Source organism: Chryseobacterium culicis (genome assembly GCF_002979755.1).
Classification (GTDB): Bacteria; Bacteroidota; Bacteroidia; order Flavobacteriales; family Weeksellaceae; genus Chryseobacterium; species Chryseobacterium culicis_A.
Genome location: NZ_PCPP01000007.1, coordinates 1 through 115,343, shown reverse-complemented (window position 1 = coordinate 115,343; position 115,343 = coordinate 1). Strand labels below are relative to the sequence as shown.

Sequence of the window (115,343 nt, the reverse complement as noted above, 5' to 3'; positions counted from 1 at the left end):
AAGTAGGATTTTGGTTGATGGAGGTATCTGCGAAGAAAATAGGTTTCTTTTCAGACAGGATCATCATCATGGCCGCTACTTTGTCTACTCCTTTATCTTTTTCAATAACTTCTAAAACAGGACGTAAAACTGATGTATAGTTCTTTGAGAATCCTACGATAAGGCCGTCAGTATCTCCATGTTTAAGCATCAAAGGTCCGAAATAATCTCTCTGACGTACATATCTCTTTGCTTTGTACTCGTTCATTCCTTTTCTCTGACGAAGTTTCCAAAGGGTTTCTCTGTATTTTTTTCTGTTTTCTTTCTGATCGTCATCACTTGGATCAATGATCGGAACATCCAGGGTAATTCCGTAACGCTCCATTTGCTCCTTGATGTATTTTTTATCTCCTAAAAGACTTGGATAAGCAATTCCTTCTTCATAAAGAATCTGGGCAGCTTTCAATACATTGTATTCTTCAGCATTTCCAAGGGTGATTCTTTTCGGATTGGATTTTGCACGGCTCTGCATCATTCTTACCAGTCTTTCATCCCTTCCCATTCTGTCTAAAAGCTGGTGCTCGTATTCTTCAAAATCCGTAATGGTTTTTCTGGCAACACCACTTTCAATAGCCGCTTTTGCTACAGCACTTGATACTTTTGTGATCAATCTGTTATCAAACGGTTTTGGAATGAAATATTCTCTTCCGAACTGTAAGTTCTGAACGTTGTATGCTAAAATTACAGCTTCCGGCACCGGTTCTTTTGCAAGATCGGCAATGGCATGTACAGCAGCCAGTTTCATGTCTTCATTAATTCCTGTAGCCTGTACATCTAATGCTCCACGGAAAATATAAGGGAATCCTAGTACATTGTTTACCTGGTTAGGATAATCACTTCTTCCTGTTGCCATGATTACATCTTTACGAGTGTCAAGGGCAAGGTCATAAGCAATTTCCGGATCAGGGTTAGCTAAAGCGAATACAATAGGATTTTCACCCATGCTCAACAACATTTCAGGAGTCATTACGTTTCCTTTAGACAATCCCACAAAAACATCAGATCCTTTTACAGCATCTTCTAATGTTTCGATATCCGTCTGAGCAATGAAATCTAATTTTTCCGGAGTAAGGTTCTCTCTCTTATGATTGATTACCCCTTTACTGTCACACATCAGGACGTTTTCTTTTTTCAGTCCTAATGAAATATAAAGTTTGGTACATGCAATAGCTGCAGCTCCTGCACCATTCACCACCATTTTCACTTTATCAATATCTTTATTCGCAATCTGCAAAGAGTTGATCAATGCAGCTGCAGAGATAATTGCAGTTCCGTGCTGGTCATCGTGCATCAAAGGAATATTTAATTCCTCTTTCAGTCTTTGTTCTATATAAAAAGCTTCTGGAGCTTTAATATCTTCCAGGTTAATCCCTCCGAAAGTAGGAGCAATACCTTTTACGATTTCAATAAATTTATCCGGATCTTTTTCATCAATCTCAATATCAAAAACGTTGATATCTGCAAAGATCTTGAATAAAAGTCCTTTCCCCTCCATTACCGGCTTTGAAGCTTCAGCACCGATATCTCCCAGTCCAAGTACGGCAGTACCGTTAGAAATTACTGCTACCAGGTTACCTTTTCCCGTATAATCATATACAGTTTCCGGCTTATCATGAATTTCCATACAAGGAACTGCTACTCCCGGAGAGTAAGCCAATGATAAATCTCTTTGAGAAGAGTGGGGCTTTGATGGGATTACTTCAATTTTTCCTTTGGGTTCTGCTTTATGATAATCTAGCGCTGCCTGGCTAAAGTTCTTTTCGTCACGATTGTTGTTACTTGACATAAAATTTGGTTTTTTGTTAAAGTATATATTTAATGTGGTAATCTACTAAGCTTTCTATTGGTTTCTGCACAACATGTCCCACATTTAAATTAAGTTCTGTAGCTACAGAACGTAGTATATTTTCATAATAATAAGCAATTGAACCGATGAAATTAATCTCGGCATCATGCGCTTCCTCATAAGGGAGAACCTGATATTCGAAGAAGCTTTTCATTTCTTCAAAAACCATTTCTTTAAAATAAGGATGATCTTTTCTTTCGATTACAAATTTGGTAAAATTCGCAAGATAGGCGTTCGGTCTTGGAGTATGATACATATTTTTCAATGCATCTTCTACAGTAAGCTGATAGTCTGCTTCAAATTCTTCATGAAGATCTGCAGGCAGTTTTTTCATGAAATATCTGCGCACAAGCTGCTTTCCGATAGCACTACCACTTCCTTCATCCCCAATCAGGAATCCCAGCGAAGGCAATTCTATCTTTACCTCTTTACCGTCAAAAAAACAGGAATTTGATCCTGTGCCAAGAATGCACACGATAGCAGGTTTTCCACTGTATGCCGCATAGGCTGCAGCCATCAGATCTTCCTTCACAATAATCTCTGCTTTTCCAAAAACTTTCTTAAGTTCTTCCTCTATGGTTTCGCAGTTTTTTTTCACACCACATCCGGAACCATAAAAAAATACTTTGGTAATTGAATTTTTAACCGATATCAGATTGCTATTTTTCTGTATCTCAGGAGCGATAAGTTCTCTGTTGATAAAATTCGGATTGAAACCGATTGTTTCTGTTTTCAGAAAAACCTTCTTAAAGTCATCAAGTATTACCCAATCCGATTTAGTAGAACCACTATCTACAATAGCAACCATATTTTAGATTTTAATTTAAGGGTGCTAAATTAGGAATTTATCTTCAATTAGCGTTTAAAAACAACCTGGAAGCTGTCTAAAATCATTAATGTTTAATCTGTGTTTTTTTTTCGTTGAATTGTAAGAGCCAGTCTTCTATTTCATCTTCCAGATAGGAAGTCTGTAATACCATTGCATTGATAAAATCATCAGGCACTGGTTCTCCATTGGAGTTTTCAAGATTCCACAATTCATTTGACATATTTTCATATTCAGAATACACTCTTTTGAAGCGGGAATTTTCTTTCTCAAGAGCCTCAATATTTTTCTGTTGAAGCTGGAATTTTCTGTATTTGTTTTGACTTTTCATACAAATATTATTAATAATTGGGTCATAAAATGTTGGAGTATATGCGCTTAATCGTGCACTACAAGATAGAAAAAACCATCAACACAAGGAGTTGAAAATGAATTTATTATCAGGTCTTAATTACATCATTCTGAATATTAAAATTAGAAATAATTTTTATTAAAAAAAATATTTTAACAACTTTTTTCAGTGTTTAACATATAGTTATAAATTTGCATATCCATATTGTGAAGCTATGTAATTATTGGTATTTTAAAACCATTATTATGAAGAGGAATTCACTAAGGTGTTTATCTGCTGAGATATAGATCACTTCAGCACGCTATCCGGTATGGACAAAGATTTTTAGTTTTATACTCATTAAATGAAAGAAATACTCTTACGCCAGAAACAGGTTTTGTTCTTCATCATTGCAGGAGGACTGAGTGCCATTATAGAAATAGGCAGCTTTAAGATTTTCAGCACCTATCTTCCGCACTTCTTTGTAAAGGAAACCAACTTCTATGGGATACATTATCCTTTAAGTAATATTTTTTCTACCAGCTGCGGGATTATTACCAACTACTTTCTGAGTATCTGGTTTGTATTTGAAAGGGGAAAGCATTCGAAGAGAAAAGAGTTTGCTTATTTTATGGTGGTTTCTTTCTTTTCAACATTACTCAGCTTAGGTTTTTTCCAAATATTCTACAGTTTCATTTTTAAGGATAATATCAATTTATTTTTTTATACCTTGAGCCCGGAAATGATCAGCAAAATTGCAGCAATATTGCTGGTTTCCATTCTGAATTATTCGATAAAGAAGAAAGTAATTTTTAACGGTTAAGCTGTGACAAAAATTTTAAATTATCTCTGGAGATTCTGGCTGCTGCTGTTGGCATTTTTCCTGACAGTGGGTATTGGAATCCCGGTTTATATTTTATCCTTTAATAAAAAGCATTATAAATACGGCTATAAACTTGTCAGACTCTGGTGTTTCGGCATGTTTTACGGGATGGGCTTCAGATATGATCTGACGAACCTTTCGGAACAGAAAAAAGATAGGAACATCCCTTATGTCTTTATCTCCAACCATACGTCCATTATGGATATTATGCTTGTCTGCATCCTGTTTCCCGATCATCCGATTTGTTTTGTAGGAAAAAAAGAACTGGTAAAGATTCCTATTTTTGGAACCATATATAAAAGGATTTGTGTCATGGTAGACCGAGCCAGTGCAAAAAGCCGTGCCGATGTATACCGCAGATGCGCAGAGAAGATGGAGGAAGGCAACAGTATTGCTATTTTTCCTGAAGGCGGTGTACCTGACGACACTTCTGTTATCCTCGATGATTTTAAGGACGGTGCCTTCATGCTGTCTTCAAAACATCAATCTCCTATAGCTGTTTATACCTTTGTGGGACTCAAGGAAATGTTCCCGTTTGAAAACTCAAAAGGCTATCCTGGAAGAGTAAAGGTGTATTTCAATGGAATCATTGAGCCCACAGATTCGCCAAAAGACTTAAAGGCAGAGGCTTATGAGACAATAAAAAAAACCTTAATCAGGTATTCCGTTGAAAGGAAATAGTTATATTTGTTTGTGAAATCTATAATAAATATGTCAAATTATTCTAAACAAACCAATTGGGCACAATTCATTCCGTTGGTTACTGTATTCTTCTTTTGGGGATTTGTAGCAGCCAGTAATGATATTCTGATCCCCGTTTTTCAAAAAGCCTTCAATCTATCTCAAACTGAAAGTATGCTGGTGCAGATATGCTTTTATGTAGCGTATACTGTAGGTTCTTTAATTTATATGATTGTATCAAAGAGTCTGAAACAGGATTTGATCAACAAAATCGGGTATAAAAACGGCCTTATTGTAGGACTTTTGATTTCCGCATTGGGAACCTTACTGTTCTACCCTGCCGCCAATATGCATTCTTTCCCTTTAATGATCTCCGGATTATTTATTGTAGGTTTAGGATTCTCTCTTCAACAGATTGTTGCCAATCCGCTTGCGATTGAGGTAGGTCCTACAGAAACAGGATCTCAGAGGTTAACGATGGCCGGGGGAATCAACAACCTAGGAACAACCATCGGGCCGCTTATCGTGGCATTTGCCATTTTTGGTTCTGCAAGTGCTGCCAATACAGAAGCAAGTATAGAAAGTGTAAAAATACCTTACTTGATATTGGGAGCAGCCTTTGCGCTTGTAGCTTTAATGCTTAAATTTTCTTCTCTTCCTGCTGTAACTCCTACTAACACTGAGGATACAGATGACACAACTCCGGGAGAGCACAGAAAATCAGCATTCCAGTACCCTCAATTGGTAATGGGAATGATCGCAATCTTCGTATATGTAGGAGTAGAAGTTTCTACGGCAAGTAACCTTCCTGCCTATATGGAAAAAAATCTAGGATTTGAAACAAAAGATGTCGCTCCCTATATCTCTCTATACTGGGCATCATTAATGATTGGCCGTTGGACAGGTGCTGTAGAAGCATTTGATGTAAACGCAGGATTCAAAAAGGTCTTAAGATTCTTAGCGCCTTATCTTGCATTTGGAGTATTTTTATTTGTAAATGCACTTGCTCATCATGATCTTTCTCCGTTCTATGTATATGGATTTATCATTATTGCAATGATTATCTGTGATATTTTAAGTAAAGGAAATCCGGCAAGAATGCTTCTTATCTTCTCTTTAGCAGGGATCACAGCTTTACTAATAGGAATGTTCACAACAGGAATGGTATCTGTATATGCATTCACCAGTGTAGGTCTTTTCTGCTCTACTCTATGGCCATGTATTTTCGCATTGGCGATTAACGGACTTGGAAAACACACCAATCAAGGTTCAGGATATCTTATTATGATGATTATGGGTGGAGGTATTGTAAGTTTTATACAAGGATATATTGCCGATCTTACGAATATTCATTTCAGTTATATCGTAGGGGTTGTTTGTTTTGCTTATCTTGCATTCTATGCAATCCGTGTAAGTGGAATTCTGAAGGCTCAGGGCATTGATCTGGATAAAGTATCTAAAGGTAATGGTCATTAATATAACGACAAAAATATATAAGAAAAAGAGATTTTGGGCAGGTATATTACTTGCCCAATTTCTTTTGTTCTATGGATTCTCAAAATCCAAAGTGATGATTTCTTTTTTTGAAAACTTTTTTGAATTTCAGAAAAGAGCTCACCAGTTGCTGTTCAGCTGGGCTCCGTTTTCTGTTGGAGATTTGATTTATATTATTCTGGCAGCTTTTCTTTTATATTATCTCATCACTTTATTCAAAAAGCAACGAAGAAATAATTCGATGATAAAGATACTGATCATCATGAATGTGTTTTATTTCATTTATCAGGTATTTTGGGGGATGTTGTATTTCCAGACTCCTATTATTCAAAAACTTTCAAGCCAGGAAGAACCCAATGTGAATAAGGCAAAAAAACTGGCTCTTATCTATCTTGAAAAATGCAGGCAAACCCGACAGTCTGTTCATGAGGACAATAAGGGCATTTTTATCATCACTGACCTAACTTCTATACAAAAGGAAATCCTGAATCAGCAGACAAAATTACCTTCTTATATTTCGGATAAAAGAGCTCCTCAGATACTGGATATCAAACCCAGTTTATTCAAGAATGTAATGAATTTTACAGGTATTCTCGGATACTACAATCCCTTTACCGCAGAAGCTCAGTATAACTCTGAATTACCTCATACTTTTATTCCCTTCACAACTGCCCACGAAAGTTCTCATCAACTGGGCTTCGCAAGAGAGCAGGAGGCTAATTTTGTGGGATATTTGATAGGGATTCATTCCGGTAATCCGGAGTTAAAATACAGTACAGAATTATTCACTTTAAAAAGTCTTTTGAGATTCATTGCAGAGGAAGATCCTGAATTTGTAAAGAATGTTCTCCATCATTATTCTCCAGCAATGAAAAGGGATCGTGCTTATGAAAAAAGCTTCATTTTCCGTCACCAGGGTTGGCTGGATGATTTCTTTGGATTCACCAATAACCTGTTTCTGAAAAGTAATCAGCAGGAAGGTTCAGTAACGTATTCTTACTTTATAGATCTTCTCCTGAATTATGAGAAAATATAAAAAAAGAATCGTATCAGGCGATACGATTCTAAAAACACAAATGATGAAAAAAAATTTATTACCTTGACTTGTTCCCTCATTCAAGGCGATGTAAAAGTACGACATATTTTATAAATACAAAAACATTTCCATCCTTTTTTAAAACTTTATGAAAACTTTATGATTTTTTAAGTTTTTTTGAGTTCATTTCATCTTGTCACAAATCACACAAAACAACGACATCCAATGTCCAAAGCAAGGTTTAAATCCATATAAGCTACGAAAAATTCAAAAAATAAAACATTTACTTAGATAAAAAACATTCCATTTCTATCCTGTTTTTGCTATTTTAAAAATTGGAGTTATCTATAGTATTTGATGTGATATTTCTAAAATTTTCACCTCAAAAATTGCGAAATATCTGAATCATTTTTGAAGTTATTATTAATTCTGTTTTTACCTAAATAAAAGAGCATTTCACTCACATAGATAAAGTTTCATTTCAACTTCATCCTGAAAATTTCAAAATACAGCCTGTAAGAATATCCCTTATTTCTCTTAAAAGAAAACCTGCTATGGATAGCAAAACGCCGAATAATACAGATCAATTGATTTCTAAACAAGAGATCCATGCCTTTTTTAGAAGTACAATATTGTGTTGTAAAACGGGTTTTTAGCTTACAATTCTATAGAATAAAATACTGAGGATCAAATAAAATCTATCAATACCCATTTATATCTCACTAATAAAGGAGAATTTTTTTTGTATATTTAAAACATCTGTGTATTTTAGATAAAAATATTAATATGATTTTTGACAAACTAATTAACCATCTAAAACTCGATAAACAGGAATTTATTTTTCAGTTCAACTCCCATCCCAATTACCCATCTGCACTGGCATTCAGTGATACACTGAACTTTATGGGAGTAAAAAATGATGCTTACGAACTTGACAAAGAATATTGGGATGAACTTCCGGAAGAATTTATTGCCATTGTTGAGAATTCATTTTCTCTGGTAAAGAAATCAGGAAGTAATTATTCAGTATATTCAGAAAAAGCAAAGACCTTAGGTAAAGAAGAACTTTATACTAAATCAACAGATTTCGTACTCCTTTTTGAAAAAACTGAAAATGCAGAAAGCAAACTGACCTTTAATTTCAAACCGGTTCTTTACATCATTTTTGCTGCTGTTCTTGCTTATTCTTTTATGAGCCAAACCATTTATGAAGCTCTCTTTAATGTTCTTTCATTAGCAGGCGTTTATATTTCTCTTGAAATTTTCAACCAGAAATTCGGAAATACCTCTACTGTCATCGGAAGTATATGCGGAGGCGGTGGGGCTGCTGCAAGCCAGACAGCCAACTCATGTGATAAAATTATCAAGCAGGATAAAACAAGTATTTTAGGGTTAAAATTTGCAGATTTTTCTCTTATCTATTTTGCAGGACTTGCCGTATTAGGTCTGTTCTTACCTGCCACAGCTTATATCGTAAAAGGATTTACATTCGTTTCTGTACTTGCCATCGGATACTCTCTATACATCCAGGCATTTGTAGAAAAAACATTCTGTAGAGTATGTCTTTTAATTATTTCAATCCTGGCAGGACAAATTGTAATAAGCAGCTTATTTTTCGAGAATCTGTCATTCAGTGTGGGAACGCTTTTATTGACTGTCATTCTGTGGGCTCTTGTATTCTCTGCAGTGATCTATTTTAACACTCTTCTTGAGCAAAAGGAAACCCTTCAAAAATCGAATGCAAAAAACCTTAGATTCAAAAGAAATTATGAGCTGTTCAAAAACCAGATGGAACAGAATCCAAAAATAGAATTTCAGGATACTGAAACTTTTGCTGTTGGAAAAAGAGATGCTAAACTTCGTATCTCTATCGTTTCCAATCCATATTGTGGTTTCTGTAAAGATGCTCATAAACTGATAGAAGGTCTTTTGGAGAAATATCCGGATACTCTTTCTTTGCAGATGAGATTTAATTACACCCCGGACAGAGCTCCTGAAAAATACACACAGCTTCTTTCAGACTTAACTCATATTTACCATAATAAACCCGAAAAAGAATTCTTACATGCGGTAGAAGAATGGTTCGAAACTAAGGATGAAAGCAAAATCAATGCTCTTTCCGGAGGAACTGTAACATCAGAAAACCTTGACCCAATGGTGGAGATGACTAATGAAAACAGTAATGCAGGATTAAACTTTACGCCGATCTTTATCATCAACGGATATCAGTTCCCTGACAAATATGATCGTGAAGATATTTTATTCTTTATTGATGAATTAATAGAGGATGATGAGATATAATAAATAAATCTCATCCATTTAAAAATTTCACTATCTTAGGAAAAACAAAATAACCATCTGAAAAGATGTAAAAGAGTAGAAAACGGTGACCAATGGGACGATTTCCCGTTTACCATTTCATTGAATTATAATTGAATTAAAGTAAAAATGTCGTCATTCATTGACGGCATTTTATAATGAGTAGTAGTTTTGAAAAAAAAGTTTCCTTTTTATAAGCAACCAGATACCAAAGACTGCGGCCCTACGTGTCTCAGGATCGTAAGTAAGTATTATGGTAAAAGTATATCCCTGCAACAAATTCGTAACCTTTCCGAAACAACACGTGAAGGAAGCAGCCTTCTTGGACTGAGTGATGCCGCAGAAAACCTTGGATTCCGCTCAATGGGTGTCCAGATTGATTTCAACACCCTCACAGAAGAGGTTTCTTTCCCTTGTATAGCACACTGGAATAAAAACCATTTTGTGGTGGTATACAAAATTGACAAAAACGATAAAGTATATATTTCAGATCCTAGTTATGGATTGATCACTTATACCAGGGAAGAATTCATCAAGTCCTGGATTGGAGAAAATGCCAACGAAAATACAGAAGAAGGAATTGTCCTGATTCTTGAAACTACCCCGGCATTCTTTCAGACAGAATTTGATGCTGAAGAAAGTAAGGCAAGCTTTACATTCCTTTCCAAATATCTTCTTAAGTATAAAACACTTGTTGTACAGCTAGCCATAGGGCTTTTAGGAGGAAGTTTACTTTCTCTGATATTCCCCTTTCTTACCCAGAGTATTGTAGACGTCGGGATACAGAACCAGGATATTAATTTTATCTATGTGGTGTTACTTGCACAGATTATGCTCTTCCTGGGAAGAATGGGAATTGAAACTATCAGAAGCTGGATCCTTCTCCATCTTTCAGCAAGAATTAATATATCAATCATCTCCGATTTCTTTATCAAATTAATGAAGCTTCCTATTAGTTTCTTCGATACAAGAATGACCGGAGATATTATGCAGAGGATTAATGACCACCACAGAATTGAACAGCTTTTAACAAGTTCTTCACTGAATACATTATTCTCATTGGTCAATCTTATTATCTTCAGTATTGTATTATTATTTTATGATTACAGGCTTTTCATTGTTTATCTTGTAGGAGCTGTATTATATGTTGGCTGGATCACTTTCTTCCTGAAAAAGAGAAAAGAACTTGACTATAAGAGATTCTCTCAGGTATCTCAGGAACAGAGTAAAGTAATCGAGCTTATCAACGGTATGCAGGAAATTAAAATGCATAATGCTGAGAAACAAAAAAGATGGGACTGGGAATTTCTTCAGGTAAAACTGTTTAAAATCCGAATAAAATCACTTTCATTAGAGCAATGGCAATCTGTTGGAGGTAACTTTATCAATCAGATGAAAGATATTCTGGTGAGTTTCCTTTCTGCAAAACTCGTTTTAAGTGGAAATCTTACGTTAGGGATGATGCTTTCTGTTCAGTACATCATTGGGCAGCTAAACAGCCCGCTTCTACAGCTTATCGATTTTATCAAGCAGACTCAGGATGCTAAAATTTCCCTTGAAAGACTAGGAGAAATTCACGATAAAGATGACGAAGAAGATAAAAATGAGCATTATGTTACAGATCTTCCTAAAAAAGATATCGAGATCAGAGATATGTCATTCAGATATATTGGGTCTGATGTTCCGGTTTTTGAAAACTTAAGCCTTACCATTCCATATCAGCAGACAACAGCTATTGTAGGAGCCAGCGGAAGCGGAAAAACAACACTGCTGAAACTGTTGATGAAGTTTTATGATCCGGATAAAGGTGAGATCAAAATCGGGAATACCAATATGAAAAATATTTCTCCCAGGTATTGGAGAGATCATTGCGGAGTGGTAATGCAGGAAGGTTACGTATTCAATGATACCATTGCCAATAACATTGCTGTTGGCGAGGATCATATTGACAAACAAAAGCTGAGACGTGCTGTAGACATTGCCAATATCAAAGAATTTATAGAAAGTCTTCCGTTAAGTTATAACACGAAAATCGGAAATGAGGGAGTTGGAGTCAGTGGTGGTCAGAAGCAGAGACTATTTATCGCCAGAGCCGTTTATAAAGCTCCGGAATATATTTTATTTGATGAAGCTACATCTGCACTGGATGCCAATAACGAGAAAGTGATTATGGAAAATCTTGAGCAGTTCTTCAAAGGCAAGACAGCTGTTGTTATTGCCCACAGACTTTCCACAGTAAGACATGCAGATAAAATCATTGTACTGGATCAGGGAAAGGTGGTAGAAGAAGGAAGCCATGCTGAATTGGTAGATTTAAGAGGCGAATATTACAGACTTGTAAGAAACCAGCTTGAACTAGGAAGTTAAGTCATAATAGAATCCGAAAAGCTTATATATAAAAACATTTTGATATCCGGCAGAGATTCCTCCACCAACATAGGGTGATGGATTCTGCCAATTATTTAAATTATATTCCCCCTTTAAAATAGTGGGAAATTTTACCTCAGAACAATGAAAGAAGACGTTTTAGACAATATAGAACTCCGCTCTGAGAGCGTACAGGATATTCTTACCCAGCCGCCACATTGGATGATCCGCTGGGGAAATACCCTTATATTTATTATCCTCCTGCTTATTCTCTTAATGAGCTACATCATCAAATATCCGGAATTCGTACCGGCACCTATTATTGTAACTTCTCAGAATCCGCCGGAGAAAATAGAAGCGAGAACCAGTTCCAAAATTGAAAAAATATTCATAAAAGATCATCAGGAAGTTAAAAAGAATGATGTTCTGATGGTGATGCAGTCAACTGCGAACTACAAGGATATTTTAGAATTGAAAAACCTGGTAGACTCCATTACACCTGATAAATTATATACCTTCCCTATTGCTCAGGCATCTAGATTCAAACTGGGAGAATTACAAGGGGAATATAACAGCTTTGCGAAAGCATTTCAGGATGAAGCACTTTTTACCAGACTCCAACCTTATGCTCCTGAAAACCTTGCTGCCAATCAGAGTATTTCTGAATATAAAATAAGAATTGCAACGTTAAAACAGCAGAAAAACCTGGAGTCCATAAAATATGATCTGACTAAGAAAAACTTCAGCAGATCACAGGAACTATTCAACCAAGGAGTGATCTCAGCGATGGAACTTGAAAACGAGAAGATCAAATATCTTCAGGCCCAGCAAAACCTTGAGAATATTAAAATCTCCATATCACAAATGGATGAAGGAGTTTCCAATCTGAATAAAACCAAAAGCGGAACTGCTATTAATACAGAAAAAGATAGAATTACCTATTCTTCACAAACCTTACAGCTTCTTGAACAGCTGCGAAAATCGTTAAAACAATGGGAGCTGAACTATCTTGTGATTTCATCCACTGACGGCGTTGCCAGTTTCCAACAGTTTTTTGGCGAGAATCAGTTTGTAAAAGTAGGTGAACCCATCATTTCTATTCTTCCTAAAAATAAAGAACAGTTAGTGGGCAGAATGTCTGTTCCTACAACGAACTCAGGAAAAATTACCCCAGGTGAGAAAGTATTAATAAAACTAGACAACTACCGATTCCAGGAATATGGTATCATCGAAGGAAAGGTGCAGAACATATCTCTGATTCCTGATGAAAAAGGAAATTATTATGTAGATGTGATTTTACCAAAAGGATTAAAAACAAGCTACAACAAAACGCTTACCTTCGATAAAGAGCTTAGAGGAAGTGCAGAGATTGTAACACAGGATCTGCGACTGATTGAAAGATTCTTTTATCAGATCAGAAAGCTATTGGGATATCAGGTATGATAAAACCACCTGAACAAAAAATAAAAACCCGCTTTACAGATTGTAAGACGGGTTTTATTTTTATCGTATATTTTAAAATTACAACACTGGTAATGGGTTACAGAAAACCCCTATCCTATTTCTTCGTTTAAAACAGGAGATTATAAGCACTATTTAACTAAGTAAAGGGTTTGGGTATAAAAAATAAGATCTTTCAAAAAAGGGCAACAATAAGACGAATACGAAAGCTTTAAAGCCATGACTCTGATTAAAAAAGAAAACCCTGATAAATACGGTAATCAATTTGAAGCAGTATCATTATTTTCCCTGAATGTTTTATAGAAAGACAAAAATCCTTACAAAGAAAAATCTTTTGAAAGAATTCGAAGGTGAAGTTATGAATCTTTTAAAAGTAAAAACCGCAATCATTAAATCAATGATTGCGGTTTTTTGTAGCGAAGACGGGAATTGAACCCGTGACCTCAGGGTTATGAATCCTGCGCTCTAACCAACTGAGCTACCTCGCCGTTTTGGTGGTGCAAATATAGAAAATATTTCTTTACCTCCAAAATTATTTTACCTTAAAATATTCCAAAACATCTCCAACATGATCTGGTTTACTGATTATCTTATTGTTAGCATCTAAAATAAAATACGTCGGAGTTGCATGAATATTATACAAATCAGTGTAACTGCTGTTCCAACCTCTCAATTCTGAATCATTCACCCAAGGAAATGCAGCAATTTTTTTAGTATATGAATTCTTATCCACATCTAAAGACAGCCCTACAATCTGAATATTTTTTGATTTAAGATCATTATATTTTTCCAACAGTTTTGGAAGTTCACTTTCACAGTGTGAGCATGTGGATGACCAGAATACAACTACCTTCTTATCAGCCTTTATATCGTGTAATGATTTCGCAGTGGTGTTAACCGGCGACTGGAACTTATAATTAGGAAAAACAGCTCCCATTTCAATGTTCGCATTTGATTTTAATGTAGAAGCAAGTCTATCAGTGATGGTGCATTTAAGATTTTTGGCAAGAGACAGATATTTGCTCTTGTATTCTTCCATTTGATATACATCGAAAATATCAATCAATTCTGATAATACCGTCTGCCCTCTTGGAGTCTCTACTTTTAAACGGTCTAATAATTTATCCACAGAAGCCGCCACATTGGTATTTCCTCCTGAATTCAGATAAGCTACCAATACGGGTCTCAATAAAGATGAGCTTTCAAGCATATCTCCGGATTTGTCCAGAAAGTTTACTATTTCTTCCTGGTCTACTTTTTTAACAGAATCAGGTGAGTTGGAAAGAAACTTGCTGTAATTCGTATTATAATAAGCTATAAATGGATGTTGGCCAGCATCAATAGAACTTGAACCTCCGGAAAGTCTGTCAATTTCTGTTTTCAGAGCTTTTCCAAAATCCGTATTGTCTTTGTAATATTCTTTGATCTGTGCTAAAGCCGGCAAAATAAGCTCTTTCTTTTGTGAGCCTTCCTGCTGTTTACTCATCAGATTATTTGCCTCATCCAGATAAATAACATCTTTGACTTTATTATTCTGAATATCCAGTTTAAAATTAACATTCTTATTTTCAGAAATAAAACTCACGGTGTTGTTAGAACCCGGGAAATAAACTTTCATCATCCCCATATAATTGCTTGGGTATTTAAAAGTCCATGTACTATTCTTACTTTGTTCTTTGGTAACAATAATATCTTTTGATCCGTTTAATGTATATAAAATGGCATCCTGATCTTTAAAATCTGTCGGAGCCTGAATGGTAACAGTAAATTGAGCCTGCAAAGCAAATGCAGTTAAAACCGCAGATAGCGTGTAAATCTTTTTCATAGAGTAAAAATAAAAAAACTCCTTGACTAATCAGAGAGTTTAATATTATTTTAATAAAATTTTCTAAATATTTACAATAATAAGCATATCAAAGAGTGATTTCTAAAAATATCTTCGACTAGACTTATAATAAATCCGTTTAAATAAAACTGGAGATATTTACATTCAATTAAAAATTATTTTCACAAAAAATACCTTTAAGGTCTATTGCGATAATCTTAATTATTCCGTATAAATTTGATTGTCATGTTATACCCCGTTGGATTGGCAGGGGTTAACAAATCAAGAGCAATGTTTCCACCGGAATCAAAAAAAGAGTATGTTGGAAGCCCAACATCAGCACTAGCTGAAGAAAATGAGGTTATAACAGGAGTAAATTCAGTCAGACTAACCCCAGTTGCAACAATAACGGGAGCATCTGTTACGATATAATTGGATAGAACCATATTTGGAGGGTTCACCTTGGCAATTCTATTAGTATATCCTAAATTTCCGTTAGCATCAGCTACAACCTCCCTTGTATAGGATGTATTTGAAGTAGCATCTACTAATATTCGGACTCTTGTTCCGCCGTTTACATCAAAAGTTGTAGAGGGTGTATTGGTATTTATACCTACTAATCCACTTTGGGAATATGCAGCAACAGAACATAATAATGCCACTGCCATTAAATTTTTTTTCATTAAATTTTGTGTTTTTTAAAATATAGATAAAAATCAATATTTTTCAGAAAAGAATTGGTATGAAAATCTGAATATCCGTAATCTCTTATAAAACGGTAATAAATAATTGCTGTACCCACATATACAGATGCTCCTATAATTATTTTATTATATTGCTCTTTTGAAATGTTATATAAACTTTTTCTAACTTACAAAACGAGCTATAAACTGAATAGGATCATACTGTATATAATTGAGTCACTCATAAATATATGAATTATTCCAAATTACAGATATTCAGATAAATTTTATGCTTTTACGCTCTTGTACTTTTTTGTAAAGTAAACAATAAATCCTATTGCTACAATACCAAGTACATATACATACATATCAATGGGTGAGGCAGGCGACCCGGTACCATTTCCTCCATTTCCTCCTCCTCCTGGGATTGCGGGTTGTGGCGGAGCGGCATTTGCTAACGATATAGCAAATAGGAAAAAGGCCAAGACTAGTTTATTAATAGTTTTCATGTGGTTTATTTTAAGATTTTAGTGTTAACAGTTTCTCCCTTATCAGAAACGATTTTTACAACATATGAATTTCTAACTGAGCCATCAAGCTCGATTACAAAATCTCTGGATGCATCAACCGCTTTTTTAGAGATTACCAGTTTACCGCTCATATCATAAACTTGAATGTCCGCTTTTTTCCATTTTGGATCGAATCTAACGATGTAATTTGTAACGGATGGATCGTACACTACCAGTGTTCTAGAAGCAGCCACCGCTGTTTTATCTATACCTAAAGTAATGTTACTTGGTTCACCGTAATACAAATTAGCTTCCTCATTCGTTACAGGAACAACATCTCCTTGTTTAGCCTGTACTAAATTTCCATTTTCTGCTTTATAATAGAAACCAATTCCTGAAGATAACTGGTGTGCACCAGCAGGAATAAGTTCTGCATTTTCTCTGATCTCGAATTTATAAGATTTAACCTGATCAAGTTTATAGTTAACTAACTTAACATTTTTACCTTTGAAGTTACTCTCATTAGCTTCGTTTATATATAACCAATAGTTAGTATAATTATTATCATACCCACCATTTAATGCTTCTTCGTAAGTACCAATAATTCTGGTACCGGCTGAAGCCTGAACCGTTGTAGCTGTAGAAACCTGGTGTCCTGTAGTAAATGATGGTGAAACCACATAATACGTTCTGGAGATCTCGTTACCACTAGCATCAAGACCAATTACTCCAAGCTGTTTTACAGTATTGGCTGTATTTTTACCAGCCATTCTAGCTGCATTTACACCGTTAGGAGTACCTGCTGTTCTTGCTGTTGATTTGAATCTTCTCAGTGTATTAAAGTCTAAAGTCTGAGCTGAATTATCTCTTAACTTTATTTTAAACGACTGCATAGGTTTGATCACCATTTTATCTAAGTTTACGTCTCCTACTGCCGGAGCAACTCCGTCACCTGTAGTCACGTAAGTAACAACCTGAGCACCTGTAGCGTAAGTAGAACCTCCAGGAAGTGTAACAATTGTACCTGGGTTATATTCAATACCCCAGATATTTTTCACTGCATTTCCGTCTGATCCGGTAACACTTTCAGTATATCCGATATTAGATAAATCTAAATTGGTAAGGAAAGGATTTCCAAATTGGTAGAAGTTTTGACCGAATGTTCCAGCCCATGGGGTTGTAGTAAACTCAAAACTATCATCAAGATACGTGTTATACTTTTCGTTGTAAGAGTTCACAGCATTACCACCATTTCCGAATACTACATTGGAAGCTCCTAAATTAGATTTTCCTGCATTCTGTAATGATGCGGTTCCAGCTAAAGGAGCATATGGTTTTCCATTAATATTGAAAACTGTTGCTGCACCTGAAGGTGTACTTGGATTCCAGTCATTATTGGAAACTTTCAGCATATAGTACCCTGAACCATCAGCAGTAGTAGATGCTAAATTTGTAAAATGCGCAGAAACTGCGTTACCATTATCCCACTTTAGAATTGGATTACTATATCTACCCGTATTGAAAGTCTTACCAACTTCAGTAGATAATGAGCTTAATGCTTTACCAAAGAAAGGTAAAGCGACTTGCTGGAAATAATTACCACTACCATTACTTGTAGTTCGGTATTCTTTGGTTACAATACCTGTAATGTTGGACTGGGATAGTCCATCGATGTACAACTGGCCATACGTGGAAGTAGCAAAAGAAGCAGGGGTATTAAGTCTTAAGATGATATTTCCACCGTCAGTCTTATCAGCACCACCGGCATCAATTGTTTTTAAGAGATCAGTACCAGATCCTACAACCATGATATTTCCATGTACGTCCAAAAGGCCATTACCTTTTGTTTGTACACCTCCACCACTATAAACTAGGGTGCCTTCGCTCACATACATATTAGCATTAGTGTCAACATGACATAGTATCTGCGCCTGAACAGAATAACTAATTGCTAAAAGACCTATAGCAAATAAACTTTTTCTCATTGTATAAATTATTTGTGTGTTAATACAATCTTCACCCGCAAAGGTATTATTATTTTTCTTAAAAAAAAAATATTTTATCTATTAATCAAAACATTATCTTCGGTTAAGACGATCTCTTTCTCCTCTCCTATTGAAAACATATAGTCTTCTAGAACTTTTTCGGTGGTTCCTCTAAGCCCTCTTGCCCCTAATCCTTTTTCAATAGTTTCCTCTACGATTTTTTCAATTGCTCCGTCTGTGATTACCAAATTTGTGCCATCCATTTTAAAAAGTTCCACAAATTGATTCACAATAGAATTTTTAGGCTCCTTCATGATTCTTACCAACGTCTCTTTCGTGAGTTTATCAAGGTAAGTGATGATTGGAAATCTTCCTAAAAGTTCCGGAATTAATCCGAAAGTACGAAGATCAATTGCATTAATATTTGTTAATATATATTCGTCTTCGCCAGTTTTATTAATTTTTTCAGAGCTGAAACCGATTGCCTGCTTGTTCATTCTTCTTTCGATGATCTCTTTGATCCCGTCAAAAGCTCCTCCTGCAATAAACAGGATGTTCTGGGTATTGACCTGGATATATTTCTGATCCGGATGTTTTCTTCCTCCTTGTGGCGGAACATTTACGATACTTCCTTCCAGCAGTTTTAATAATCCTTGCTGTACTCCTTCTCCTGAAACGTCTCTTGTGATGCTTGGATTATCTGATTTTCTGGCAATCTTATCAATTTCATCGATGAAAACAATTCCTTTTTCAGCTTTTTCCACATCATAATCGGCTACCATCAGAAGTCTTGAAAGAATACTTTCAACATCTTCTCCTACATATCCTGCTTCTGTTAAAATAGTAGCATCCACAATACAGAAAGGAACATTAAGTTCTCTGGCAATTGTTTTTGCCAAAAGAGTTTTACCTGTTCCTGTCTCCCCTATCATGATAATGTTCGACTTTTCAAGCTCTACTTCTCTGTTTTCATCCTGAGCGTGAAGCAATCTTTTATAGTGGTTATATACAGCAATGGAAAGCTGTTTTTTCGCTTGATCCTGACCAATCACATACTGATCCAGGAATTCTTTGATCTCTTTTGGTTTTTTAAGCTCCTCCATGCTGTCTGCAGGTGAATACCCTGCTTTTGATGCACCGTCTTTTACGATAGCATGTGCCTGCTCTATACAATTTTCACAAATAAAACCATTCTGGCCAGAAATCAGCATCTGTACTTCATTTCTTTTTCTGCCACAGAAAGAACATTGGTTTGAGTTCATATGATATAATATATATGTATATGTTAAAGAAAATCGTAAAAAATTACTTTTTTACGATTTTCTGATTTGTTAAGAATTAATAATTGAGTTTTGAATCTCTGTATATTCTTCGTTCGTTAATTTTAATCTTTCATTTCTGAAATTCATGTCTTCCATCTTGTTTAAAGGAATCAGATGAATGTGTGCATGAGGAACTTCAAGTCCTACCACCGCTACTCCTACTCTTACACATGGAATTGCAGTTTTGATCTTCTTGGCTACCTCTTGGGCAAATCCCCAAAGGTTTTTGTATTCTTCACTTTCAAGATCAAAAATCAAATCCACTTCTTTTTTAGGTACTACTAAAGTATGTCCCTTCACCAAAGGCATTGCGTCTAAGAATGCAATAAAGTCTTCATTTTCTGCAATCTTATAAGAGGGAATTTCGCCATTGATGATTTTTGTGAATATAGTGCTCATTTTATCAGAAGTTTGGGTTGGTATTTAGAAGTTTAGAAATAGAAAGGGTATCAGACTATAAAGAGATATCTAATACTTCAAAAGACAGTTTGTTTCCGTTAGGTAAAGTAATTTCAGCAATTTCGCCAATAGCTTTTCCTAACAGACCTTTTGCGATAGGAGTGTTCACAGAAATTCTTCCTGTCTTCAGGTCGCTTTCATTATCCGGTACCAATGTAAATACCTGCTCTTGCTTGGTAGCATTATTTTTAAGTTTCACTGTCGTTAAGATTGAAACTTTTGAAGTATCTAATTGGCTTTCGTCTATAATTTTAGAAGTAGAGATAACATCTTTAAGCTTAGAAATTCTCATTTCCAGCATCCCCTGAGCCTCTTTAGCCGCATCGTATTCTGCATTTTCCGATAAATCTCCTTTATCTCTTGCTTCTGCGATCTGCTGAGTAATTTTTGGTCTCTCCACAGTTTCCAACTGTTCCAGCTCAGCTTTCATTTTCTCTAGGCCCTCCTTAGTTACATAGCTTGCCATAATTTTCAAAATTTAGTTTTAGTATAAAAAAATAATCCGACATTTGCCGGACAATGTTTTCGTGTTGTAATCGTTTAATTTCTACAAATATATAAAAATTTAAATTGAAATGAAAAAAACTTTTTCAATCTTATCTATTTTCATTTTATTGATTATCAGTAATTTAACTATAAACTCATGTGGAAGTAGAGAAGATACTGTGAGCTGCTTTCCCAATGTTCCTATTAATGTATCACTTAACCTAAATCTGCCTGCTTACTATGCTTTAAACAACATCAACGGCTGGATTTATGTGAACGAACAACAGTCCGGAACCAGAGGACTTATTATCGTCCGAACAGCCAACGGCTTTAAAGTGTATGACAGGAATGCTCCTCATATATGCCCTGATAACAACACGACTCTTGAGGTAAAAGACAATATTGCCATTATATGTCCTCAGGATAATACAAGATGGATCTTAAGTACGGGACAGCCGGAGTCGGGAGCTAAAACATCTCTTCCTCCTAAAACTTATCCTTACAGCTACGATGCCCCAAGCAAAACTTTAAATGTTTATTATTAGAATATATGAAGATCGTTATACAAAGAGTTTCTGAAGCCAGCGTAAAAGTAGACGGAAAAATTGTTGGTGAAATCGGAAAGGGATTAATGCTATTGGTGGGTGTGGATGAAAATGATGAAAAAACAGATGCAGACTGGCTTGTACAAAAGGTTTTAAACCTAAGAATCTTTGGGGATGAAGATGATAAGCTCAATCTTTCTGTGAAGGATATTTCAGGAGAAATCCTTTGCATCAGTCAGTTTACATTGATTGCAGATTATAAAAAAGGGAATCGTCCTTCTTTCATAAAAGCGGCAAAACCAGATAAAGCCATCCCTCTTTTTGATTATTTTAAGGAAGAGATGGCCCAATCCGGATTAAAAACTGAAAGCGGAATCTTCGGAGCGGACATGAAGGTTTCCCTGATCAATGACGGACCTGTTACCATTGTAATGGATTCGATGACCAAAAGTTAATCCAAAGGAGGCAAATACATAAAATACATATCCAAAACGTTTCATCTGAAACGTTTTTTTTGATTTAGTAAGTATAAAACTCAACTGTTTTACCCCTCGTGGGTATTAAAAATCGGTAAGCTTTATCATCCATTAACGATGGAATCCCCAATACATAAGGAAAAGCGAAAAATTGAAAAAAAATTCACAAAAATGTGATTTGTTTTTATTTTATTACTATTTTTGATGTAAATCAAAACTGATTTACAACCATTTAACAAAATAGTATGAAAACAAAAATCAACCTTTTCGCATTATTTGCGTTCTGTTCTACGCTGTCTTTTGGTCAGGACAACCAGCCCAAAATGACGAATGATCAAAATTCAATTATTTATGTATGCTTTTCAAAAGGCATTAATTCAGAAAAAACAGCTTTCAGCAGAAACGCTGATCTGGAAAGATTTTCAAGAGAAAATCACATTTCGTTTAAGTATGAATTGGATTTCACAGCCAATAAACTTGATGAGATGGCCAGAAACAGTAAAGCTATTGGAAATTCAACAGAGTCTGTAGAAAAGCTGAAAAGAATTTATAAGGCTGATATTCCCCTTCAGAACAAAGAAGCTTCAGAAAAAATCATCCATACTCTTGAGAGATTTCCTGAAATAGAATACGTATCCGTAATGAGTGCTGAGCCTATCGAACCCCCTTTGGTAAATACCTTTGTGGCTACTCCGGATCTGGAAAGCTTACAGACTTACCTGAATGACAACCCGGGAATCAATGCCAAATACGCATGGTCCAGGGGCATAACAGGACAGAATATTCGTGTAAGGGATGTGGAATATGGTTTTTACAAAACTCATGAAATGCTTTCCAATCAAAACTCTATACAACTTGAACCCGGATATTCACCGAATGCTGGATTAGCGAATAATAATTACCGCGACCACGGAACTGCAGTAGTGAGTATTTTAGGTTCGATAAAAGATAATATCGGACTTACAGGTGCTGCTTACAGTGCCTCTGAAATAAAAGGATATATGGAATGGACCACTGTAGGATACAACCGAGCTTCTGCGGTAAGCCGATCTATTAATGCATCTCAGGCCGGAGATATCATTTTATATGAAATGCAGACTGGCGGAAAAGACGGACAGTATTGTCCTGCTGAGTATGATAAAGTAATATGGGATCTTACAAAAGCGGCTACTGATTCGGGAATCATTATCATTGCAGCAGCAGGAAATGGAAATCAGAATCTGGATGATCCGTTTTATGCCACCTATCTTGCGAGAGGAAACAGCGGGGCGATTATTGTAGGAGCGGGATCTCCAAATACCACCCATTCAAAGCTAAGTTTCAGTACTTACGGAAACAGAGTGGATGTTCAGGGATGGGGAAGCAGCGTGATAGCGGCAGGTTATGGATCGTATGCAAAATATGATAATGATAACAACAGAACCTATAATTATTTCAACGGTACCAGTTCTGCTACTCCGGTAGTATCTTCTGCAGCAATTTTGATACAGTCTTTCTATCGTCAAACTACAGGTCAATATTTAACACCTTCAGCAATGAAAAACTTATTAATTTCAACAGGAATTCCCCAAGGAGGAACTGTGACTGGTCAAAAGATTGGGCCTCTTCCTAATGTGAAGAATGCTATCCTTCAACTGGAGGGTAACTTCGCAGCACCTATTAAGACTTTACCTGCATTAGAGGTTAAAATTTATCCTAATCCATCCAGCACTTCTATAGCTATTCAAAGCAGTGAAAATAAAAAATTAGATGTTGAGATTATCAATCTTCAGGGGCGTACCGTTATCAAAAATTCGGTTTTACCTAATGAAAAAATTGATATTTCCCAGCTGCCAACGGGTCAGTATATTATCAACATCAATGAAGGCCAAAGAAGAGTTGTTGAGAAATTGACAAAACTTTAAAATAATAGATTTTTATACATTTTACTTCACACCAAACCCTCTTTCATTTTTGAAAGAGGGTTTTTTATGATAAATTTTTATAGAATTATTTTGCGGGAACGCTGCTGAAATTAAGAGCTACTTTGATATTCATATCTGAAGAGGTTTGATTCTTCAGCTCATATACTGTTCTTACCGTCAATCCTGAACTTTTTACAATTTCATCCAAAAATCCTGTATCGTTCAGATCCAGATTTAAGCTGGAAGAATTGGTAGAGATATTAGAACGGGAAGCAATCAATCTTTCTCCTGTTCCGTTGGATGACACGTATATTTTAACGGTTTTGAAAGCACTTAGATTTCCTCCTGAAGGAGATGCTACAGAAATTTTTGCATCTGAAATTCTTACATCTTTAATTTTTGCATTGTTATTTCCTCCGAACCATGTCTGTACATTGGTAGCTGTTGCAGTGGAAGAAACTTCTTTATCTGCCGGAACTCCCGTAGAGACTAATACGTTCGTTGTGTATGGAAATGTATTCTGAACCAGCGACTGTACGGTTCCGCAACTTACGAGTACAGCTGAAGCGGCCATTGCTGTTAGAACTATATTTTTCATAATTTTAAATTTTAAACTTCGGAGTTTAGTTTGCAGAAATTGTACCAAATTGATTTGATCTTATTCCAGGCTTACTGTAAAACTTCCCTTGGTATTTCCGGAAGCCATGTTACTTTTCCCGATAATCAGCCATACTTCACCTTTTCCGGGAGTTTCATACGTAATTTCTCTTCCGAAGGGTCCGTCATAGTTCCCGTCAGGAAGTCTGATCTGATTGAAACGAATATTAAAATCTTTGTCTTTTGTTGAAATTTTCGCTTTGATCGTTGGGCGGTCATAATGGGTCAGTTTTAAAATCAAATCCTGATCATCTTTGGTAAATTCTTCTCCCAGTGTGAAAGGAAGCTGACTTGCATCGGCCGTTCTTATGATCTGGCCTTCTTTTTCACTTCTCATAACTCCTTTACGCAAAACTTCTTTAGTGGCCGGAGCATTGTTAATAATTGAATCTTTTTTTCTTAATGCTACAGAATCTGCTTTTACAACAGAGTCCGGCATTTCTGTCACCACTGTAGAATCTTTATCCGGAACGTTCGTTACGGCAGGTTCTTTTTTACAAGCCACAATAATCAAAGGAATTAACAATAAGCTTTTTTTCATAATAATTAATTTAAGAATGGATCAACATTTATTCTGTTGGGCTTATTGAAATGCTAAAACTGTTCCAATCCGTTTAATGATTTATTTTCCGGCTGCAATTCTTTTGCATCATTTGTTCCTGCCCATTTAAATGTAAAGTACATAAAGTTGAGCATTATCCCCATTAAAACTGTAACACCCCATGTTTTGGTATATTCCATAGGATAAATCAGGCGTACCACAATATCGGAGAAGAGACCAAAAGGATTATTGAGTACATCCCAGCTGTTCCATCTCAGAAATCGGCCAAGGTAAACTCCAAAGCTGCTCATGAAAAGAAAGAGTACAATCACTCCAGTGATGATATTTTTTTTGCCATAATCAGAAAGGCGTTTTTCAATATCATTAAGACTCATAAAACCACAGATCAATCCCGTCCAGGCATAAGAGAGAATGACAATCAGATCATACCAGATCGGCACAGCATTTCTGGCTCTCAGATGAAAAAGGTCTGTAAGAATGTAGGGAGAATTGGGAAAGAACAGTATCCAGACTATTATAATGGCAAACAGGGAAATTTTACTTCTGATAGTAAAAGCAATAATAAAAGAACTTAATAATAAAGGAATCCACGCAAGAAAAAGATTCCAGTTGAGAAACAAAAACACTTTTGTATCACTGATATAATATCTGAAAACTGAGAGGCTGAAACAGAATACGGTCATCAATATAAGAAGTACACTGATTTTAAATCGAGATGATTCAACAAAGGTTTTCATGATTGCTTATTTTAAGGTTTGATAATAAATAATCTTTGATAGGAATGTTTTGGAGGTTTCACTTTTCATTTTATCCTGTAATCTCTTTTTAAGCTTCTGATCATTTTTATCATCCGCATATTCCAGCAGAGCTTTCTCACTAAAATTAATGGATGTTACATGATAATTGACCGCAAAGTCCTTCCGTTTCATATTCTGGGAAGTAATAAAGCCTCCCCAATTAAAATAGCTGCACACTAAAACGGTTCCATAAAAATACCAGATCATTGTATTGACAAGGAATATGTTTCTTTTTTGCTTCTGAATTTTTATGTAAGTCAAAGCCAGACCAATCAGTGATAAAAGAAGGAATGCAAATACGCCCAATCTTTTATAGGTAAATGCATAATTAACAATATACTCATAGTTTTTGAGGGCTGCAGAAACAACAAGAATTGCATTGAGGAAAATCCATAGTTTAGCTAATATTTTCAATAAACCTGCTTTTGGATCAAAATTAAATCCGGATTTAAAGTAGAACATAATCACCAGAATGGCCATCACGATAGACATGATTACAGCATTCACTCTTTCATGGGTTTCTTCGGAAAGCTGAATCGGAGTTTTTACCGCTTCATAAAACTGTTCATAATTATAGGTAATAATGAAGAAGATCAGTAAAATATTCAGCAAGACAAAAGATATTACGCCACTTGTTCTTTCAGCATCCAGGTCAAGGAAAGAATAAGTGGCCTTGGAAATCCGGGAATCTTTACTAAACTCATTGTCCAGAACATGATTATTTTTATAGATGAGTTTTTCCACTGCATAGTTCCAGTAATTAAAGGCAATAAAGAATCCTAAGACTGATAAACAGAATACCTGCCAAATATTAAGATCAAGTTCGTAATTTGTGAAAAGAGCGGCGAAGTGATCACTTCCGGCAGAATAAATCCCAAAGAAAACAGAAACCAGTACCAGCGGAATCAAAATAAAAGCAAAGGTCTTCTGCCACAATCCGGAAACATTTTTCTTCGGCAGCCATTCATCAAAACTGAAAAAGCGACAGAATGAAGTACAGCAATTCACAATAAAAACTGGAATTAAAAAGAGAATTTTCAATCTTCTGTTCTTCGATTTATATCCCAGCAAAAGCAGTGAACTTGCCACGGCAATAAAGGATGGAAAATCACCATACCAGGCAAATGCTATACTGGACAGAATACTTGTTACAAAAAGAGTATACAGGGTTCTGGTTTTATTTTTTTCAGGCGTTCTGATAAGGGTTAATACAGCGTAAATCATTCCCAGAATTCCAAGATTTAGCCCAACATCCTGATCGTAGAATACAATGACAAACAGAATGGCTGTAAGAAATATATAATGATGTGTTTTCATGAGGTTAATTATTTAATATTTAAAGATTTAAAATTGAAAGGATTGAAAGATTTAAATTTTGAGAACTGTCTCTAGCCAGGGAAACTGTGCCATTATATAAAGGTATAATACCGTAACCGGGATATTAACAAGCAAGAGCAGTACGGAATTACCGGAAGGTTTCTGATCAGTAACATCTGTAAGATAAATGATCAGCTCATGCAGAAGAATAAACATATTAATGACCGCTGTTACAAGTACATAATAAAAGCCAAGCTCAATGAAAAACTCTGCTCTTATCAACCAAAATGCAATCAATAAAAGGGTTCCCAACAGAAAAGAAATAATAAATGATCTTTTCCCCAGCGGACTGAATTTTATTTTTCTCATGGCCATTAGTTTAATGAAGAACTACGGTTTCTTTCTGCTGAATAAAATCTTTCACATGTTCATAATTCTGCCAGAGCAGTTCTTCAAAATCCCAATGATGAAAAGCTCTCATGTTCTGACCTTTTTTGTAAGCTTTGATATAAATTTTCACATATTCAGGCAGGATCATTGTTCCTAAAACGATTGCTGCCAAAAGATGGGCATTGAGCTTACCATTTCCGAGAAGCAGGTATTGCATGGCAATTTCATCTTCGAAATTAGTTCCACAGCCGGTAATCAGATGGTGTACATCATGGTTTTCCATTTTGGGTATCATCGAAAAACCATGTTTCCGGTAAAATTCTCCCAGTTTTCTTCCCAAAGAATCTTCCTGAAATTCCAATAGCTGTTTTTCGTTGAACTGCCATTGTCTTTTTTTCTTTTTAAAGTATTTTCTATATAGTTTTTGTGTTTTATCATACACAAAAAGCAGAAACTGAACGCGTATTTTTTTCATACTGTATTGATTTGAAAAATAGATATCTATGGATATTAATGAGTGAGAAAACTAAGACCTATAATGGTATAAATATATGCGATGGGAATATTGATCGTCAAAATGAGGATGGCGATCATACATTCTTTGAATTTTGATCTATAAACTATACCATATATTAAGAATCCAAGTACTGATAATAAGTTTAGGGGTACCCCGAAAATAATGAGCAGATACCCAGCACCAGCAAATTCATTATTTTTGGATATGAGTGCTGCCAGGAGAATAAGGGTTCCTAATGAGAAAAAAACTCCAAACACAGCTTTACTTAAATTTATTATTTCTGAATCTTTCATAGTTATTTAGGATTAATAAACCAACCCAATGTTTAGCTTCCTGCAAACGGACTTCCGAATATTCCCACGGCCAACTCTAACCAGATCAGTACAAGAGCCAGTAATATGAAAATACAGAACAGGACTTTCTGACTTGGGGTTTTGATTTTATTTCTGACCAGATTGATAAGAAAGGCTGTTTCAAAGAGTAAGATTCCTGCAATCAGAAAATCTGAAGCTGACCAGTTTATTTCCTTAGAAAATAGTCCTCCAAGCAATGGAATACACAGTAAAACCAGTGGAAGAGCAAAGATTGTGACTGTTTTTTGTTTGTGTGTGATCATTTTTTTAAATTTAAATTATAAAGCACTTTGTATTTCAAAGTTAATTTTCAAAAAAAATATAGGACTATCGCCCCAATAATTTTTCAAGAGCATCTAAATGCTCGTTAAATGCCTGTCTACCATTCTGGGTTACACGGTAAGAAGTTTTAGGTTTTTTCCCTACAAATTCTTTTTTAACTTCAATATAACCAGCTTTCTCCAGTGCATTACTATGGCTCGCCAGATTTCCGTCTGTAATTTCAAGCAGTGCTTTCATTTCTGAAAAATCAACCCAGTCGTTGACCATAAGAACGGACATGATGCCCAGTCTTACACGGCTTTCAAATTCTTTATTGAGTTGATTTATTTTGATCATAATTTCTTAATTCTTATCAGGAAAACACTGATTTCCGATTGCCCCTCCTCCATATTGAAGAGCCAAATATCTATTTACCAAGATATATTGGCATCCATCATTGTATTCTCCCCTATTGGTATTTGCCTTTTGAAAAATATTAAAAGAAAACATTCCCATTCCACTTCGCTTAAAACCAATTTTTAAAGGCTCTCCATCTTCTACAGAAATACAGTTGGCCTTATCTAATTTATTTTTTAAAACTTTAACTTCACTTTCTTCCCATCCTACTAAATCTCTAATTTTTTTTGTTTGTAAAACACCGGAACTTACATCCCAGTTTTGATAGATAATTTTAGATGAATCTTTAGTTGTTATCGTTAAACGATTCAATACTTTATCATTTTTAAATTCAATATCTACAGAATAGTTTTCAGGCTTAATTGTATTATAATATTTAATTAAATCTGCAATTTCAACTTCTCTCAAGGAATATTCTTCTTTCAGTTCAGAAACTGAATAGCTTTTATCAAAACTTCCAAAAGCATAACCAATCATTAAAGTCACTGCAATAAAACCTACTAAAAATAAACCTCCAATTGCACAAAGTATTATAATGAAATACTTGAATACTTTATTCATTTTACTATTTATACTTCTTATGCATGATCAAACCATACACAATATGCAAAACTCCGAAACCAATGGCCCAGAATAATAATCCCCAGCCCAAAACGAATAATGAAATAAGTCCTAAAATAATTTCAAGATATCCTAAATACTTTACATCCGTTAATGTATAGCGTTCCGCTGCCACCAAAGCCAGTCCATAAAAAATCAAAGTGGCCGGAGCAATGAAAACAAAAAGATGATGATAAAGAAGCGCAAGGCAAAAGATTCCTCCTGCAACCAAAGGCACTGCAAAGGTAATCAAAAGTCGCTTTGTCGTAGCATCCCAGATCTTCAAACCTTTCTTTTTACTTTTATGGGCTGTAAAAATGTAACCGCTAAGGACAGCAACCACTAAAATGGCTGTTCCCGTCAGAACAAGTTCCTTAACTAAAGCAGGACCCAGAATATTTCTTTCTCCATCAAAATAACTGATTCCTTCTCTCTGGAACACAAAATATACATAGATTGCTCCAATAATTGCTGTCAAACCTGCAACAACTCCCGACAACCCGCTTAAAGAAATAAATCGGGAAGATCGTTCCATCATAGAACGGATATGAGATAAGTCTTCGTGATAGTTTTTTGAATCCATAAAAAGAACTTTGAATTACAAAGTTATAATTTATTTTTAATCTACCAATTATTTATTCTCAATTTTGAAAATAATTTTTCATTGAAAACCTCATCTTCTATATAAAAAGAGAACCCTGCTATAAGCAAGGCCCTCTATCATATATTAAAATCTGTACGTTTTATAACGGGTTCTGAACAATCAATGGGTTGGCATTGATCTCAGCTCTTGGAATCAGGAATTCCCAACGTAAATCTGTATTAGCAACTGTCATTACATTATTGGTCACAATCGACTGATGATTCGCACCTGTTCTATCCAGCCCTTGATTTAATCTCTTAAGATCTAAGAATCTGAAACCTTCACCCCAAAATTCCAGTCTTCTGCTGTCAATAATTTCCGTGATATAGGCAGTACCTGTTGTTGTTGCACCTGTATAAGAAGGGTTTCTGTTTTTTGCAAACACATCAAAAACAGCTTTCGATCCTGCTTCGTTTCCTGATCTTGCCAACGCTTCTGCTTCTATAAGATACATTTCTGCAGATCTCATATAAGGAACATCTACCCTACTGTCTGCCTGGCTTGCCGCAAGGAACTTCTGTCCTGTGTATGGGAATTTAGAATACGTGGATGGTAATCCAAGGTTCGAGTGTGCTCCGGTTGGATCAAAGTTTTTAGTTCTTACATCTGTAGATGGGAATAACAGGAATAGTTTACTATTAATCGCTTTAGGAGCCTGACGAATATTGGTAGAGTTAAAGTTTCTTGACATATACGCGCCAAAATTCGAAAATGTATCTCCCTGATCTGCTAAAATTGTAGCGCCCCACATCCATTCTCCATTACCCGAGAGATTATTAAATCCAGAAAGGTATGTAGAATTATTCATCAGAGGAAAATCCGACCGTGCTGATTGCGCAGCTGTAATAGCCGCAGCATATTTACCTTGTGTTAAGGAAACTCTGGCTCTCAGTCCTAAAATTACTTTATCATTGAAATGCGATTTTGTTGCCCTTGTGTTACCAAGTCTGGCAGCTGCTTCATCAAGATCTTTATTAATCTGAGTATATACTTCTTCTACAGTATTTCTTGCTAAAGGAACTTCATTAGCAACCAGCCTTATTGGAACGCCAAGCTGTGTATTGTTGGTATTCGGAACATATCTTTTACCATAGATCTGCACCAGCATATAGTAACAAAAAGCTCTGAATGCATATGCTTCGCCAATGGCTGCTTTAATAGTGGCAGCATCTGCTGTAGTGGGTGCCGGAACTGAAGGACCATTAGCAATAACCATGTTTGCATTTCTGATCAAAGCATAATAAAATTGATAAGGATAAAAATCATTGGCTCCATTCTCATTTACCTGATCCTGCCATCTCACCGTTGATACATACCACCCATTTCCTGTAGATGGGAAAACAAGGTCATCAGCCAAAGCATCCATCATAATCATGATTCCTCCCTGACCGTTTTGTCCCTGGTTATCATTTTGTCTGTAATACATATCTCTATGCATTCCATTAACAATAGCCATCAGATTGGATGCACTTGAGTAAGCCGCCTCTTCAGACGCTGCAGTAGTAGGATCTGTCTCCAGATAATCACTCTGGCACGAAGCCATTCCTGTAAAGACTGAAAGAACAACAGCCCACTTTATATATTGTTTTGCGATATTTTTCATAATTAAATTTTTAAAATGATACATTAAATCCTATAGTTACAACTCTTGCCGGGGTATACCTGTTTGATGCTGTACCGTTAAATGCCTGGGCTGGCTCCAACCCTTTTCTTGCCGTTTTGCTCCATAAATTTTCTCCTGAAACGAGAATTTTCGCTCCTGATACTCCAAGTTGAGATAAGGTTTCCGAGTTGAAACTATAACTTAAAGTAGCCTGTCTGAATGTAATAAAATCTGAGCTCACCAACCATCTTGATGAAGCTGCATTAGAGCTTGTATAGGTTGTAGAATTTAATGCCGGAATATCAGTAATCTGCCCCGGAGTGGTCCATCTGTCCAGAATATCTGTACTTAAAGCTCCTCCTTGGGAGTAACTTGACATTAATGCTGCGTAGTTGGAATCATAAGTTTTCCCTCCTAACTGATAGGTAAACATGGCAGATAATGACCATTGCTTGTATGTAATTGCGGTTCCAAAGCTTCCAAATAAATCAGGAATTGCGGTCCCGGAATAGTCGTACTTTGCTTTATTAAAATTTGTTGTCACTTGAGTTCCGTTTACTGTTCTGATATCTGCAGCTGTTGTATTAGCATAGGTATCAGCAACAAGAAATAAAGGAGAACCATCTGCAGGATCTACACCATACCATTGTCTTAACCAGTAGTCATACACTGAGTGTCCTACAGAAATTTTCTTGGTTCCATTGATAATTTCTGTTATGCCATTGGAAAGCTCTGTAACCTGATTTTTAAGAGTTGAAGCATTCGCATTAATATTCCAGGTGAAGTTTTGAGTTTTAATAACATCTGCATTAATACTGAATTCAAATCCGCGGTTATACATTGTTCCTACATTTCTACTGATCGTATTATCCGGAACCCCTGCGGAAACAGGAAGCGGAACCGGAAAAATCAGATCTTCAGTAACTCTCTTATAGTATTCTACAGAACCTGTAATTCTGTTATTTAAAAATCCGAAATCAATACCCACATCGGTTTGTTTGTTTGCCTCCCAGGTAATCGAAGGATCAGCTAAAAATCCAAATAAAATCCCAGGCTCCTGAGCATTATTATACCCTAAAGTGTAAGTACTTTTGTACATATAATAACTGTCTGTTCTGTCATTTCCTACTTCACCGTAAGAACCTCTCAATTTCAATTCACTGATAAGATTGGAATTGCTTAAGAACTCTTCTCCTTTCAGTCTCCATCCTGCACCAATAGACCAGAATGAATCCCATCTTACATCTTTGGCAAATCTGGATGAGCCATCCCAACGAATAGATCCAGAAAGTAAATATTTTGATTTGTAATCATAATTCAACCTTGAAAACACGCCTTCTTTTCTATAGTTGTCTGAACGGGAAGTAAGTGATGAAGGAGTTACAAAGTTTACCAGTTCATCATTATCATCTACGATCTGACCTTTTTTATATCCATATAGATATTCGTAAGTGAATTTATAGTTTTCATGTCCTAAAAGAAATTCAAAATTATGATCTCCAAATTTTCTCTTATAATTCAGGAGCTGGTTCCATGTGAATGTTTGTTCAGTAAAGCTATATTTTTCTGCTGAACCTGCGGGAGCAGCATCTCCGATAATTTTATTTCCGTAGGTAGTTCTTCTGTTATTTCTGATATCATACCCGGCATTGGTAGACAAAGTAAGATAAGGATCTACCTTGATCTCAGCATAGGCTCTTGAAATAATATAATAGTTCTTGGAAAGATCTTTATTTAAAAGGGTTTCCTGAATAACGTTTCTTCCAGCCGCGGCATCCGCACCTCTGCCGCTTCCGGCATCATACATTATGTTTCCAGCACTATCATAAAGGGTTGCAAATGTATTAGGATCATGAGCATAAGGACTGTAGATCGGACCCATTGTTCTTGTCCATCTGTATGGATTGATATAAGAAGAATTGCTATCTACACCTTCTACAGAATTGTTTCCGTTGGAAGATACTCCACTGATACTTGTTCCCAACTTTAACCAGCTTTTAACCTGTGAATCCACTTTTAACCTGGCTGTAAATCTTTCAAAATCTGACTTGATAAGATATCCGGTTTCATTAGTATATCCTACAGAAGAAAAATAGGTGGTCGTATTGCTTCCTCCACTGTAATTCAATTCATAATTTTGTCTGAATCCTGTATTCATCAAAGGTTTTTGCCAATCCAGATCCGTATATTTTAATTGAGCATTGGGATTTAACACTCCATTGACAACCAATTGATCATTGGGAACATTAAAAATATTAGTTTTCAACACACCTGCAATCAGCTGTGTTGTTGCATAATTATTGGCATCCGCTACCGTTGAATTAGGTAGTGCTGTTAACCTCCCATTTCTGATGGCTTCCCATATCAAAGGATAATACTGATATACATTCACTCTGTCATATTCAGGGATTGATCTTCCTACCGCTCCGGTACTCATGCTAAAGTTAAAAGAATCTTTTCCTTTTCTTCCTGACTTTGTCGTAATCAGAACCACACCATTCGCTGCTGCTGAACCGTAGAGAGAGGTAGAAGCAGCATCTTTCAGGATATTGAATGACGCAATATCATTGGGATTAATCGCAGCAAGAGATCCTGTATAAATAGTACCATCCACCACATATAAAGGAGATGTTGTAATGCCGTAAGAACCTATTCCACGGATCTGAATACTTGGCGAACTTCCCGGCTGACCTGTCCCGGTACTGACCTTTACTCCGGCACTGGCACCATCCAGCGCCTGCCCGATACTTGTTATGGGGCGATCTGCAAATTGTTTTGCTTTCACTTCGGTATTGGAGCCTACCATGGTTTCTCTTTTCTGGCTTCCATAGGCTACTACAACAATTTCATCAATCTTAGTATCCTGAGGTATTGTATCATGTTTAGCCTTTTGGGCTTCCACCACGTGCCCTCCTACAAAGAATAGCACAGCAGTAGTTAATATTAACTTCATTTTCATATTTAACATATTTTAACAGTATGAATGCAAATATATGTAACAAAAATTGATAAAAAGTTAATAAAAAAGATATTTAAATAAATTAAATATAATCAATTTATAATTTTAACCAATTATTTAATATTAATTAAAAAAATAAATCAAAACAGCGTTAAATTAGCTTAAAAAAAATTAAACATTTATTTAAATTATGTTAAAATGATAAAAACATTAAACAAAAACAATGGGTTTATTACCAAAAACAAATAATTAAACAAAATAAACCATCAATAACGTAATTTAAAAAACAGGAAATAAAAAATCCGGAAAAACAAATGCTTCTCCGGATCATATGTAAATTGAAATCCCGTTATGGATTACCAGCTAAGAGCAGCTTATTTTACTCTCAACCTTTCTTTAATAGATTCAATATTTTTCTTTGCAGAATCTTCAAGGATAAGGCTTGCACTCATATGAATTCTTGCAGGCATCAACTCATTGAAGTGATCTGTACCTTCCCATGAAACTTTTTTAATTAATGCTAAAGCATCGCTGCTTCTTGACGCTAAAGTCTGTAAAAATTGCTCTAATTTTTCATCCATCTCCTGAATATTCTCTGAAACAGAATGGTAAATATTATGCTGTTCTGCCCATTCCGCTGATCTGAAATCTGCATCAATGGCCATGGCAGAGAATTGTGATTTTCCGATTTTTCTTTCAACATAAGGTCCGATTACAAAAGGTCCAATCCCAAGATTGATTTCAGTAAGAGCCAATGCTGAATCTTTTGTTGCAAAGCAATAGTCTGCACCACATGCAATTCCTACTCCTCCACCGGTTGTTTTTCCCTGAACTCTTACCACTACGATTTTCCCACAGTTTCTCATGGCATTTAAAACTTTTGCAAAACCACCAAAAAATTGGGTAGACGCTTCAAGTTCTTCAATTGCTAAAAGCTCATCAAAACTTGCCCCTGCACAGAACGCTTTCTCACCAGCACTTTTTACCAGAATAGCTTTCACTTCATCTTTAGCTCCTTCTTCAAGGATGGTTGCTGCCAGTTTTTCTAAAATCGCTCCCGGAAGAGCGTTACTTTTGGGTGTTCCGAAACTGATTTCGGCAATATTATTTTTAATTTCTGATGCTACAAATTCGCTCATTTTTATTTTTATTGGATTCTTACAAAAATACGAAATACAGCTCGTTCAGAGAAACTTAAAGTTTATATTTTCTTTTCAGATCTGTATACTTAAAGACATCATTACGTAGAAATACGGAGTTTTTAATTTGGTATTTTCTACTCTAGTCCCTGCTTCTTATTAATCGTTCCTTTGAAGTGAGAATTAATAATCAAAAGGCGGAGTCTGAAAAGCCTGTAAAAAAGAGTAAGAAATTTAACACTAAAAACATATTATCATGGACGAGTACATTGGAATTGTAAAATTATTTGCAGGAAATTTCGCACCTAGAGGCTGGATGTTTTGCGATGGAAGCTTAATCAGCATTTCGAGAAATTCTGCCTTATTTTCTATTTTAGGAACCACTTACGGTGGAGACGGGATCACTACATTCGCTCTTCCCAACTTAAAAGGGCGTATGGCTCTAGGAGCAGGAAATGTAAATGCTAACCAGTTTTACCCTTTGGGAGCAGCATCAGGAACTACACAAAATACAATTTTAGCATCAAATCTTCCAAGTGTGGGTGCCGGATTTCAGCTTAAAGTGGCTAATAAAAACGCCAATTCATCTACTCCTACAGCCACTTCAACCATTGCGATCTCAGGAACACAAGTGGGGAGAGATTTCAATGCAGTACCTAGTTTCGTGAACGACGCCAGCCCTGATACGATTATCAATAATCAAAGCATTGCCTTCATCGGACAGAATCTGCCTGTGAATAATATGCCGCCTTATCTTGGCTTAAATTATATTATTTGCGTTGAAGGGATTTATCCACCAAGGGATTAATACCCATACAACCACCTAACATTTAAAACAAAAATCATGAAAAGCACTACTTTTTTAGCAATCTGTAGTCTGCTCATTTCAATTTTCTCATTCGGGCAGACCAGTACAGAACAATTTGAGACAGAATCGAACGGAAGTGCAAGCTTTACCGATAATGGAGTCATTTTCAATATCATTTCCCATGTAAGTGTTTTTGATATTCAAGGAAATTTCCCTGGAACCGGCTGGAGTGGAACAGCAAATGACAACAGATACATTGATAACTCCAATGACACTCAATCTCCACCGTCATTCAGCATTAAAACCACTTCTAATCTGTTTAAAGTAAACAGGTTCTGGATGTATCTTTCTGCATTGAACCTGGATCTTAATGTAGCAGGAACACTGACTGTAACCGGAAAACTAAGCGGAGTAACCAAATTTACCCAAACAAAAATGAACGGATTTGCAACAAGCTTAGGTAGTACGAACGGATATACCTTAATTGATCTTACCAACTTAAACGGTCAAAATTACTCAAACATCGTGATTGACGAGCTGCAGGTCACTGCGAACGGAGCCTTCCGATATGTAGGTTTAGATGCCTTCACCTGGGTAAAAGACAGCAATCTGGTATTAGGTATTTCCGAAGCTAAAAGCACTCAAAAAAACTTGACTGTTTATCCCAACCCAACCAGCGGTCCCCTTTCTATCACCACTGACAAAGCCAGTGAAGCTAAAGTATACAGCCTGGATGGAAAAATGCTGAAAACGATACAAACTCAGAAAGGAAATAACGAAATCAATATTTCAGAACTTCCAAAAGGAGTTTACATCATCAAAACAGCAACGGAATCTACCAAAATCATTAAAAAATAAAGTCATAAAATTTCACATAAGTTCCACATTCCCATAAAGATTCTAATTCATGAATGACAAATCCCTTTCGACGAAGGGATTTTGTCATTTTTTCAGAGCTAAAATATATTTGTCTATATAAAGCTGTTTTTCTTTTGATTTGTATTGCTGAATATATCTTGGATGCTCCAGAACAGTCAGTGTATCGAACAGTTTTGCCTCTTTGTTCAGTTTGGAAATAAATTCCGCATTCTTTTTACCAAGGATAAAAACTTCTGATGCATCGAGATTAAGACTGAGATGCTTCTTCAGAGATTCAATCATAAAGTCCTTGACAGATTTGAAGAGTTCCTTATCATCGTAATAGTTGGCATTAAGCCAGCCGTTCCTTGTTCTTCTTACGATAGCCAGTGGAAACGGAGAATTGATATAAACATCTTTATAGAAAAGATCAGCGCCACCATATTCTTCAATCATATCATACATAAAAACTGAAGAAACTTCATGGGTGTGAGCAGATTTCATTGTTATCCCGCAAACATTTTCGAGTCTTTTGGTATCGGTAAAAGGAACTCCGGTTACTCCTGCTCCATGGCGACTTGGATTAATACCAATCATAAATTTTCTACGAACTGAATCATCATAATATTGATGATAAAACTTCTGCATAACCATTAAGGTTTCAGGATTATCCAGATATGGATTGAGGACTTCAAACCCTTCAGGAAGATTTCCTGTATAGCTGATATTTTTGTTGAAATCTATGACATGATCCGCAAAAGTCTTATTCATATTTAGTTTTTAGAAAAAATAAAATTTTCAGGTTCATCATCCTCATCTTCATCTTCGTCACTTAAAGCTAATTCAATATCAATGAATTGAATGTATAAACCACAAATTTCATCGTTACCATCATAAGCAAAGTAAACAGGATAAGTACCATCACCAAAACCACTGGCAAACATGGGGATCTGATAATTAGTACCTGGAACTGTCCAATTGATCCAGTCTCCGGCATCTCTCTGATTGTTGGGATTAGCTTCATAGCTTTGTGAGAAAAGCGCTGCGAAATAATTATCATACACATTGTCAACATCTATTTCATCCACAAATTTATCTACAAAAGGAAGTACTTCTTTATCCGTAATACAACCTAAACCAGCATCCACTCCGAAACCAAAAAAATCATCTTCAGTTACATCCTCTAATTCCTCAACCCCAACTAAGGCCTCTCTGTAAATAACTGGTTTTTCTTGAGTAAATTCAACTTTTACCACAGCATATCTGTCTCCCCAATCTTCGGATTTTACGACAGCAATGGTCACCGGAAAATTTCCTATCGGTGCCTGAACAAAATAAGGGGACTGATTGGCATTTAGGGAAACCAACGGATCTCTTACCACCACTTTTCCAGAAGGAAGGGAAACATTTCCTATTTCCATGGTCTCCATTTTCTGTCCCAGAATTTCATTCGAAGTAAAATAGGTTTCCAAATCTGTAGGACAAACCAAAATATTCTTCACTTCTTCCCAGTTTTGCATCCAGCTCTGATTCATTGTATTATATTTTTTTGAATTAATTTTAAGATTGAAAATAATGAATAAATCCAAGGTCATCAAGTAAGACCGAATTTTTAACAAAAGATTATAAAAAACAAAGCTGCAAATCACAATGAATTGCAGCTTTATGTATTGTTTTAAGTTTTAAAATTTAAGAATCAGCACATATATAACATGCTCTGGCAATATCTGGCCATCTTCCAGGAAGACAACAGGTTCCGGGAGGACAAGGATTTGGAGTACAAGACCAGTTGGGGCCAGCTCCTTTGAAAGATCTCAACTCATGTCTTGAAAGTTTTTTTAAGTTTTTCATAGGGGTTAGTTTTGATTTTCTTTCCTACTCTATATGCTTTTCGGATTCCGCCTATTAAAGTTAATCATTTTTAACCACAAAAACATAACTACCTGAAAATAAACAATTCATATAGAAAAAAAAATAGCAAATCATTTCTAAGTTTGATCCATATCACAGTTTAAAATCCTGACATAAGTATTGTAGATAGTTAATATTCTAAAGGCTTGTAGTTACGAAAAGTTTTATAAAAATCTTCATCATTTCCTTTGAATGGCTTTTCTTCAATAATTATAAATTTGCCTTTAGAATCTTTTTCTTCCACAAGTATTTTATCAGAAACATCCACTCGTGCAAATTCATCCAGAGAATCTTTTTTAATTTTTAAAAATGTCGTTGTAGTGGAACCTGTTAAAATTACAGAATTGATACAGTTTAATTTTGAATTAAAACTCAAGTTTGGATAATAATCTGAATTTTTAATGTGGATAAAATTTTTATTCTCCGGATTATATACAAATAAAGTCATCACTACATTCCCTCCTCTTCCAGCGATAGCACTCTGGTAGGTTATATCATTAAATCCGTCGTTATTGAAATCACCAATTTGAACATCCAAACCAGTCACTCCATCTTTATCGAATTTGAAACTGTTTGTCAGTCGCCAGATGTCAATATCCGTTTTCTCACCTTTTACCCATTTCTTTTCCGATTTATAAAAATTAATTGACACAAATACATCTCCGTTACCTGTATTTCTGAATTTCTCAAATTCAACTTTAGTTTTTCCTTTTACTCCAGCATGCAAACTGTCAACAAATTTCTCTTCAGAAAAATAGCCTTCTTTATCAGGTCTTGGACTTCCTGAACAAGAGAAAAGAAGCAAAGCTGATAGAGATAAAAAGAAATTTTTAAAGAATCTCATGATAAAAAAACATATATAAATTTACCTAATTTCAACTAGATTTTAAAATAAAAATCCCCTCCAGATGAGTACTGAAGAGGAAATTTTTATCATTATTTTGAATTAAATCAATCCAAATTGCTGGAAGTGGTGGGTAAAATGCTTTTTGTGCATCAGTTCCCACATTTCTTTATTCAGTTTTCCAAATACAAAATTCATGTGTTCTGCCTGTGGATTTTCTTTGTAGTAGATTACAAATTTCTTCAGGTTATCCATGAATGACAGCTTTGCAGCTTCCAGATTTTTGTGCGTCAGTTCCGGAAGCGAACCATCCTGAGGAAGGAACGGAGCTGTAAACTCTTTTGGCATTGCTCTGTGATTGTAAAGAGAATCCTGCCATTTTTCAAGATTTTCCTCCGGAGTGAAACATTTCTCTGCTTCAGGTTCTCCAAAGCTTACCAATACAGCCTGCTCAAGGTGCTCTATCATCTGTTGTGCTGACATTTTTCCCCAAAGAGAAGGAGTACTTTCCGTTAATCCATTCAGTATTTTCTGAACATTTTTCACATTCAGATCAATGAAAGGGGATTGTTTTGCAACCAATGTTAAGATTGTTGCCACACAGACTACCTCATCTCTTTGGTTCACTACTTCCACCAACCATTTTACAACACCGGAAGGAATGTTTCTTCCTTTTACACCTCTGTTGATTTTTTCTTTTGCCGTTAAATAAACCGTGATGGTATCTCCGGCATATACAGGCTTGAAGAAACTACATTCTTCCAATCCGTAATTAGCAATTACAGGTCCTTTTTTACCTGAAACGAATAATCCTGCCGCTGCTGAAAGAATGAAATATCCGTGAGCTACCGTTTTATCAAAGATTGTTCCTGTTAAACTTGTTGCGTCTGTATGTGCATAGAAGTGATCCCATGAAACATTGGAGAAGTTTACGATATCTGCATCGGTAACTGTTCTTCCTGCTGTTTCTAAAGAGTCTCCCACTTCAACTTCCTCAAAATATTTCTGGAAAGGATGTTTGTCTGAGAATTTTTTCTCTGCTCCCTGCTGGTAGATCTTAGTAATGGCTTTAAGCACATCCGGTGATCCCTGAATGGCTGTTTTCTGTAAGAAGAAATGAAGACCGCTCAGTCCACCCATTTCCTCACCACCACCAGCTCTACCAGGTCCTCCGTGCATTAATGTCGGAAGTGGAGAACCATGACCCGTACTTTCCTTAGCGTTATCTCTGTTCAGAACAAAGATTCTTCCGTGTTGGGAAGCCATTTTCCATGAAGTTTCGGCAATAAAGTTCTCATCATGAGAAACAATAGATCCTACTAAACTTCCTTTTCCTCTCTTTGCCAGTGCCGCTGCTTCTTCAGCATCTTTATATGGCATTAACGTAGATACCGGCCCGAAAGCTTCTACATCGTGAGAGATATTTTTTTCGAAAGGCTTATCGTTCAGGAATAGTTTCGGACTCATAAATGCTCCATTTTCATAGTTGGCATCTACCAGTTCGTGTTTTCCGTCATAGACAAGTTCTGTTTCTGATTTTAGAATGTTTACTTTTCTTAGAACTTCTTCATACTGCTGTCTTCCCACTAAAGATCCCATTTTGGTTTCTCTGCTTAATGGGTTTCCGATTTTTGTTTGATCCAAAGCTTTAGACAAAGCATTCTGAACATCACCAATTAAGTGCTCAGGAACGATAATTCTTCTGATTGCCGTACATTTCTGTCCTGCTTTTGTGGTCATTTCGTTACGAACCTCTTTGATGAATAAGTCAAATTCCGGAGTTCCCGGTTTTGCTTCCAATCCAAGGATTGAACAGTTCAATGAGTCTGCTTCCATGTTGAAACGAACAGCATTTCCTGCAACAGAAGGAAGTGATTTTAATTTTCTTCCGGTATTGGCTGAACCTGTGAATAAAACAGAGTCGCCATCCTGTACGTAATCTAAAATATTTCCCGGTTCTCCACAGACTAACTGTACAGCACCTTCAGGCAGTACTCCACTTTCAATCATATCCTGGAATACGGCATTAGTAAGGTAAGATCCGAAAGGTGATGGTTTTACAATAGAAGGAACACCCGCTAATAAGGAAGTGGACAATTTTTCCAACATTCCCCAAACCGGAAAGTTATAAGCATTGATCTGTACAGAAACCCCTTCACTGGGTGTTAAGATATGAGTTCCTAAAAAGGTTCCGTTAGCAGAAATCTTCTGAGTGTCTCCGTCTACCCAAAATGAAGTATTAGGAAGCATTCTTTTTGCCAATCCGGAATAGGTAAAGAAAGTTCCGAAACCTCCTTCAATATCCACCCATGAATCAACGTGGGTAGCCCCTGTTTTGTATGATAAGTCGTAGTATTTTTTCTTTCTTTCCAGGAGGTAAAGTGCTACTTTTTTCAACATTTCTCCACGGTCGTAGAAAGTCATTGAAGAAAGGTTTTTATATCCTACTGTTCTTCCATAGTCAAGAGCCTGTTCAAAATTAAGCCCTTCTGTGTCGGAAACAGCTACCTGTTCTCCTGTAACGGCATTGTACAAAGGGATTCCGTTTCCGGTACCTTCTACCCATTGTCCGTAGATATAGTTTTTTAACTTTTCCATATAGTTTTTTACTTTTTGCTTAGATTAATCTTTTTAATAAAGTTTCTAATAACCAGATAAGGAATAAAAAGTACCATCCAACAGTCTAAAATGATGACAATTTCAACAAACAAAGTATAGAAATTGTCTTTCTGTTTTAGATTGGCAATTACCTCATCTGACTCAACATGTTCCAAAGCATCTGAAATTCCTATTGATTCTTTTATCAGATAAAGCCCTAGAATATTCATAATGATTATAAAAATCAATATTAGGATCCAATATTTCTTCAGAAAGTTGATCAATGAGAACTAATTTATTTCGGTTCCTGATACGGAAACATCTTTACCAGTCCTTCATATAAACTTCTGTGAAGAATAGTGGCGTGATTGTCTGTTTCCATCATTTTATATTCTAATGTCCAGTTTTTCTTTCCTGCTTTTTTCAAAACATCGTAGAAAGCTTCGGCATCTTTTATCATCACCGGATGTTCTCCTTTCCCTACAGACACATAGACAAACTTTTTAGTATCCGGAGATTTTGAAAGTAATTGTGGAGCTTGTTTTAAAAGGCTTTCGTCATCCCACCACAAACTTGGGCTAATGATAAAGTAGTTGTTGAACATTTCCGGTTTTTTCAAAAGGATTTCTGTGGCCAAAAGCCCTCCTAAAGATTGACCAAAAAGGTATTTCTCTGTGGTTTTGAACTGACTTTCCACATAAGGTTTTAATTCTTTTTCAACAAATGCAATAAACTTATCTGAGTGTCCTGTTGTAGGATAATCTTTCTGTAAGTCTTTCAAATCTGTATGAAAAGTAAAATCTCTTTTTCTGTCTATATTAGCAACTCCCACCACAATGGTTTCCGGCATGGAATACATCTGATTAAAGAATTGGACTAATCCTGTCACGTGAATAAAATCTTCATTCATACTTCCATCCAACAGATAGATTACAGGATATGATTTTGTTTTATCAAATCCCTGTGGAAGATAAATATTCAACGTTCTGTCTTCATTTAACGTTTTGGACTTAATCGTCCTCACTTCTCCGATTGTCAATGGTTTTGAAGTAACAGTCTGTGCTGATACTACACCATTCATCGCCAACATCATGCTGCACACAAGTGCAATTTTTTTAATCATATTTAATTTTAATGGTCATTATTTGATATCATCCCAGATACTGTAATCCACAATTTTGGTTGGGATCTGCTGAACGTATTCTGTAAAAGGTTCACAAGGCAGAATAGCTTCTTTTCCTTCTCTTGCCAGTTCCTGATATAGTTTTGTTCCTTCTGTTTTCCAGTGGATCATTTCGTCAGAAACATCACGGATAATTTTTGCAGGACTTCCCACCACTAATTTTCTTGGTTCACATCTGAAATTGGCAGGAACAAAAGCCAATGCTCCGACAATACTTTCATCACCGATATAGGCTTTGTCCATTACAACAGAATTCATTCCGATCAGACAGTTTTTTCCAATATGACCTGAATGAATGATTGCTCCATGTCCGATATGTGCAGATTCTTCTAAAATGGTTTCTATATTGGGGAAAACATGAAGGGTACAGTTTTCCTGTACATTGGCTCCATCTTTAATGATAATTTTTCCCCAGTCACCACGGATTACTGCATTGGGACCGATATATACTTCTTCACCTATTTCTACATTCCCGATAATGACTGCCTGCGGATGAATGTAAGCAGATGGTTTTATAATGGGACGAATCCCGTGGTATGAGTAGATGTTCATAAAATTTTCGTTAAAAATTTAACATATCAATTTAACAGTTTACCAATGAGATTCTTCACTTCATTATATTTCGTTCAGAATGACAAAAAAACAATAATTGTTACACGGCTACACTGTTATATTATTACATTGAAAAAATTATACTTTTTCAATCACCATTGCATATCCTTGTCCTACACCGATACAAAGGGTACACAATGCATATTTTTTATCCTGTTTCTGAAGTTCCATTGCTGCAGAACCTACAATCCTTGCTCCGGAAACTCCAAGCGGGTGACCAATGGCAATAGCTCCTCCATTTGGGTTTATTCTGGTGTCATCATCTTTTAAGCCTAAGCTTCTCGTTACAGCAAGTGCTTGTGCTGCAAACGCTTCGTTTAATTCAATGACATCCATATCTTCCAAAGAAAGATTCAATCTCTTTAATAATTTTTGAGTAGCTTCTACCGGCCCAATTCCCATAATTCTTGGTTCAACACCTGCTACAGATGATCCCAGAATTTTTACTTTTGGCTTTAAACCATATTTTTTTACGGCTTCTTCACTTGCTAAAATTAAAGCAGCTGCCCCATCATTCATTCCTGAAGCGTTTCCAGCAGTTACTGTTCCTTCTTTTCTGAAAGCAGGACGAAGTTTTGCCAGACCTTCCATAGAAGAAGAAGGCTTAATAAATTCATCTTTTTCGAAAACAATAGGATCTCCTTTTCTCTGAGGAATTTCAACTTTTACAATTTCTTCTGCCAGTCTTCCGCTCTCCTGTGCTTTAGTAGCTTTCTGCTGAGACCAAAGGGCAAATTTATCCTGATCTTCTCTGTTGATCTGGTGCATATCGGCTAAGTTTTCTGCTGTTTCTCCCATTCCGTCAACCCCATATAATTCTTTCATTTTAGGGTTGATGAAACGCCATCCGAAAGTAGTATCAAACATCTGACTGTCTCTTCCGAAAGCTGCGCTAGGTTTTGACATCACATAAGGAGAACGCGTCATATGCTCTACTCCTCCTGCAATATAAATTTCTCCTTCTCCTGCAGCAATAGAACGAAATGCATTCGCTACCGCAGACATTCCTGAAGCACATAGTCTGTTGACAGTCTCTCCACCGATTTTATAAGGAAGACCTGCCAGTAAAAGCCCCATTCTTGCAACATTTCTGTTATCTTCACCCGCCTGATTGGCACATCCGAAAATAACATCCTCAATTTCCTCCACAGGAACTTCAGGATTTCTTGCGACTACTTCTTTAATAACAATAGCTGCTAAATCATCTGCTCTTACTTCTGATAATCCTCCCTGTAATTTTGAGATGGGAGTTCTGACATAGTCTATGATGTATACGTTGTTCATAATGTTTTAATATAACCATCTAGTAATGTATAACAATACCGGATTTATTTGTTTTTATTTCTTAGTTCTAAAACCTGTTTTAAAGTATAAGGTTCATATTTGAAGTCTTGCCCGAACATTCTTTTGGCATTTTCTTCAATGGTAGAATCGAAACCTGCTTCTTTTCTTCTTTTATTAACATTTTCAAGATCTTTTACAGGCCAAACAAAACTGATGAAGACTTGTTTTCCATCTTTATCTTTTGTCATTTCTCCTTTTCCCTGTGTTCCATAGATCTGTTCTTTGTCCCCATCCATCAGAAATCTATCTTCCATCATGGCAACCAATGTGAAAGGAATTTCTTTATTTTTTCCGGCTTCTTTAATGAGAGGCAGATATTTTCCAATTTTGTTTGAATGTTGGATCACGTACCAAGCTGCCTTATTCGTAGGTTCTCCAACCAATGTTTTTCCAGGATAGCCATATTGAGCAATAATATTTTCTATTTTCTGCATGTTCAGACTATCCTGTTCAGCCACCAACAGCCAGTCTTTCTTTTTGAATTCTTCCTGGTCTATATTCAGCTCTTTCAGTAGCTCTTCTTTTTTCTCAGGAGTTATCCCGGAATGAAAAAGCTTTCTGTATCCCTGATCTATCTTCATAATAGCATCAAGTTCTTTTTTCAAAGGTTCGTTCACTTTCTGCTGAGCATTCAACAGAAGGGTTGAAATCCCAAAGAGCAGTGCAACTATTTTTCTCATTTTGTTTGATTGGGTATCTGGTTTAGTTTTTATAAATCGATCACTTTTTTTCCGATTTTGTAGACTGTTCCTACAAATTTTGCAATCAGTTCTTTATTTTGATTGGTAATCTGAATATCATACACCGCTGTTTTTCTGGTATCATTTACCAAAATACTTTCTGCTCTGAAAATATCACCTTCTTTTCCTGCTTTGGTAAAGTTGATGATACAATTCAATGCTACAGCAGCATCTCCGGTATTATTGGAAGAAAATGCCAGCGCTGAGTCTGCAAAAGCAAAGGTAACTCCACCATGAACTGTTTTAAGCCCATTAATCATATCTTTCTTGATAGGCATTTCTATTAAACAGTAATTTTCTTTTACTTCAATCATCTTGATATTCATCCACTGGGAAAAATAATCCTGATTGAACATATAATCTGCTACTTGTCTTGGGTTCATTTCTATTAATTATATGTTTGTTATTTCTTCATACAGTTCATCAGATAATCTGTCGTAAACATTCATGGTTTTTCCCAGAATGATTTGTCCGTATGAGAGACTTTCTGAGTCTGATGAATTTTCAGAGGGATAGGATTCGCCTAAATCAATTCCATTTTCAATGGCTAATCTTTTGATCAGCTCTTTATATTTTTCATTAAACTTTCCTAAAAGCTCAAGTCTTTCCTCAGCATTCACAGAGAAAGCTTCCTGAGTTAAATATTGTTTTTCAATTAAAAGCCTTATCTCCAGCTCCGCTCTGAATTCTTCTATATTCATAATATTAATTTGAAAATTAAATAAATTTGAGAATTTGAAAATGAAAACCCATTATAATCAATTTTCAAACTGATATATTTTCAAATTATTTAATTCATTTTACGAAGCAAAGGACTTTGTCTGTATCTTTCTTCCTGATATTCTCCGTAAAGGTTCTGAAGGGTTTCAGAGATTTTTGCATACCCGATTTCTTGACCCCAGCCTAATAATCCTTTTGGATAGTTTACGCCTTTCTGCATTGCCAGCTCAATATCTTCATCATTGGCAACGCCTAATCTTTTAGCCTCAACAGCTTCGTTGATCAACATTGAAATGATTCTTAAAAAGATTTGCTGATATAAAGCATCGTCTTTCTGAGCAACAGGTTTTTCTACTCCTTCGCTGTAATCGTAGAAACCTTTTCCTGTTTTTCTGCCGTGAAGTTTTGCTTCAGACATTCTTTGCTGCAGTAGAGATGGCTTGTATTTCGGGTCATAGAAATAGTCTTTGTAAACTGTTGTTGTTACAGCAAAGTTCACATCCACTCCGATAAGATCCATCAATTCGAAAGGACCCATTTTGAAGTTCCCTAACGTTTTCATAGCATCATCTACCTGTTCTGGGGTAGCAATATTTTCTTCAACAATTCTTAGGGCTTCTCCATAATAAGGTCTGGCAATTCTGTTGACAATAAATCCTGGAATATCTTTGGCAATAACAGGCATTTTCCCCCATTCTTTCATGAGGTTGTAGAGTTTTTCTGCTAATGTTTTTTCTGTCAATAAGGAAGGAATAACTTCCACTAAAGGCATCAACGGAGCCGGATTGAAAAAGTGAATTCCTATGAAACGCTCCGGTTTCTTTAGTTCTGCACCGAGAGAGGTGATAGAGATAGATGAGGTATTGGAACTAAGGATACAGCTTTCTGAAACGTAGTTTTCAAGTTCTGTAAATACTTTGGTTTTGATATCCTTATTTTCAATAATCGCTTCAATAATCAGTTCACAATCTTTGAAGTCTTTTAATTCTGTAGCAATGGAAATGTTAGATAAAATTTCACCCATTTTTTCTGATGAAATTTTCTGTTTATCAACCAATTTGGTTAATGTTTTTTCCAGACCTACCGTTGCCGTTTCTACTTGTTTTGGATTGGCATCATATACCCAAACCTTGCATCCGTTCGTTGCGGCTACTTGTGCAATGCCGATTCCCATTGTTCCGGCACCGATAATTCCAATATTTTTCATTTTGTACAATGTAAAATGTACAATGTAAAAAGTATTTAATTGTGTATGTTGTACATTTTACTTTCTACATTGTACAATTTTTTATTTTCCTTTATAATTAGGTTTTCTTTTTTGTAAAAAGGCATTTACTCCTTCAATGAAGTCTTCTGTACCTGCCGCTTCCTGCTGAAGATCTCCTTCCAGCTCAAGCTGTTCTTTCAGGGTATTGGTATAAGAATTGGCGAATGCTTTTTTTGTCAGCTTAATGGCTGCAGTAGGCATGTTTGCCATTCTTTCAAGTATTTCCATAGATTTTGGAACAAATTCTTCTTCAGTGAAAACTTCTGCTACAAGACCGTGAACTTTAGATTCTTCTGCTGATAATTTTTTACCCGTAAATGCTAAATAATTAGCCAACTGTCTACCTAAAAGCTTCGGTAAGAAGTAAGTTCCTCCTGTATCAGGAATTAAACCGATATTTGAAAATGCCTGAGCAAAATAGGCTTTCTCATTCGCTAAAACGAAATCAGAGATTAAAGCCAACATAGCTCCGGCACCTACTGCAGGTCCGTTTACTAAAGCAATAACCGGTTTTTTGCAACGGGTAACTTCCAGCACTAAAGGGTTATAATAGTCTACCACAATTTTTCTGATGATGTCATGATCGTGGTGCTCTTTGCCTACCACAAATGCTTCATCCAGATTCTGACCTGAGCAAAACGCTCTTCCTCTTCCGGAAATAGCAACACATCTTACCGTTTCGTCATCGCTGCATTCTTTAACAAAATCTCTAAGATCTGATAAAGCCGGCTTGGTAAGAGCGTTCATTGTTTCCGGTTGATTAAGATATGCGATTTTAAGCTTTCCGTCAAAATGCGTTTCAATATCAAGTTGTGTATACATAGTTTTTATTAATTTATTATTTAACAACGCACTAATTTAACAATATAAATCAATGTAACCGTCTAATAATTTGACAATCTAACAATTCCTTCGTTATGCTTTGCATAGCCGTAAAGTTTATTGCAGACAGATGGATAACTCATCAATGACATTTAAAATAATCAAATGGCTCCAGGCAATCTAAACACTGATAAGAAGCCTTACACAGGGTAGACCCAAATCTGCTGATCTGCTTGGTATGTTCGGAACCGCAACGCGGACATTTTTTCGGTTTTCCGATATGATGTTCGTCTGCCCCTTTTTCCGGAGGGGTGATTCCGTAAACACGAAGTTTTTCTCTTGCTTCATCAGTAATCCAGTCTGTTGTCCATATCGGGAACATTTTGGTTACTACTTTTGCTTCCCATCCGTTTTCTTTCATCATTTTGATAATATCCTCTTCAATGGTAAACATAGCGGGACAGGCAGAATAAGTAGGTGTAATGATCACTTCACAGGTATTTTCACCTGTAATCTGTGCCTCTCTTACAATTCCTAATTCTACAATATCAATCACGGGAATTTCCGGATCGGGAATGGTTTTTAATAAATCTAAAAGCTGATTCATATTTTATTTTTTATCAGAATCAAGAATCACATTCATTGCTTTCTGATAATCCAAATTATCTGTTATTCCGTTGTGATACTGATTTTTTAAGATAATCAGGCTATCCTCTTTTTTAAAATTATTTTTAAGTTTTAAAGATGCCTTATAGTGAATAACCTCATCTTTATCACCATGAAAAATAACTACTGGTGATTTAACGGTTTTTAAATATTCACCAGTCTCAAAATTATATTTCAGTAACAACTTCGGAAGAAATGAAAATTTTTGATTCATTTCATCTTCTATACTGTAATAAGGTGCCTGTAAAATCAATAATCTTGCGTTGTGCAATGATGCTAATTTTGCCGCTAATCCTGTTCCTACTGAATATCCTAAAATAATAATTTTGTTTTCCGGATATCTTTTCAAAAGTTCTTTATAAGCACTTTCAACGTCCGAAAAAAGCTGGTCTTTACTGTTAATTTTATCTTCACTTTTTCCGTAGCCCCGATAATCGAGTATCAATGTATTATAATTCATACTGCGATATAATTGTGCTACTTCTCCCCAACCTTTTATTGATCCTCCGTTTCCATGAAGATAAAAGATAACTCCTTTGGGATTCGGAGCTTTAAATAACACAGAGTTCAAATGCTTCCCATCCTTTGTTTTGATCGTTATTTCTTCAAAATTACCATCAAATTTAAATTGGTAGTTTTCCGGTAACTTTTCAGGATAAAAAATGATTTTCTCCTGATAGAAATAAACGGCAACACATAGTATCATATATGCTGCAAGAAAAAAAGCCAATATTCCAAGAAGCATCTTCTTCATAACTTATTACCAAGTACATCCAGGATACGCTCTCTGCATATACTGAAGCTCGCAAAGGATAAATCCGAAATATTCCGTGTGATATCCTGTTCTTGATTTTGGCTGCATGAAAGGATTTTCAGGATATTCTAACCCGAAATCTGCAAAATCTTTCTTTGTAACCGCAAGGAATTCTTCGTAAAGAGCGTCTGCATTGGGAGCAATATTTAAAGCAACAAGATCATCTTCGCCTTCTGTTTTAGCAAAAAGACCTTTTGTATACTCCCAGATATTTTCAATGGCTTTTACCAAACGTTCACGACTTTCTTCTGTTCCCTGAGCGAAGATTTTCATCCAGGAAGAAGCATGTGTGTAATGGTATCTGACTTCTTTTAAAGATTTTTGAGCAATCGCTGACAGCTCTTCATTCGCAGAGTTTGATAACGCTTCATACATCAGTTTCTGATATACAGCCAGCACATATACTTTAAGAATAGTCTGTGCATAATCTTCATTAGGAAGTTCTACCCAATGTGCATTGACGTATTCGTGTTCGTATCTTAAAAATGCGATATCATCTTCACTTTTACCATTGTCTATCACTCTTGAAGCGTACACATAAAAATTGTTTGCCTGTCCTAGCTCATCCAATGCAATATTTGTCAATGCAATATCTTCCTCCAGGTAAGGACCTTCACCGCACCATGCAGACAAACGCTGTCCCATAATGAAACTGTCGTCTGCTAGTTTTAATAAATAATTATATAATGGGTTCATTGTTTAATTTTTTGTAAAATGTAAAATGTCGGATGTACAATGTACTTTTTACAACGGACATTTTACAGAAGATTACATATTTTTTACATCGTTGGGGATATCGTAGAACGTTGGATGACGGTATAGTTTATCATCAGCCGGATCGAAGAAAGCTTCTTTATCAATCCCTTCCGAAGTCACAATATATTTGCTTGGAACAACCCAAACAGAAGTCCCTTCTTTTCTTCTTGTATAAACGTCTCTTGCATTTTGCAAAGCCATTTCTGCTGTTGGTGCCTGTACAATTCCAACATGTTTGTGAGATAATCCCGGTTTAGTCTGAATAAACACTTCCCACATATCTAAATTTGCCATAGTCAAATTAATTTAACAATGTATCGATGTACCAGTTTAATAATGAGATGCTTCGACAAGCTCAGCATGACAATGATTGTTACATTTCTACATTGGTATATTGTTACATTATTATATTACTTCTTTTTGTTGTTTCTCTGCAAAAGCTGCCGCTGCTTCTTTTACCCAAGAGTTTTCTCTTTGCGCTTTTCTCTTGGTTTCGATACGCTTCTTGTTGCAAGGTCCGTTTCCTTTTAAAATTTCCATGAATTCATCCCAGGGAAGTTCTCCAAAATCGTAATGCTGTCTTTCCTCGTTCCATTTCAGATCTTTATCAGGAATAGTTAATCCTAAGAATTCAGCCTGAGAAACGGTAACATCGATAAATCTCTGACGAAGGTTATCATTACTTTCTCTTTTTACTCTGTAATTCATAGAGATTTTAGAGTTTGGAGAGCTGTCATCGTTTGGTCCGAACATCATCAGAGCCGGCCACCAGAAACGATTTAATGAAGCCTGAGCCATTTCTTTCTGTTGTTTTGTACCACGGCACAGTGCCATTAAAATTTCATATCCCTGTCTTTGGTGGAAAGATTCTTCTTTACAGATTTTCACCATCGCTCTTGAATAAGGGCCATAAGAATTCCCCATCAGCATTACCTGATTCATAATAGCAGCACCATCTACCAACCAGCCGATAGCACCAATATCTGCCCAGCTTAGCGTGGGATAATTGAAAATACTTGAATATTTTGCTTTTCCTTCCAGCATATCATCATAAGTAGCATCTCTGTCTGCTCTGATGCTTCCGTCTCCTAAAGTTTCAGTGGCAGAATAAAGATATAAACCATGACCTGCTTCATCCTGAACTTTTGCCAGAAGAGCCATTTTTCTTCTCAATGAAGGTGCTCTGGAAATCCAGTTAGCTTCCGGCAGCATTCCTACAATTTCAGAATGTGCGTGCTGTGAAATCTGACGAACCAATAATTTTCTGTAATCATCTGGCATTACATCTTTTGGTTCTACTTTATTTTCTTCGTGAACGTATTGAACAAATTTTTCTAAGTCCATTTTTTTGTTTTTTGTACTAAAGTAAAATGTCGGTTGTACAATGTATTTTTGATATACGTTTTACATTTTACAAAAAATTAAACATCATAATTAAGCATCACCACATTGGTTGTTGGGTGACATTGGCAGGTAAGAACGAAGCCTCTGGCTACTTCTTCTTCGGTAAGTGCATAGTTTTTCTCCATGAAAACTTCTCCTTCTAAAACCTGCGCTTTACAGGTACAGCAAACGCCTCCTTTACATGCGAAAGGAACCGGAAGCTGATCTTTCAATGCTTTATCTAAGATACTCTCTTTTTTAGAATTAAGATGGAACGAATATTCATCATCATCAATGATTACCGTTACCATACTTTCAATATTGGCAATTGCTTTGAATTCATCACTCATTTCCTCCGTATTTTCTTCATCCGGAGCGGTGAAATATTCAAATAAAACCTGAATAGCAGGTACTTTTTTATCTTTTTTCAGATAATCCGCAATCCCTTTGATCATTTCTGAAGGCCCGCAAATAAAGTAAGTTGCTTCTTTGATGTCAATATCTGTATATCTTTCAAATAGCTGCTCCAGTTTTTCTGATGAAATTCTTCCTTCAAAAACAGGATCTTCATGTTTTTCACGGCTCACTAAATAAATAACTTTCAGTCTTCCGTTGAAATGTTCTACCAGTTTGTCGATCTCTGCTTTTCTTAAAACATGATTCATGCTTCTGTTGCTATAGAACAGGTAAGCAATACTTTTAGGTTCCTGATAAAGACTTTCTTTAATATTAGATAGCACCGGTGTAATTCCGCTTCCTGCCGCCAGACCAACATAAGTTTTTACATTTGTCGGGTGATAAGAGGTATTAAAACCACCCATCGGAGGCATCACTTCCAATACTTCATCCATGTGAAGATGCTCATTGAAATACCCGGATACCTTTCCGCCTTCAAGCAGTTTCACCAATACTTCCAGCGTATTGCCTTTTTCACTTGGGGCATTACAGATAGAGTAAGAACGTCTTTCTTCATTTCCGTTGATGATCATACGGAAATTCAGATACTGCCCTTGTTTGAACCTGAACTTATCTTTCAGTTCTTCAGGGATTTCCACCGCTACATTCACTGCCTCGGAGGTATCTTTCTGAACCTTAACTGTTTTAAGTTTATAAAATGAATTCATTATTTTTTTAGTATTCTATTAATTTTTCCACCTTCGCACTTCGGCAAACTATCCTGGGCATGAACTTTTACTTTCGTAGTAATCCCTACCCTCTTTTTGATTTCGTTTTCTATATTTTTTCCAAAGTTCCCGACAAAATTAAAATAATCATCGGTATTGGCGCTTATTTTCTGAGATTTCACCAGTTCATCATCTATTTCAACATCAATGTCCAGAGCAATACACATATGTTCTTTTTCCACAGGGGTCAAATAGTAGTTGGGAACCACTCCTTTTACATACGAAAAAGCATCTTCAATCTGACTTGGATACACATTTACTCCTCTTACAATCAGCATATCATCTGCTCTGCCGACAATGGGTTTCATTTTCACCATTGTTCTTTTCGCATTTTCATCGTAGTAAAGGCTTGTGATATCATTTGTCCAATATCGTAAAAGCGGCATTGCTTTTTTCGTTAAAGTAGTGATCACCAATACGCCTTCTTCCCCGAAAGGAACCGGCTGTTTGGTCACAGGATCTAAAATTTCTGGATAGAAATGATCTTCCCAGATATAACCTCCGCCTTTCTCTTCAAAATCCTCCATGGAAACTCCAGGCCCGATAATTTCACTCAATCCATAGATATTGGTTGCATGAACACCTAATCTTTCTTCGATATGACCTCTGATAATTTCCGTCCATGGTTCTGACCCTAATACCGCATATTTAAGGCTGATTTCGTCTGCAGAAATCCCTCTTCTGGCAAACTCATCGGCTATGGTTAAAGCATATGAAGGAGAACAGCAGATCACTTCCGGTTTAAAGTCTACAATCAGGTCTACCTGTCTTGCTGTCATACCTCCGGAAATAGGAAGCACGCTCATTCCCAGCATTTCGGCTCCGTAATGAAGACCTAAACCTCCTGTAAAAATCCCGTAGCCATAGGCATTATGCAGCTGCATTCCTGGCCTTGCACCTGCCGCATGTAAAGATCTGGCCACCACTTCACTGAAAAGATCTACGTCTTCTTTGGTATATCCTACCACAGTCGGTTTTCCTGTAGTTCCGCTTGAACAATGAATACGCTGAAGCTCACTTTTTGGAACGGTAAATAACCCGAACGGATAGTTATCTCTTAAATCCTGCTTGTAAGTAATAGGAAGTTTCGTGATATCTTCAATCGACCTTATATCCTGTGGAGATATTTGCAATTCATCAAATTTCTTTTTATAAAATTCCGACTTCTCTTCCAAATAGCTGATCAGGCTGATCAACCGGTCGGATTGAAGCTGTCTCAACTGACCCAGCTCCAGATATTCAACTGAAAAATCCATAAAACTAACTAACATTTGTTAGGTGTAAATTTAAAAAGATTTTACTAGCTGGCAAAATTTTTATGACTTTTGTCATATTTTGAATGATTCTAAATAACAGAATAAAAGCTAAAATGCTTATTTTGTAAAACGTATAATGTAAAATGTATTAAGATTCTATTTACCAAAAGCCTATGAATGCTGATTTCCAAGCAGACCAAAAAGAATTTTATCTCTGATCTCATCGGTAATTTCATCGGTAGAATCACTGCTTCTTTTGAACCAGAAGTATGAATTATTTAAAGTATGAAGAATAAATCTTGTAGTAAATGAAGGTGATTTCAGCTCCCATTTTTCTGCTTTGTAGATCTCAGAAATCAGTTCTTCAACTTCCTGCTGGTAGTTTTTTCTTAATTCTACAAATTCAGGAAGTCTTTCTTCAAGATGCCTCCACTCATTGGAATAGATATGGGTAACATCACGGTTTTTAAGAACAACCGAAAGGTGTTTATCCAAAAGCAGATTCAGTTTTTCCCTGGGTGCAATATCCGTATTTTTTACTTCCTGAAGCTCATCGAAAAATTCCTGAGCAATGCCAAAACAGATCCATTCCAAAATTTCTTCCTTTGAACGGATATGTGCATACAGTGATGCTGCCTTGATATTGAGTTTCGTAGCCAGATCTCTTACCGAGCTTCCCATATAGCCCTTCTCTTTGAAAAGTTCTACTGCTACGTCTAGTATTTTTCTCTGTTTTTCTTTTAGTTCCATCTGGTAAAATGCAAAAGTAACTATTCTGATTTAAACTGCTTATTTTTTGATCATAAAAAGCAAAAGACTCTTCAATTTCAGTTTGATGATCGAATTATTTTACCCGATTCTGACTATTTGTTCATGGATTTCAAAGAAATAATTACGAAATCGGAAATTTTGTCAAGTTAAATTTCCGTTAAAAATACAATATCCGGAAAATTTGTCCTATTTTTTTGTAAATTTAATAATTGAACAGTTTTTGCGATACAGTCATCGAATAAATGATTAAATAATTGATGGCATTAAGAAACTGAGCCTTAAAATTTGGTTTCTTGATGTTTTTTAAAGCTAAACTTAATATTAACCATTACCAAAAATATAAAAGATATGAACTTAAACCAATATACTGTAAAATCACAGGAAGCCATCCAGGCAGCACAACAGATTGCTATGGAGCTGGGCAATCAAAGTATTGAACCACAACATCTCCTTGAAGGAATCTTCCAGGTGGATGAAAATATATCGCCTTTCTTATTAAAGAAATCTGAAGCAGATGCCAACTTAGTAAGAGAGCGCAACCGTGAAAATTTAGAAAAACTTCCAAAAGTACAGGGAGGCAACATTTATCTTTCACAATCTGCCAACAAAGTATTGCTGGATGCACCCAATATCGCTAAAAAGATGGGTGACGAATATGTAACGATTGAACATTTATGGTTATCTCTTCTGGAAACCAGTTCTGAAGTATCCAAAATGCTGAAAGATATGGGAGTAACTAAAAACCTACTGGAAGGCGCTATCAAAGAATTAAGAAAAGGAAGTAAGGCAACTTCTGCAAGCTCAGAAGAAACCTATCAGTCTTTAAATAAATATGCTAAGAACTTCAACGAGCTGGCAGCAGAAGGGAAACTGGATCCTGTAATCGGGCGAGATGAAGAAATCAGAAGGGTTTTACAAATCCTTTCCAGAAGAACTAAAAACAATCCAATCTTAATTGGGGAACCGGGCGTAGGTAAAACAGCAATTGCTGAGGGAATTGCCCACAGAATCATCAGTGGTGATGTTCCGGAAAACCTTATGGATAAAACCTTATTCTCATTGGATATGGGAGCATTGATCGCCGGAGCAAAATACAAAGGTGAGTTTGAAGAGCGTTTGAAATCTGTAGTGAATGAGGTGATCAAATCTGACGGACAGATTATTCTTTTCATTGATGAGATCCATACTTTAGTAGGAGCCGGTGGTGGTGAAGGAGCAATGGATGCTGCCAACATTTTAAAACCTGCTTTAGCTAGAGGAGAATTAAGAGCGATAGGAGCCACTACGCTGAATGAATACCAAAAATATTTTGAAAAAGATAAGGCCTTGGAAAGACGTTTCCAGAAAGTAATGGTGGAAGAACCGGATACTGAATCTGCAATTTCTATCCTTCGTGGTATTAAAGATAAATATGAAGCTCACCATAAAGTAAGAATTAAAGATGAAGCAATTATTGCTGCGGTGGAAATGTCTCAAAGATATATTTCAGACCGTTTTTTACCGGACAAAGCGATTGACCTTATTGATGAGGCTTCCGCAAAACTGAGAATGGAAATCAATTCAAAGCCTGAAGAACTGGACGTTCTGGACAGAAAATTAATGCAGCTGGAAATTGAATTAGCAGCCATTTCAAGAGAAGGAAATCAGACAAAAATTGATCACCTGAAGGAAGATATTGCAAAAATTTCTGAACAAAGAAATGAGATCAATGCCAAATGGCTGAAAGAAAAACAGAAAAGTGAAGATCTTACCCAGATCAAAAAAGATATTGAATCTCTGAAACATGAAGCAGAAAGAGCTTCCAGAGCCGGAGATTATGCCAAAGTAGCGGAAATCCAATACGGAAAACTCCGTGAAAAAGAAGAAGAACTCACCAAGATGGAGCTTGAAATGCAGAACCATCAGAATGAGCTGATCAAAGAAGAGGTTACGGCCGAAAACATCTCTGAAGTAATTGGCAAATGGACAGGTATTCCTGTAACCAAGTTACTGCAGTCTGAAAGAGATAAATTATTGAATCTTGAATCTGAGTTACACCACAGAGTGGTAGGACAAGATGAAGCTATTCAAGCGGTTGCGGATGCTATCAGAAGAAACAGAGCCGGATTAAGCGATGATAAGAAACCTATTGGTTCATTCTTATTCCTGGGAACAACCGGAGTAGGTAAAACCGAACTGGCAAAAGCATTGGCGGAATTCTTATTCGATGATGAAAACAATATGACCAGAATTGATATGAGTGAATATCAGGAGCGTCACAGTGTTTCAAGATTGGTAGGAGCGCCTCCGGGATATGTAGGATATGATGAAGGCGGGCAGCTGACCGAAGCCGTAAGAAGAAGACCTTATTCCGTAGTACTTCTGGACGAGATTGAAAAAGCACATCCAGATGTTTTCAACACCTTACTTCAGGTTTTGGATGATGGACGTTTGACAGATAATAAAGGGCGTGTAGTGAATTTCAAAAATTCAATTATCATTATGACCTCGAATTTAGGTTCTCACCTTATTCAGGAAAATTTTGAGAATCTTACGGAGGAAAACCAGGATGAAATTGTGGATAAAACAAAAGATGAAGTTTTTGATCTTTTAAAACAAACTCTACGTCCGGAATTCCTGAACAGAATTGATGAAATTGTACTGTTCCAGCCCTTAAGAAAAAAAGAAATCGGAAAAATCGTTCAGTATCAGTTGAGAGGATTCAATGAAATGTTATCGAAACGAAACATCATCATGACGTTCACTCAGGATGCCGTAGATTATCTGATGGAAAAAGGATATGATCCTGCTTTTGGAGCAAGACCATTGAAAAGAGTAATCCAACAGGAAGTATTAAATAAACTTTCTAAAGAAATTCTTGCAGGAACTGTAAACGATGGAGACAGAATCACGCTGGATTATTTTGTAGAAACAGGTTTGGTTTTCAGACCTACTGAGCAATAAAATAGTTTTTTTCATATACATTATTTTTGTGAATAAGTGCTGTAGAATAATCTGCAGCACTTATTTTTTTCTGTTTTTTCCTTTATTAGTGAAATATTGGTATATTTACGATACCAATCAACTAATAACTAAAACAAAATCAGTATGAAAAAGTTAAAAAGAAATGAATTAAAAAAAATTGGAGGCGGAGTCATTCAATCCATGGTAGCCTGTGACGAGTACTGGAACTGCCCCATCGGTCTTTGCTGCACTGCAGGACTGATCTGCAGGGATCCAAAACATTACGGATGCATTTAATTAATATAAACGGAGATTTTCTCCGTTTTTTTTATGGGCTGAATCAGCGTCTCCTTCCTGCAAAATCTTTATCCTACCTATACAATCCGTAAAAACACGGTAAAAATAACAGGGTAATTCCCAATTCATGAATACATTTTGTAGAATATTTTTTACGAGATTTGCATATTAATTGAGTTTTACCGTAAAACACTAAGCTATGAATACAGAATCAAATAACCCACTACAACCTGGGATCATGTCAAACAGTCTTATCCAGGCTCTGATCGACAATTACCGTCAAAATCATCTAAGTGCTATTAATACCACTTTGGGAATAGAAGACGCACATTCCATTTGGTTTGATCTTCCTAAATTAAAAAGCTTTATTGCAAAAATCGAAGAAGAAGCTGCGAAAGTAAATCCGGCAACCTCTCAAGAAGACCTTGGAATCAGATTTTATTATGCAACTTATCCGAAAGCAGAAAACTGGTCTATGATGGATTCTCATCCTGTTCCTGCGGAATATGCAGGAAAACATACACTGGTAATGATTCCTACTCTGAAAAAAACAAATGAAACAGGAGAGTTTCACGATTATGATTTCAATCCTTTCCAGAATGCTGGAGGAAGTTCTTTAGCATTAAATTTTCTCTCTGCCAAAGGTGCCGGAGAAGATGATGATGATACTCTCGGAGAGAATAACGGAGTCCTTATTCCACCAAAAACACCTATAGGCGAGTCTTTCTAATTGTAATATATATACTTAACACACTGTATGACAGAGTTCCAGGAATTTGCACAAAAAAGTCTGCTTTGGGCTGAAGGACTTGCTGCAGTCATCGCTCTTTTCCACTATAACCGTTTAAAAGGACAACATTGGAAGTTTTTTGTGTTTTATCTGGTATTTATTTTTCTTGGGGAAGCGTATGGTAAATGGGGAAGTTTTGTCCATTTTACTAAAGCTCAGTATTATAACTACCTTTTAATGCCGATCCAGTTTATATTTTTTTACTGGTTATATGCTGCAAAATCTTTGGGAAAGCCCAAATTATTTTGGATCATATCCATTTTATATCTCCTTTCATTTATTCCCAATGAATTATATTTTGCCAAAAGTAAAATTGTATTTGCTTTCAACTATACGTTTGGCTGTCTTATTCTGATGCTTTTGGTCATAATGGAGTATTACAAACAAATTACTTCACAAGAGATTCTCAATTTCAATAAAAACAAAATGTTTTATATTAATCTTGGGATTACGCTATCTTATATAGGAACATTACCTTTTATGGCATTTTTATCACTTCTGGTAAAATACAAGGAAATTTGGGACATGTATTTCAGTTATTTTCTACTCTCAGTTTCAGTGATGTATATCTTATTTGCAAGTTCATTTATATGGGGAAAACAGAGCTCTTAATAATTATCATTCTATTCAACATACTTTTTGTAATGTTTGTAACCGCGGTATTGGTATATATCCGAAGTTACAGACAGCGCAAAAAAGAATACCTGAATGAAATCGAGATGAAAAATGAAATTCATCAGAGAGAGCTCCTGGCTACCCAATTGGAAATCCAGCAGGCTACCATGCAGCAGATCGGCAGGGAACTGCATGACAACATTGGCCAAAAGCTTACCCTGGTAAGTCTCTATATACAGCAGATGCTGTATGAAAATAAAGTATCCGAAGCAAGTGAAAGAATTGATCAGGTTTCCCAGATTATTAATCAATCTCTACAGGATCTTCGAAGCCTGTCTAAAACATTAACGGATGACAATATCAACCAGAAGGAAATTGTAACGCTGATACAGGAAGAAGTAGATAACACCAATTCCTTTAAAAAATGTCATGTAAGTTTTGAGCACAATTTTAAACAACTGGATTTAGGTTTTGTTCATAAAAATGTCCTTCTGAGAATTACTCAGGAGTTTATTCAGAACAGTATAAAACATTCCCGCTGTAAAAATATTCTTATCAGCCTGAATACTTCCGAAGATATTCTTTGGGAACTTAATATTCAAGATGACGGAATCGGATTTGATACCTCAGAAATCAAATCCAACGGAATAGGTTTGACCAATATGAAAAACAGAGCTGAAATCATAGGAGCACGTTTTCATATGGAAAGCCAGGAAAATAAGGGAACTCAAATCAATATTATCTTAAAAAAACAGTCATGAAAAAAACTATTGTAATTGTTGACGACCATATACTTATTGCAAAAGCCCTGGAAGGGATTATTGGTAATTTCAGTGAATTTGAAGTAATCTATGTAAGTGAAAACGGAAAAGACCTCATCCAAAAATTTGAAGAAGGCAATGCAATTCCCGATATTATTCTCCTGGATATCAGTATGCCGATTATGGATGGTTTTGAAACCGCAGTCTGGCTTACAAAAAATCATCCTGATGTTAAAATTATGGCACTCAGTATGCAGGGAGACGACAACAGTGTGATTAAGATGATCAAAAGCGGCGCAAAAGGTTATCTTCTAAAAAATACCCATCCAAGAGATCTGGAAACTGCTCTCACCCGACTCAACAGTGATGGTTTCTTTTATCCGGACTGGGCTTCCAAAATCATATTCTCTAATCTTAATAAAGAAACAGAATCTGAGATTGCCATAAAAATTTCCGACAGAGAAAAAGAATTCCTGAAATATACCGTAACGGAACTCAGCTATAAGGAAATTGCAGACAGAATGTGCTGCAGCCCAAGAACAGTGGAAAGCTACCGTGATCAGCTTTGTGAAAAACTGGATCTGAAAACCCGTGTAGGACTGGCTGTTTTTGCCATTAAAAATGGTTTTGCAAATTAAGTTTTTTATCATTAAAAATTCTTATAAAAGTAAATTTAAGCGAAAAGTATTAATGCAAAACAAATAAAATCAAAAAACACATTAGTGAATTTTATTAAATTGATTAAAATTCAATACATTTTTAAAAACATTGAATTAAAACCAACAAACAACAATAAAACATAATGATTCTTTAAAGAAATTTAAAAAACACTTGCATATCAATTTCAAATAATATAATTTCACATCCTCAACCTAAATGATTTTGATATGAAAAAACTATTATTTGGAGCTTTTATGCTCAGTGTAATGGCTGCGTGTAACAATGACAGCATCACCAATCAAAACGAAAACACAACTGACGAACCTATAACTTCTGCCAGTTTAGCTCAAAGAGGCTGTGCTTCTGAGGAAATCAGACAGGAAGCATTGAAAAAAAGTCCTGAACTTCAACAAAGATTTGCTGCACTGGAAACCAATACAGAGAAATTTGCCAATGATCTGAAATTCGGAAAAGTTCTTGCAGACGGTACTGTAGAAATTCCGGTGGTGGTAAATGTTATATACAAAACTACAGCTGAAAACGTTTCTGATGCAAGAATTGCTGAGCAGATTTCGGTACTGAATGCCGACTATTCAGGGACTAACAGCGATGCCAACAAAATTCCTACTGAATTCCAGACCGTAAGTTCCGGGGATACAAAAGTAAAATTCAGATTGGTAAACACCGTTAGAAAATCCACTTCAAAAACAAGCTGGGCCACTAATGATGATATGAAAAAAGCCTCTAAAGGAGGAATTGATGCCACTAACCCTACCAATTATCTAAATTTATGGGTTGTAGGCAAAATGACCAGTCAGGGCCGCACAATTCTTGGATATGCCACTTTCCCGGAATCTTCAGGATTATGGAACGACGGTGTTGTAATAGCCGCTCCATATTTCGGAAAAACGGGAGCTTCATCTCCTTTCAACCTGGGAAGAACAGCAACGCATGAAGTAGGTCATTACTTAAACTTAAGACATATCTGGGGAGATGCTAATTGCGGAAATGACCAGGTAAGTGATACTCCTACGCAGACTACTGCCAATTACGGAAAACCTTCTTATCCACTTTACAACACTTGTAGTGGTGTACAAAGATCTGTAATGTTTATGAACTACATGGATTATGTAGATGATGCAGCAATGTTTATGTTCTCTGCAGGACAAAAAACAAGAATGCAGTCTGTTGTAGCCTCTTCTGGTGCAAGATCAGGATTGAGAGTGTACTAAAATAAAATTTTTTATATAATTTAAATCTATCTCAGCTTTGAGATAGATTTTTTTATGTTTATACTTTACTTAAACTTCAGGAATATAACAATAAAAGGTATTAAAACCATAAATCCTACAGGAGTACTGAAGAGAATAGGATAAGAAATCTCCCGCTTTTAAAGATCATTCATAACCTGCTTTAATGTAAAAAATATTCTACAAATAATAGAAAAACAATAAAATTATTTACATTTAAAATACACTTAAATGTGAAATATAAAACAAATAAATAAAATTAACTAAAATTCAACACAATGTTATTTTATTTGATTTTAATTCAAGTAAAATAATGATAATTTAAACATTTATCAAACATTTTAAGAAAAACCTTGCATATTAATTTCAAATAATATAATTTCACACCCTCAACCAAATTATATTATAACGATATGAAAAAATTCCTATTTGGAGCCCTAGTTCTGGGCTTTATGTCGGCGTGTAACACTGACAGCCTAACCAATCAAAACGAAGCGTCTATGGACCAGGAAGCTTCTGCTCCAAGCGCCTTTAAAAAATCCTGTCCTTCTGAAGAATTGAGGGCTAAAATGTTACAAAAAGATCCTTCATTACGCTTAAAAGCAGAAGAAATCGAATCACGCACTCAAAGCTTTATCAATGACCTGAAAGTGGGAAAAGTTCTTGCAGATGGAACAGTTGAAATCCCGGTTGTTTTTAATGTAATCTATAACACTTCTACGCAAAATGTTTCTGATGCAAGAATTGCAGAGCAAATTGCTGTACTCAATGCTGACTATGGAGGAACGAATTCTGACGTTACAAAAATTCCTTCTGCATTTCAGCCTTCAGCAGCAGGCGATGTAAAAATCCGTTTCAAATTAGTGGCAACCAACCGCAAGCAGAGCACAAAAACAGGCTGGAGATCTGATCTTGAACAGATGAAAAAAGCCAGTACAGGAGGGATTGACGCTACTGATGTAACTAAAAATATGAATATTTGGGTTGTCAATTCAATACTTGACGAAAACAACCAGCCTGGAACTTTAGGCTACGCTTATTACCCAGAAAATGCAGGACAATGGTATGACGGTCTTGTAATAGGTTACCAGTACATAGGAAAAACGGGTGCTTCTGCTCCGTTCAACCTGGGAAGAACTGTAACACATGAAGTAGGACATTACCTAAACCTTCCGCACCTTTGGGGATCTTCTGATGCAGGATGCCAGACAGATTACTCTAATGACACTCCTACTTCTCCCGGCCCTAACTACGGTAATCCTACCTATCCTCTAAACAGAGTTTGTGGAGGAGTAAGCCGCTCTCAGATGTTCATGAACTATATGGATTATGTAGATGACAAATCTATGTTTATGTTCTCCGCTAATCAAAAAACAAGAATGCAGGCTGTAGTAGCAGCATCCGGACCTAGAGCTGGATTAAGATAATTAGCCGCATATTATAAAAGAAATAAAAATAGTCTATCTCAATTATTGGGATAGATTTTTTTAATATTTTTACGCGACATAAATTTCAACACCACAACGATGAAAAAAATTGCATTAGCATCAGGAATACTGTTGCATTTATACTGTATTAAAGCACAAGATACCATCCCATCCAGAAATCTCAAGGAAGACCTAGCACTCATTAATTCAGGATATACTATTCAGGAGAAAACTCCTTTTTTCCAAAAAGAATGGGTAAAAAAATCAGTAGCCCCAGCCCTTCTTTTTACTGCAGCCGCTGCCACATGGGGGCAAAAAGAGAATATCCGTGAGGTAAGAAACCGATACCTTCCCAACTTCAAAGTCAAATATGATGATTATCTGCAATATGCTCCTGCTGTAGCCGTTTACGGATTAAAATTAGCCGGTGTAAAAGGTAGAAATAATATTGGAAGAGCAACCTTATCTTATGGGACAAGCTTAGCTATTATGGCTATTTTAGTTAATTCTATCAAATATACAGCAAAAGTGGAACGTCCGGATGGATCCAACAACAACTCTTTTCCCTCAGGACATACGGCTATGGCATTTACCAATGCCAGTTTTCTTCACAAGGAATATGGCATCGTAAACCCTGCCTACAGCATTGCAGGATATGGTTCTGCCACCATTACTGGACTTGGACGAAATTTAAATAACAGACACTGGGTTCCCGATATTCTTGCCGGTGCCGGTATCGGAATTATATCTACAGAACTCGGATATTTTTTTATTGATAAGATCTATAAAAATAAAGGAGATAATTTAAGTATCTTATCAAGAATACAAGGAAATGATTATCCCTCTTTTCTTGCCCTAAAGTCTGGTATTGCACTGGGAACAACCAACTTCCTGAGAGAATCTGAACTGGATGACAAAAAACAAAACGGTTTTGAGGGCGGATTGGAAGGCGCTTATTTCTTTTCAAAAAAATGGGGTGTGGGTGCAGATATAACTTTCAGCAGCTTCCCTATCAAATCTCAAAGAATAGCCTTTGATGACGGGCAGGATTTTGGCAACCACGAATTAAAAACACAATCCATGGGATTCCTGTCTGCAGGTATTGGCCCTTATTTGTCTCATGAATTCTCGCCTAACTGGCATCTTACTTTAAAGCTTATCGGAGGATATGCCGCCACTGCAAGTGGAAAAGTATTTTTAAAAGGGGATGAAATAGATGCTCCTAATCATGAACTTCAGATAGCCAAATATAAGCCTAAACCAGCTTTCCGCTGGAATACAGGTGCTTCCATGACCTACAAGTTCAATCCGGGAGTAGGTCTTACTTTTTATACGGATTACAATCAAATCAATTCTACGATCACTTATCAATTTAGTGATGATGTGAAGGGCAGTGAGGAACTGGATCAGGAACTTAACAACATGATTGCTAAAGAAAAAATCAGTTATATTACATTAGGTTTAAGATTAACCGCCTATTTTTAAAATACAAAAGCCTTCAGAACTGAAGGCTTTTCCTTTATAATTTTTTGTAGTTATCTTCCGGGGTATAGTCCATAAAGAGATCTCCATCCAACTGTACTGATTTTACTTTCTTCTTAATAGGAATTACCAGATCAGTAAGTTTCTGATCTTTTTCCCAGACAGAAGGTGAGAAATGCAGTTTTTCTGTGGTTCCATCTTCATATGCCAGTATTGCATCAAACGGAATGGCAAATCCACCTACGTTGACAACGTTTACGGTAAGCATATCATTCATCTGGGATGCTGCTCTTACTTTTAAATCAATATAATTATTGGTATAAAACCAATTCTGGAAGAACCAGTTCAGATTTTTTCCTGAGCCTGTATTCATAGAATTGAAATAATCCCATGGAACCGGATGTTTCCCATTCCAGTTGTCCATGTAGTGATGTAATGCTTTTTTGAATAATTCATCTCCCAAATAATCTTTCAGAGCCAGATAAGACAAAGAAGATTTCACATAGGAATTGTTTCCATATCCTGCTCCACTCACCTGGGTACTCATTGTAATAACGGGCTGATCCTGTTCGGCAGATGCATCATTAATCCATCTTTTAACACGGAAGTTTTTATAAAATTCCGTGGCAGCAGCTTCTCCGTTTTCATCAATTCCGATCAGATATTCCAGCGTGGTAGCCCATCCTTCATCCATGAATGCATATCTCGTTTCGTTGATTCCCATATAAAAAGGGAAATAGGTATGAGCAATTTCATGATCTGCAGTCAGTCTTGCATCCTGAAGATCATCAGGAATACTGGTATCATTGATCATCATTGGATATTCCATATCTGCATATCCCTGGATAGCTGTCATTACATTGTAAGGATATTCTACGCCCGGCCAGTTTTTCGAGAACCAATCCAGATTATAGCGCATCCAGTCTACATAATGTTCAAAATCTTTAGCTCCTGATTTATATCCGGCCTGAACGCTGGCTCTTTTTGTTTTTAACTGCACGCTGGCAGCATCCCAAACATAATGGTTGCTCATCGCAAAACAAAAATCTGTAATATGACTGGCTTTAAACTTCCAGACATTCCATTTATTCTGCTTTGTTACTTTTCCGGACTTCATTTCCTGCTCTGTAGCAACATGCATCAGCTTGTCACTTTTTAAGGAAGCTTTATATCTTTTTAAATATTCCGGCTGAAGTACAGCTTCCGGATTCAGAAAATCTCCGGTAGCCCAAACTACATAATTTTTGGGTGCCGTGATGGCAAAACTATAATCATTAAAATCATTATAAAACTCCTGCCTGTCTGAGTGCTGAAGCATATCCCATCCATTGTAATCATCATATACGGAAATTCTTGGAAAAGAATAGGCCACGTAGAATGTTTCAGGATCAATCTGCCCTTCTCTTCCACTCTGTACTGACAATGGATACTCCCATTCTATTTTAACCTCAGCTTTCGACTTAGCTTTTAAAGCTGATTTTAATTTTACTTTTTCAACGGTACTCCAGTCGTCACTGTCGATATCATATTTTACGTTGTTTACGATAAAAGATTTAATCTTTAGCCCAGACGACAGAAAATCTTTGGATACAAATCCTGATCTTGGCGACTGTGGCTTGTGAAGATTATTGACAAATCGTATCGCAAGTTCATTAAGATTATCGGGGCTGTTGTTGGTATAAACAATGGTTTCTTTTCCAGAAACCACCTTTGTACCGGCATCCACTTTCACCTCTACATTATACACTCCTTTATTCTGCCAGTAGTTTTTACCTGGTGCACCGGAGATGTCACGTGTTCCTGTTTCATATGCTTTTTTGATATTCCTCGGCATATACAATTCCTGAGCTGACAATTGCAGTAAAGAAACTGCCATCAGCATTCCGGAAAAAATTTTCTTCATAGCGATCTTTTTAAAGATAGGTATCAAAAATAACGAAAATGTAACATCAGGCGATCATTCTTTAGTAACAATATTTTGTCACAATTAACTTTTATATTAAAATATTCTATAATCGCTCCTGTTCGGCTGTCTTCTTGATTGTTTTTGCATTTTTAACGGATTGATTTCCAAAGTTGAATTTCAATGAAAACGTTATTCCCTGGGTATCTGAATAATCAAGAAAATAATTATCCTGATTCGCATATTTTGTACTGACTTTCTGACCAGTGGATCTGAAAATATCGGTAAAAATAAGACTGGCTTCAAGTTTTTTGCTGAAAAACTTCCTGTTCATTACAAAATAGGCTGACCAGAGAGAAGAAATTCTAAAGGTTCCCTGTATACCAGGTGAATAGTAGCGGTGGCCCATTTCCATTTTCCAATCGCTGTTTTTATCCAGAGTAAAGCTTGTAGAAATATTGGAAACCCAGTTCCACACCTGATTTTTATACAGCATTCCGTCCGTTCCTTTGAAGTAGTTTTCGTTGTGTTCCAGATTTTCAGAGAGGATGATATTCCACCATGGCTTCACCTGAAAGTTTTTATACAGGCTTAATCCGAAAGCTTCTCCTTTTTCAATATTGGTGAAATAATAAATAAGACTATTGGTGCTTGGTTCCTGATATGAAATTTCCATAGACGGATATATTTCTTTTCGGTAATACAAATCCAGGTTCCAGTCTTTCCAGGAATAGGTAAGATTGAGATTATGGGTAATGGTTGCTTTTAATTTTGGATCTCCCTGATAGTAGGAAAACAGATTATAATAAGATTTCGCAGGATTCAGCCATGAATAGGAAGGTCTGCTGATTCTTTTTCCATAGGAGAACCCGAATTCCTGTTTATTTTCTGTGGTATACTGTGCATAAAAAGTAGGGAAAAGTTTCCAATAGTTACTTTTATTCAGTTCGTAGGGTTCGGAAACGATTCCTTCAAGATCTGTCATCTCTGCACGGAGTCCTCCTTTGAAACTCCATTTTCCAATATTATAAGCTAATGAAGAATACAACGCAAAATTCTGTTCTTTATAATCAAAAATACTACTCTTTTCAGGACGGTATTGCAGGATTCCATTCTCATTGTCTGAGAAATCAAGCTGACTGTTTGTCTTTACAAAACTATACTTCGCTCCGTATTCCAACTCCAGTTTATCCGCTTTCCACTGATAATCCAGCTGGGTAGAATACAACTGAACATCTGCTTTATTATGGGTAAGAAAATTATCTTCTCCTGGCGGCTGCCCTGCAAAGTTCAGATAGGTGATCACATTTTGATATTTATCTGTATTATTTCCTGTAAAATAATTAATCCACGAAAGGCTGCTTTTCTTATTAAACTTCCGGTCTATCTGAAAACTTACAGAATTATTGATGGAACGGGAACGGTGGTCATTGATCGTGGTATAATTAGATTCTACAGCATCCTGTTGGTTATAGATCAGTGTAGGAACATTATAAACTCCGAAAGATTTCGGAGAAAAATACCCTGAGTAGTTGAGGCTGATATTGGTCAAGCTGTCCAATTCATATTCCGCATTAAAATTCAGGGTATTCTGGTTAGTGTTTTTATCCTTCCTGTTCATTGTACTTACCCATCGGGTTTGGCTCTCCGGATAGTTTACATAATCTGTTCCTTCCCGGTAGTACGTTCCCAGCCCTCTATAGTAGCTTCCCATAACGGAAAGTTTATCTTTTTTATAATATTGGGAAAGACCAAAAACGCCTTTCGCATATTGTGTCTGTATATATTTGGAGGAGAGAATTCCACGGTAGCCTTCGATTTTATTCTTTTTCAGGACAATATTCAGTACTGCGCTTCCTGAGGCTTCATATTTTGCGGGTGGATTGGTAATTACTTCTACTGATTTCACCTCATCTCCCTGTGTATTTTCCAGAAGGTTCTTGAGTTCATCACCCGTCAGCATTACTTTTTTATCATTAATTGTTACCAGAATTCCGGTGCTTCCTTTTACACTCAATACACTATTATTGATGGTGACACTTGGTGTATTTTTTAAAATTTCCCAGGCATTGAGTGATGAAATATTACTGTTTTCCACATTAAATTCCAGACGATCTACTTTTCTTTTCACCAGCGGTTTACGTTTCGTCATAACCACTCCTTCTATTTCCTGTGATTCCTTTTTAAGAATGATATTCAGAGGTTCTGCTTCTTTCAGATCAAGCTTTTTCTCAAATAAAGAGTATCCCTGATTTTTAACGACGAGTTTTACATCCTGCTCCGCAATATCTTCCAATACAAATTTTCCGTTATCATCAGTTTTTAATTCTTTGATTAATTCATTTTGGGCATTATACACTTCCACCTTTATGGATGAAAGTTTTTCATTATCGGTATTCATAATGGTTCCTCCAGTTTTTTGTTTCTGGGCAAAAATCAAGACTGGAAAACACAGTAAAAAAAGAATCTTATACATGGCTATTTTTTTTATCCTACTCAACAAAACCGTAGTTCTGTTCTACGGGTACAAAATTCTATATTGACTATAAGAAATATGGTTAATAGAAGGTTAATGATGGGTTAATGTATTTTCTGTTATCAATATTCCCAAATTCAGAGGAATGGATGAAGCTTTGTTTTTTACGATTTAAAACAATGGTTAATGGAAGGTTAATAATAAAATAATCATTTCCGGAAAACGCCTAAACGTTTATCTTTGTTTGAATGATAGCCAAGAGTAAAATTCTGATTTCGGTTTTTGCCGCTCTGTTCCTGCTTTTACTGGGAATTCAGGTTTATTTTATGTACAAAACCTATCAGGTAAAAGAAAGAGATATCTACAGATCCGTGAATGACGGACTTACTCATTACACAGACAACCTTGAGGATATCCAGGAAGCCAAAGAAAGGAATGATGATTCTCTTCAGGAAATCATTATACAATATCATAATAAGGAGATCAGCAAAAAAGATTTTTTACATTATTTCATAGAAAACAGAAAGTCAGCCAGAGAAAGACTGATCCATTATATCGAAAGCCGTTACCAGAAAGATGGTTATGAGATTTCCTCAAGAATACGATACCTTTCTATTGTACATCTTCCGGACAGCGCTAAAGTAATCACAGAACCTATTGTTATTTTTGAAACAAAAGATAAGATTAAAAACCCACATATTGCCAGTAACGGAAGTTGGGAAACGTCTACCACCAAAAGAAATGATACGGATAAAGGCCATGTTGAGAAAAGGAATACTTTTCTTGTCAAAACCCAAACTGATTTTGAAATCAGAAATATAAAAAGTATTGTTTTCAAAGAGCTTACTCTATTGATCATTTGTTGTATTATACTGCTTTCAGGAGTTCTTTTACTGTATATTTTCACGATCAGAAATCTGATCAAACAGCAAAAGCAGGTAGAATTTCTCCACACCATTGTGGATAACATTTCGCACGAATTTAAAACTCCGATCGCAACGTTAAAAATAGCATCAAAAGCATTAAAAAAAGAATGGAATCCGGAAACACTTCCTCTGGTTGACCGTCAGATTTCACGGCTTGAAAGTCTGATGTTTCAGCTTCATAAGGACGAAATACCGGATGAAATGATTGAAATACAACCTGAGGACTGGAACTTTTTCATTCAGGATCTTTCTGTTACGTATCCTGATATTGATTTTAACCTTGAAAATGTAATTTCACAAAATCTTCCTTTTGATAAAAACCTGATGGAAACAGTGATTAAAAACCTTTGTGAAAACAGTGTAAAATATGGGGCATCTGCTGTTAAAGTAAACATCAGCAACTCTTCTCAACAATTAGAAATCAAAGTTTCGGATAATGGCCAGGGCATGGAAACGAAAGAACTGAATAACATTTTTGAAAAATTCTACAGAATACAGAACAACAATATCCACAACAGCAAAGGGCTTGGACTTGGGCTTTATTTCGTGAAGAAAATCATTGCCAATTATGGTGGAAAAATAAATGTTTCAAGCCAGCTTAATTTGGGTAGTAATTTTATAATATCAATTCCTTATGAAAACTAAAATCCTTCTGGCTGAAGATGATCCGGATTTCGGAATGATTCTGAAGCAGTATCTTGAATTGGAAGATTTTGAAGTCAGCTGGTTTCAGAATCCTGAAGATATAGTCCCATTACTTCAAACTGATTTTTCTTTTCAAATGGGAATTCTGGATGTGATGATGCCAAATATTGACGGTTTTTCTCTGGCTAAAACAATTTTAAAGGAGAGAAATCATTTTCCATTGTTATTTTTAACAGCTAAAAATCAAAAAATAGACCGTCTGACCGGATTGAAAATAGGTGCAGACGATTATATTGCCAAACCCTGTGATCCTGAAGAGCTTGTTTTACGGATTAAAAATATCCTGAAGAGAAGCTTTCCGGCTGTTACAGAAACTCAAATAAGAATTGGAGAATTTTCACTGGATACTACCAAACTTTTGCTATCACATCCTAACGGAAATAATCGACTCACCATACGGGAACAGGAGCTGCTCTTGTATCTTCTGAAACATAATCGTACGATCATTACAAGAGATAATATTCTGGACAATCTTTGGGAAACCAATGATTATTTTACAGGAAGAAGCCTGGATGTGTTCATCAGCAGACTTCGAAAATATTTCAATAGTGATCCTCAAATAAAAATCCAATCCCTGAGAGGAATTGGATTTGAGATTGATTTTCCAACCAACTGATTTTTTTATAACGACAGGTTCACAATTACAGGGAAATGATCCGATGGATACAAAAGATTTTCCCTTCTGTCATTGATATGTCGGTGAGATTTTATTCTAAAGCCTTGCGTAAAAATATAATCAATTCTATCCTTTGGAACTTCATTGACGTTGAAGCCTGTAAATGTTCCTACCGGGCCATAATGTTTGGTTTCGGAATGATAAAAAGTATCTTTCATATGCTGGGAAAGAATTTTAATCGGCTCCGAATCATCTGTCAGGTTAAAGTCTCCGCTTAAAGCTACCGGAAGATTCTTTGGATTCAGTTCTTTGATTTTTTTCAGAATGAGTTCTGAAGATTTTACTCTGGCTACATTTCCTACATGATCAAAGTGAAGATTCATGGCAAGGAATTCCTTTTTTGATTTTTTATCTTTAAATACAACATAAGTACAGATCCTGTTTAATGCGGCATCCCAGCCTTTTGAAGGTTTTTCCGGAGTTTCAGACAGCCAGAATGTCCCTGATTTTACCACTTCAAGTTTATTGGTATCATAAAAAATAGCAGAAAATTCTCCCTTTTCTTTACCATCATCTCTTCCTACGCCTATATAGTCATAGTTCTTTAATCCTGTTTTAATATCTTTCATCTGCTCAGGAAGCGCTTCCTGTACTCCGAAATAATCTGGATGATAATAGGTTAGTAAATCTGCAACATCCTGCTTTCTTTTAGGCCAGGCGTTGTCTTTATCAGATTCAACATTTAATCTGATATTAAAACTCATTACGGTAAGGTCCTGTGAAAATCCTAATGCAAAAAGCATCAGAAATATCATTGAAAATTTGAAATTCATCTATTATTTTATCAGTAAGAGACAAAAATAAAACTTCTCTGTGACAGAAAAGCTTTATTGATGTGATTATATTGTTAAATTATCTTTTTCTTCTTCTATAGATATAAAATACTCCTGAAATTCGGTTTCGGAAACCGGGTTGTCACTTTCAAGTTTTATAACGCCTAAGGTTTTATAGTGAGCAGCCAGTTTAATGCCTTTGCTTTTCAGAAATGCTTCAAGCTTTTTTAAATTTATATCTTTTTTTAAAACTGCCAGATAGGTGATCATATGTATACTTGTATTAAACCGTTTCCTATATCTCTGTATTTTATGCCTTCAATAGGCCTTGCTTTGTTTTCAATCAATTCCCAGATTTCTTTTGCTGATTTATCAGGAAACTGTTCCATGTATAAAGCTGCTAGTCCTGAAACATGCGGTGCTGCCATGCTTGTACCACTCATGCTGTAATACAAATTATTTTTGTTCTTTGTGTTTTTGGGATAGGCACTTATAATATCTACTCCGGGAGCACAGACATTGATATTCCCTCCTGTGGACGGGTTAATCCCTGCGTTTGAAAATCGGGCAATCTTCATCTGACTGTCAATAGCTCCCACCGCCATAATAGATTTTGAATTGGCCGGCATTGAAACAGGCTGCGGAATCTGTGGCCTGTTGCTGTCATTTCCGGCAGCCGCTATAATAAGACAGTTATTTTCCAGCGCTCTTTCTCCAATGGTTTCAAATAGAACGGAAGGTTGGTCATCCAATCTCACCGGAGATGCCAGCGAAAGAGACAATATTCTGAATTTTTTACTAATAGCCCAGTCTATGGCATCAATCACACTGCTGGTAGTACCTCTTCCGTTATCGGCAAGTACTTTTGCTATTTTCAGATTGCAATCCTTAGCCATTCCATAGCGGTTTCCGTTATCACTTCTGGTATTTCCTGTTGCCACTCCTGAACAGTGTGTGCCATGCCCGTTGGGATCTCTGTTCCAGTCCTGGCCATCTATGAAAGATTTGCCTTCAATTTCTTCAGAGGAAAAATCGGGATGGGAAGTTTCAAGACCTGTATCTAGAATGCAGACATCAATTCCTTTACCTGTATAGTTGGCATTTTCCAGCCCAACAGCCTTAAGTCCCCATTCCATTTCAATAAATGATTTTTGAGGCAAGGGTTTGCTGATGATGTATTTTTCAAGTTCTGCAATTTTTTCTGCGAGTCCGGCGGATTGTTTTTTAAGTTCACTGATCAGCTGCAATTCATCTGCAGGAAAAAACTCCCTTTCTTTTTCATAATAAATAATAGAGTTCGATTCATCTTTTACGGCACTTTTCAATTGATCTTCATCCCTATTTTCCACCACAAGAACTCCCAGATTTTTGTAAAGCACACCGTTGTCCTGATTTATAATTTCATAAGAACGGTTTTCTTTGGAGAGAAATTCTGAAGAAGTAATATTCACTTCCAGTTCTTTCTCAATTTTTTTGAGTGCATTTTTCTGCTGGTCTTGCAGCAGAACGATATATCTTCCGGTTTCCATAATGATCTTTTTTAAATTAATTTCAGAAATACCTTTTCGAGAATAAGAAAAATATCCTCCGGAATAATGGTCAGCCTGAGTTTCTTATTAATTCCTGATATCGCAGTATTCTGCTCAACCAGTGAAGCCCAGAAACGTTCAATTTTGGGAACAGAATTCATTTCTTTCAGCTTTTCATCATCCAGAATACCATTTTGATATAATGAGACGATGATTCCTGAAATAAGTTCTTCCGCATCATCAAGCTTTTTATTTTCCTTAGTATAGATTTCCATGAGAATACCATACATGCTCTCCATTCCATTGAATGAAAACCCTCCAAGAATTTCCCGTCTTCCGGTAATTATTTTTTCCATTTTAATAGGGTTAAAGCCTCTTTTAACCGTGGAAATCATATTCATAATTTTCAGAACTTCAGATTCATGGCTGGTGTTTCCTTTGGTACGGAAATACTCTAAAACCTCATTAAGGAATACCTCAAACCGCACATCAAAGTCAAAGGATTTTGAAAGGTATAAAGCCTGAACATCATTGAAGTGCTCCAGAAGTTCCTTAATTTTCTGTACTGTAAAGTGAATAAGTTCCTGCATTACTCAAAAGTTATCTGTTCTATTTCGTTACCGTCTTTATCTTTGTAAGACACAATCCTGATTCCTTCTTCCTCCATTTCTACGTGAAGGTTGATGAATAGTTTATCTTTATCTTCCGCAGCGCTGGTATTCGGATCTATGTAAATATTGTTCAGCTTGGCATTCACCAGTGTATATTTGTTGAGTAAAACCTTTGAAAAAATCTCTTTCAGCTCCTCTGTTTCTTCTTCGGTTGTTCCATCCTGAGGTCGAAAAATCCCGGAATTAAGAAGCTGTACTTTCTTTCTGAGATCCAGTTTAAGAACTTCGTTCGCAGGGAGTTTACCAAATTTCTGATCATTTTTCTCCAGGTTAGTGAACAGTGTTTTGAACTCTTCGGTCTGGAGCTGTCTTTTGCTGATTTCAGAAATATTCAGTCTTTTCTCTTTATTCGCAAGACGGATTCTCTCATTGAGTTCTGTGACAAACTGATCCTGATTCAGTTTAAAATTATATTTAGAATCTGAATCTATATCCGTGATTTTGATCGGAATATCCATCTTTACGCTGGGCAATGCATATCTTGGAACCTTAAAATACTTAAGGTATTCATGACGGGCATATTCTTTAGCAATAAGAACTGCATTCTCGTCTGCTTTTTTACGAGCCTGAATTATCTCGTTGTTGAGATAATCCAGGTAATCTGATAATTTTATCATCTTTCGTAAAAATATTATTGTGAAAGAAGTCCAAGAACTTTTTCTAATCCTGCAGGCATTTCGTCATTGGTGGCACGTACTTTCACCCCAAGAGAATATTCTTTTTCCACTTTGATTCCTGTGCTGGAAGTTCTTTTATATGATACATCCACTTTGAATTTTACAGGTCCCCAACCACCGGATACTCCGGCATTAATACCAAACTCATCACTTACGTCTTTCGTGTACGTAGAATTAAGTTTAACATTAAAGTCTACTTCACAGGTTTCAATTCTGAAACTTGGAACATTCAGCAGGGCAATAAAAGGCACTGAAATTTCTACATCATTCGGAATCGTTTTAGGGTTGGTAGCACTTACTGGCTCATCTTCCTTAAAATCCGGATTCGGAATATTTTTTTTGTATTTGAATTCTGCCATTCTCAGTTTTTTGGCACTGGCAGCATTGGAAGGATCGGTAAGTTCGAATCCAACTTCATTGATGAAATTAACGGTTGCGATAGAGGCATTAGACTGTGCTTTTACACAAGCATCCAAAGGTCCGCCAATAATAGTAGCAAAATCGATACTTCCTAATTCTGCAGCAAAATCCGCACTGGCAGCATCGGAAGTTCTGAAAATCTCTTCATCGGCAGCCATCTTACCGGCAATCAGCTTCATAATTTCTGCAGATGTACCTGAAAAAGATTTTTCCCACTTTTCATCATAATTCTTTTTGAATTCTTCTACAACAGCTAATAATTCTTTATTCGTCAATGAACTTAATTCCGAAGTTTCAATTCCAGATACTTTTTCATAGACTGCTGGGGTAAGAACTTTTTCTACTCCCGATAAGAGATCAATTAACTCATTTTTTGTTTTTTTGGCGTGGCTTGCTTCAAGCACTGATTTTAATGTTTCCATGTTCTTTTGTTTTTGATTAATATTGTGGAACAAAATTATATCACTGACAGTCAAAAGATTGTAGGAAAACCCCTCTACCTCACCCGGAAAAACACCCTAAAAAATAAAAGCCTGAACTTACGGTTGTAAGTTCAGGCTTTTATGGCGGGTATATTTTGTTGCTCTTAATCTGGTAAAAAACGCAAAGATTATATGAATTCTTCTTAATTTTTAAGTAGGCTAAGAAAGCAACAATGTTGCTGATGAAACTACATGAATATGCTTACGCTTAGAAAGAATCAATTTCATTGATTCCTCCTTGGCCACCTTAAAATTCAACATGAGATATTAAATCTTTGCGTTAAATTTAAATCCATCCCATATTTCTATGCAGGTTTTTTGCTATTGTTTTCCAGATTGATATCAGGAACTTCAGAATTCGGATCCAGTTTTACCTCATCTATTTCTTTCGTAGAATCTACTTTGAATGTCCATTCTGTATTTCTTTTCCAGACCTCAACAGGGATTTTCACAGTCTGTGCCGTTCCATCTTTGAATTTGATCTGTACGGTTGTAGGCATTGGCAGCTGACCAATATTTTCCACCGTGATCTGAACTCCGTTCTTAAAATCTCCATTGATATATTTTACGTTTTTAACAGCCTGATCAATTTTCCATTTATTAAAGAACCATCCTCTCCAGAACCAGTTCAGTTCTTCTCCGGAAACATTTTCCATCGTATGGAAGAAATCCCATGGTGTAGGATGTTTAAAAGCCCAACGGTCTATATACGTTCTGAATGCTTTATCAAATTTTTCAGGTCCGAGGATGGTTCCTCTTAAAACATCCAATCCTGTTCCCGGCTTATAGTAAGCCAAAGCACCGATACTTCTTTCTTTCATATTATCCGGACCTACCATTACGGGCTCAAGATTGTCAGTCAGCAAGTACACTCCTGATCTTGCAAGATTAGGTTTATTATAATATTCTCCTTTATTGAAAGCCTCTGTTGAAAGTCCGTTAATGAAAGTATTAAACCCTTCATCCATCCATGCAAACAATCTTTCGTTAGATCCTACGATCATAGGAAACCAGTTGTGTCCAAACTCGTGATCTGTAACACCCCAAAGGTCTTCTCCTTTGGAATCCATATGACAGAATACGATTCCCGGGTATTCCATTCCGCCTTCATTTCCTGCAACATTGGTAGCAGCCGGATAAGTATATTCGTACCATTTTTTCGAATAATGCTCTATGGCAGCCTTCGTATATTCTGTAGATCTTCCCCATGCTTTTTCTCCAGCACTTTCTGCAGGATAGGCCGAAATAGCTAGAGATTTTTTTCCGCTGGGCAGATCAATTTTTGCTGCATCTAAAATAAATCCTGCGGAGGAAGCCCATGCAAAATCTCTTGTCTGCGTAATTTTAAATTTCCAGGTTTTTGTACCGGATACCTTATTTTTACCTATTTCAGACTCAGGACGGATCATTACCGTTTTATCACTGTTTCTTGCCTGATTCCATCTGCTGATTTCTTCTTTGCTGTAAACTTCCTTTTCATTCAGAAGTTCTCCGGATGCCACTACATAATGATTAGCAGGAACGGTAATATTGGCTGTAATATCCCCATATTCTAAGTAAAACTCTGAAGCTCCAATATAGGGAAGTGTATTCCATCCCATAACATCATCATACACACACATTCTGGGATACCATTGTGCCATGGTAAAAATTTTGCCGTTTTTCGTATCCTGTATTCCCATTCTGTCTGAACCATAATCAGGAGAAATAAAGGAATATTCAATTTCTATTTTTGCAACGCCTCCATTGGCTTTCAGTTCTTTTGGAAGATCAATCTGCATCCTTGTATCGGTAATGGTATATTTTACTTCTTTTTTACCGTCTAGCTTTACTGATTTAATGGTATATCCACCATTAAATTCTTCACCATGCGCTCCATTTCTGCTTCCCGAAATCGGAACGACACCATTTCCTCTGGAATCTTTTGCAAACAGATTCTGATCCAGCTGCAACCACAGAAACCCTAATTTATCAGGACTGTTGTTGGTATAAGTAATTTCTGCTCTACCTGTGATCTCTTTTTTATTTTCATTCAGGCTGACATTCAAATGATAATCTGCTGAATTCTGCCAATAAGCATGTCCCGGCTGTCCGCTTGCAGAACGGGTTGCCGTGCCTGTCTGTGGATAAAAGAACGGCTTAAATGCTTCTACGTAATCGTATTTCGGAGTTTGTTGTGCGTATGCAGATCCTGAGAACAGAACCACTGCAAGCGTCGAAACAAGGGTTGGAAGTTTAAAATTCATTTGAAAAAGTATTATTTAACTGTATAGGTAAAAAAAACTCCCGGATTTGTTACACATCCGGGAGCTTTTTTACTATAAGTTTTATTTAATTCGATTTTTTTGCTTTAATCATCGCTTCTAAAGCATCCCACATTTCTTTAGGAATTGCTTCAAGCATGTTAAATTCTCCGGCACCCTGAAGCCATTCTCCGCCATCAATGGTCACTACTTCACCATTCATATACGCTGAATAATCAGAAACCAGATAAGCCGCAAGATTGGCAAGCTCCTGGTGTTCTCCTACTCTTCTCAACGGAACTTTCTTTTTCATATCGAATTTTTCCTGAAGATCTCCCGGAAGAAGTCTGTCCCAAGCCCCTTTTGTAGGGAAAGGTCCCGGAGCAATTGCATTGAAACGGATTCCATATTTAGCCCATTCTACCGCCAATGATCTGGTCATAGCCAAAACTCCGGCTTTTGCACAGGCAGATGGTACTACATAGGCAGAACCTGTCCATGCATAGGTTGTTACGATATTCAATACAGTTCCCGGAGTTTTAGAATCTATCCAGTGTTTTCCTATGGAAAGGGTACAGTTTTTTGTTCCTTTCAGAACAATATCCAGAATAGAATCAAAAGCGGAATGAGTCAGTTTTTCTGTTGGAGAAATAAAGTTTCCGGCAGCGTTATTCAACAAAATATCAATCTTCCCGAATTCTTTTAATGTAGCTTCTTTCATGGCTTCCACCTCTTCCCAGTTTCTTACATCACAAGCTACACAAAGAACTTTACCACCTGTTTCGTCTTCCAGTTCCTTAGCTGTAGTTTGTAGTTTTTCCAGATTTCTGGAAGTAATGACTACGTTGGCGCCCAGTTCAAGAAAGTATTTGGTCATCGCTTTTCCAAGACCGCTTCCGCCTCCTGTTACAATTGCTACTTTATCTTTTAGTGCACCTTCGCGCAGCATAGGTTGTGTATATAGACTCATAAAATATTTTTTCTTAAAAATAATAAATATTGAAATGCAATCCCTTAAAATAGATTGATAAATAATGCTACAAATAATTATTCTTTATCTATTATTTTTAAATCAGCCAGATCATCCAAAAGAAAATAGCCTGATAACAATTATCAGGCTATTCTTATCTTTTAAAAAAATGTATTAAGCAGTAACTACTCCTTTGAATGAAAGTGTTTTAGGAGTTTTGCTTTCACTAGTCGTAACATTTACAGTCTTCATAAACGGACCTGCTGCCGCTGCGTTATAGCTCGCTTCCACAAATCCTTTTTTTCCTGGCTGGATAGGAGTTTTTGTATAATCAGCTGTAGTACATCCGCATGAAGGCGCTACATTCTGAATAATGATTGGTTTTGAACTTGTGTTGGTAAATTCAAATCTGATCAATTTTGGTTTTCCCTGAGGGATATTTCCAACATCTATTGATTCTGATTTCCATTTAATAGCATCCGCTACCATTTTTACAATGGATGGAGCATCTGTAGTAAGTACATTCGCATAAAAAGGAGAGAATGCTAACACTGCTAAAAGAGCTGTAATTTTTAGTTTTTTCATGAGTATAAATTTTAATATTTGAAACTGATTATTTTCTTTCGATGTAACAAATGTAAAGCACAGAATGATGATAACTTGTTAACCGCTGTCAAACATTTGTTAACGAGTTGTTAATAATAAAAGATAAATAGATATTTTTGGATAATATTGCCTCAGTAAATGAAAATAAAAAGACTCAATATTATAATAACGCTGGGATTTATTGCTATTATCGGAATTTTAATAGCACAGCTGATGTGGACCCGGCAGGCTTATAATCTTGAAGATAAAAAATTCAATCAGAAGGTCAATATTGCCTTAATGGAGGTGGCAGAAAAACTTTCCGGAGGAAAGACCTCTTATACCGAAAACCCAGTTCAGAATATTGCCAATGACTATTATGTGGTTAATATTAATAATGAATTTCATCCTGTCGTTCTGGAATATTACCTGAAAACAGAATTTACCCGTTTTCAAATCAATACAGACTATGTGTATGCATTATACAACTGCCACAGCGATAAAATGGTATATGGAAAGTATATGACTTCTCATCAGGAAAGCCCCAGTAACAAAGTGATCAATTTTCCTAAGCATAAAAATCTGATCTATTACTTTTCCATCCGTTTTCCTGATAAAACAACTTATCTGATCAGTTCATTAAGGTTCTGGTATCTTCTTACATTTGCTCTTATTATCATTCTTCTGGTCTATGTTTATTCTATTTATACAATCATTCAGCAGAAGAAGTTTTCGGAATTGCAACGTGACTTTATCAATAATATGACTCACGAGTTTAAGACACCTTTATCCTCAATACTTTTAGCATCGGAAGCTCTTAATAAGCAGAATCTGATTCAGGAGAACTCCAAATTGCAGACATATACCTCTATTATCATCAATCAAAGCCACAAGCTTAATAGTCATATTGAGAAAATTCTGAATATTGCTAAGAATGATGCAGCAGGACTTTCGTTAAAGCCTCAGAAAATTCTTCTTCTTCCCTTTATTCAGGAGATTTCAGACACTATACAGCAAAAAAATAAAGACCTCAGCATCGAGATTGATATTGAAAACAGCACTTCGGTAATGGCTGATGAATTTCACTTTACCAACATCATCTATAACCTTTTAGATAACTCTATAAAGTATTGCGAAACAAAACCTGTTATTAAAATTTCAGCTTATAAAGACTCAAAAGGGTTATATTTAAAGTTTAAAGACAACGGAATGGGAATTCCCGCTAAAAATATTCCTCATATTTTTGAAAAGTTTTATCGGGTACATACCAAAAGAAGTGAAGAAGTGAATGGTTTCGGGTTGGGATTATTTTATGTAAAAAAAGTAGCTCAGCAACATCACTGGAAAATTTCTGTAGAGAATAATGAAGACAAAGGAATTACCACAACCCTCTTTTGCCCGTTTTCAGTTTAATTAAATATAAGTATGGAGAAATCTAAAATTTTATATGCCGAAGATGACAAAACCATAGCTTTTCTGGTGGAGGACAGCTTGGAAAGTTATTATGATATCAGCTGTTATTCTGATGGTGAATCTGCACTGGAGGCATTTAACAGCAAAGATTTCGACATTTGTCTGCTGGATATTATGATGCCCGGAATGAACGGATTTGAAGTAGCACAAAGGATACGCAGTAAAAATTCTGAAATTCCGATTATCTTTATTTCTGCAAAAGCTTTAAAAGAAGACAGAATCAAAGGACTTAAAATAGGCGCTGATGATTATCTGGTGAAACCATTCAGTATTGAAGAACTGATGCTGAAAATTGAGGTTTTCCTGAAACGTACCAAGAAAACAGATACCACTCCTCTAAAGTATAAAGTTGGGAAATATGATTTTGATCCTAAGAACTATACTCTACAGGGTACGGAAAACAGTATCACACTTACACAAAGAGAATCTGACCTGCTTTTATATTTTATCCGTCACAAGAATCTGGTAGTCAAAAGGCAGGATATTCTAAAGGCTATCTGGGGTGATGATGATTATTTTATGGGACGAAGTCTTGATGTATTTATTTCTCGATTACGAAAGGTACTGGCCGAAGAACAGAATATTTTAATAGAAAACCTGCATGGAATAGGTTTCCGTTTTTCTGAAAAAGAATAAATAATACCCGAATCACTTAAAAACACAACAGCAAATGATGATTTTAATTAATTTTAAACTTTGAAAATTTGTCATTAATGAAAAATCACAAACCCACTGTTTTTCTATTTCTTTTATTTTTAAGTATACAATTTAAAGCTCAAAAATTTGAAAAATTAATACAATATGTCAATCCTCTGATCGGTACCGAAAAGATGGGACATACTTATCCCGGAGCAACGGTTCCTTTTGGTGCAGTACAGCTAAGCCCTGAAACGGATTCCATTTCTTATGAGCTTAACGGGAAGTACAATGGTGAAGTTTATAAATACTGTGCCGGCTACCGTTATGAAGATAAAACCATTGTAGGGTTCAGTTCTACCCATTTTAGTGGGACGGGACATTCTGACCTCGGAGATTTTCTGATCATGCCTACTGTAGGAAAACTTCAGCTGAATCCCGGAACGGCTACCAACCCTGAAAGCGGCTACAGAAGCAGATTCTCACATCAGAACGAAACAGCAGAAGCAGGATATTATAAAGTAAAACTGGATGACCACAATATTCTGGCAGAGCTTACGGCAACAGCACGAGTGGGAATTCACCGCTATACTTTCCCAAAATCCGACCAGGCTCATATTATTCTGGATCTGATGGCCGGTATTTACAACTATGATGGAAAAAATGTCTGGACATACGTTCGTGTAGAAAACGGAAATACCATCACAGGTTATCGCCAGACCAACGGCTGGGCAAGAACCAGAACGGTTTATTTTGCGATGAAGTTTTCAAAACCATTTAAAGCTTATGGCCAGAAAAATTATGATGAAAAGCAGGTTTACAAAGGGTTTTGGAGAAAATTCGACCAAAATCAGAATTTCCCTGAAATTGCAGGTAAGAACCTGAAAATGTATTTTGACTTTGATACTAATGAAAATGAAGCGATTGAAGTCAAACTTGCTATTTCTCCGGTAAGCCAGACCAATGCTTTAGAAAACCTGGAAAAAGAAGCCGGAAATATAACTTTTGATCAGGCTAAAACTCAAGCCCAAGACAACTGGAATAAGGAATTAAATAAAATTGTCATCAAGGGTTCTGATACGGAAAAAACCAACTTCTATACAGCCATGTACCATACCTTTATCAATCCTACCACTTATATGGATATCAATGGAGAATATAAAGGTCTGGATCAGAATGTTCATCAAGCAGATGGCTTTACCAATTATACCACCTTTTCTTTATGGGATACCTACCGTACGCTACATCCTTTCTTTAATATTATTCAGCCTAAACGAAATGGTGATATGGTAAAATCTATGATGGCTCATTATCATCAGTTTTCGATGAAAATGCTACCTATCTGGTCACATTATGCTAACGATAACTGGTGTATGAGTGGCTACCACAGTGTAAGTGTTGTTGCAGATGCCATTATTAAAGGGAATTATGAGGGTGATCCTGAAGAAGCTTTAAAAGCATGTATAGAAACGGCTAACAAAAGAAATTACGAGGGCATTGGGCAATATATTGATCTCGGATACATTCCGGCAGAGAAAAACGGAACTTCGGTTTCCAATACACTGGAATATGCCTATGATGACTGGGCTATTGCTCAGCTGGCAAAACATTTAAATAAAACAGAAATCTACAATCAGTTTATCAAGCGATCTGAAAACTGGAAAAATAATTTTGATAAAACGATTGGGTTTATGCGTCCACGTCTTGCAGATGGAAGCTTTAAAAAAGATTTTGATGTGTTAAGCACCCACGGACAAGGCTTTATTGAAGGAAACTCATGGAACTACAGTTTCTTTGTTCCACAAAATCCGGATGAGCTGATCACCATGATGGGTGGAAAGAAAAAATTTGCATCAAAACTGGACGAATTGTTTACCATGCATTTACCTGATGAATTCTTTGCAGACACTGAAGATATTACACGGGAAGGAATTATCGGTGGATATGTTCACGGGAATGAACCTGCTCACCATGTTGCGTATTTCTATAACTGGGCAGGCCAGCCATGGAAAGCCCAGGCACAGATCCGCCGTATTCTGGAAATGCAGTATAAAGCAACACCAGACGGATTGGGAGGAAATGATGATGCAGGGCAAATGAGTGCATGGTATATTCTAAGTTCATTAGGTTTTTATCCTGTAGCTCCCGGTTCAGAAGATTATTCAATTGGAAGTCCTGCAATTGATCACGCTGTACTGAATCTGGAAAACGGAAAAACATTTGAAATTGAAGCCATCAACCAAAGTCCGAAAAATGTATATGTTCAAAAAGTTCTTCTGAATGGAAAAGAAATAAAGAATTTTACGTTGAAACATTCTGAAATTATGAAGGGAGGAAAGCTTACATTTTATATGGGTAACAAAGCGAAAAAATAAAAAAGAAAGCGGTGTAATCACCGCTTTTATTTTTCTAAACATTTTTCTTTAAATAATTTCATTCCTTCTGTTTGTTCCAGATCTTTTAATCTTTTCAGTGTCTTACATGCAATATCTATTTTGTTTTGGAGTAAGGAAATTGAAACTATATTATACAATGCATCAGTATTGGTATTATCATATTCATGAGCTTCATTAAAGAACTGAATGGCTTTATCAAATTTATTACTATTACTTGCATCCACTCCTTTATCGAAGTTGTCTAAAGAAAGTTTTTTATTTTTTATAGAAACAGGAAATCCTTTGGTATCATTTAAAACATTAAAAAATAGAATACCTATTGTATTTATATCATTTCCTAAGCTTCCATTCTTACTGGTTATATCATAAGGAATAATAATTTTTTCAAAATTTTCAAAACCTGTTAAATCCCAAAGGTGATAATTTTTCTCAAGGGTCGTTTTGAAAAAAGCAATACCCTTTTGACTTGCTTTAGTTTGTTCTAAATTTTCAGTCTCTACTTCAATCTTCTGTTTTTTAGGAAAAATTAAAATGCTCCCTTTTAAATGAAAATCGTGAGAAAAATCTTTTTGTGAATAATTATCAAATATCTCAGAAATAATATTTCTTTTTAATGCTGGGGTAAAATTTTTAGAAGCAATTATAACAGAATCTTTCTTTTTCTCTTTCACAAGATTATTCAGTACAATTGAACTCTTTGTGAACCACATCTTTCTTATTTTATCTGGAGAGTCTATACCTGCAACTTTTTGTATTACAACTAAAGAATCTGAAGTTAGTTTTTCAATTTGATAAGCCGCAAGATCTGATGTCTTCATTAATTCTTTTTCTAATTTGAAGTCCATACAACTCCTTTTATCCAAAATCAAAGCATCAGTAAATGAACAAAGGTTATTTCCTTTTATTTTCCATATTAAAAACTGGGATGGTATTTGTGATAAATCTCGACTGCCATCTAACATACTAAATTTCACTCTTGTCCATGAAGAATTTGAAAGTAATTGGGTATTTATTTGTGAACTAAACTGTAATGAAATGGAGAGAAATAAGATTAAAAGGATTCTATACATGGTTATTATTTTTCCACACAAAACTAGCTAAATAAAAATTTATTGAAAACAATACGACTTACAAATAGATTAAAGTTTACCTATTACGCAGAAAACAAAGTAAAAATGTAAAATATTTTCACAAATTAATCAAATTTAGTTAACAATCGGGATAAAAAAACTGTATAATCACCCTAATCTGCGAGAGTTAAATAATAAGTTTTGGCTAAAGCCAATGGAAGATTCCAAATAAAGAGAGCGGGCTTTAGCCCGCTCCTATTGAATTATCTTGACAATCTCAGGTTAATCTAAGACTATTCTTCCAATATATCTTATTAATCCCTTGCTTCAAAAAGTAATCTCTCTCCGAATTTCTCTTCTGCAATTGTACCATTGTCATACACCAGATGCCCATTGACAAAGGTGTGCGTAACTTTTGAATGGAAATTCATCCCTTCTAATGGGCTCCAACCGCATTTATAGAGTAAATTATCTTTGGAAACTGTCCAGTTTTCATTTAAATCAACTAAAACAAGATCCGCTTTATATCCTTCTCTCACAAAACCTCTTTTTTCAACTTTAAAAAGAATCGCCGGATTATGACACATCTTTTCAACGATTTTCTCAAGGGATATTTTACCATTTTTATAATTTTCCAACATCACAACTAATGAATGCTGTACCAAAGGTGCTCCTGAAGGACACTTTGTATATACATTGTTCTTCTCTTCTGCTGTATGCGGAGCATGGTCTGTAGCAATCACATCAATTCTGTCATCCAGTAATGCCTCCCAAAGAGCATCTTTATCTTTTTGAGTTTTTACCGCCGGATTCCATTTGATAAGCCCTCCTCTTGTTTCATAATCTTCATTGGTAAAAGTAAGGTGGTGAACACATACCTCAGCGGTGATCTTTTTATCTTTTAAAGGAATATCATTTCGGAAAAGCTCCATTTCCTTTGCTGTTGAAAGGTGGAAAACGTGAAGTCTCGCTCCTGTTTTTTTTGCAAGCTCAATCGCTTTGGACGAAGATTTATAACATGCCTCTTCACTTCTGATCAGGTGATGGAATTTTACAGGAATATCATCCCCATATTCATCCATATATTTCTGAGTATTGGCTCTGATGGTGGCTTCATCTTCACAGTGAACAGCGATCAGCATTTTTGTATTGCTGAAAATATTCTCCAGTGTTTCTGGATTATCCACCAGCATATTTCCTGTAGAGGATCCTAAAAATAATTTGATCCCCGGAACATTTCTTGGATTTGTTTTCAAAACTTCCTCAAGATTATCGTTCGTTCCTCCCATCATAAAACCGTAGTTGGCATACGCTTTTTGAGAAGCAATCTCATATTTGTCTGCTAATAATTCCTGAGTAACAGCATTAGGAACCGTATTCGGCTGATCAATGAAACTCGTTGTTCCCCCTGCAATGGCAGACCTTGATTCACTTTCAATATCTCCTTTATGAGTAAGCCCTGGCTCACGGAAATGCACCTGATCGTCTATTACTCCGGGAAGAAGATACTTTCCTGAACCCTCAATAATCTGATCAGCATCGTCAGAAATACAGCCAGCTATTTTAGCTATCAAATCATTTTCTATTAGGATATCGCTTTCAAAGACTTTTCCTTCGTTAACAATATTTACGTTTTTTATAAGAACTTTCATTTCAATTTATTTCCTTGTAAAATTAAGATTTTAAGTTTTAATTAGCCCCAAAATCGCAAAACGAATACTTAAAGTTTTACATTTGCAAAAAAATTCGACTTTGTATAAGAAACTATTAGGACAGACAATCATCTACGGAGTAGGGGCAATAGCACCAAGAATCATTCTATTCATCCTTAATCCACTTTTGATCTATAAGATTCCCAATGAAGGTTTTGCAATTTTCACACAGCTTTATGCGTGGATCTCATTTGTTAATATTATTCTTTCTTTTGGTTTTGAAACCGCCTATTTCAGGTTTTCAGCTGAAGAAGATAACGAGAAAAAAACTTTCAATACCTCGTTCTGGTTTTTATTTTCTACTTCCACTCTTTTCCTTGCCTTGTGTTATTTATTTAATCAGCCTATTGCAGATTATGCCGGATATCATGATAATCCTGAGTATATCAGATGGTTTGCACTGATTGCATTTTTCGACAATCTATTGGTGATCCCTTTTGCATGGCTGCGTTTTCATAATAAACCTATCAAATATTCTGCTGTACGAATTGTTCAGTCCATATTTCAGGCTGTTTTTACGGCTGCACTCTTCTTTTGGATCCCGGAAAGCCTATCAAAAAGCATGGGATTGGATCAAAATGTAGACTATCCGTTCTTCAGCAATCTTGCAGGAAGTGCATTGGGCTTTGTATTATTATTTCCAATTATATTAAAAGTAAGGTTCCAGTTTGTAACTTCTTTGTTCAGGCGTATGATCAAATATTCTTTTCCTCTTATGCTGGCAGGTCTGGCTTTCATGGTCAATGAAAATTTTGATAAATCCATTCAGAGAAATCATATTTCAGACGAAGAAGCTGGTGCCTATGGAGGCTGCTATAAGCTGGCTGTACTGATGACATTATTTGTTACCGCTTACCGAATGGGTATTGAACCTTTCTTCTTTAAACAAATGGATAAAGGTGATGCTAAAAAGACATATGCCAAAGTAGCGGAATATTTTGCTTTTTTTGCCTGTGCTGTTGCCTTAGGAATTATTGCGAATGTATCATGGCTGAAAGCCGTTTTTATTCCTAATAAATCCTATTGGATTGCTATAGATATCATCCCGATTATTGTTATTGCCAACCTTTGTTTTGGAATCTATTATAACTTTTCAACATGGTATAAAGTAACAGACAGAACCAGTATGGGAACGGTTATTTCATGGCTTGGGGCTGGAATCAACATTGCTCTTAACCTTTTAGCTTTAAATTACTATCACAGCATGATGGGTTCTGCATGGGCTACTTTCGGAGCATATGTTATTATGATGATCGTCTCTTATCTGTTAGGTCAGAAATACTACCCTATTCCTTACAGAATGAAAAAAATGTCCTTTTTCCTGATCCTGCTTGGCGTTTTTAGTTTCATCATTGTAAAATACCTTAACTATAATATTATAACAAGTAATCTTCTCTTTTTGGTCTTTACCGGAATGTTGATTTATTCTGAAAAAAACCTTATTTTATCGAGAATCAGAAAGAATTAAACTTTGGTCTTTATTTTGCTTGTAAACAAACTTATTTCCAATTTAAACAAATATTTAAAAAGATATTAATCATACTCTATCAAAGATTTTAATTATTACCTTTAACCTAAATATTAAAAACAACGAATAAAACATCTTTTATACATATAATTTATGAAAATTATTGTCCCTATGGCTGGACGTGGTTCCAGATTACGTCCACATACACTGACAGTTCCAAAACCTCTTATTCCTATTGCAGGAAAACCTATTGTACAGAGGTTGGTGGAAGATATTGCTAAAGTTGCAGGAGAAAATATTGAAGAGGTAGCTTTTATCATCGGAGATTTTGGTCCTGAGATCGAAAAATCCCTTATTCAGATTGCTGAAAAGCTGGGAGCAAAAGGAAGTATATATTATCAGAACGATCCTCTTGGAACCGCTCATGCCATCAAATGTGCTGAACAGTCTATGCAGGGAGACATTGTTATTGCTTTTGCAGATACCCTTTTCCGTGCAGATTTCCAGTTGGATAAAAATTCCGACGGTGTAATCTGGGTGAAAAGTGTGGAAGATCCATCTGCTTTCGGAGTAGTAAAATTGGATAATTACGGTTTCATTACCGACTTTGTTGAAAAACCAACGACTTACGTTTCAGATCTTGCCATTATCGGTATTTATTACTTCAACAGTGCTGAAAAACTGATGGAAGAGATCAACTATATCATGGATAATGATATTAAAAACGGAGGTGAATATCAATTGACAACAGCCCTTGAAAACCTTAGAGCGAAAGGAGCTAAATTTACGCTTGGAAAAGTAAATGACTGGATGGACTGTGGTAACAAAAATGCTACCGTAGAAACCAACAGCAAAATCCTTGAATATGAAAGAGAGGAAATGATGCATTATCCGGCTTCTGCTGTAATTGAAAATTCTTTGATTATTCAGCCTTGCTTTATTGGGGAAAATGTAAAAGTTTCTAATTCAAAAGTAGGTCCCGGTGTTTCATTAGGAAACAACACCACTGTTGTGAACTCTAATATTGAAAACTCTCTGATCCAGGAAAACACAAGAATCAATCATGGAAACCTTTCCAATTCTATGATCGGTAATTCTGCACAGTATTTCGGTGTTGCCAGAGAAATTTCTTTAGGTGATTATTCAGTTTTAGATTTTTTATCTAAATAAGAATAGAAAACATTTAACATACACAACACATCATCAGGCCACACAATATGTTTTGTGTGGTTTGGCGTTAATATTGCACCGTATTTTTTAATTAAAGATAAATACATGAAAAATTGGATCCCTTTTCTTTTATTGCTTCTTGCCTTATCGTCCTGTAAGACCCGTAACACTGCTCAAAATGATACAGATCATACACGGGACAGCATTAATACCACAAAAGATAACGGAGATCCAAAAGATGTGAATGAACCGGTGAAAGACAAATTCACCTTTTATGAACATGTATTGATCCCTCCAAAATTTGAACAGATCAAAATAGACAGCAAAGTAAAGGTAGAAACAGGAAGCTATGTTCCTACACTGGATGCAACCATCTATATTGAAAATGATAAAAAGGTATGGATGAATCTCAGAGCCTTGTTCATCAATGCAGCAAGAGGGATTGCCACTCCGGAAGGAATCAAAGGACAGGATAAAATCAATAAAACTTATATCGATTCTGATTTTGATTATCTTAATAATCTGCTGAATGTCAATTTCATTGATTATAAATCACTGGAAAAAATTTTACTGGGAAGAACCTTTGTGAAAATCAACGACAAGCAGTTTAACCTGACTCAAAATGCACAAGGGTTCAATATTGTTTCCAATATCAATCAGAAAATTGTGACCGATGAAAAAAACAGGGAATATAAGATTGCTATCCAATACGATACCAATTACGATTTACTGTCTGTCAATTTAAAGGATATTCTGTCATCAGACGAACTGGATGTTTCTTATAGTGACTGGAATGAATACGAAGGAATCCGCCTTCCGAAAAATGTTAAAATAATTATAAAAGGTTCAAAATCTAGTCAGATTTTATTGGAAAACACGAAATTTGACTTTTCGAGGATGGAAACACCTTATTCTGTACCATCCAGTTATAAGAAAATTGAGATTAAATGATTAGAAAATTTAGCTTTTTAATAGGTGTTTTGATGTTCGGACTGCACCAGGGACAGCAGACCAAAGAACAGCTGCAGAAGCAGAATGCCGAACTTAAAAAACAAATTGCACAAATAAATACCGATTTAGCCAAGACCAGAAGTGAATCTAAACTTTCTGTAGCCTATCTTTCTAACGTCAACCAAAAGTTGGTTTTAAGAGAAAAGGTTTATAATAATACACAGAAAGAAAAAAGATTCATCGAGGATGATATCTATTTACGTCAGCTGGAAATCAACCGTCAGAATAAAGAACTGGCTGTTTTGAGAAAAAACTATGCTGAAGTTTTGGTGAATGCTTATAAAAACAAAGGAGTACAGAACAAAGTAACCTTCATACTTTCTGCTAAAAATTTAGGAGAAGCCATACGAAGAGTTCAATATCTGAAACAATACTCAGACTACCAGGATAAAAAAGCGGCTGAAATCACAGACGCAGCCAACCTCATCAAAAAGACCATCGCACAAAAACAAAACTCTGTAAAAGCGAAGGAATCCCTTTTGGTAAATCAGCAGAAAGACCTGGCAACTATCAATACTGAAAGAACTCAAAAAGAACAATTAGTAGCAGAATTTAAGAAAAATGAATCTAAGCTGACGGGGGAACTTAAACAAAAACAAGTTCAGTCTAAAGCATTGGAAGGACAGATTAGAGCTATTATTGCTGAGGAAATCAGAATTGCTAAGGCGGAAGAAGAAGCAAGGAAAAAAGCGGAAGCAGAAAAAATTCGTTTAGCGAAATTAGCTGCTGAAAGAGAGAAGGCAAGAATCGAAGCTGAAGCTAAAGCAAGAGCAGAAGCCCTTGAAAGAGAAAGAAGACTAGCAGAAGCAGAAGCTAAGAGAGCAGCAGACCTGGCAGCAAAAAGAGCTGAAGAAGAAAGAAAACGTAACGAGGAAGCAGCAAAAGCAGAAGCGAGTGCAAGAGATGAATCCAGACGATTAGCCGCTAAAAAAGCATCAGATGAAGCGAATGCAAGAGCTAAAGAAGCAGCAGATAAATTGGTAGCAGCAAGAGCCGCAGAAGCCGCCCTTAACAAGAGAAAAGAAGAAGAGAAAAAAGCCGCTGAAACTAAAGCGATGACCAGCTACGGAGTGTCCACTGCTACAGGAAACAGTTTTGCAGATAGTAGAGGAAGACTTGGCTATCCTGCAGACAGAGCCGGACAAATCACTCACCGTTTCGGAAGACAACCACACCCTGTTTTCAAAAATATTACTGAAGAAAATAACGGTATCAAAATTTCCGTTCCTTCAGGTACACGTGCAAAATCTGTGTTCCCGGGATCAGTATCTTCAGTACTGGCCAACAATGACGGAACAAAGACCGTAATCATCAAACACGGAGGTTATTTTACCATTTATTCCAACTTAGGAAATGTAAGCGTTTCCAAAGGACAGCAGGTTTCATCAGGAACTCCGGTAGGTACAATAGCTCAGGATTTTGATGGCGCTTATACACTTGATTTCCAAGTATGGAACGGAAGTACTCCAGTTGATCCATTAGGTTGGATTTCATATTAAAAAAAGTGTAACTTTGTAAAAATTTTAAGAGATGAATACACTAACAATACTTGCCTTATCTTGGCAGCACATCCTTATCGTAGCAATACTTTTAGTATTACTTTTTGGAGGAAAGAAAATTCCGGAATTAATGAGAGGAGTAGGTTCAGGAATCAAGGAATTTAAAGATGCAGTAAAAGAAGAAGACAAACCTGGTTCTGAAAACAATAAATCGGCTTCCAATAATAACAATTCTTCCAGCAACTAAAATTCCGTAGAATTAATGAAATTTACTGAGACTGCATGGAAAGTCTTCAATCAAGCTATTGAAGACTATCACGTGTCTGATGACGTTAACACTCTAATTAATAACCCGTTCGAAAAAGATAGTTTGGAACGGATTTTGTATGCAAAGAACTGGATTGATACCGTTCAATGGCATTTGGAAGATATAATTAGAGATGAAAATATTGATCCGGCAGAGGCTCTTCAACTGAAGAGAACAATAGACGCCTCCAATCAGAAAAGAACTGATCTGGTAGAATATATTGACGGCTGGTTTCTTAATACGTTTGAAAATATAACTCCTAAACCTGAAGCAAAAATAAATACGGAAACTCCCGCTTGGGCAGTAGACAGGCTATCAATTCTTGCATTAAAGGTTTATCATATGTCGTTAGAAGCTAATAGAGAATCCGCTTCTGAAGAACACAGAAACAACTGCCAGGCTAAACTGGATGTTCTGCTTACTCAGAAAGAAGACCTCTCAACTTCTATAGATCAGTTGCTTACTGATATTGAAAACGGTAACGTTAAGATGAAAGTGTACAAACAAATGAAAATGTACAACGATGAAAGTCTTAACCCAATCCTTTATCAAAAAGGGCAACAGAAATGAAACGACTATTTTTCTTTGGAGTACTTATCATATTAACATCTTCCTGCGCAACGGAAAAGCTTAATCTTTCTCCGTTGTCAAATAATTTTTATAGTGATGCTAAAGGGTCTGATTCAGACAGAAGCTCAAAGAAGAATTTTAATATCAATATTAAGCAGAATGTAAATGCTTCTGAAATTTCAAATATGATCTCTACTTTTCCCAAGTTTAAAAACAACGGATTAAATGATGAGATTACCAGCTTGAAATACAGCCTTCAGAATTATTTATATGCTATTGATGCCAGCAATTCTGCAGGAAAGAGCAGAGCCCTTAAAAGCTTCGAAAAATCATACAAAAAAATTCAAAAGCTAAGGCAAAATCTTGACAGAGACGACGATGAAGTTCTTAACAGATATCTTGTACGTTTAAAAACAAATATTTCTGTTATTGAAGATACTTTGCCAGGAAGTTAAAAACTAATTGAACGATCAATGATTAAAATTCAGGCGGAAGCCAATGTTCCCACAGAGCACGGCACTTTCCGAATGATAGCTTTCTCCGAAAACGAAAACGACTGGATGCCTCATATGGCCATCGTTGCTGAAAATACAGATTTCTCAGAACCAGTCAATGTTCGTTTCCATTCAGAATGTATTACCGGAGAAGTTTTCCATTCAAAAAAATGTGAATGCGGCCAACAATTGGATGCTGCAATGAAATATATCCATGAAAACGGTGGAATTATCATCTACCTTCGACAGGAAGGAAGAAACATCGGGATCATCAACAAGCTGAAGGCATACTCACTACAGGAAAAAGGACTGGATACCGTACAGGCCAACCTTGAACTGGGACTTCCCGCAGATGACAGAAACTTTGGCGTAGCCATTGAAATCCTTAATCTGTTGGAGGTAAAAGATATCAACCTTCTTACCAATAATCCTGAAAAGGTAAAATATGTTGTAGACAGCAATATTCACCTTAATTCTAGAGTACCATTACAGATTCCGGCTAATGAAATAAGCAAAGGATATCTGCAGACAAAAAAAGACTTCTTTGGACATCTTCTTGATGACAATGATAACTAAATAAAATAGAAAGAAAAGCTTCAGAATATTCTGAAGCTTTTCTTTTGCCGTTTATCTTGTTCATACTTTACTTCTGTATATAAAATATCATTCTAAATATACTTAACAAGAAATTCTCTCGCCAACGATACCCATGAATCAAATGATCTGACGATTATCCATAATGTTTATAAATCAAAAGCCCCGAGAGATATTTCTCCCGGAGCTTTTTTAATTATAAAAAACTGAAAAGATATTCTAAATTATTTAGTCTTGATTTTAGACTCGTCAATATTGTAATATTTAATTACGCTTTTGTAATCGTTATAATCTACAGCAGAACCTTTAGCCGCTTTTGCACCACCTGTACCAGTTCCGTTTGCAGGAAGAATAAGAACTCTGAATTTTTTATTCTGATAGTACGTTGGGTTAGCTGTTAAGCTAAATGTATTGGTAGAGTTAATATTAATAGTAGCAGCATACTTACTGAAATCAAAAATATAATCTACAGCATCATTATTAGCGTTCCCCACATACGATGTATACGGAAGAAGCTTCCATACAGGAGAATCTCCGTCAGTCCCATTCTGCATATAAATAAGTACCATATCAGACTGTACTAATGGACTGTTAAAGTCATCACTCCATCTGTAAAGATTGTCACTAACTCTTGTAAAAGTAGGAGATATATCAAATGACTGATTTATAGTATCATAATCTTTTGCTACCACAACATCATCACTATTGTCACAGCTATAAGCGGTAAAACCTACAGCCCCCAGGAATAAAAAGAGAAGTATTTTTTTCATTTCTTATTAAAGTTTAGTTATTATTTATATTGCGTATTCAAATCATATACCAAAAATCTCAAAAACTTTGTTTTCCTCATTTTTTTAATTGTATTTTTGTTCTTATTCAAAAAGTCATGAAGAAATTATTATATACTTCACTCTTTATTGTTGCATTGATAAGTCCTACGATTAAGGCTCAGTATCAGCCAAAAAATGCATCCAAAGAAGATTTGAAAAAAGCTCAGCAATGGGTTGATAAAACATACAAAAATCTTTCTCAGGATGAAAAACTAGGACAGCTTTTTATTGTAGCACTGTATACCAATAAAGGAGAAGATTATATCAGCCAGGTAAGAACTATTGTTGCCAATGATAAAATAGGCGGTCTTATTTTAATGCAGGATGATGCAGCAAGGGAAATCAATCTGGTGAATGAATTTCAGCAAAAATCAAAAGTTCCTTTGATGATCGGGATGGATGCAGAATGGGGACTATACCAGAGAATTGCCACGGCTCATAAATTTCCATGGGCAATGACATTAGGAGCCATCCAGGATAAAAACCTGATCCATCAGATGGCTGCGAAAATTGCCGAAGATTGCCACAGAATGGGAATCAATTGGGATTTTGCCCCTGTAGTGGATGTAAACACCAATCCTAATAATCCGATTATCGGTAACAGAAGTTTTGGATCCGAAGTGAATAATGTAATCAGCTCTGCTCTATCCTACTCTAATGGTCTTCAGGACAATAATATACTGGCAGCGATTAAACACTTTCCAGGACATGGCGATACCAGCACAGATTCTCACCTTGATCTCCCTGTAGTTTCTCACACTATTGACAGGCTTAATACCGTAGAACTGGCACCATTTAAAGCGTTGATGAATAAAGGAATCGGCGGCGTAATGGTAGCTCATTTATATGTCCCGAGCTTAGAATCAGGAAAAGGGATTCCGGCTTCTGTTTCTAAAAATATCATTACAGGATTATTAAAAGATAAGCTGGGTTATAAAGGTTTAATCATTACTGATGCCTTAAATATGGGCGCTGTAGCGAATAAATACAAACCAGGTGAACTGGATGCCATGGCTTTTAAAGCAGGAAATGATATTATGCTTTTCTCTCAAGGGGTTTCTGAAGGGAAAAAACTCATTCAGAAAGCCATTGATAAAGGAGAAATTCCTCAATCAAGAGTAGAAGAAAGCGTGAAGAAGATTCTGTTGACCAAATATTTCCTTGGATTAACTCAATACACCCCCAAAAATCCTGAAAACATCAATGCTGATTTGAATAATGATTCTCATACTCAATTGGTACAAAACCTTTATTCCAATGCATTGACTTTATTAAAGGATGAAAAGAAATTACTGCCTCTTACAGGAAAACAGGTATATTATATTCCTCTTGAAGAAGCTCCTTATCAAACTTTCGCCAACAGATTAGGAAATAATGTGGTGATCAAAAAAGCAGGAGAAATTACTACTATTCCGGCAGGTTCTACCGTTATTGTAGGGTTTCATAAGGACAATTCAACCGCTTATAAACCTTACAAAATATCCGCAGAATCGAAAAAAATACTTTCCGATCTTACAAGAAATCAAAATGTAATTCTCAATGTATTCGGAAGTGCTTATGCATTAAAAGATATTGATATTTCAAAAGTTTCAACAGTTCTTGTTTCTTATGAAAACAATGATGATTCAATGAATGCGACAGCTGATGCACTAAACGGAAAAACAAAAATATGGGGAAAACTTCCTGTACTGGTGAATGACCAGCTGAAACCGGGAATGGGTATAGAACTTAATACCAATACCTCAACAACTATCAAATAATACAACATCAAAAACAACAATAATCTAATGAAAATAGGCATACTTTGCTATCCCACCTATGGGGGAAGCGGAATTGTAGCAACAGAATTAGGAATGTCTCTTGCCAATAAAGGATATGAAGTACATTTCATCAGTTCTGCACTTCCCGCAAGATTAGATATCACCAACCCGAATATTTTCTTTCATAGAGTAAATGTTCAGACCTATCCGCTTTTCCAGTACCAGCCTTATGATATTGCACTAAGCTCGATGATCTACAGGGTTGTCAATCTTTATAAACTGGATCTTCTTCACGCACATTATGCCATTCCTTATGCATATGCTGCTTTTACAGCAAAACAAATGCTTAAAGAAGACAATAATGATATTCCGTTGGTAACAACATTGCACGGGACAGACATTACCCTTGTTGGTCAGCACCCTAGTTATAAACATGCTGTAGAGTTTTCAATCAATCAGTCTGACGCTATTACTTCAGTTTCTGAAAGCCTGAAAAAAGATACCCTTCAGTTCTTCAACATCAAAAAGGAAATTCAGGTGATTACCAATTTTATTGACAATTCTGAATTTGATGACTGCTCTGAATGTCAGAGAACACAGTTTGCCAATCCTGATGAAAAAATTCTGATCCACGTATCCAATCTTCGTCCTGTAAAACGTGTGGACGAGGTGCTTCAGATCTTTAAGAATGTGGAGAAAAAAGTTAAATCCAAACTGATCATCATTGGTGAAGGTCCGGATATGGAAAAAGTAAATCAGTTTTTGGAAGAAAACCCTGAACTTATTTCCAAAATACGTCTTTTAGGAAAGGTAAATGATTTGTATAAAATCTTACAGCTTTCGGATGTATTTCTTCTTCCTTCGGAGCAGGAAAGTTTCGGTCTGGCAGCTTTGGAAGCAATGGCAGCTTATACTCCGGTAATCAGTTCCAATGCAGGAGGAATTCCTGAAGTGAACATTCAGGGAGAAACCGGATATCTTGCTGAAATCGGAAATGTAGAAGCCATGAGCAACTACACGATCAAGCTGTTGAGCAATGATGAACTTTTAGCCAAAATGAAGCAAAATGCGAAAGATCAGGCGATAAAATTCGATTTGAAAAACATTCTTCCTATCTATGAGAAAATGTATAGAACGACCATAGAAAATTTTAATAAGGAGCTGACGAAAGTATAATATTTCTATTATATTTACGTCACACTTATGACGGAAAAACTACTTCAATATCTTTGGAACTATAAGGTTTTCAAACATTTTGACTTCAAAGATATTGAAGGAAATTCCGTTGAGATCATCCATTTCGGAAAATGGAATAAAAACGCTGGTCCCGATTTTCTGGACGCTAAAATCAAAATCAACGGCTTACTTCTCGCAGGAAACATAGAACTGCATGTCCGTTCCTCAGACTGGATTTTCCACCATCATTCCATAGATCCCAATTATCAGAACATCATTCTTCATGTTGTATTTCAGCACGACATAGAAATTCATGACCTTACCGAAAAACGAGTTCCGACATTGGAGCTGCAAAACTATATCGATAAAAATATCCTTTGGAGATATGAAAAACTCAATAACGGAGATCAATTTATTGCCTGTGAAAATATTTTTGACCCAAAAAAAATACCGTTCAACTTCCATGAAGAGAATATTCTGAAAAAACTGGATGAAAAATCCTTGGAGATTGAGCAGAGTTTACATCAATACAAAAATAATTTTGAGGCTGTTTTATTTCACAGTTTTGCCTATTCATTTGGCTTAAAAGTAAATGCCCATATTTTCCGGCAGATTGCAGAAAGTGTAGATTACAGGATTATTAATAAAATCCGTCAGAATCCTCTTCAGCTTGAAGCCTTATTGTTCGGAATTTCGGGATGGCTTGATGATCCACAGGACGGACAGATGAAAATATGGAAAAGAGAATTTGAATTCCTTACAGCGAAATTTCCAGTTTCTGATTTAAAGTTTCATCCTAAATTTTTAAGATTAAGACCTCCCAATTTCCCTACCATTCGATTGTCACAATTAGCAGACCTTTACAAACATCAGCATTTATTCTCAAAAATTATGGAAGCGAAAAGCACAGAGCAGCTGTATGACATTTTCAAATCTGTAAAAGCCTCTGAGTACTGGAATTTTCATTTTAATTTCGGAAGTATTTCCAAAGTACAGCCTAAAACATTGAGTAAAGATTTTGTTGATCTTCTCATTCTAAACACGGTACTTCCATTACAATATGCCTACCAAAAAGATCACCACGAAGAAATTGCCAATGAAATCATTGAACGTTACAGCACTATTTCTGCTGAAAAAAATACGGTTATTAAAAACTGGGAAAAGCTGGGTTTGAAAGTGAATAATGCTTTAGAAAGCCAAAGCCTGATTTATCATCATAAGACCTGTTGTGAGCCGAAGAACTGTTTGTCCTGCGCTATTGGGTTCAAATTGTTAAAAGAATGAATGTTTTGAAAAGTTCAAATCACCCAAAAATCGTTGTCAAAAAAAATCCTTAACTTGCAGTATTGGATTTAAAACTGTTAAATAACGATCTGAAAAATGCTGAGTAATATCCGTCATAAAATGGAAAGAGAATGGTTTGGTGTACTGACTAGAACAGGTGCCAAGCTGGGAATTCCTGTTTCTAAATTGAGAATTTTCTTCATCTACTCTACTTTTGCAACCGCTGGATTTTTCTTTCTGATCTATCTGGGATTGGCATTTACACTTTGGATTAAAGATATTTTTATCACCAGAAGACCCAGTGTCTTTGATTTATAAATTATGGAATTTTCACCCATTACTTCTGCTGAAGATCATAGAGTTCAGGAAATCTATACTTCGTACACTACCACTTTTCCTGTAGACGAGCAAAGAGACAAAGATCAGTTTGAAAGCTTATTTTCAAATCCCTATGTAAAATTCATGTCTGTCATCCATGAATCAGAAGCTATTGGCTACCTTATTCTCTGGGAGCTGAGTTCTTTTGTTTTTGTGGAGCATTTCGAAGTATTTGAAGCATTTCGAAGTAAAAAACTGGGTTCTCATATTATGAATCATTTATCAGAAAATTATCCACGCATAATCCTGGAAATTGAGCCTGCAGAATTGAATGAAGATGCATCCAGACGTTATTCTTTTTATCAGAGAAATAATTTCACACTTATTGATACCCATCATATACAGCCTAGTTATGGTGAAGGAAAAAAATCTTTGAATTTATGGCTGCTAGCCAATTATACTCCTGAAAATGTGGAGGAAGCTAAAAAAGAGATTCTTGATATCATTTATCATTAAAATATAAAACGCCGGAATAATTTTCCGGCGCTTTTCTTTTACTGATATTTTATATTAATTTACTTCATACTCCAGTTTGATCGTAATACTGGCTTCTTTTTCTTTGGATGAAGTATTAAAAGTTCCACCATAAGAATAGTCTTCATTAGAATTGGGTGCTGTAATCTGAATCACTCCCATGGTAGCTTTCTTCAGATTTCCCAGATCACTGCCTGAATTTTCCGCAATTTTTTCAGCACGTTCTTTTGCATCCTTTGTAGCACTGGCAATCATTTCCTGTTTCACTGTTGCCAGTTTGGTGTAGAAATAAGCCGGTGAAGAAGAAGTGAATTCAATCCCGCGGTTGATAATTTCAGTAATATTTCTGGAAAGATTTTCTATTTTGCCAACTTCTTTGCTTTCAATAGAAACCTTTTGTGTGAGGTTATAACCAGAGAATTCTCCCTGTACATAGTTTCCATTTGAATCATTATAGCTTCTGAATTGTTTTTGAATATCTACGGAAGAAAACACAATTTCCTTCTGCTGTATTCCTTTTGAAAGCAAATAGTCATTGATTACTTTTCGGTCTGTTGCCAGTTCGTCGTAGGCAGATTTCAGATCTACATTATTTTTGGAAAAACTTCCGGACCAGGTAATCAGATCTGAAGTAAATTGTTTTATTCCTAATCCTGTTACAGAAATGGTGTTTTCAGATTTATTCCTGTTCTTTATAGCATTTCCTAAAAATGCAAGACCAATCACAAAACCTAAGGCTGCAATAGCCACTGCAAAAATGTTTTTATTCATAAAACTTGTGAATTTGGGTTGTTACCATTAGATTGTATCAATTTCTATTCCAATATTTTAAGAATTTATTAACATTTAAGTTACTTTAAATTTTGCTTCAGTCTCTCCATAAAAAGAGGCACTGTTTCTTCCAATCTCAGCATTACTCCCGAAAGATTTTTTGCTTTCACATAAGTTCTCACCTGAGGTTTTGCTAAGAATGAAAACTGAATAAATTCTGAAATTCTGTCACCAGGAATTCCTGCTTTGATAAAATAATCATCATCTATTCTATCCCGAACCCAGGCAACATGTTCCTGAAGATCGTCATATCTATATTGTCTTTTCTGTCTTCTGGCTTTACCACTTATCAGATCATAAACTCCCTGAACATTTAGGTTTCCTAAAAGTATCGGCAAAAGGACACTTTTCACTTCAGCGGGTTTTTCTCTCATTTTTCCTACCGGCTGCGGAAGACCTACAGCATCTCTCACCTGTTCCCCTTTATCTACTTTGGCTACAATCCGGGAATCCGCTTCCAGATCTCCGGTGAGTTTTTTTACAATCTTCACCTCACCCACATCTTTCGGAATCTGATAAAGCGTAATAAACAGGGGTAAATTGGCACCATTGGTGAGAACTCTTCTGGATGTTCTGTTGAAATCTTCTTTTACAAATCTCAGTTCATCATTAGGCTTGGCTTCAATAGAAAATATTCCTTCTGCATCAGAATATACCTTCTTGTCAGTAGACATATTGATAACAATTACTTTACTCAAATTCTCTCCGTTATCTTCCACTATTCGTCCCGTCACTGTCTGCTGAGAAAAAAAGAAAGTACTGCACAGAAGCATCAGGAAGAGAAAAATTTTTCTTTGCCCGAATGTTTCAGTATTTTCAGTAATATAAGCCAACTTCTAATTTTTATAGGTATTATCTTGAGTTCCTTCTAATTTGTTCGTTTTACTGTATTCCCCGAAGGCAATTTTAAGCTCGTATTCAACGACATCGATACTAAAATCCTTACGGTATCTTTTTGCCAATGAACGGGTCTTATCGGCATACAGCAGAAATGTATCAATCTGTTCCTCATCCATTCCGTATTTTTTAAGGAAACTCAGGTTTATTTCATTTCTTACTCTCCTTAGAAAATCCTGGGTTTCATTGTAATTCGCTTTAGTAATTTTAGGCTTTGTTGCTTTCTTTACCAAACCTGATACAGCATTAAATACGCCAAACAAATTAACCTGCCCCACATTAAAATCATGTCCTGTAAAAGTTTTTGACAGCGTATTATTGGGTAAGGGTTGATTCAGCGGGCTTCTCATATACTCCTCCATATCTGATTTTAAGGACTTAAGCTTTCTGGATTCATTCAAATGCTGATTATCTTTTGCCAGATTTCCGGTAGGTCTGTACTTAATTTTCACTTCAGGAATCTGTATCTCCATTTTTTTCAAAATGATATGTAATGGAGAGCTGAGATCTTCATTCGTAATTTTTTTATCAACCCGGTAATATCCTTCTTTGACAAATCTGATTTCATCATTTTCTTTAGCTTCGATCTCAAATTTTCCGGACATATCACTTAATATGCTTTTGTTTCCTGAAATATTAACGATAAGTACAGGAGCAAAGTCCAGTTCATCTCCTGTAATAACTTTCCCTGATATTTTCTGCTGTCCCGACAATCCTGAAGTGATACAAAAAAGCACAAGAAATAAAAATCTACTGATATATCTTTTTTCCATTTATCTTTGAGTTTGTGGAGCACGATAAGAAGAAATCCTTGTCAGAACAAAACGTTGAAACCTGTTCAGATCTGCATCGCTGCAGAATCCGTATTTCAAAATTTTCTTTCTTTCGAAGCCGCCTGCAAAAACATAATAAATAAAATGATCTATCAGAGGTTTCTCTATTTTAAGATTGGTAAAGTAATCGTCACCCAGGCTTGCCCTGATGTATTTCATTAGATCTACATCATCCCATTTATCTTTAACTTTCCCTATAGAAAATCCCTGACCTTTCGGCTGTACGAATTCTCCAGGTTTTGCGGCCAGTATTCTAGGATCTGATTTCTGAGCAATATACTGATCAATTTCTTTGATTAATTTTTCTACCCTTTTAGGTTTATTATAAAGTTTTGAATCAATTTTCAGGTTTCCGGTAAGCCCTTGTTTCACTTCTACTTCAGGAATCTCAATGGTTTGCCGAACCATACTTATATTCATAGGAGACTGGGTATTTTCCTGAGTAACTTTTCTTGTCAGACGTTCATAACCTGCTTTTATAAAACGTAATTCATCTCCCTGTCTTCCGGAAATCATAAAATGACCATCCCGGTTGGAAACTACGATCTCGTCCGTTCTGATATTAACTACATTCACATCCTGCATTTCAGTACCGCTTTCGGAAGTAATCTTACCAAATATATAGCTTTGGGCATGGGTATGGATAAAAAGAATAAAGGATAAGAAAAAGAATAATTTAAGTTTCACGGGCTATTTTTTATAAAGCAAAGCTAAAATTATTTTTAATTTATCCCATAAGTTTAACCACAGTTAACGCGTTTTAATATTTCTTTTTGATTTTTGCCTTGTAAAGTGTTAAATAGCCCAATTAAATTGTTAAATTTTCTTTTAAATTTTAGCTAACTTGCAGTCTCAATTCTCCTCTAACAATGCAAAATTCTTACACAGTCATCAATGCTTCTGCCGGATCCGGGAAAACGTATGCCCTGGTACAAAGGCTTCTGATGATCTGTCTCCGCTATCCTAATCAACAACAGTCGATCAGGAATATTCTCGCCCTGACTTTTACCAATAAAGCAGCCAACGAGATGAAGGAAAGAATTTTATCATGGTTGGGAAATTTTTCATCTAAAGACTATGCAGAGAATACGGATCTGAAAAATATCCAGAAAGCATTTGAAGAACAGGGCTTAAAAATTACCATTGATGAACTTCACCACCGTTCAAAAAAATTGCTTGACTATGTTCTCCACAATTATTCCACATTGAATATCGGAACGATTGACCGTTTTAATTCAAGGCTGGTAAGAAGCTTTTCTTATGAACTGGGACTGGCTAAAAATTTCAATCTTGAAATTGAAGCTGAACCATTTCTGATAGAAGCAGTTGATAAAATGCTGGATCAGATCGGTGAGAATGAAAAGATTTCCAATTCTTTCATGGATTATGTAGACTATAGTCTTGAAAACAATGAAAGGATTAATCTTAATAAAAACCTTTATGATTCGGCTAAGGAATTTGTAAAGGATATTCACTACGAACATCTGAAAAGCAACAAAAGTTTTGACGATGCCAATTATGAGAATATAAAGAATACGCTCCGTAAAGAAATCGTACAAAACAAAAAGCAATCTGCTGAGCTGGCAGCCCATTCCATTGAATTATTCAAATCAAGAAATATAGAAATTGAAGATTTTGCTCAGGGTAAAAATGGAATCGGAGGCTTCTTTACTAAGGTCATCGATTTTTATCAACAGAAAAGGGCAGGTTTTCCTTTTCCAACCACCCAGGAAGAATCTGTGATCAACAATTACAGGAAAGGAGCTTCTTCAAAATCAAAGCATAAGGAGTCCGATATTTTGGAGATTCTTGATCAGCTTCTTGACAATAGGATGAAACTTATTGTTCTGTACATTGAGACTCAGAAGAAAGAGAAAGTTTTGTCTGCTCTTCTTCCTTTAAAGGTTAATAAAGATATTCAGGATGAACTTCAAAAAATTGAGGAGGAAAATGATCTTGTTCTTCTTTCTAAGTTTAATATCCTGATTAATGAAAATCTTAAAAATGAACCTTCAGCTTTTATTTACGAAAAAGTAGGCGCACAGTTTCAGCATTATTTTTTTGATGAGTTTCAGGATACATCGGAACTGCAGTGGCAGAATTTTGTTCCGCTGAGAGATCACAGTGTTTCTACAGAGTATACTTCATTCACATTGGTAGGTGATCCCAAGCAAAGTATTTACAGATTCCGTGGTGGAGAAAGTAAGTTGATGCTGGATATTATCAACAAAAAAGAGTTCTCCCCTAAAGAGGCCGATCTTCTGGTATTAAAAGACAACTGGAGAAGTGCAAGAAACATTGTACAGTTCAATAATGAATTGTATCGTTTTCATTCTGAAGGACTGCTGGAAGAGCATAAGAATATTTTCGGGGCAGATGCTGAGCAAAATCCAAAATCCAAAATAGATGGACGGGTAAAGGTAAATCTGATCGAAAATCTTACGAATGAAGAATTTTATACTGATACTTCGGAAAGAATGCAAAAAGATATCCAGGAATGTCTGGATAATGGCTTTAAATTCTCCGATATTACGATCCTTTGCCGCGGAAATTTTGATATTTTCAGCTATTCCCAAAAACTGGGAAATTTAAAGGTTAAGTATAAGGGAGAGGAAACCAATATTAAAACAATCTCTGATAAGGGTCTTACGCTGGAACTTTCCAATACTTTAAAGGCTGTTATAGAGTTCCTCCGTTGGGAACTCAATCCTAAGAATAAAACCTGCCTGATCATGATGATGTATCATCTGAACACACTGGGGAAAATTCATATGCCTGATTTCACTTTTGGGATGAAAGAAATTCTGAATATTGAGGGGCATGAAGAAATATTACAATTCATTCAGGAGAAATATTTACTGCAGCTTAAACAGGATAATTTCCCGAGATTCAATCTGTATAATTTCATTGAATATTACATCAATGAATTTTCTGTTGAAAACAAAGAGACAGACTTTTTACTGAACTTTCTGGAAATGCTTTTCAATTTCACGCAGAATGCAGGTGCCAGTACCAAAGAGTTTTTGAAATATTGGGATGAAGAAGCTTCTTCCTACACCATACAGGCTTCGGAAAATATTGATGCCATACAAATCATGACCATTCACAAGTCTAAAGGTCTGGAATTTCCCATTGTTTTTATTCCTATGATGAATAAAAACCGTGACAGTGAATTTACCAACTGGTTTGATACGAATGAAAGTGAAGCATTAAAATCAGTGAATATCAATCAGTTCAGCAAAAATCTGGAAGCCTATGATGATGAGATTCTGTTTTTCAACAGTAAAAATGCTTACAAAAACCTGATTGACAGATTGTGTCTGCAGTATGTAGCTACCACGAGGCCTGTTGAACAGCTGTTTTTCTATCTGCAAAAGGCAAATAAAACGTCTAACAATCTGGAAATTTTAGAATTCCTTCAGACAAAAAACGCGGAACAGACTGATGAATTTGATGTGTATGAAATAAATCCTGAGATGCTGAAGAAACATTCTAAAGATAAAAGTTCATTATTTAAAACCCAGAATATTCAAGATCTGAAAAATGTCAATGAAAAAAGTACTTCTATCAAGATTGCTACGCCGTCAAAAAATTATCAGGTACGAAATGAAAAGGTAAGAATCGGGCTTTTTGTCCATGAGCTTTTATCAAAAATCAATACTGAGAAGGATATCATCAAGGTTTTGGACGGATATGCTTTAGAAGGACAAATTACACTGGAAGAGAAAAATGAAATACAGGTTACCCTACAGGAAATTGTCAGAACTTACGCAGAGTTCTTTGATGAGAAATGGGAAGTAATCAACGAAAAAGATATTATGATCTCTGAAAAAGGAGAAAGCCATATATTCAGACCAGACCGTATTTTAAAGGGTCCGGAAGGCTATATCATTGTAGATTTTAAAACCGGTGAACAAAAGGCTAAGGATGAAGCGCAGGTAGAAGGATATAAAAATATTCTGGAGCGTCTGGGCAAAAAAGTTCTTAAAACTCAGATTATTTATCTATAACTCTATACATTACCGAAAGGTTACTATAATAATTCTCATAAAAAACCCTTCAAAATATAAAAGGATTAACTATTTTTATTTTGTACGAATAAAAATATAGTCTTTGATTATATTTGATTACAACTAGCCAACCATGAGAATATATTTAAATTCCTTTGCAATAAGTCTGATCATGATGTTATTTTCTGCCATGGTCATTTATAATATTGTTGATTGTTTAGATCCTCCTGTTACAGAAGATGATCATTATTTACCAACTGAAAACATTGTAAAATCACTGTTTCTAAGTTTTGTATTAGGAGCTGTAGTTTTTATTTCTGCGGTGAGATTACAAAGACAAACTCCTAAGAGATAGATTTTATCATTATATAATAAAAAACCGCTATTCCAGAGGATAACGGTTTAATATTTTGAAGAATTTTCAATCTTAAGCTGTTGTAGTGGGAGTAAATACTCTCTGAGACAATTCCTGGTCAAAAAGGTATAATGCGGATGGATTATCGCATACCATTTTGATTTTTGTTACGTATTGAGAAGCACTCGCTTCTTCTTCTACCTGTTCGTTGATAAACCACTGCAGGAATGATGTTGTTGCAAAATCTCCCTCTTCGTTAGCATTCTTTACAATATTGAAAATACTTTTAGTTACTATTTTCTCATGGGCCAATGCTTTTTCAAAAATATCGGTTGCATTTTCAAACTCATGTGGAGGTTTTGGAATTTCTCCGATGATAATTTCCCCGCCTACATCATTCAAATAATCAAACATTTTATCAGCATGCATCAATTCTTCTTTGCTCTGCACTCTGAAATAGTTGGCAATTCCATCCAGATCTTTTCCAGAAAACCATGCAGACATTGAAAGATAATATTGAGCAGCGTATTGTTCGTGGGCAATTTGTTCGTTAATTAATTTTGCAATTTTTTCGCTAACCATAAGTATTAAATTTATATTCAAAAATAGGGAATAAAAGCCCGAAATCAAAAGTTTTAAAGAAAATTAATACAAAAAGGATGGAAAAACATCCATCCTTAACACATTAAAAAACTAAAATTACAAGCTGTTATTTTACTTCAGCAGTTCCCGTATTCATCGGCTTTTTCATCATTCTTCTTTCTTTCATAGCCATCTTCATTTTCTCTGCTTTTGCTTTTCTGTCAGCCTGCCATTTATCATATTGATCAGGAGTAAGGATTTTTTTCATATCAGTATCCATTTGTGCTCTTTTGGCCTGCATTTCCTGCATTTTAGCTTGTCTGTCTACCTTATTCTTGTCGAATTCCGCCTTCATTTCAGCTTTTCTTTTATCCTGAAGCGTTTTTATCTGAGCTACCTGAGATGGGTTAAGATTAAGATCTTTTTGCATCTGATCCAAACGTTCCTGTTGTTTCTGTTCCATTCTCTGCTTCATTTCAACGGCTCTTGCCTGTCTGTCTTGTGGAGTTGTTGTTTGTTGTGCCATGGCAAAACTTCCCATTCCGATAAATGCTATTGCTAAAACTAATTTTTTCATCTTTTTAAAATTTAATTAATTGTTATTTTGTTATTATATCTTTTTGATTATGGATTAAAACATAAGTTAAATTAACAAATTCATAAATAATGTTAAATTTTAACTAAAATAAATTAATAAAACAACAAAAAAGGACAGATTATAAAAACCTGCCCTTCACACCACTTAAATATAATATATGAAAATTAATTCCTAACTAAACTGCCTCTAAAGCCGCCACCGCTATTACCACGGTTCTCTTGTCTTGGAGCAGCATTTTCAGATTTCTGTCTGAAGCCTCCATTATTTCCTCTGAATCCGCCATTATTTTCTCTTTTCGGAGCTTCTCTTCCTTCATTATTTCCTCTGAAACCACCTCCATTGTTATTTCTGAAGCCTCCATTATCTGAATTCCCTCTGTTTCCTCCATTATCAGAATTTCCTCTGAAACCACCTCCATTGTTGTTTCTGAATCCTCCGTTATTGTCATTTCTGAAACCTGAATTATTGTTACTTCCGCTATTACCACGGAATCCACCATTATCTCCATTACTTCTTGTGTTTCGGAAACCATTGTCAGGTCTGCTGTCTCTTCTGATAATATCAAAAGTAGGGTTATCCATTCTGCGGAATCTTGATCGGTCTACCCTGTAAATATTGATATTGATATTTCTGTATCTAGGCATTACCGTATATCTCGGAACATAATAGGATCTTCTGTAATTCTGGAAATATACAATCGGGCTGGAACCTCTGTAATAGTTATTTTGGAAAACAACAAATACTCTTGGTCCTAAGATTCTTTCCAAAGCATAAAACCTGTCATAATACCATCTATCCGGATTATATCTATAGAAATTATTCCATACTGTAAAACTTGCATACAGATTATTCAATCTCATAATCTGATCTACCTGCCATCTGCTTAATCTGTTCTGTACGAAAAATCCGTTCCAGTCGATATTAATAATACTTCCTCTGTAGTCGTTATAGTAGCTTTGGTAATAATTACTTGGATAATAGTCCTGAGGATAATTGTAATAATAATCGTCAGGGAAATAATTCCTGTCATCTTCATCGTTGTAATAACCTCCATCATTCTGATAATAACCATCATCATCCCAACCATTATTCGGATACTGCTGAGCCGACGTCAAAACGCCTAACCCAAGAGCTAATCCCAAAAATATTTTTTTCATCTCTATAGTCGTTAATTGGTTAATATATAGCAGAATATCTTAATTCTATCTTTTTGATACAAATAAAAAAAAGAAGTTAAATCATAAGATCAAACTTCTTTTAAAATATTATTAACTCATTGATAATCAGGTGTTAAATTTACATCCTCCCACTATCTTTTATCCAATGAGCAATTTTGTTATTGAAAGATTTTTTCTCTTTCAGGTCTTCCAGCTTTATGTGCATTCTATAGCGCCAGTAATGTGGAAAAACGGCAGGATTGTTAATTCTTTCGTTATCCATTTTTTTATTGGTAAGTTCTATATCTGTTGCAAAGAATTCCTGAATCGGGAATATAGCAAGCATAGCCTCATTATATAAATGCTGCTTCATAATGATTTCTGCAAGGTGAGGGTTCAGCTCTTCAGGAGCTCTTCCATATTGTATCAGCTGCTGATTATAATATTTCTGGGTAAGTACACGATCTTCTTTCCACCACTGTCTCAAGGTTGAACTGTCGTGGGAAGAAGCAGTTACCACATTCATATAATTGGCATTCTTAGGATTATAGAATGGTATATTTTCGGCAGGCATTCTTTGTACCTTAAGTGCTATAATGGCCAATTCATCCATCACAACAGGTACGCAGGCAGGAACCATTCCCAAATCTTCCCCACAGATCAGCATTTTGGTGGCATTCAGAATAACCGGAAGTTTTTCCATAGCTTTTTCAAACCATAAATGATCCTGTCTCCTGAAGAAATAGTCGTGGTACAAATCATAAATGCTTTTCTGTTCGGATTCCGGAAGGTATTTATAAGACTCTGTATTGTAAACATTGAATCTAGGATGGTAAACCGTTTTCCCATTTCTTTCTTCTGTTAAAAACAAAACATTGGCGCACAGAGAAACCAGTTTTTCTTCAAGAGCACCATATGATTTTTTCTTAAAAAAGTTGACTAGCTTTCTTTGGGTATCAAACTCTTCTTTGAAAGTATAAGTACCGTCTTCATTACGGTTCATAAATTCAAGGGCTTTTCCATTTTCTTCTCCAAAATATTCCCATAATACCTCGTTGTTGATAAAAGGCTTACAGTACCTGTTAAAATTGAATGGAATCTGCCAAGCCTTAAATTCCTCTACAACAATAGGAACAGCGGGATAAAAGTATCCTAAAATTCCTTGTACGGCAGAAATAGGCATCCTCCATATTCTGAAGAAGCCTAAAATATGGTCAATTCTCATGGCATCAAAATACTGTTCAAGAGCTTTGAACCTATTTTTCCACCATCTGTAGTCGTCTGCTTTCATGGCTTCCCAGTTGTACGTTGGGAATTCCCAGTTTTGCCCCAGCTCTGTAAACTGGTCAGGAGGTGCCCCAGCCTGGAAATCCATTCCGAATAATTCCGGTTCTGTCCAGGCTTCTACAGAATATCTATAGATACCGATGGGAAGATCTCCCTTCAACGAAACTCCCAGGTTATGGGTATAATCAACGGCATCTTTAAGTTGTATATGCAATTGATACTGTACCCAGGCATGAAGCATTGAGGTATCATAATCTTTATTTTTCGTTGTAAAAAACTGTAAGATCTTTCCTGCAATATATTTTTTGTGGGTTTTCCACTCGTTGAAATTCGGGGTCTTATATTTATCTCTTAAAACACAGAAAGCTGAATAAGGAACAAGCCAGTATTCATTATCCTTAATGAATTTTTTGAAGTTTCTATCCTTATAAATTTTGTCTTTTTCCTTATTGAAAACTGCTGTAAGATATTTCCATTTGCTTTCGATCATCTTTTCATAATCGATCAGATCCAAAGTGTTTAATTTCTCTTTTTCAGACAGATATTCATTAACTAATTCTTTCGGTAAAGAATAATCAAGGTTTTCTAAAGAAATATACTGTGGGTGTAAAGCATATACGGATACGGCAGCATATGGATAGGAATCTGTCCATGAATAATTCGCTGTTGTATCATTAATCGGAAGAATCTGAATAATACCAAGATTGGTTTCTTTTGTCCAATCTGCCAGTTTTTTAATATCTGCAAATTCACCTACCCCAAATCCATCCTCGCTTCTCAGAGAGAATACCGGAACTGCAACGCCGGCATCGTGGTACATCTGATATCCTTTAAATCTAAAATAATGGTTGGAAACAATCTGCAGCACATCATTCAATGGATTGGCCACGGTAAATCTGTTTTCACCTGTTTCTACATCTATAACCCTGTTTTCTTGGGTATCGTAAATACAATATTTAAATTGGATAAATTCATTTTCAGGAATTTCAACAGACGTTTCCCACATCCCAAAATCAGTCTGATGCAGATGAACAACTTTGTCATAGTTCCAATTTCCTAAAGATGCTGTACTTCCAAAAAGGACAATCCTCCAGTCTGGATTATAAATAGGAGCCTCTATTCTGAATAGATGGGTATGTTTTTTTAAAACTGTCACTTTATCGGGAACAAAATCATGCAGTTTATTGTAAAGGATTTTATTGTTTAAATAATTCTCAGGAAAGTTTTTGTTATTCCATTCGTCAAAAATGATAAACTCCTTATAATTATGGGGGAAACTCAAATGATGTCCCACAAATTCTTCTCTTAATACATTTCCTTTTTCATCCACCACGCGATAATGATAAGAAATGAATTTTGAGAAATAGTCTACTTCACATTTCCATACACCATTCTCCGCATAAAACATAGTATGGATATGTAAGGCATTCTCATCTTCACCAAATACCAGCTGCAAATTTTCTCCTGCTTTTACAACATATCCTACATTAAAGTATAGTTTCATCTATATTTTTTTATAAAAGTACATTTTAATATCGAAAAATAAAACTTATTGAAGATCAAATAATCATTAAAAAACCTTCTCAAAACAATTTGAAAAGGTCTTTATATTCTGAGTCATAGGACTCTATTATCTTGTTACCAGAATTTTTTTATTGAATAGTATTTTTCCTGATTCATCAGCTATATTTACAATATAAGCTCCGGCCACCAGTCCATTAAGATATACTTTTTCATCTAATGAGCCATCTTTCACAGACAGATTCTGAATCATTACATTTTTACCAGCCATATCGAAAATGTTCAGTTTAATACTACCTTTTACATTATTATTAACATGAACGTTGATATAGTGTTCATCTACTCTTGTTGGATAAATATCAAGATTGGCGTTCAGACTATTGGGTATTGAAGATTTATCGTTAGCAAAATATTTACTTGCCAAATCATAAATATGCAGTCCCTGTTCTCCCGGAAGCTGCTTAGCTTGTAAAGTTGCCAGATCTACCTCGTATAAAGCACCTCCTTTTGCACTCGCTATTACAATTTTGCCCTGAGCATTTACTGCAGAGCCATTTACTGAATAGTTATCTGGAATACCTGATATTTTACCGATAAATTTAGCTTTCAAATCTTTTGTAAGAACTTTAAAAACATTTCCTGAAGCAGCGAAAACATAAAAGTTATTATCCGCATCAGCAATCATATCACCTCCAAATCCAGTTTCCATCGCTGTAAATGAATTTCGTCCATTAGAGCTATCATCTTTAATAATTCCAAGGTCATTCACTATGTATTGTTCACCCTTTCTGCTGATTTCCAAAAACTGTGTTCCTGCATTATTTACCGCATAAATTTTCCCGTTATATCCGGATGTCATTCTGGTAATATGAGAGTTAATATCGCATGATGATACTCTTGCAACATTATTTTCCACTAAAGTGATTTCCTTTGTCTGGGGATTCAATACATAGATATTCGATGAAAACATTGGCATATACACCAGATTATTATTCGAAGAATCATATGCAAGAGCTGCTAAAGTTACGGCTTGAGAATTGCTGTAAGAATTTTTGTCTTCCGCTACAACCCCTTTTCTGGTTTGCGAAAATACTTTGGCTGAAGAATCTGCTGTAAAATACTTCTCTCCTGAAGTTCCGTTAATCCCATCAATTGCACGGAAATCATTGAACGTAATACTCTGACTCTCTTTTCCTGTAATCGCAAAGAAATCCTGTTGAGCTTGTGCATTCACACCTAATAGCAGTAAAAATAAAGGGAATAAATGTTTTTTCATAGTATATATCTTTAGATTCGTAATCATTTGATGTTACTAAGTTACACAATTTTCGAATTAAAAAATAAAAAATCCCCGCTATTTGAATAAAAGTTAACTGATCACTTCAGAGTAATATAGATAAATGGATGAGTAATGAGTAATGGGTAATAAGTAATGATAGCATACGTTGGATATTACTCATTATTGATGAGTCTGGGTGTT

Annotated in this window: 110 protein-coding genes and 1 tRNA gene (1 of these 111 running past the window's edge); 41 read left to right on the top strand and 70 right to left on the bottom strand. The window is 35.8% G+C overall.

The window, feature by feature from the left end:
- The 3 genes from CQ022_RS22260 to CQ022_RS22250 all read right to left on the bottom strand — a co-directional run.
- Window positions 1–1,825, bottom strand: the 5' portion of a protein-coding gene (locus tag CQ022_RS22260; protein WP_105684659.1) for an NADP-dependent malic enzyme. It extends 461 nt beyond the left edge of the window; 1,825 of the gene's 2,286 nt are visible here — the first part of the coding sequence; the start codon lies at window positions 1,823–1,825; the stop codon falls past the left edge of the window.
- A gap of 16 nt (window positions 1,826–1,841) precedes the next feature.
- Window positions 1,842–2,693 (bottom strand): ATPase, encoded by an 852-nt coding sequence (locus CQ022_RS22255; RefSeq protein WP_105684658.1) that lies wholly within the window; start codon window positions 2,691–2,693, stop codon window positions 1,842–1,844.
- An 85-nt stretch (window positions 2,694–2,778) separates the two neighbouring features.
- A complete protein-coding gene (locus CQ022_RS22250; RefSeq protein WP_105684657.1) occupies window positions 2,779–3,042 on the bottom strand; it encodes a hypothetical protein in 264 nt (87 codons plus the stop codon).
- Window positions 3,043–3,406: 364 nt separating this feature from the next.
- On the opposite strand from CQ022_RS22250, the gene CQ022_RS22245 reads away from it, so the two are divergent.
- From CQ022_RS22245 to CQ022_RS22215, 7 genes are all read left to right on the top strand, one after another.
- Complete coding sequence (locus CQ022_RS22245) at window positions 3,407–3,865, top strand: GtrA family protein (protein WP_105684656.1); 459 nt, start codon at window positions 3,407–3,409, stop codon at window positions 3,863–3,865.
- Between the two features lie 3 nt (window positions 3,866–3,868).
- Window positions 3,869–4,606, top strand: a complete 738-nt coding sequence (locus tag CQ022_RS22240) for a lysophospholipid acyltransferase family protein (protein ID WP_105684655.1) — start codon at window positions 3,869–3,871, stop codon at window positions 4,604–4,606.
- A 30-nt stretch (window positions 4,607–4,636) separates the two neighbouring features.
- A complete protein-coding gene (locus CQ022_RS22235; RefSeq protein WP_105684654.1) occupies window positions 4,637–6,082 on the top strand; it encodes an MFS transporter in 1,446 nt (481 codons plus the stop codon).
- A gap of 94 nt (window positions 6,083–6,176) precedes the next feature.
- Window positions 6,177–7,136 (top strand): DUF3810 domain-containing protein, encoded by a 960-nt coding sequence (locus tag CQ022_RS22230; RefSeq protein WP_228421861.1) that lies wholly within the window; start codon window positions 6,177–6,179, stop codon window positions 7,134–7,136.
- A 786-nt stretch (window positions 7,137–7,922) separates the two neighbouring features.
- The gene (locus tag CQ022_RS22225) at window positions 7,923–9,437 is read left to right on the top strand and encodes a thioredoxin domain-containing protein (protein WP_105684652.1); all 1,515 of its coding nucleotides are present in this window, start codon (window positions 7,923–7,925) and stop codon (window positions 9,435–9,437) included.
- A gap of 189 nt (window positions 9,438–9,626) precedes the next feature.
- Window positions 9,627–11,822, top strand: a complete 2,196-nt coding sequence (locus tag CQ022_RS22220) for a peptidase domain-containing ABC transporter (protein WP_105684651.1) — start codon at window positions 9,627–9,629, stop codon at window positions 11,820–11,822.
- A gap of 144 nt (window positions 11,823–11,966) precedes the next feature.
- Window positions 11,967–13,265 carry an HlyD family secretion protein gene (locus CQ022_RS22215; protein ID WP_105684650.1) on the top strand — a complete coding sequence of 433 codons (1,299 nt, stop codon included), beginning with the start codon at window positions 11,967–11,969 and terminating at the stop codon, window positions 13,263–13,265.
- 432 nt (window positions 13,266–13,697) lie between these two features.
- On the opposite strand, the gene CQ022_RS22210 is transcribed toward CQ022_RS22215, so the two are convergent.
- The 8 genes from CQ022_RS22210 to greA all read right to left on the bottom strand — a co-directional run bounded on the left by CQ022_RS22210 (window position 13,698) and on the right by greA (window position 20,532).
- Window positions 13,698–13,771 (bottom strand) — tRNA-Met (locus tag CQ022_RS22210).
- 44 nt (window positions 13,772–13,815) lie between these two features.
- Complete coding sequence (locus tag CQ022_RS22205; RefSeq protein ID WP_105684649.1) at window positions 13,816–15,108, bottom strand: TlpA family protein disulfide reductase; 1,293 nt, start codon at window positions 15,106–15,108, stop codon at window positions 13,816–13,818.
- A gap of 218 nt (window positions 15,109–15,326) precedes the next feature.
- On the bottom strand, window positions 15,327–15,791 hold the full coding sequence (locus CQ022_RS22200) for a hypothetical protein (RefSeq protein WP_105684648.1): 465 nt from the start codon (window positions 15,789–15,791) through the stop codon (window positions 15,327–15,329).
- A 287-nt stretch (window positions 15,792–16,078) separates the two neighbouring features.
- A complete protein-coding gene (locus tag CQ022_RS22195; RefSeq protein WP_226798771.1) occupies window positions 16,079–16,276 on the bottom strand; it encodes a signal peptidase in 198 nt (65 codons plus the stop codon).
- A gap of 29 nt (window positions 16,277–16,305) precedes the next feature.
- Complete coding sequence (locus tag CQ022_RS22190) at window positions 16,306–18,285, bottom strand: T9SS type A sorting domain-containing protein (protein ID WP_105684647.1); 1,980 nt, start codon at window positions 18,283–18,285, stop codon at window positions 16,306–16,308.
- Between the two features lie 74 nt (window positions 18,286–18,359).
- Window positions 18,360–19,547, bottom strand: coding sequence for an ATP-dependent Clp protease ATP-binding subunit ClpX (clpX, locus tag CQ022_RS22185; protein ID WP_105684646.1), 1,188 nt, complete (start codon window positions 19,545–19,547; stop codon window positions 18,360–18,362).
- A gap of 69 nt (window positions 19,548–19,616) precedes the next feature.
- The gene (locus CQ022_RS22180) at window positions 19,617–20,006 is read right to left on the bottom strand and encodes an HIT family protein (RefSeq protein WP_047098137.1); all 390 of its coding nucleotides are present in this window, start codon (window positions 20,004–20,006) and stop codon (window positions 19,617–19,619) included.
- 55 nt (window positions 20,007–20,061) lie between these two features.
- On the bottom strand, window positions 20,062–20,532 hold the full coding sequence (gene greA, locus CQ022_RS22175; protein WP_047429224.1) for a transcription elongation factor GreA: 471 nt from the start codon (window positions 20,530–20,532) through the stop codon (window positions 20,062–20,064).
- A 109-nt stretch (window positions 20,533–20,641) separates the two neighbouring features.
- Between greA and CQ022_RS22170 the strand changes: the two genes are divergently transcribed.
- From CQ022_RS22170 to CQ022_RS22160, 3 genes are all read left to right on the top strand, one after another.
- The gene (locus CQ022_RS22170) at window positions 20,642–21,097 is read left to right on the top strand and encodes a hypothetical protein (RefSeq protein ID WP_105684645.1); all 456 of its coding nucleotides are present in this window, start codon (window positions 20,642–20,644) and stop codon (window positions 21,095–21,097) included.
- 5 nt (window positions 21,098–21,102) lie between these two features.
- Window positions 21,103–21,552, top strand: coding sequence for a D-aminoacyl-tRNA deacylase (gene dtd / locus CQ022_RS22165; protein WP_105684644.1), 450 nt, complete (start codon window positions 21,103–21,105; stop codon window positions 21,550–21,552).
- A gap of 266 nt (window positions 21,553–21,818) precedes the next feature.
- Window positions 21,819–23,477, top strand: a complete 1,659-nt coding sequence (locus CQ022_RS22160) for a S8/S53 family peptidase (RefSeq protein WP_105684643.1) — start codon at window positions 21,819–21,821, stop codon at window positions 23,475–23,477.
- Window positions 23,478–23,562: 85 nt separating this feature from the next.
- Here the strand turns inward: CQ022_RS22160 and CQ022_RS22155 are convergent, their stop codons facing one another.
- The 14 genes from CQ022_RS22155 to CQ022_RS22090 all read right to left on the bottom strand — a co-directional run bounded on the left by CQ022_RS22155 (window position 23,563) and on the right by CQ022_RS22090 (window position 35,692).
- On the bottom strand, window positions 23,563–24,075 hold the full coding sequence (locus CQ022_RS22155; protein ID WP_047383035.1) for a hypothetical protein: 513 nt from the start codon (window positions 24,073–24,075) through the stop codon (window positions 23,563–23,565).
- A 60-nt stretch (window positions 24,076–24,135) separates the two neighbouring features.
- Window positions 24,136–24,675 carry a hypothetical protein gene (locus tag CQ022_RS22150; RefSeq protein ID WP_105684642.1) on the bottom strand — a complete coding sequence of 180 codons (540 nt, stop codon included), beginning with the start codon at window positions 24,673–24,675 and terminating at the stop codon, window positions 24,136–24,138.
- 53 nt (window positions 24,676–24,728) lie between these two features.
- Window positions 24,729–25,433, bottom strand: coding sequence for a DUF1361 domain-containing protein (locus CQ022_RS22145; RefSeq protein ID WP_105684641.1), 705 nt, complete (start codon window positions 25,431–25,433; stop codon window positions 24,729–24,731).
- 6 nt (window positions 25,434–25,439) lie between these two features.
- Window positions 25,440–26,810: a DUF4153 domain-containing protein gene (locus CQ022_RS22140; protein WP_105684640.1), complete on the bottom strand. Its 1,371-nt coding sequence runs from the start codon at window positions 26,808–26,810 to the stop codon at window positions 25,440–25,442.
- A gap of 51 nt (window positions 26,811–26,861) precedes the next feature.
- Window positions 26,862–27,179, bottom strand: coding sequence for a hypothetical protein (locus CQ022_RS22135; protein WP_123864472.1), 318 nt, complete (start codon window positions 27,177–27,179; stop codon window positions 26,862–26,864).
- A gap of 10 nt (window positions 27,180–27,189) precedes the next feature.
- Window positions 27,190–27,675, bottom strand: coding sequence for a Coq4 family protein (locus CQ022_RS22130; RefSeq protein WP_105684638.1), 486 nt, complete (start codon window positions 27,673–27,675; stop codon window positions 27,190–27,192).
- 35 nt (window positions 27,676–27,710) lie between these two features.
- Window positions 27,711–28,010, bottom strand: a complete 300-nt coding sequence (locus tag CQ022_RS22125; protein ID WP_105684637.1) for a hypothetical protein — start codon at window positions 28,008–28,010, stop codon at window positions 27,711–27,713.
- 32 nt (window positions 28,011–28,042) lie between these two features.
- Window positions 28,043–28,333: a hypothetical protein gene (locus CQ022_RS22120; protein ID WP_105684636.1), complete on the bottom strand. Its 291-nt coding sequence runs from the start codon at window positions 28,331–28,333 to the stop codon at window positions 28,043–28,045.
- A 64-nt stretch (window positions 28,334–28,397) separates the two neighbouring features.
- Window positions 28,398–28,688 carry a winged helix-turn-helix domain-containing protein gene (locus CQ022_RS22115; RefSeq protein ID WP_105684635.1) on the bottom strand — a complete coding sequence of 97 codons (291 nt, stop codon included), beginning with the start codon at window positions 28,686–28,688 and terminating at the stop codon, window positions 28,398–28,400.
- A 6-nt stretch (window positions 28,689–28,694) separates the two neighbouring features.
- Window positions 28,695–29,309 carry a hypothetical protein gene (locus tag CQ022_RS22110; protein WP_105684634.1) on the bottom strand — a complete coding sequence of 205 codons (615 nt, stop codon included), beginning with the start codon at window positions 29,307–29,309 and terminating at the stop codon, window positions 28,695–28,697.
- A 4-nt stretch (window positions 29,310–29,313) separates the two neighbouring features.
- Window positions 29,314–29,931, bottom strand: a complete 618-nt coding sequence (locus CQ022_RS22105; RefSeq protein ID WP_105684633.1) for a hypothetical protein — start codon at window positions 29,929–29,931, stop codon at window positions 29,314–29,316.
- Window positions 29,932–30,091: 160 nt separating this feature from the next.
- Entirely contained in the window at window positions 30,092–31,594 is a 1,503-nt protein-coding gene (locus CQ022_RS22100; RefSeq protein ID WP_105684669.1) for a RagB/SusD family nutrient uptake outer membrane protein, read from the bottom strand.
- 10 nt (window positions 31,595–31,604) lie between these two features.
- A complete protein-coding gene (locus CQ022_RS22095; RefSeq protein ID WP_228421860.1) occupies window positions 31,605–34,547 on the bottom strand; it encodes a SusC/RagA family TonB-linked outer membrane protein in 2,943 nt (980 codons plus the stop codon).
- 380 nt (window positions 34,548–34,927) lie between these two features.
- Complete coding sequence (locus CQ022_RS22090) at window positions 34,928–35,692, bottom strand: enoyl-CoA hydratase/isomerase family protein (RefSeq protein WP_105684631.1); 765 nt, start codon at window positions 35,690–35,692, stop codon at window positions 34,928–34,930.
- Between the two features lie 256 nt (window positions 35,693–35,948).
- Here CQ022_RS22090 and CQ022_RS22085 point away from each other — a divergent pair, with 256 nt between their 5' ends.
- Together CQ022_RS22085 and CQ022_RS22080 are read left to right on the top strand one after the other, a co-directional pair.
- Complete coding sequence (locus CQ022_RS22085; RefSeq protein WP_105684630.1) at window positions 35,949–36,500, top strand: phage tail protein; 552 nt, start codon at window positions 35,949–35,951, stop codon at window positions 36,498–36,500.
- Window positions 36,501–36,536: 36 nt separating this feature from the next.
- A complete protein-coding gene (locus CQ022_RS22080) occupies window positions 36,537–37,358 on the top strand; it encodes a T9SS type A sorting domain-containing protein (protein ID WP_105684629.1) in 822 nt (273 codons plus the stop codon).
- An 84-nt stretch (window positions 37,359–37,442) separates the two neighbouring features.
- Here CQ022_RS22080 and CQ022_RS22075 read toward each other — a convergent pair whose 3' ends face one another.
- The 22 genes from CQ022_RS22075 to CQ022_RS21975 all read right to left on the bottom strand — a co-directional run bounded on the left by CQ022_RS22075 (window position 37,443) and on the right by CQ022_RS21975 (window position 56,208).
- Window positions 37,443–38,129 (bottom strand): SMUG2 DNA glycosylase family protein, encoded by a 687-nt coding sequence (locus CQ022_RS22075; protein WP_105684628.1) that lies wholly within the window; start codon window positions 38,127–38,129, stop codon window positions 37,443–37,445.
- 2 nt (window positions 38,130–38,131) lie between these two features.
- On the bottom strand, window positions 38,132–38,893 hold the full coding sequence (locus tag CQ022_RS22070; RefSeq protein WP_105684668.1) for a DUF4241 domain-containing protein: 762 nt from the start codon (window positions 38,891–38,893) through the stop codon (window positions 38,132–38,134).
- 154 nt (window positions 38,894–39,047) lie between these two features.
- The gene (locus tag CQ022_RS23080) at window positions 39,048–39,209 is read right to left on the bottom strand and encodes a bacteriocin-like protein (RefSeq protein WP_165791722.1); all 162 of its coding nucleotides are present in this window, start codon (window positions 39,207–39,209) and stop codon (window positions 39,048–39,050) included.
- A gap of 190 nt (window positions 39,210–39,399) precedes the next feature.
- Window positions 39,400–40,113, bottom strand: coding sequence for an XAC2610-related protein (locus CQ022_RS22065; protein WP_105684627.1), 714 nt, complete (start codon window positions 40,111–40,113; stop codon window positions 39,400–39,402).
- Window positions 40,114–40,215: 102 nt separating this feature from the next.
- Window positions 40,216–42,711, bottom strand: coding sequence for a phenylacetic acid degradation bifunctional protein PaaZ (paaZ, locus tag CQ022_RS22060; protein ID WP_105684626.1), 2,496 nt, complete (start codon window positions 42,709–42,711; stop codon window positions 40,216–40,218).
- An 8-nt stretch (window positions 42,712–42,719) separates the two neighbouring features.
- Window positions 42,720–42,941, bottom strand: a complete 222-nt coding sequence (locus CQ022_RS22055) for a hypothetical protein (RefSeq protein ID WP_105684625.1) — start codon at window positions 42,939–42,941, stop codon at window positions 42,720–42,722.
- Between the two features lie 65 nt (window positions 42,942–43,006).
- Complete coding sequence (locus tag CQ022_RS22050; protein ID WP_105684624.1) at window positions 43,007–43,834, bottom strand: alpha/beta hydrolase; 828 nt, start codon at window positions 43,832–43,834, stop codon at window positions 43,007–43,009.
- An 18-nt stretch (window positions 43,835–43,852) separates the two neighbouring features.
- Window positions 43,853–44,446 (bottom strand): transferase hexapeptide repeat family protein, encoded by a 594-nt coding sequence (locus CQ022_RS22045; RefSeq protein ID WP_047429267.1) that lies wholly within the window; start codon window positions 44,444–44,446, stop codon window positions 43,853–43,855.
- A 138-nt stretch (window positions 44,447–44,584) separates the two neighbouring features.
- Complete coding sequence (gene pcaF, locus CQ022_RS22040) at window positions 44,585–45,790, bottom strand: 3-oxoadipyl-CoA thiolase (RefSeq protein ID WP_105684623.1); 1,206 nt, start codon at window positions 45,788–45,790, stop codon at window positions 44,585–44,587.
- A gap of 44 nt (window positions 45,791–45,834) precedes the next feature.
- Window positions 45,835–46,530 carry a DUF6624 domain-containing protein gene (locus tag CQ022_RS22035; RefSeq protein ID WP_105684622.1) on the bottom strand — a complete coding sequence of 232 codons (696 nt, stop codon included), beginning with the start codon at window positions 46,528–46,530 and terminating at the stop codon, window positions 45,835–45,837.
- 29 nt (window positions 46,531–46,559) lie between these two features.
- Entirely contained in the window at window positions 46,560–46,973 is a 414-nt protein-coding gene (locus tag CQ022_RS22030) for a PaaI family thioesterase (protein ID WP_105684621.1), read from the bottom strand.
- 9 nt (window positions 46,974–46,982) lie between these two features.
- Complete coding sequence (locus CQ022_RS22025) at window positions 46,983–47,291, bottom strand: hypothetical protein (protein WP_105684620.1); 309 nt, start codon at window positions 47,289–47,291, stop codon at window positions 46,983–46,985.
- Between the two features lie 89 nt (window positions 47,292–47,380).
- Window positions 47,381–48,517, bottom strand: a complete 1,137-nt coding sequence (locus CQ022_RS22020) for a 3-hydroxyacyl-CoA dehydrogenase NAD-binding domain-containing protein (protein ID WP_105684619.1) — start codon at window positions 48,515–48,517, stop codon at window positions 47,381–47,383.
- An 81-nt stretch (window positions 48,518–48,598) separates the two neighbouring features.
- The gene (locus tag CQ022_RS22015) at window positions 48,599–49,399 is read right to left on the bottom strand and encodes an enoyl-CoA hydratase/isomerase family protein (protein WP_105684618.1); all 801 of its coding nucleotides are present in this window, start codon (window positions 49,397–49,399) and stop codon (window positions 48,599–48,601) included.
- Window positions 49,400–49,541: 142 nt separating this feature from the next.
- The gene (paaD, locus tag CQ022_RS22010) at window positions 49,542–50,006 is read right to left on the bottom strand and encodes a 1,2-phenylacetyl-CoA epoxidase subunit PaaD (RefSeq protein WP_105684617.1); all 465 of its coding nucleotides are present in this window, start codon (window positions 50,004–50,006) and stop codon (window positions 49,542–49,544) included.
- A gap of 3 nt (window positions 50,007–50,009) precedes the next feature.
- Window positions 50,010–50,819, bottom strand: a complete 810-nt coding sequence (locus CQ022_RS22005; protein WP_105684616.1) for an alpha/beta hydrolase — start codon at window positions 50,817–50,819, stop codon at window positions 50,010–50,012.
- A 6-nt stretch (window positions 50,820–50,825) separates the two neighbouring features.
- Window positions 50,826–51,575: a 1,2-phenylacetyl-CoA epoxidase subunit PaaC gene (gene paaC / locus CQ022_RS22000; protein WP_105684615.1), complete on the bottom strand. Its 750-nt coding sequence runs from the start codon at window positions 51,573–51,575 to the stop codon at window positions 50,826–50,828.
- 72 nt (window positions 51,576–51,647) lie between these two features.
- Window positions 51,648–51,929, bottom strand: coding sequence for a 1,2-phenylacetyl-CoA epoxidase subunit PaaB (gene paaB / locus CQ022_RS21995; RefSeq protein WP_034679196.1), 282 nt, complete (start codon window positions 51,927–51,929; stop codon window positions 51,648–51,650).
- 111 nt (window positions 51,930–52,040) lie between these two features.
- Entirely contained in the window at window positions 52,041–52,979 is a 939-nt protein-coding gene (gene paaA / locus CQ022_RS21990) for a 1,2-phenylacetyl-CoA epoxidase subunit PaaA (RefSeq protein ID WP_105684614.1), read from the bottom strand.
- Window positions 52,980–53,056: 77 nt separating this feature from the next.
- Entirely contained in the window at window positions 53,057–54,142 is a 1,086-nt protein-coding gene (locus CQ022_RS21985; RefSeq protein ID WP_105684613.1) for a 2Fe-2S iron-sulfur cluster-binding protein, read from the bottom strand.
- The gene (locus CQ022_RS21980) at window positions 54,142–55,458 is read right to left on the bottom strand and encodes a phenylacetate--CoA ligase family protein (protein WP_105684612.1); all 1,317 of its coding nucleotides are present in this window, start codon (window positions 55,456–55,458) and stop codon (window positions 54,142–54,144) included. The genes CQ022_RS21985 and CQ022_RS21980 overlap by 1 nt, the downstream gene beginning before the upstream one ends.
- Before the next feature lie 171 nt (window positions 55,459–55,629).
- Window positions 55,630–56,208 carry a TetR/AcrR family transcriptional regulator gene (locus CQ022_RS21975; RefSeq protein ID WP_105684611.1) on the bottom strand — a complete coding sequence of 193 codons (579 nt, stop codon included), beginning with the start codon at window positions 56,206–56,208 and terminating at the stop codon, window positions 55,630–55,632.
- Between the two features lie 369 nt (window positions 56,209–56,577).
- On the opposite strand from CQ022_RS21975, the gene clpB reads away from it, so the two are divergent.
- From clpB to CQ022_RS21935, 9 genes are all read left to right on the top strand, one after another.
- Entirely contained in the window at window positions 56,578–59,172 is a 2,595-nt protein-coding gene (gene clpB / locus CQ022_RS21970; RefSeq protein WP_105684610.1) for an ATP-dependent chaperone ClpB, read from the top strand.
- 144 nt (window positions 59,173–59,316) lie between these two features.
- Window positions 59,317–59,469: a hypothetical protein gene (locus CQ022_RS23075; protein WP_165791721.1), complete on the top strand. Its 153-nt coding sequence runs from the start codon at window positions 59,317–59,319 to the stop codon at window positions 59,467–59,469.
- Window positions 59,470–59,668: 199 nt separating this feature from the next.
- Window positions 59,669–60,199: a hypothetical protein gene (locus tag CQ022_RS21965; protein WP_105684609.1), complete on the top strand. Its 531-nt coding sequence runs from the start codon at window positions 59,669–59,671 to the stop codon at window positions 60,197–60,199.
- 27 nt (window positions 60,200–60,226) lie between these two features.
- On the top strand, window positions 60,227–60,871 hold the full coding sequence (locus tag CQ022_RS21960) for a hypothetical protein (RefSeq protein WP_105684608.1): 645 nt from the start codon (window positions 60,227–60,229) through the stop codon (window positions 60,869–60,871).
- A 32-nt stretch (window positions 60,872–60,903) separates the two neighbouring features.
- On the top strand, window positions 60,904–61,635 hold the full coding sequence (locus CQ022_RS21955) for a sensor histidine kinase (protein ID WP_228421859.1): 732 nt from the start codon (window positions 60,904–60,906) through the stop codon (window positions 61,633–61,635).
- Window positions 61,632–62,273 (top strand): response regulator transcription factor, encoded by a 642-nt coding sequence (locus CQ022_RS21950; protein WP_105684606.1) that lies wholly within the window; start codon window positions 61,632–61,634, stop codon window positions 62,271–62,273. Before CQ022_RS21955 ends, CQ022_RS21950 begins: the two co-directional genes overlap by 4 nt.
- A 249-nt stretch (window positions 62,274–62,522) precedes the next feature.
- Entirely contained in the window at window positions 62,523–63,527 is a 1,005-nt protein-coding gene (locus CQ022_RS21945; RefSeq protein ID WP_105684605.1) for a zinc metalloprotease, read from the top strand.
- 431 nt (window positions 63,528–63,958) lie between these two features.
- Complete coding sequence (locus CQ022_RS21940; RefSeq protein WP_105684604.1) at window positions 63,959–64,972, top strand: zinc metalloprotease; 1,014 nt, start codon at window positions 63,959–63,961, stop codon at window positions 64,970–64,972.
- Between the two features lie 99 nt (window positions 64,973–65,071).
- On the top strand, window positions 65,072–66,457 hold the full coding sequence (locus CQ022_RS21935) for a phosphatase PAP2 family protein (protein ID WP_105684603.1): 1,386 nt from the start codon (window positions 65,072–65,074) through the stop codon (window positions 66,455–66,457).
- A gap of 34 nt (window positions 66,458–66,491) precedes the next feature.
- Here the strand turns inward: CQ022_RS21935 and CQ022_RS21930 are convergent, their stop codons facing one another.
- Together CQ022_RS21930 and CQ022_RS21925 are read right to left on the bottom strand one after the other, a co-directional pair.
- Entirely contained in the window at window positions 66,492–68,357 is a 1,866-nt protein-coding gene (locus CQ022_RS21930) for a M1 family metallopeptidase (RefSeq protein WP_105684602.1), read from the bottom strand.
- A 106-nt stretch (window positions 68,358–68,463) separates the two neighbouring features.
- Window positions 68,464–70,833 carry an outer membrane beta-barrel family protein gene (locus CQ022_RS21925; protein ID WP_105684601.1) on the bottom strand — a complete coding sequence of 790 codons (2,370 nt, stop codon included), beginning with the start codon at window positions 70,831–70,833 and terminating at the stop codon, window positions 68,464–68,466.
- Between the two features lie 248 nt (window positions 70,834–71,081).
- Between CQ022_RS21925 and CQ022_RS21920 the strand changes: the two genes are divergently transcribed.
- Both CQ022_RS21920 and CQ022_RS21915 read left to right on the top strand, forming a co-directional pair.
- Window positions 71,082–72,404, top strand: coding sequence for a sensor histidine kinase (locus tag CQ022_RS21920; protein ID WP_105684600.1), 1,323 nt, complete (start codon window positions 71,082–71,084; stop codon window positions 72,402–72,404).
- Entirely contained in the window at window positions 72,394–73,080 is a 687-nt protein-coding gene (locus tag CQ022_RS21915) for a response regulator transcription factor (protein WP_105684599.1), read from the top strand. The genes CQ022_RS21920 and CQ022_RS21915 overlap by 11 nt, the downstream gene beginning before the upstream one ends.
- A 5-nt stretch (window positions 73,081–73,085) precedes the next feature.
- Here the strand turns inward: CQ022_RS21915 and CQ022_RS21910 are convergent, their stop codons facing one another.
- The 9 genes from CQ022_RS21910 to CQ022_RS21870 all read right to left on the bottom strand — a co-directional run bounded on the left by CQ022_RS21910 (window position 73,086) and on the right by CQ022_RS21870 (window position 81,490).
- Window positions 73,086–73,913, bottom strand: a complete 828-nt coding sequence (locus CQ022_RS21910; protein WP_165791720.1) for an endonuclease/exonuclease/phosphatase family protein — start codon at window positions 73,911–73,913, stop codon at window positions 73,086–73,088.
- A gap of 66 nt (window positions 73,914–73,979) precedes the next feature.
- Window positions 73,980–74,183 carry a hypothetical protein gene (locus tag CQ022_RS21905; RefSeq protein ID WP_105684598.1) on the bottom strand — a complete coding sequence of 68 codons (204 nt, stop codon included), beginning with the start codon at window positions 74,181–74,183 and terminating at the stop codon, window positions 73,980–73,982.
- The gene (locus tag CQ022_RS21900; protein ID WP_105684597.1) at window positions 74,180–75,442 is read right to left on the bottom strand and encodes a S8 family peptidase; all 1,263 of its coding nucleotides are present in this window, start codon (window positions 75,440–75,442) and stop codon (window positions 74,180–74,182) included. The genes CQ022_RS21905 and CQ022_RS21900 overlap by 4 nt, the downstream gene beginning before the upstream one ends.
- A gap of 11 nt (window positions 75,443–75,453) precedes the next feature.
- On the bottom strand, window positions 75,454–76,032 hold the full coding sequence (locus tag CQ022_RS21895) for a hypothetical protein (RefSeq protein WP_105684596.1): 579 nt from the start codon (window positions 76,030–76,032) through the stop codon (window positions 75,454–75,456).
- Window positions 76,032–76,730 (bottom strand): hypothetical protein, encoded by a 699-nt coding sequence (locus tag CQ022_RS21890; protein ID WP_105684595.1) that lies wholly within the window; start codon window positions 76,728–76,730, stop codon window positions 76,032–76,034. The genes CQ022_RS21895 and CQ022_RS21890 overlap by 1 nt, the downstream gene beginning before the upstream one ends.
- 14 nt (window positions 76,731–76,744) lie before the next feature.
- Window positions 76,745–77,632, bottom strand: a complete 888-nt coding sequence (locus tag CQ022_RS21885; protein WP_228421858.1) for a DUF2589 domain-containing protein — start codon at window positions 77,630–77,632, stop codon at window positions 76,745–76,747.
- Window positions 77,633–77,997: 365 nt separating this feature from the next.
- Entirely contained in the window at window positions 77,998–79,938 is a 1,941-nt protein-coding gene (locus CQ022_RS21880) for a M1 family metallopeptidase (RefSeq protein ID WP_105684594.1), read from the bottom strand.
- An 85-nt stretch (window positions 79,939–80,023) separates the two neighbouring features.
- The gene (locus CQ022_RS21875; protein WP_105684593.1) at window positions 80,024–80,905 is read right to left on the bottom strand and encodes an SDR family oxidoreductase; all 882 of its coding nucleotides are present in this window, start codon (window positions 80,903–80,905) and stop codon (window positions 80,024–80,026) included.
- A 174-nt stretch (window positions 80,906–81,079) separates the two neighbouring features.
- Window positions 81,080–81,490, bottom strand: coding sequence for a DUF1573 domain-containing protein (locus CQ022_RS21870; RefSeq protein WP_105684592.1), 411 nt, complete (start codon window positions 81,488–81,490; stop codon window positions 81,080–81,082).
- A 159-nt stretch (window positions 81,491–81,649) separates the two neighbouring features.
- Between CQ022_RS21870 and CQ022_RS21865 the strand changes: the two genes are divergently transcribed.
- From CQ022_RS21865 to CQ022_RS21855, 3 genes are all read left to right on the top strand, one after another.
- A complete protein-coding gene (locus CQ022_RS21865) occupies window positions 81,650–82,903 on the top strand; it encodes a sensor histidine kinase (RefSeq protein ID WP_105684591.1) in 1,254 nt (417 codons plus the stop codon).
- Window positions 82,904–82,915: 12 nt separating this feature from the next.
- Window positions 82,916–83,599, top strand: a complete 684-nt coding sequence (locus CQ022_RS21860) for a response regulator transcription factor (RefSeq protein ID WP_105684590.1) — start codon at window positions 82,916–82,918, stop codon at window positions 83,597–83,599.
- A gap of 77 nt (window positions 83,600–83,676) precedes the next feature.
- Window positions 83,677–85,974, top strand: a complete 2,298-nt coding sequence (locus tag CQ022_RS21855) for a GH92 family glycosyl hydrolase (RefSeq protein WP_105684589.1) — start codon at window positions 83,677–83,679, stop codon at window positions 85,972–85,974.
- A gap of 26 nt (window positions 85,975–86,000) precedes the next feature.
- On the opposite strand, the gene CQ022_RS21850 is transcribed toward CQ022_RS21855, so the two are convergent.
- Window positions 86,001–87,065, bottom strand: coding sequence for a tetratricopeptide repeat protein (locus tag CQ022_RS21850; RefSeq protein WP_123864471.1), 1,065 nt, complete (start codon window positions 87,063–87,065; stop codon window positions 86,001–86,003).
- 314 nt (window positions 87,066–87,379) lie between these two features.
- Window positions 87,380–88,717, bottom strand: a complete 1,338-nt coding sequence (locus tag CQ022_RS21840) for a dihydroorotase (protein WP_105684586.1) — start codon at window positions 88,715–88,717, stop codon at window positions 87,380–87,382.
- A gap of 100 nt (window positions 88,718–88,817) precedes the next feature.
- Between CQ022_RS21840 and CQ022_RS21835 the strand changes: the two genes are divergently transcribed.
- The 8 genes from CQ022_RS21835 to ribA all read left to right on the top strand — a co-directional run bounded on the left by CQ022_RS21835 (window position 88,818) and on the right by ribA (window position 95,872).
- On the top strand, window positions 88,818–90,245 hold the full coding sequence (locus tag CQ022_RS21835; protein ID WP_105684585.1) for an oligosaccharide flippase family protein: 1,428 nt from the start codon (window positions 88,818–88,820) through the stop codon (window positions 90,243–90,245).
- Between the two features lie 153 nt (window positions 90,246–90,398).
- Window positions 90,399–91,415 carry a sugar phosphate nucleotidyltransferase gene (locus CQ022_RS21830; RefSeq protein ID WP_105684584.1) on the top strand — a complete coding sequence of 339 codons (1,017 nt, stop codon included), beginning with the start codon at window positions 90,399–90,401 and terminating at the stop codon, window positions 91,413–91,415.
- A 105-nt stretch (window positions 91,416–91,520) separates the two neighbouring features.
- Window positions 91,521–92,366, top strand: a complete 846-nt coding sequence (locus tag CQ022_RS21825; protein WP_105684583.1) for a DUF4292 domain-containing protein — start codon at window positions 91,521–91,523, stop codon at window positions 92,364–92,366.
- Window positions 92,363–93,925, top strand: a complete 1,563-nt coding sequence (locus CQ022_RS21820) for a murein hydrolase activator EnvC family protein (RefSeq protein ID WP_105684582.1) — start codon at window positions 92,363–92,365, stop codon at window positions 93,923–93,925. The genes CQ022_RS21825 and CQ022_RS21820 overlap by 4 nt, the downstream gene beginning before the upstream one ends.
- A gap of 31 nt (window positions 93,926–93,956) precedes the next feature.
- On the top strand, window positions 93,957–94,172 hold the full coding sequence (locus CQ022_RS21815) for a twin-arginine translocase TatA/TatE family subunit (protein WP_047429099.1): 216 nt from the start codon (window positions 93,957–93,959) through the stop codon (window positions 94,170–94,172).
- Between the two features lie 15 nt (window positions 94,173–94,187).
- Window positions 94,188–94,802, top strand: a complete 615-nt coding sequence (locus CQ022_RS21810; RefSeq protein WP_105684581.1) for a DUF4254 domain-containing protein — start codon at window positions 94,188–94,190, stop codon at window positions 94,800–94,802.
- Window positions 94,799–95,257 carry a hypothetical protein gene (locus CQ022_RS21805; protein WP_079240316.1) on the top strand — a complete coding sequence of 153 codons (459 nt, stop codon included), beginning with the start codon at window positions 94,799–94,801 and terminating at the stop codon, window positions 95,255–95,257. The genes CQ022_RS21810 and CQ022_RS21805 overlap by 4 nt, the downstream gene beginning before the upstream one ends.
- A gap of 18 nt (window positions 95,258–95,275) precedes the next feature.
- Entirely contained in the window at window positions 95,276–95,872 is a 597-nt protein-coding gene (ribA, locus tag CQ022_RS21800; protein WP_105684580.1) for a GTP cyclohydrolase II, read from the top strand.
- 242 nt (window positions 95,873–96,114) lie between these two features.
- Here ribA and CQ022_RS21795 read toward each other — a convergent pair whose 3' ends face one another.
- Window positions 96,115–96,660 (bottom strand): hypothetical protein, encoded by a 546-nt coding sequence (locus tag CQ022_RS21795; RefSeq protein ID WP_105684579.1) that lies wholly within the window; start codon window positions 96,658–96,660, stop codon window positions 96,115–96,117.
- Between the two features lie 116 nt (window positions 96,661–96,776).
- Here CQ022_RS21795 and CQ022_RS21790 point away from each other — a divergent pair, with 116 nt between their 5' ends.
- The 5 genes from CQ022_RS21790 (at window position 96,777) to CQ022_RS21770 (ending at window position 101,774) form a co-directional block, all read left to right on the top strand.
- Window positions 96,777–98,480 carry a glycoside hydrolase family 3 protein gene (locus CQ022_RS21790; RefSeq protein WP_105684578.1) on the top strand — a complete coding sequence of 568 codons (1,704 nt, stop codon included), beginning with the start codon at window positions 96,777–96,779 and terminating at the stop codon, window positions 98,478–98,480.
- Between the two features lie 27 nt (window positions 98,481–98,507).
- The gene (bshA, locus tag CQ022_RS21785; protein ID WP_105684577.1) at window positions 98,508–99,656 is read left to right on the top strand and encodes an N-acetyl-alpha-D-glucosaminyl L-malate synthase BshA; all 1,149 of its coding nucleotides are present in this window, start codon (window positions 98,508–98,510) and stop codon (window positions 99,654–99,656) included.
- A 27-nt stretch (window positions 99,657–99,683) separates the two neighbouring features.
- Complete coding sequence (locus tag CQ022_RS21780) at window positions 99,684–100,940, top strand: DUF2851 family protein (protein WP_105684576.1); 1,257 nt, start codon at window positions 99,684–99,686, stop codon at window positions 100,938–100,940.
- A 96-nt stretch (window positions 100,941–101,036) separates the two neighbouring features.
- On the top strand, window positions 101,037–101,258 hold the full coding sequence (locus CQ022_RS21775; RefSeq protein ID WP_034695702.1) for a PspC family transcriptional regulator: 222 nt from the start codon (window positions 101,037–101,039) through the stop codon (window positions 101,256–101,258).
- Window positions 101,259–101,261: 3 nt separating this feature from the next.
- Window positions 101,262–101,774 carry a GNAT family N-acetyltransferase gene (locus CQ022_RS21770; protein ID WP_105684575.1) on the top strand — a complete coding sequence of 171 codons (513 nt, stop codon included), beginning with the start codon at window positions 101,262–101,264 and terminating at the stop codon, window positions 101,772–101,774.
- Between the two features lie 54 nt (window positions 101,775–101,828).
- On the opposite strand, the gene CQ022_RS21765 is transcribed toward CQ022_RS21770, so the two are convergent.
- The 4 genes from CQ022_RS21765 to CQ022_RS21750 all read right to left on the bottom strand — a co-directional run bounded on the left by CQ022_RS21765 (window position 101,829) and on the right by CQ022_RS21750 (window position 105,040).
- On the bottom strand, window positions 101,829–102,563 hold the full coding sequence (locus CQ022_RS21765; protein ID WP_105684574.1) for an SIMPL domain-containing protein: 735 nt from the start codon (window positions 102,561–102,563) through the stop codon (window positions 101,829–101,831).
- Window positions 102,564–102,643: 80 nt separating this feature from the next.
- The gene (locus tag CQ022_RS21760) at window positions 102,644–103,456 is read right to left on the bottom strand and encodes a carboxypeptidase regulatory-like domain-containing protein (RefSeq protein ID WP_228421857.1); all 813 of its coding nucleotides are present in this window, start codon (window positions 103,454–103,456) and stop codon (window positions 102,644–102,646) included.
- A 3-nt stretch (window positions 103,457–103,459) separates the two neighbouring features.
- A complete protein-coding gene (locus CQ022_RS21755; RefSeq protein ID WP_105684573.1) occupies window positions 103,460–104,293 on the bottom strand; it encodes a hypothetical protein in 834 nt (277 codons plus the stop codon).
- Window positions 104,294–105,040, bottom strand: coding sequence for a carboxypeptidase-like regulatory domain-containing protein (locus tag CQ022_RS21750; protein ID WP_105684572.1), 747 nt, complete (start codon window positions 105,038–105,040; stop codon window positions 104,294–104,296).
- Window positions 105,041–105,222: 182 nt separating this feature from the next.
- Here CQ022_RS21750 and CQ022_RS21745 point away from each other — a divergent pair, with 182 nt between their 5' ends.
- Both CQ022_RS21745 and CQ022_RS21740 read left to right on the top strand, forming a co-directional pair.
- Complete coding sequence (locus CQ022_RS21745; protein ID WP_105684571.1) at window positions 105,223–108,363, top strand: UvrD-helicase domain-containing protein; 3,141 nt, start codon at window positions 105,223–105,225, stop codon at window positions 108,361–108,363.
- A 133-nt stretch (window positions 108,364–108,496) separates the two neighbouring features.
- Window positions 108,497–108,718, top strand: a complete 222-nt coding sequence (locus CQ022_RS21740) for a hypothetical protein (protein ID WP_123864470.1) — start codon at window positions 108,497–108,499, stop codon at window positions 108,716–108,718.
- 72 nt (window positions 108,719–108,790) lie between these two features.
- On the opposite strand, the gene CQ022_RS21735 is transcribed toward CQ022_RS21740, so the two are convergent.
- The 5 genes from CQ022_RS21735 to CQ022_RS21715 form a co-directional block, all read right to left on the bottom strand.
- The gene (locus CQ022_RS21735; protein ID WP_105684569.1) at window positions 108,791–109,300 is read right to left on the bottom strand and encodes a ferritin; all 510 of its coding nucleotides are present in this window, start codon (window positions 109,298–109,300) and stop codon (window positions 108,791–108,793) included.
- Between the two features lie 127 nt (window positions 109,301–109,427).
- Window positions 109,428–109,877, bottom strand: coding sequence for a hypothetical protein (locus CQ022_RS21730; protein WP_105684568.1), 450 nt, complete (start codon window positions 109,875–109,877; stop codon window positions 109,428–109,430).
- 185 nt (window positions 109,878–110,062) lie between these two features.
- Window positions 110,063–111,055, bottom strand: coding sequence for a hypothetical protein (locus tag CQ022_RS21725; protein ID WP_105684567.1), 993 nt, complete (start codon window positions 111,053–111,055; stop codon window positions 110,063–110,065).
- A gap of 139 nt (window positions 111,056–111,194) precedes the next feature.
- Window positions 111,195–113,846, bottom strand: a complete 2,652-nt coding sequence (locus CQ022_RS21720; RefSeq protein ID WP_105684566.1) for a 4-alpha-glucanotransferase — start codon at window positions 113,844–113,846, stop codon at window positions 111,195–111,197.
- 126 nt (window positions 113,847–113,972) lie between these two features.
- Window positions 113,973–115,139 (bottom strand): T9SS type A sorting domain-containing protein, encoded by a 1,167-nt coding sequence (locus tag CQ022_RS21715; RefSeq protein WP_105684565.1) that lies wholly within the window; start codon window positions 115,137–115,139, stop codon window positions 113,973–113,975.
- Between the last annotated feature and the right edge of the window lie 204 nt (window positions 115,140–115,343).

What these genes read in the sequence shown, in the direction of transcription:
- CQ022_RS22255 (WP_105684658.1), bottom strand. Translation starts at nt 2,693, where the DNA reads ATGGTTGCTATTGTAGATAGTGGTTCTACTAAATCGGATTGGGTAATA.
- CQ022_RS22250 (WP_105684657.1), bottom strand. Translation starts at nt 3,042, where the DNA reads ATGAAAAGTCAAAACAAATACAGAAAATTCCAGCTTCAACAGAAAAAT.
- CQ022_RS22245 (WP_105684656.1), top strand. Translation starts at nt 3,407, where the DNA reads ATGAAAGAAATACTCTTACGCCAGAAACAGGTTTTGTTCTTCATCATT.
- CQ022_RS22235 (WP_105684654.1), top strand. Translation starts at nt 4,637, where the DNA reads ATGTCAAATTATTCTAAACAAACCAATTGGGCACAATTCATTCCGTTG.
- CQ022_RS22230 (WP_228421861.1), top strand. Translation starts at nt 6,177, where the DNA reads ATGATTTCTTTTTTTGAAAACTTTTTTGAATTTCAGAAAAGAGCTCAC.
- CQ022_RS22225 (WP_105684652.1), top strand. Translation starts at nt 7,923, where the DNA reads ATGATTTTTGACAAACTAATTAACCATCTAAAACTCGATAAACAGGAA.
- CQ022_RS22215 (WP_105684650.1), top strand. Translation starts at nt 11,967, where the DNA reads ATGAAAGAAGACGTTTTAGACAATATAGAACTCCGCTCTGAGAGCGTA.
- CQ022_RS22205 (WP_105684649.1), bottom strand. Translation starts at nt 15,108, where the DNA reads ATGAAAAAGATTTACACGCTATCTGCGGTTTTAACTGCATTTGCTTTG.
- CQ022_RS22200 (WP_105684648.1), bottom strand. Translation starts at nt 15,791, where the DNA reads ATGAAAAAAAATTTAATGGCAGTGGCATTATTATGTTCTGTTGCTGCA.
- CQ022_RS22190 (WP_105684647.1), bottom strand. Translation starts at nt 18,285, where the DNA reads ATGAGAAAAAGTTTATTTGCTATAGGTCTTTTAGCAATTAGTTATTCT.
- clpX (WP_105684646.1), bottom strand. Translation starts at nt 19,547, where the DNA reads ATGAACTCAAACCAATGTTCTTTCTGTGGCAGAAAAAGAAATGAAGTA.
- CQ022_RS22180 (WP_047098137.1), bottom strand. Translation starts at nt 20,006, where the DNA reads ATGAGCACTATATTCACAAAAATCATCAATGGCGAAATTCCCTCTTAT.
- greA (WP_047429224.1), bottom strand. Translation starts at nt 20,532, where the DNA reads ATGGCAAGCTATGTAACTAAGGAGGGCCTAGAGAAAATGAAAGCTGAG.
- CQ022_RS22170 (WP_105684645.1), top strand. Translation starts at nt 20,642, where the DNA reads ATGAAAAAAACTTTTTCAATCTTATCTATTTTCATTTTATTGATTATC.
- dtd (WP_105684644.1), top strand. Translation starts at nt 21,103, where the DNA reads ATGAAGATCGTTATACAAAGAGTTTCTGAAGCCAGCGTAAAAGTAGAC.
- CQ022_RS22160 (WP_105684643.1), top strand. Translation starts at nt 21,819, where the DNA reads ATGAAAACAAAAATCAACCTTTTCGCATTATTTGCGTTCTGTTCTACG.
- CQ022_RS22155 (WP_047383035.1), bottom strand. Translation starts at nt 24,075, where the DNA reads ATGAAAAATATAGTTCTAACAGCAATGGCCGCTTCAGCTGTACTCGTA.
- CQ022_RS22150 (WP_105684642.1), bottom strand. Translation starts at nt 24,675, where the DNA reads ATGAAAAAAAGCTTATTGTTAATTCCTTTGATTATTGTGGCTTGTAAA.
- CQ022_RS22145 (WP_105684641.1), bottom strand. Translation starts at nt 25,433, where the DNA reads ATGAAAACCTTTGTTGAATCATCTCGATTTAAAATCAGTGTACTTCTT.
- CQ022_RS22140 (WP_105684640.1), bottom strand. Translation starts at nt 26,810, where the DNA reads ATGAAAACACATCATTATATATTTCTTACAGCCATTCTGTTTGTCATT.
- CQ022_RS22135 (WP_123864472.1), bottom strand. Translation starts at nt 27,179, where the DNA reads ATGAGAAAAATAAAATTCAGTCCGCTGGGGAAAAGATCATTTATTATT.
- CQ022_RS22130 (WP_105684638.1), bottom strand. Translation starts at nt 27,675, where the DNA reads ATGAAAAAAATACGCGTTCAGTTTCTGCTTTTTGTGTATGATAAAACA.
- CQ022_RS22125 (WP_105684637.1), bottom strand. Translation starts at nt 28,010, where the DNA reads ATGAAAGATTCAGAAATAATAAATTTAAGTAAAGCTGTGTTTGGAGTT.
- CQ022_RS22120 (WP_105684636.1), bottom strand. Translation starts at nt 28,333, where the DNA reads ATGATCACACACAAACAAAAAACAGTCACAATCTTTGCTCTTCCACTG.
- CQ022_RS22115 (WP_105684635.1), bottom strand. Translation starts at nt 28,688, where the DNA reads ATGATCAAAATAAATCAACTCAATAAAGAATTTGAAAGCCGTGTAAGA.
- CQ022_RS22110 (WP_105684634.1), bottom strand. Translation starts at nt 29,309, where the DNA reads ATGAATAAAGTATTCAAGTATTTCATTATAATACTTTGTGCAATTGGA.
- CQ022_RS22105 (WP_105684633.1), bottom strand. Translation starts at nt 29,931, where the DNA reads ATGGATTCAAAAAACTATCACGAAGACTTATCTCATATCCGTTCTATG.
- CQ022_RS22100 (WP_105684669.1), bottom strand. Translation starts at nt 31,594, where the DNA reads ATGAAAAATATCGCAAAACAATATATAAAGTGGGCTGTTGTTCTTTCA.
- CQ022_RS22095 (WP_228421860.1), bottom strand. Translation starts at nt 34,547, where the DNA reads ATGAAGTTAATATTAACTACTGCTGTGCTATTCTTTGTAGGAGGGCAC.
- CQ022_RS22090 (WP_105684631.1), bottom strand. Translation starts at nt 35,692, where the DNA reads ATGAGCGAATTTGTAGCATCAGAAATTAAAAATAATATTGCCGAAATC.
- CQ022_RS22085 (WP_105684630.1), top strand. Translation starts at nt 35,949, where the DNA reads ATGGACGAGTACATTGGAATTGTAAAATTATTTGCAGGAAATTTCGCA.
- CQ022_RS22080 (WP_105684629.1), top strand. Translation starts at nt 36,537, where the DNA reads ATGAAAAGCACTACTTTTTTAGCAATCTGTAGTCTGCTCATTTCAATT.
- CQ022_RS22075 (WP_105684628.1), bottom strand. Translation starts at nt 38,129, where the DNA reads ATGAATAAGACTTTTGCGGATCATGTCATAGATTTCAACAAAAATATC.
- CQ022_RS22070 (WP_105684668.1), bottom strand. Translation starts at nt 38,893, where the DNA reads ATGAATCAGAGCTGGATGCAAAACTGGGAAGAAGTGAAGAATATTTTG.
- CQ022_RS23080 (WP_165791722.1), bottom strand. Translation starts at nt 39,209, where the DNA reads ATGAAAAACTTAAAAAAACTTTCAAGACATGAGTTGAGATCTTTCAAA.
- CQ022_RS22065 (WP_105684627.1), bottom strand. Translation starts at nt 40,113, where the DNA reads ATGAGATTCTTTAAAAATTTCTTTTTATCTCTATCAGCTTTGCTTCTT.
- paaZ (WP_105684626.1), bottom strand. Translation starts at nt 42,711, where the DNA reads ATGGAAAAGTTAAAAAACTATATCTACGGACAATGGGTAGAAGGTACC.
- CQ022_RS22055 (WP_105684625.1), bottom strand. Translation starts at nt 42,941, where the DNA reads ATGAATATTCTAGGGCTTTATCTGATAAAAGAATCAATAGGAATTTCA.
- CQ022_RS22050 (WP_105684624.1), bottom strand. Translation starts at nt 43,834, where the DNA reads ATGATTAAAAAAATTGCACTTGTGTGCAGCATGATGTTGGCGATGAAT.
- CQ022_RS22045 (WP_047429267.1), bottom strand. Translation starts at nt 44,446, where the DNA reads ATGAACATCTACTCATACCACGGGATTCGTCCCATTATAAAACCATCT.
- pcaF (WP_105684623.1), bottom strand. Translation starts at nt 45,790, where the DNA reads ATGAACAACGTATACATCATAGACTATGTCAGAACTCCCATCTCAAAA.
- CQ022_RS22035 (WP_105684622.1), bottom strand. Translation starts at nt 46,530, where the DNA reads ATGAGAAAAATAGTTGCACTGCTCTTTGGGATTTCAACCCTTCTGTTG.
- CQ022_RS22030 (WP_105684621.1), bottom strand. Translation starts at nt 46,973, where the DNA reads ATGAACCCAAGACAAGTAGCAGATTATATGTTCAATCAGGATTATTTT.
- CQ022_RS22025 (WP_105684620.1), bottom strand. Translation starts at nt 47,291, where the DNA reads ATGAATATAGAAGAATTCAGAGCGGAGCTGGAGATAAGGCTTTTAATT.
- CQ022_RS22020 (WP_105684619.1), bottom strand. Translation starts at nt 48,517, where the DNA reads ATGAAAAATATTGGAATTATCGGTGCCGGAACAATGGGAATCGGCATT.
- CQ022_RS22015 (WP_105684618.1), bottom strand. Translation starts at nt 49,399, where the DNA reads ATGTATACACAACTTGATATTGAAACGCATTTTGACGGAAAGCTTAAA.
- paaD (WP_105684617.1), bottom strand. Translation starts at nt 50,006, where the DNA reads ATGAATCAGCTTTTAGATTTATTAAAAACCATTCCCGATCCGGAAATT.
- CQ022_RS22005 (WP_105684616.1), bottom strand. Translation starts at nt 50,819, where the DNA reads ATGAAGAAGATGCTTCTTGGAATATTGGCTTTTTTTCTTGCAGCATAT.
- paaC (WP_105684615.1), bottom strand. Translation starts at nt 51,575, where the DNA reads ATGAACCCATTATATAATTATTTATTAAAACTAGCAGACGACAGTTTC.
- paaB (WP_034679196.1), bottom strand. Translation starts at nt 51,929, where the DNA reads ATGGCAAATTTAGATATGTGGGAAGTGTTTATTCAGACTAAACCGGGA.
- paaA (WP_105684614.1), bottom strand. Translation starts at nt 52,979, where the DNA reads ATGGACTTAGAAAAATTTGTTCAATACGTTCACGAAGAAAATAAAGTA.
- CQ022_RS21985 (WP_105684613.1), bottom strand. Translation starts at nt 54,142, where the DNA reads ATGAATTCATTTTATAAACTTAAAACAGTTAAGGTTCAGAAAGATACC.
- CQ022_RS21980 (WP_105684612.1), bottom strand. Translation starts at nt 55,458, where the DNA reads ATGGATTTTTCAGTTGAATATCTGGAGCTGGGTCAGTTGAGACAGCTT.
- CQ022_RS21975 (WP_105684611.1), bottom strand. Translation starts at nt 56,208, where the DNA reads ATGGAACTAAAAGAAAAACAGAGAAAAATACTAGACGTAGCAGTAGAA.
- clpB (WP_105684610.1), top strand. Translation starts at nt 56,578, where the DNA reads ATGAACTTAAACCAATATACTGTAAAATCACAGGAAGCCATCCAGGCA.
- CQ022_RS23075 (WP_165791721.1), top strand. Translation starts at nt 59,317, where the DNA reads ATGAAAAAGTTAAAAAGAAATGAATTAAAAAAAATTGGAGGCGGAGTC.
- CQ022_RS21965 (WP_105684609.1), top strand. Translation starts at nt 59,669, where the DNA reads ATGAATACAGAATCAAATAACCCACTACAACCTGGGATCATGTCAAAC.
- CQ022_RS21960 (WP_105684608.1), top strand. Translation starts at nt 60,227, where the DNA reads ATGACAGAGTTCCAGGAATTTGCACAAAAAAGTCTGCTTTGGGCTGAA.
- CQ022_RS21955 (WP_228421859.1), top strand. Translation starts at nt 60,904, where the DNA reads ATGTTTGTAACCGCGGTATTGGTATATATCCGAAGTTACAGACAGCGC.
- CQ022_RS21950 (WP_105684606.1), top strand. Translation starts at nt 61,632, where the DNA reads ATGAAAAAAACTATTGTAATTGTTGACGACCATATACTTATTGCAAAA.
- CQ022_RS21945 (WP_105684605.1), top strand. Translation starts at nt 62,523, where the DNA reads ATGAAAAAACTATTATTTGGAGCTTTTATGCTCAGTGTAATGGCTGCG.
- CQ022_RS21940 (WP_105684604.1), top strand. Translation starts at nt 63,959, where the DNA reads ATGAAAAAATTCCTATTTGGAGCCCTAGTTCTGGGCTTTATGTCGGCG.
- CQ022_RS21935 (WP_105684603.1), top strand. Translation starts at nt 65,072, where the DNA reads ATGAAAAAAATTGCATTAGCATCAGGAATACTGTTGCATTTATACTGT.
- CQ022_RS21930 (WP_105684602.1), bottom strand. Translation starts at nt 68,357, where the DNA reads ATGAAGAAAATTTTTTCCGGAATGCTGATGGCAGTTTCTTTACTGCAA.
- CQ022_RS21925 (WP_105684601.1), bottom strand. Translation starts at nt 70,833, where the DNA reads ATGTATAAGATTCTTTTTTTACTGTGTTTTCCAGTCTTGATTTTTGCC.
- CQ022_RS21920 (WP_105684600.1), top strand. Translation starts at nt 71,082, where the DNA reads ATGATAGCCAAGAGTAAAATTCTGATTTCGGTTTTTGCCGCTCTGTTC.
- CQ022_RS21915 (WP_105684599.1), top strand. Translation starts at nt 72,394, where the DNA reads ATGAAAACTAAAATCCTTCTGGCTGAAGATGATCCGGATTTCGGAATG.
- CQ022_RS21910 (WP_165791720.1), bottom strand. Translation starts at nt 73,913, where the DNA reads ATGAATTTCAAATTTTCAATGATATTTCTGATGCTTTTTGCATTAGGA.
- CQ022_RS21905 (WP_105684598.1), bottom strand. Translation starts at nt 74,183, where the DNA reads ATGATCACCTATCTGGCAGTTTTAAAAAAAGATATAAATTTAAAAAAG.
- CQ022_RS21900 (WP_105684597.1), bottom strand. Translation starts at nt 75,442, where the DNA reads ATGGAAACCGGAAGATATATCGTTCTGCTGCAAGACCAGCAGAAAAAT.
- CQ022_RS21895 (WP_105684596.1), bottom strand. Translation starts at nt 76,032, where the DNA reads ATGCAGGAACTTATTCACTTTACAGTACAGAAAATTAAGGAACTTCTG.
- CQ022_RS21890 (WP_105684595.1), bottom strand. Translation starts at nt 76,730, where the DNA reads ATGATAAAATTATCAGATTACCTGGATTATCTCAACAACGAGATAATT.
- CQ022_RS21885 (WP_228421858.1), bottom strand. Translation starts at nt 77,632, where the DNA reads ATGGAAACATTAAAATCAGTGCTTGAAGCAAGCCACGCCAAAAAAACA.
- CQ022_RS21880 (WP_105684594.1), bottom strand. Translation starts at nt 79,938, where the DNA reads ATGAATTTTAAACTTCCAACCCTTGTTTCGACGCTTGCAGTGGTTCTG.
- CQ022_RS21875 (WP_105684593.1), bottom strand. Translation starts at nt 80,905, where the DNA reads ATGAGTCTATATACACAACCTATGCTGCGCGAAGGTGCACTAAAAGAT.
- CQ022_RS21870 (WP_105684592.1), bottom strand. Translation starts at nt 81,490, where the DNA reads ATGAAAAAACTAAAAATTACAGCTCTTTTAGCAGTGTTAGCATTCTCT.
- CQ022_RS21865 (WP_105684591.1), top strand. Translation starts at nt 81,650, where the DNA reads ATGAAAATAAAAAGACTCAATATTATAATAACGCTGGGATTTATTGCT.
- CQ022_RS21860 (WP_105684590.1), top strand. Translation starts at nt 82,916, where the DNA reads ATGGAGAAATCTAAAATTTTATATGCCGAAGATGACAAAACCATAGCT.
- CQ022_RS21855 (WP_105684589.1), top strand. Translation starts at nt 83,677, where the DNA reads ATGAAAAATCACAAACCCACTGTTTTTCTATTTCTTTTATTTTTAAGT.
- CQ022_RS21850 (WP_123864471.1), bottom strand. Translation starts at nt 87,065, where the DNA reads ATGTATAGAATCCTTTTAATCTTATTTCTCTCCATTTCATTACAGTTT.
- CQ022_RS21840 (WP_105684586.1), bottom strand. Translation starts at nt 88,717, where the DNA reads ATGAAAGTTCTTATAAAAAACGTAAATATTGTTAACGAAGGAAAAGTC.
- CQ022_RS21830 (WP_105684584.1), top strand. Translation starts at nt 90,399, where the DNA reads ATGAAAATTATTGTCCCTATGGCTGGACGTGGTTCCAGATTACGTCCA.
- CQ022_RS21825 (WP_105684583.1), top strand. Translation starts at nt 91,521, where the DNA reads ATGAAAAATTGGATCCCTTTTCTTTTATTGCTTCTTGCCTTATCGTCC.
- CQ022_RS21820 (WP_105684582.1), top strand. Translation starts at nt 92,363, where the DNA reads ATGATTAGAAAATTTAGCTTTTTAATAGGTGTTTTGATGTTCGGACTG.
- CQ022_RS21815 (WP_047429099.1), top strand. Translation starts at nt 93,957, where the DNA reads ATGAATACACTAACAATACTTGCCTTATCTTGGCAGCACATCCTTATC.
- CQ022_RS21810 (WP_105684581.1), top strand. Translation starts at nt 94,188, where the DNA reads ATGAAATTTACTGAGACTGCATGGAAAGTCTTCAATCAAGCTATTGAA.
- CQ022_RS21805 (WP_079240316.1), top strand. Translation starts at nt 94,799, where the DNA reads ATGAAACGACTATTTTTCTTTGGAGTACTTATCATATTAACATCTTCC.
- ribA (WP_105684580.1), top strand. Translation starts at nt 95,276, where the DNA reads ATGATTAAAATTCAGGCGGAAGCCAATGTTCCCACAGAGCACGGCACT.
- CQ022_RS21795 (WP_105684579.1), bottom strand. Translation starts at nt 96,660, where the DNA reads ATGAAAAAAATACTTCTCTTTTTATTCCTGGGGGCTGTAGGTTTTACC.
- CQ022_RS21790 (WP_105684578.1), top strand. Translation starts at nt 96,777, where the DNA reads ATGAAGAAATTATTATATACTTCACTCTTTATTGTTGCATTGATAAGT.
- bshA (WP_105684577.1), top strand. Translation starts at nt 98,508, where the DNA reads ATGAAAATAGGCATACTTTGCTATCCCACCTATGGGGGAAGCGGAATT.
- CQ022_RS21780 (WP_105684576.1), top strand. Translation starts at nt 99,684, where the DNA reads ATGACGGAAAAACTACTTCAATATCTTTGGAACTATAAGGTTTTCAAA.
- CQ022_RS21775 (WP_034695702.1), top strand. Translation starts at nt 101,037, where the DNA reads ATGCTGAGTAATATCCGTCATAAAATGGAAAGAGAATGGTTTGGTGTA.
- CQ022_RS21770 (WP_105684575.1), top strand. Translation starts at nt 101,262, where the DNA reads ATGGAATTTTCACCCATTACTTCTGCTGAAGATCATAGAGTTCAGGAA.
- CQ022_RS21765 (WP_105684574.1), bottom strand. Translation starts at nt 102,563, where the DNA reads ATGAATAAAAACATTTTTGCAGTGGCTATTGCAGCCTTAGGTTTTGTG.
- CQ022_RS21755 (WP_105684573.1), bottom strand. Translation starts at nt 104,293, where the DNA reads ATGGAAAAAAGATATATCAGTAGATTTTTATTTCTTGTGCTTTTTTGT.
- CQ022_RS21745 (WP_105684571.1), top strand. Translation starts at nt 105,223, where the DNA reads ATGCAAAATTCTTACACAGTCATCAATGCTTCTGCCGGATCCGGGAAA.
- CQ022_RS21740 (WP_123864470.1), top strand. Translation starts at nt 108,497, where the DNA reads ATGAGAATATATTTAAATTCCTTTGCAATAAGTCTGATCATGATGTTA.
- CQ022_RS21735 (WP_105684569.1), bottom strand. Translation starts at nt 109,300, where the DNA reads ATGGTTAGCGAAAAAATTGCAAAATTAATTAACGAACAAATTGCCCAC.
- CQ022_RS21730 (WP_105684568.1), bottom strand. Translation starts at nt 109,877, where the DNA reads ATGAAAAAATTAGTTTTAGCAATAGCATTTATCGGAATGGGAAGTTTT.
- CQ022_RS21725 (WP_105684567.1), bottom strand. Translation starts at nt 111,055, where the DNA reads ATGAAAAAAATATTTTTGGGATTAGCTCTTGGGTTAGGCGTTTTGACG.
- CQ022_RS21720 (WP_105684566.1), bottom strand. Translation starts at nt 113,846, where the DNA reads ATGAAACTATACTTTAATGTAGGATATGTTGTAAAAGCAGGAGAAAAT.
- CQ022_RS21715 (WP_105684565.1), bottom strand. Translation starts at nt 115,139, where the DNA reads ATGAAAAAACATTTATTCCCTTTATTTTTACTGCTATTAGGTGTGAAT.